Raw genomic sequence first — 112,556 nt, forward strand, 5'->3', positions numbered from 1 at the left:
GATGTGGTCAGCATGATGCGACAGTACGATGATTGGGCGTAGGACTATGCGAATACGGGTGGTGGTTGAGCAGATGTGGCATAGCAAGTGGGTCATCGCGTGATTGTGTGGTCCTTTTTTTTTTTTTTTTAATGATACGTCGACCCACGAGATCTACACTGACTACATATCGGCGGCAGCGTCAGATGTGTATAAGAGACAGGCCTTGGGTACTGCAGCCGCCGGCGCTGTGGGCGCAGCGGGGCCAGGCGCAGGCGCCGGACGGGTCGCTGCCGGGCTGGCAGATGCCTGGGGGGCGGACGCCGGAGCTTCTGACTTCGAAGCTGCGGGGGCGTCGGGGTAAGCGTTGCGCAGTTTCCGCACAACGGGAGCCTCGATTGTTGACGAGGCGGAGCGAACGAATTCGCCCAGTTCCTGCAGTTTGGTTACTGCATCTTTGGAAGTAATACCGAGCTCTTTAGCAAGCTCATGTACGCGGACCTTGGCCACATTTCTCCTGTCTCGGTCCGCACCGAGCCAGGCACGAACCGTCTACTTCTTACTGCGGGCCTCCGCCGCGAATGCAGCTGAAAGGCCCATTGCAGAGCGCAACAAAGTTGTCATCGTTGCGCACTCATCGCTGGGAACTCATCGGGTTTCCATCAGTTTTCTGACCCGCTTTCAGGTTGGACGGTTGTTGCTGCGGCCACCGGGGTGCCCACGGCTTCCGTGCCGGCAGTGATCCGGCGTTCAACATCGGCTGTTCCGGCTGCGCCGTTGAGGGCGCGGCCGAACGCTCGACGTTTGACCGCCAGTGCCAGGCACTTTTCGCTGGGGTGCAGCCATGCTCCCCGGCCAGCCATCCGGCGTCGTTCATCCACCACGACGGCGGACGAACCACCGGCGCCGGCGACGAGCCGGAGTAACTCCGACCGCGATCCTTTTTGTCGGCATCCGATACAGGTGCGCTGCGGCTGATTCCCGAGGTGTTGCACATGTGCCACGTTCGAGTATCTTCCTGCCAGTACAACTGCTTGGTGAATCACCGCGTCCCGGGAATCCGGGAAAAACCCAGACGCGCCAAAGACACACGGATACCGGCCGTGAGGCGCGGTCATGTCTATTCTAGCCCCTCCGGCGCCCGGGTCCCGAACCCAGGCATGCCGGTCAGCTTGGAAATCACGGCTAACCAGTGAGAGCGCACACAGGCTGTGGGCCGCGATGGCGGCCCGCAGCGCCTGTTGGTGCCCGTGTTCGTGCGCTTGCGTGCCCGCGCTATTTGCCGGTGTTGACGGCGGCGTCGGAGACGATGTCGATTCGCCATCCCGTGAGCTTGGCGGCGAGACGGGCGTTCTGCCCCTCTTTGCCGATGGCGAGGGAGAGCTGGTAGTCGGGAACGACCACCCGGGCCGAACGCGTGGCTTCGTCGGTGATTGTGACCGAATTCACGCGCGACGGCGAGAGGGCGCTGGCGATGAAGGTCGCCGGATCGTCGTTGTAGTCAACGATGTCGATCTTCTCGTCGTTCAGTTCAGTCATGACCGCCCGGACACGCGACCCCATTTCACCGATGCAGGCACCCTTGGCGTTCACGCCGGGCGTGTTTGCCTTGACGGCGATCTTGGTGCGGTGGCCGGCTTCGCGGGCAAGCGCCACGATTTCGACCGAACGGTCCGCGATCTCGGGAACTTCGAGTTCGAAGAGCTTCCGGACGAGCCCGGGGTGGGAGCGGGACAGCGTGATGGACGGGCCCTTGGTGCCGCGGTGGACGTCGATCACGAAAGCGCGCAGCCGGTTGCCGTGGATGTACTTCTCGCCGGGAACCTGCTCGGGCGGCGGCAGCAGTGCCTCCACCGTGCCCAGGTTCACCTGGATCATGTGCGGGTTGTTGCCCTGCTGGATGGTGCCGGCGACAAGCTCACCTTCACGGCCCTTGAACTGGCCCAGCACGTTGTCGTCCTCAGCGTCCCGGAGGCGCTGCAGGATGATCTGCCGTGCGGTGCTCGCCGCGATGCGTCCGAAGCCCGCGGGGGTGTCCTCGAACTCGCCGATCGGGGCGCCGTCGTCGTCGATCTCGGTGGCCCAGATGGTCACGTGGCCGCTCTTGCGGTCGAGCTCGGCCCGGGCCTTTTCGAAGGCGCCGGGGGTCTTGTGATAGGCCACGAGCAGTGCCTGCTCGATTGTTGGAATCAGGAGATCCAGCGGGATTTCACGCTCACGCTCCAGGAGTCTCAGTGCGCTCATGTCAATATCCATCAGGCCTCCTCAGAAGGTCCATTGTTTGCTTTTTCCAAGCCGGCCTCTTCGAGGTGGCTGAACTCTATCTCGACTTTTCCGCTGCGGATCCTGTCGAAAGGAAGCTTGACGGGTTCACCTTGTTTGGGCTTCATGCCCTTCTTGACGGCGATTTCCGGAACGAGGGTGACTCCCCCATCGTCTACGGACTGGACCCTGCCGGTGACGTTGTCGCCTTGGATCACGTTCACGTTGACCATCCGCCCGCGGGCACGGTGCCAGTGCCGCTCCTCTGTCAGTGGACGGCCGACGCCGGGTGAAGAGACTTCGAGCTCATAGGGGCGCGCGTCCATGCTGGGGTCGTTGTCCAGGGTGTCCGAAAGGGTCTTGGAGATCTCGGCGATGACGTCGAGCCCGACGCCCCCGGTCTCCTCCTGCGGCAGGTCCACCACTACGTGGACCACCCGGTTGGCGCCGGCGACATGGATGGATACGTCCTCCAGGTACAGCCGGTTCGCCAGTACTGCGGGTTCCAGGAGTGCGTGAAGGCGCTCGGCCTCGACATTTTGAACGGTTGCGGCTTCAGCCTTTCCCGTCCCGGTCCGGTCTGTTGAAGTCGTGGCTTCTGCGTTGGTCATGATGCCGGCCGCCTCCCGCTAGATGATGTTGTGTGTACTAGCCTAGCGATTTTCCGGGCGGCGTGGTGCACGCAGTTCCGGGCCGGCATGACAACATGGTCTGTTGTGAAAGACGACACCAGGGAAAAGCGATGGCAGGATCACTTTCCCCGGTCGCTCCCCCGCTATGTGCTTTTGGTGTGCCTCGCCCTGGTGGTGGTGAGCCTGGGCGTGGTCCTGACGCCGGCCAGTCCGCCGGAGCCTGCGATCCCACCCTTTTCTGAGCAGGCGCGCGCCGCCGCACTGGCCGAAACCCGGCAACTGCTGGACGCCGGCAGCCAGCTTGGCACCGCGGCCCGGGCCGACTCAAAAGACGGCCCGGCCGAGGGCGCTGATGGCCGTCCGGCCGATGCCGGGAATCCCGCCATCGACCGGACTGTGACCTTGCTGACACTCCAGGCGCAAGCTCTGCTGGCACCGGGAGAAAGTCCTGCGGACCCGGCCGGCGCGGCTTCCGCCTCCGGCCGGGCAACGCCCCCGGCAGCGTCCGCCGCACCTCTTCCGGCGACCGCCGCCGGGCTGGTGGCGGCCTTGGCAGGCAGCGGCCGCCAGCGCCTCGCGGACGCGGCCAAGGCCGACGGCGGCATGGCACGGCTCTTGGCCGCCGTCGGCACCGCTCAGCTGCTGCAGGCGTCCGCCCTCGCCGCCGGCACCGGAACGGCGGCGCCGGCAGCCGACGTAACCCCGCCGCAGGTGTCCGGCACCTGCCCGTCGCAGTCAGCAACGGCCCCAACCACAGAGCGTCAGGCCGCAACAGAACCGTCCACAGCAGCGCAGCCCGAAGGAGAGCCAACCGCGGCCGCGTCCAGCCTCGGCGGCGCCCTGGCGTCGGCTGCGCGGACCGAGGCGCAGACCATCTACGGTTACCAGGTGGCGCTGACCCGGCTCGGCGGCGACGCGGCGAAATCCGCGGCCGAGGAATTGGCCCATCATGACGCGCTCCTTGGCGCCGTGGAATCCCTGAGCCGGCTGCACTGTTCCGCGGTGCCAGCACGCGAGGCGGGCTACGCGCTGGCGCCGTCCTTCCTGGCCTCCCCCGCCGCCGGCCTCGGCGACCTGGAAGCCGCCGCCCTGCCGGTCTATGGCGACCTCGTGGCGCTGAGTGAGGGCGCGACCCGGCAGTGGGCCATCGCTGCACTGTTCGGGTCTGCGAAGCGGGCGGTGCAGTGGGGTGCGGATTCCGGCGCCCTGCCGGGCCTGGACAGGGCGTCGATGCCGACGCGGCCGGCGGGCGAAACGCCGTCGCAGCCCGCGGGCTGAACGCCGGAGCAAGCCTCGGCTTATTTTGGTAAGCCTTGGAATACTGGCATGCCCCGGCCCCGGGTGATTTGCTGTAGGCATGGAAACGACCGGCGCCGCAACCCAGCACGAGAACGAGCCGCACCACAATGACATCGCACACCGCCTCAATTGGCTCCGCGCGGGCGTCCTGGGGGCCAATGACGGCATCGTCTCCGTCGCAGCGATCGTCGTCGGCGTCGCCGGCGCGACCACCGATACCGGAGCAATCCTGCTCGCGGGCGCCGCGGGCGTGGTGGGCGGCGCTATCTCGATGGCGCTCGGGGAATATGTCTCCGTCAGCAGCCAGAAGGACAGCCAGCACGCCTTGATCGAAAAGGAGCGCCGGGAGCTGGAGGAACAGCCGGAGGAAGAGCTCGAGGAGCTCGCGGCGATCTACCAGGGCAAGGGCCTCAGCCCCGCGACCGCACGGACGGTGGCCAAGGAACTGACGGCGCACGATGCGCTCGGCGCGCACCTCTCAGCCGAACTCCATATTGACGAAACCGACATCGTGAGCCCGTGGCACGCGGCGTTCGCTTCTGCCATCGCGTTCCTCGCCGGTGCAATCCTGCCCATGATGGCCATCCTGCTGCCGCCGGAAAGCATCAGGATTCCGCTGACCTTCGTGGCCGTGCTCGTGGCGTTGGCCGCCACCGGCGCCGTGGGCGCGTGGATTGGCGGTGGCTCAAAGCTCAAAGCAGCGATCCGCGTGGTGATTGGCGGCGCCGTTGCCCTGGTGGCAACGTTCGCGATCGGCAACGCGCTCGGCGCGAGCGGCATCGTCTAAAGGCCCCCGGTCCCAGAGGAACCATCCGAGGTCCGCCTGGGGCAGGCCAACGCGGCGGCGACCCCTCCGGCCCTACGATAGGTCCCGTGAACGCGATCCCAGATGTCCCCATCCCGCCTGATCTTTCCCGCCGGTACGCCCGTACCCCTGCGGGACGCACCTGGCTGGCGACACTTCCTGACCTGATCGGGCGATTCCTCGACCAGTGGGACCTGGAGCCGGATCTGGAACCGGGGGCCCTTCCCTGGAACGGGCACGGCGGCGTCGTCATTCCTGTGCGGCGCCGGGACAGGCAGGGGTCCCAAGGCAAGGGCGAGGCAGCCGTGCTGAAGCTGGCTTTTCCGCACGAGGAGGCCACTCGCGAACACCACGCCCTCGCCCTGTGGGGAGGCCACGGCGCCGTCAGGCTGCTGGCCGCCGACGCCGGTTCCTGCGCCCTGCTCCTGGAGCGCCTGGACGCCTGCCGCTCCCTCCTGGATGTCCCGTTGGACACAGCGGTGACGGTGTGGGGCGGCGTGGTCCGCCAGCTCAGCGTGGTCCCGGACAGCCGGCCGGAGTGGCGGGAAATCGACCACGTGGCGGCACGGGCCGAGCAGTGGAGCGATGAATTCCCGGAGGCGTGGGAACACCTCGGGCGGCCGTTCCCACGCTGGCTGCTCGAGGCGGCGCTGGAGGTCTGCCAGACCCGTGGCGCCGTCGGCCGGCGGTCCGGCAAGGACGTCCTGGTCCATGCGGACCTGCACTATTTGAACGTCCTGGCCCGGCCCGGCGTCCCGGAGCCGGCAACCCGGAACCCACCGGCGGGGCCGGAACAGTACGCTGCGATCGATCCCCAGCCAATGGTCGGCGAGGCGGAGTTCGCCGTGGCCCCGGTGCTGTGGAACAGGATCCGGGAGTTGCCCCAGCAGGATCCCGGGCGGGCGCTGCTCGCGCGGTGCGCGGATTTCAGTGCGGCCGCCGGTCTGGACGCCGAGGCCGCCCGGCAGTGGAGTCTGGCGCGCGAAGTGGAGAACGCCCTCTGGTATGCCTCGCAGCGCCATCACGAAGGCGATCTGGCCCGATCGCTGTGGGTGGCGAGCACGCTGGCCGGCCGGACGCTTCCCGGCCTGCCCGCCCCGCAGTCACTCCCGACGCCCGGGGAAGCTGGCGGGATAGCTGGCGGCTAGCCCCGCACGGCCGCCAGCGCGTCGCGGACGGCGTCGACGGCGACTCTGACATCGGCGTCGTCCGTGCTCCAGTTGCTCACCGAAATCCGCAGGATATCGCGGTCCTGCCAGCGTGACCCGGACATCCAGACCCGGCCATCAGCCATGACCCTCTCCGCCACGGACCGGGTCACGGCGTCGTCGCCAAACGCCAGGGACACCTGGGTGTAGTCGACGTCGTTGAGCACCTCCACGCCGTCCAACGCCCCGAGCTGTTCGGCCAGCTGCGCGGCCCGGTGCACGAGCGTGCGGACCTGGCTGGCGACACCGTCACGGCCCAGGGATTTGAGCGCTGCCCACACCGGCACGCCGCGGGCCCGGCGGGAGAGCTCGGGCACTCTTTGGGACGGGTCTCCGGCCCCGTCGGCGGCCTGGATCAGGTAGCTGGCGTGCAGCCCCATCGCCGACCGCAGCGCCTGGGCGTCGCGCACGATCACGATCCCGCAGTCGTAGGGGACATTGAGGGTCTTGTGCGCATCTGTGCCCCACGAATCGGCCAGGCCGAGTCCCGCGGTCAGGGCGGACAGTTCGGGCACGGCGGCCGCCCAGAGCCCGAACGCCCCGTCCACGTGGACCCAGGCGCCGTGCGCCTTCGCGACGGCGATGGCCTCGGCGAAGGGGTCGAAGGCACCCGAATGCAGGTTGCCGGCCTGCAGGCACACGAGGGCCGGGCCGGGGCGGCCGCCCTCCCCGGTGCTGAGCGCAAGGTCCAGGGCGCAGTCCAGCTCGGCCGGGATGATGCGCCCCTGATGGTCGGAGGGCACCACGGTGGGGTGCCCGAGGCCCAGATAGCGCAGGCCGAGGTCGATCGTTTCGTGGCGCTCCTGGCCCGCGAAGCAGCGGATCCGGGGCGCACCGGCGAGGCCGTCGCCGTCAAGGTCCCAGCCGGCATCGGCCATGAGCCGCCAGCGGGCGGCGGCGAGCCCGGTGAAGTTGGCCATGGTGGCACCGGTGGCAAAGCCGACGTCGGACTCCTCGGGAAGACCCAGCAGCTCGAGGATCCATTTGCCGGCGGCTTCCTCGATGGCGGCGGTGGCGGGCGTGGCGAAACGCAGCCCCGTATTTTGGTCCCAGGCGCTGAGCAGCCAGTCCGCGGCCAGGGCGGCCGGCAGTGTGCCGCCGATGACCCAACCGAAGAACCGCCCGGACGGCATGGCCATCAGCCCGGGTTCGGCCTTGGCCGCGAGATAGTCCACCACATCCGCGGCCGGCATCCCGTGTGGGGGCAACGGGCCGCCGAAGTCGGCCGCGAGCTCGGCCGCCGTCGCCTTCGGTCCGATCCGGCGTGTCTCCTGGCTCTCAAGCCACCGGCGTGCGTGCCCGGCCGCGGCGTCGAGGGCATCCCGGTAGCGTTCCTCACTTGCCGACATAGCTGCATGCTACGCCCGGCGCCAACGGACCGGGAGTCCCATGCGGGTGCCGCGGACCTAGTTGGCGCGTGCACCAGTGCGGCCCTGGGCTTTTTAAGGGGATGGTGGAACGAGTGATGAAAGAGAATGCAGCTCGGGGGCCACCCGCGATGGAGGCCGCAATTTCCTCAATGTACCTTGACGGGTACGTAACCGGACGGGTACCTTCAAGGCGTGGAAGCCGTTATGCACGCCTTGTCAGACGAGAATCGCCGCAAAATTCTCGAGCACCTGCGCCGACAGCCGGCGTCGGTCTCCGAACTCGCGGCCGCACTGCCGATCGCTCGCCCGGGGGTCTCACGCCACCTCCGCGTGTTGCGTGAGGCCGGGCTCGTTGAAGTGCACTCACAGGCACAGCTGCGCATCTACAGCCTTCGGCCGGAGCCACTCGCAGAGTTGGATACTTGGCTCGGCCCGTACCGCACATTGTGGGAACGCCGCTTAAACGCTTTGCATACCGAGATCTCGCGGGGTCACCGCGAGGAGAGGAGCACGACACAATGGCACAGCCAAACAGCGTGATAGGAAGCATTCGCTCGCTCGGTGACGGGAAGGGCGCTGTACGGATGGACTCGCTTTTCGGGACGCCGGCCACAGATCTGTGGACGGCGCTGACCGACCCGACGCGCCTCGCCCGGTGGGTCGCCCGGGTCGATGGCGACCTACATCCCGGTGGGGCGTTCACGGCAGTCTTTACGAGCGGATGGGAAGGCGCCGGACGGGTCGAGTTGTGCGAGGCACCGCGCCGGCTGACCGTGACGATGTCGCCCGGCAGCGAGGAGGAAACGGTCATTGAGGCGGTACTGACTCCCGAGGGACCTGGCACGCGGCTGATTGTTGAGGAACGCGGTCTCCCGCTCGGCGAAATCGCGGCCTATGGAGCGGGCTGGCAGGTGCACATCGAGGATCTGATCAGCTACGAGGCGGGCCTGGAATCCAGCGAGTGGCGCAGCCGATGGATCGAGCTGAACCCGGTGTACGAAGCGCGCTACCGCCTCGATGCCTAATAGGGTCGCGGTTTACCAGAGGCCGCTTCGGTTGTCCGTGAAGGGCCATGTTTGGGCCGCGCCATTCTAGGACAGGTTGTCCTGCCAGACGTCGGAACCGAGCTTGATGATCAGCGCGCCCACCACCACCAGGAACACGATCCGGATGAACTTGCTCCCCTGCCGGACCGCAGTCCGGGCACCGAGGTAGCCGCCGGCCATGTTCGCCATGCCCAGCAGCAGCCCGAGCCCCCACAGCACGGCGCCGTGCGGAACAAAGAACAGCAGGGCGCCGGCGTTAGTGGCCACGTTCACGATCTTGGCCTTGGCGCTGGCCTCCAGGAAGGCGTAGCCCATGGCCGAGACGAGGGCGATGATCAGGAACGATCCGGTGCCGGGACCGATCAGGCCGTCGTAGAAGCCGATCACGCCGCCGATCAGGCAGGCCACCACGTAGTGCCGGTGCCCCTCGTGGCGCAGCTTGGTCAGCTCACCGATGCCGGGCTGGAAGGCGGTGAAGAGCGCGACGGCGATCAGCGCCAGCACGATGATCGGCTTGAACACGCTGGCCGGCAGGTTGGCAGCAAGCGCCGCCCCGCCGTAGCTGCCTGCCAGCGCGATCGCTGCCATGGGCAGGGCGGTGCGCAGGTCGGGCCGGACGCGGCGGTAGTACGTGGCCGCGCTGGTGCTGGTGCCGAAGATGGAGCCCATCTTGTTGGTCGCCAGCGCCTGGACCGGGCTGATGCCCGGCACCAGGAGCATCGCCGGGAGCTGGATGAGCCCGCCGCCACCGACGACGGCGTCGACCCATCCGGCCGCCAGGCCGGCCACGACGATCAGGATGACAGTTCCGAGCTGGATCGATTCGAGTCCGGAGACCATTGCCTAGTGCGGCCCGGGACGGCGCGGCATCAGCTGTTGCGCACGGCGTTGACCACGTAGTCAACAGCCTTGTCAACGGCTACATTCTCGGCATTGCCGCTGCGGCGGTCCTTGATCTCCACGACGCCGTCCACGAGTCCGCGCCCGACGGCGAGGATGGTGGGGACGCCGACGAGTTCGGCATCGCCGAACTTCACGCCGGGGGAAACTTTGGGGCGGTCGTCATAGATGACGTCCAGGCCGGCAGCCTCGAGCTCCAGGGACAGTTTTTCGGCGGCGGCGAAGATTTCCTCACCGCGGCCCACGGCCACAACGTGGACGTCGGCGGGGGCGACGGCGCGCGGCCAGACCAGGCCCCGGTCATCGTGGTTGGACTCTGCCAGGGCCGCCACGGCGCGGGTGACGCCGACGCCGTAGGAGCCCATGGTCACCACCACCTGCTTGCCGTTCTGGTCCAGGACTTTCAGGTCCAGGGCGGCGGCGTACTTCCGGCCGAGTTGGAAGATGTGGCCCATTTCGATGCCGCGGGCGGTTTCGAGGGGACCGGAACCGTCGGGCGCCTCGTCGCCGGCGCGCACCTCGGTGCACTCGATGACTCCGTCCCAGCCGAAGTCGCGTCCGGCGACGAGGCCAAAGACGTGCTTGCCGGCCTCGTTGGCGCCGGTGACCCAGGCAGAGCCGCTGACGACGCGGGGATCCACAAGGTAGAGCAGCTTTGCGGCGCCCTCGCTGCCCAGCAGCGGCGCATCCAGGGACATGCCGGGGCCGAGGTAGCCCTTGACGATCAGGGGCTGCTTCTTGAGATCGTCTTCGTTGGCGGCCTCGAGCGTGATCTCGCCGGCAATCGGCAGGAAGGACCCGATGTTCGCCTCGACGCGCTTGAGGTCAACGCCGCGGTCTCCGGGGAGGCCGATGACGACGATCTGGCGTTCGCCGGTGGGCAGCGTCACGGCGAGGACGACGTTCTTGAGCGTGTCGGCGGCGGTCCAGGGACTGCCGTCGGCCTCTGTGCGCGGAACCAGGACGTTGGCGGCGTCGACGAGGGTTTCGATGGTGGGGGTGTCCGGGGTGTCGCGGACTTCGGCGGCCGGGGCGTTGCTGAAGTCGATGTCCGCGGGGACCACGGTGGTGACGGCCTCGACGTTGGCCGCGTAGCCGCCGGCCGAGCGCACGAAGGTGTCCTCACCGATCTCGGTGGGGTGCAGGAATTCCTCGCTCTTGGACCCGCCCATGGCACCGGCAGTGGCAGCAACCGGAATCACTTCGAGGCCGAGGCGCTCGAAGATCTTCAGGTACGCGCCGCGGTGGGCGGCGTAGCTGTCGTCCAGGCCGGCGTCGTCGACGTCGAAGGAGTAGGAGTCCTTCATGATGAATTCGCGGCCGCGCAGCAGGCCTGCGCGGGGACGCGCCTCATCGCGGTACTTGTTCTGGATCTGGTAGATGCTCAGCGGCAGGTCCTTGTACGAGGAGTACAGGTCCTTGACCAGCAGGGTGAACATCTCCTCGTGCGTGGGGGCCAGAAGGTAGTCGTTACCCTTGCGGTCCTTGAGCCGGAAGATGCCCTCGCCGTATTCGGTCCAGCGGTTCGTGGCCTCGTAGGGTTCCTTGGGCAGCAGCGCCGGGAAGTGGACTTCCTGGGCTCCGATGGCGGTCATTTCCTCGCGGATGACCTGCTCCACCTTGCGCAGCACACTCAGCCCCAGCGGGAGCCAGGTGTAAATGCCGGGCGCGGCCCGCCGGATGTAGCCGGCGCGGACCAGGAGCCGGTGGCTGGCCACCTCGGCGTCGGCGGGATCTTCGCGCAGGGTGCGCAGGAACAGCTTGGAGAGTCGAAGGACCACAGGTGGGGTATCCGTTTCTGGGGAAGTGCGGGCAAAGCCTAAGAAAAGCATCTAGGTACTAATCTACCGTCCAGAGCGCACCGCTTTGCCGCGCCGGCCCCGCTGCGCCCCCGCTACTGCCCCGCTTCTCGCCCGCTTCTGCGGGGCCGGGCGCATGGAAGAGCCACGCCATAACTGGTGGAAGCCCCTGGCCGTTTCCGGCTGGTCATCCCGTCATGGCGTGGCTCCGTGGCCCCAGCACCCCCCAGATCTCAGGCTGCGAGCTACTTGGTGTCGTCTCCAGGCGTTGTCTTCCCCGGAAAATGCGTTGGGGAGTGTGTGCGCCTATGCGACACGGCTAGGTAGAACCTATGTGACATGCGGCCGGGAAGCAATAGTCTGCAACCGGATATTTTCGGCATGTCGTTGCGGGTCCATGCGGGGCGGTAATCGGGCTACTTCCCGACGAGCACGGCGGCCTGATCCAGTAATTTTCCGGCCCGGAAGATGGCGTCGGCCTCGCTGCCGCCACCTGCCGCGCTGACGGTGATGAGAACGCCGTCCTGGATCACCTGTCCGGTAATCGCCGATTGCTTCCGGCCGCCCGGCAGTGTGCTGTCTGTCCGGTACGCGACGGTGCCCGCGGTTGAGCCGAATCCGGCCAGCTTGGTCAGTTTGAGGTCCACTTTGGTGCCATTGGTCGTGAATGAAAGGGCTGAGCACTTATTGAAGTCCTCGCCCTGGGCGAGTCCCTTCTCGAGCAGCTTGGCGTCAGCCCGGAACGCCAGGGAGACACCCGTGGAAGCGCCCGTCCCGGCATCTTGGGCCACCCCCGCCGCGACCGCCGTGCCCTCGGTCGAGGCTGCCTGGCCGCCAAGGGCCAGAGCCGCGCACTCCGCGGGTTCTACCGAGATCGACGCCAGCAAGGACTTTGCCTGTTCGACCGACTTCTTGAGATCGGCAAGCGGCATCACGGTGAGCGGCTTGCCGTGCGCATCCTTCAACTGTGCCACGAGGGCCGTCAGTTCATCGCTCGTGTAAGCCTTGACTTGCGTCTGGGTGGGAGTAGGCGTCGCGGCCGCGCTGGGAACCGTCGTTGCGGCCTGGGCTTGCGCACTCTGGGCTGTATCCGGCGAGCCAGTGGGGGTGCCACATGCGGCCAATCCCACGGCGCCCCAGGCGAGGAGCGCCGAGGCCCCGAAAATGCGCAGCACTGATGTCTTCATGTTTCCCCCAAAAAACTAGACCGGCCAGCCGGCATTTGCCCGCTAGAAGAGCACTGTAGCGAACGTGCCCACCTGGCGAAAGCCCACCCGATCGTAGGTGGCGCGCGCCTTGGCGTTGAACCCGTTGACGTACAGGCTGGTCACCGGCGCGAGGGTCTGGGCGAGGACGACGACGGCGGCCATGTAGCCCGCGCTCAGTCCCAGTCCGCGGAAGTCGGGATTCATCCAGACACCCTGGACCTGGGTCACTTCCGGCGTGACGGCGCCGAGTTCGGCCTTGAAGACCACATCGCCGGCGGCGTTCACGTGCACGAGGGAATGCCCCTGGCGGATGAGGCTCTTGACGCGCCGGCTGTAATACTCCCTGCCGCCGAGGTAGGGCGAATAGCCCACTTCTTCCTCAAACATTGCGGCGCATGCGGGCAGGATCTTGTCGAAGTCAGCCAGCTGGCCAAAGCCGAGTGCGGGCTCGGGCCGGACGGCGGGCGGCCCCGCGATCGTCAGCAGGGGCTGGTGGTCCCGGACTTCGTGGGCGGTCTGGCCGAGCTGCTCCAGCGCCGCGTAGAGAGCCAGCACAGTTTCGGCGGGGCCAAAGATCGAGGCGTAGCGGCGCCCGGAGCGGTGCGCGGCCATCGCAATGAGGCCGGCGAGCTCGGGCGCCAGTTCGATCGGCACCAGGTTGGCGCCGGCCCAGCAGGCACCGAGGAGGGTGTCGCCGTCGAACACGCCAAGAATGCTGGCGCCCCCTGCCGTGGGAGACGCCGTACCGGCGGTCTCCAGGTGCGAGAGGATGAAGACATTGGCGACGGCGTCCCGGTGCGCCAGCGCCAGCAGTTGTCCGGTGTCCGCGCCGCCAAGGACCCGGACGACGACGCCGGGAGCGGCGTCGTCCTTACGAGACGCTAACCACGGGGCTACCCTTGACAGCATCTTCGCCATCGGCGTCCCCCATCTCTTCTGCGATACGCATGGCTTCTTCGATCAGTGTCTCAACAATCTGATCCTCCGGGACAGTCTTGATGACCTCGCCCCTGACAAAGATCTGGCCCTTGCCGTTGCCGGAGGCAACGCCGAGATCGGCCTCGCGGGCTTCGCCGGGACCATTGACCACGCAGCCCATGACTGCCACGCGCAGCGGGACTTCCATGCCTTCCAGGCCAGCGGTGACCTGCTCGGCGAGCGTGTAGACGTCCACCTGGGCGCGGCCGCAGGACGGGCAGGAGACGATTTCCAGCTTGCGGGGGCGCAGGTTGAGCGACTGCAGGATCTGGTTGCCCACCTTGATTTCCTCGACCGGCGGGGCAGAGAGGGAGACGCGGATGGTGTCGCCGATCCCGCGGGAGAGCAGGGCGCCAAACGCCGTGGCGGACTTGATGGTGCCCTGGAAGGCCGGTCCGGCCTCGGTGACGCCGAGGTGCAGGGGCCAGTCGCCCTTTTCGGCCAGCATCTCGTAGGCGGCAACCATGATGACCGGGTCGTTGTGCTTGACGGAGATCTTGAAGTCGTGGAAACCGTGCTCCTCGAAGAGCGAGGCCTCCCAGACGGCGGATTCCACGAGGGCTTCCGGGGTGGCCTTGCCGTATTTCTTCATGATGCCCGGTTCCAGGGATCCGGCGTTGACGCCGATCCGGATGGAGGTGCCGTGGTCCTTGGCGGCGCGGGCGATCTCCTTGACCTGGTCATCGAACTTGCGGATATTGCCCGGGTTCACGCGCACGGCGGCACAGCCGGCCTCGATCGCGGCGAAGACGTACTTCGGCTGGAAGTGGATGTCCGCGATCACCGGGATCTGGGACTTCTTGGCGATGATCGGCAGCGCCTCGGCGTCATCGGCGGACGGGCAGGCGACGCGCACGATGTCGCAGCCGGAGGCCGTGAGTTCCGCGATCTGCTGCAGGGTGGCGTTGATGTCGGTCGTCGGCGTCGTGGTCATGGACTGGACGCTGATGGGCGAATCGGAGCCGACGCCGACTGATCCCACCTTGATCTGGCGCGTCTTGCGGCGGGGGGCAAGAACGGGGGGCGGTGCTGACGGCATTCCCAGGCTGACCGAGGTCACATGGACTCCCTTTTAGAATTCGAAGTTGCGAAGGTGCGGGCGGGACGGGCTAGGCGTGCTCGGCCAGAAGACCGGTCAGCGGCGCCCACACGGTTGTGCGGGTGCCCGAGATGGCACCGGCGGCTGCGAAGGGGTCCTGCCGCAGAAGGTCATTCAAGGCCGCCTCATCGGCGGCCTTGAAGATGAGCAGCGCGCCTGCGCCGTCGCCGTAGGGGCCGCTGGCCAGCAGGGCGCCTTCACGGGCAAGATCCGCGGTCCATTCGCGGTGCGCCGGGCGGCTGGCATCGCGGACCTCGGATGATTCGGCGTCGTACACGTACTCCACAGCAAAAACAGTCATATGGATACACTATCGCCCTGTTTGCCCGGTTCCCATCCGCAGGCTCCGGGGCACGCGGTCAGCCGAGGAAGAGGACCTTGGCCAGGGCGGCGACACCGGCTGCCCAGAGCATGGAGGTGAGGGTTCCGATGATGAACCGCTCGGCGGCCACCGGGGTGGCTTTCAACTCGGCAAACCGGCCGAGGCCCTTGATGGCCACGACGTAGGCGATGGCGACGGGCTGGCCGGCCAGGATCGCCAGGCACACGGCGAACCGTTCCAGGATGCCGATAATGGCACCGCCGCGCAGGATGCGCACGCTGCTGACGGTCTCGGCGGGCGGCGCGGCGGACGCCGCTGCCGGGGTAGGCGCTGCTGCGTCCGGCCCGGCCGGCTCCGGGGCCGCCTGGAGGTCGGGGTCCGTGGTGGAGTCGGCGGCGGGGTCCTCGGCTGCGTCCCCGCCGGCGCCGGCGCCGCTTCCGGCGTCGGCCCGGTCATCAATGGTGCGGGCGAGGCGGAACACCCAGGCAGTGACCGGCCAGCCGACGAATCCTGCGGTGAGCAGGGCCAGCGTGATCCACAGGGCGTTCACTTCTCTCCTTCGGTGCTGTCGTGGGCGAGGGTCAGCAGCAGTTCTGCGGCCGGCCTCGCGGCCCATTCTTCCTGCCAGCCCGAGCGGAGGACTGCGCGGCTCACCGACTGCTCCGTGATTCCGAGTTTCTGTGCCGCTATTTTTTGGCTGCCGTGGGTTCCGTGGGTGTCGTTCCGCACCGAGCGCAGCACGTCCACCACCTTCCATTGCGCCGCGGTCCGGTCCTGGACCAGGCGGCCAATCAGCCGGAGCACCGCCTCCGCATTGGCGCAGGCCTTGGCCCCCTGGGACCCGCTGGCGCCGTCCGCGGCCGTGGTTGCTGCATTTGCCCGACGGCGGTCGCGGCCGGCAACCACGGCGAGGGGAACATGGGCGGCCGCCCCCTTGGCCCGGTCGACGGCGGACCGGGCCGCCACGAAGGCGGGACCGGAGCCTTCGCGCGGGCTGGCGGGCAGCGGCAGGTCCACCTCCCCCACCCCGATCCCGACATACCAGCGGCCGCTGCGCAGGGCGTGCAAGGCGATCTCCACCACCTCGTCGGCCCGTTCTACGACGCCCTGGACCTCGTCGCCCACCGAACGCTCAAAGCGCCCGGCGGTGGAGAGCGCACTGAGCCCTTTCAGGAGGCCGGGAACCCGGTCGATGTCGCCCGTGCTGCCGCGCTGGTCGATTGTCATGACGTACATGACCCCAGCCTAGGGGAGGTGATCGGGAATAATCAACCATTTTCAACTGATTACTTAATATCAGCCTAAATAGGCTTATGAATGATAGTCAGCGGAATTTGGCTGAAATGCCAGCCGGACCTACCCGAAGAGGTTGACCGGCTTGACGATGTCGGCGTAGATCAGCAGCGCGCCCATGCCCATCAGCAGCACCGCCACCACATACGTCACCGGGAGCAGCTTGGCGATATCGAAGGCGCCGGGATCCGGGCGGCCGAACAGCTTGGCGATCTGGCGCCGGGCCCCCTCGTACAGCGCGCCCGCAATGTGGCCGCCGTCGAGCGGCAGCAGCGGAATGAGGTTGAAGACGGCCAACGCGAAGTTGAGCCCGGCCAGCAAACCCACCAGGGCGGCGAAGCGGGACTGCAGCGGGACCTCCTCCATCGCGGCGACCTCGCCGGCCACGCGGCCCACGCCCACCACGCTGATGGGGCCGTTGGGGTCCCGGGGTTCCTCGCTGAAGGCTGCCTTGGCCACGCCGGCCACGCGCTCCGGCAGGTTCACCACCACACCGGCGACCTGCTTGATGTTCTCCCCCGCCATGGGCAGCACGGCCGACGCCGGCTGCTGCACGAGTGCCGTCTGGGCGCCGATGCCCAGGAAGCCGACGTCCTGGTACTGCAGGCTTCCGTCAGCGGCCTTGGCCTGGCGGCCGTCGGGACCGAGAACCGGGCGGGCGGAGAGCACGGGCGTGACGGTCGTCGAGACGGTGGCGCCGCCGCGCTCCACGGTGATGCTCACCTGCCGGCCCGCCGAGGCGCGGATCCAGCCGGTGAGTTCGTCCCACTTGGTAACGGCCTTGCCGTCGAAGGAGGTGATGGTGTCGTTCGGCAACAGGCCCGCGGCCGCGGCCGGGGTGGGCTTGCAGTCGGCGGAGTCCGGGTCCACGGTCTCGCCGGCCTTGACCTGGCATTTGGAGACGTCCGCGATCGTGGTGGTCTGGCTGGCGGTGCCGAAGCCCATCAGCAGCACCGCGGTCAGCACGACGCCGATCAGCAGGTTCATCGCGGGCCCGCCGAGCATGATGATGATCTTTTTCCAGACCGGCAGCCGGTAGAAGACCCGGGTTTCGTCGCCGGGGCCGATTTCCTCGTGGGCCAGGGAACGGGCATCGGATGCCAGTGACTGGAACATTCCGGTGCTGGAAGTGCGGACGGTTCCGTCTTCCTTGTTCGGCGGGTACATCCCGATCATGGACACGTAGCCGCCCAGCGGGATGGCTTTGAGGCCGTACTCGGTTTCGCCCTTTCTCTTCGACCAGACGGTGGGTCCGAAACCGATCATGTATTTGGTCACGCGGACCTTGAAGAGCTTGGCTGGGAGCAGGTGCCCGACTTCATGCAGGGCAATGGACACGGCGATGCCGATCGCCACGAAGACGACACCGAGGACAAAGAGGAGGACGGGGCTCATGCTGTGATCTGCTGCTTCCTGAAAACTGGCAATCTAGACGCTTCTTACGGCTAAACGTTCGTGGGTGCGGGCGCGTGCCCATCTTTCAGCATCCAGTACGGACTCCACCGTCAGCCCGGAGGAGCCTGAGTGTTCGCTGAGGACGGCATCGATGGTGTCCACAATGTCGGTGAACCGGATCTGCCCGGCGTGGAAGGCCATCACCGCTTCCTCGTTCGCGGCATTGAACACGGCCGGGAAGGTGCTGCCCTGTGTGGCGGCCGCCTTGGCGAGGTCGACGGCGGGGAACGCCACGGTGTCCAGCGGCTCGAACGTCCAGCTGGTGGCCTTGCTCCAGTCGCAGGCCCTGGCGGATCCGGGGACGCGGTCCGGCCAGCCGAGGCCGAGGGCAATGGGCAGGCGCATGTCCGGCGGCGAGGCCTGGGCGATCGTGGAGCCGTCGACGAACTGGACCATGGAATGCACCACGGACTGCGGATGGACCACGACGTCGATCTTCTCCAAGGGGATGTCAAAGAGCAGGTGCGCCTCGATCACCTCCAGGCCCTTGTTGACCAGGCTGGCGGAGTTGGTGGTGACCATCAGGCCCATGTCCCACGTGGGGTGGGCGAGGGCGTCCTGCGGTGAGACGTCGTGCAGCTCGTCCCGGGTCTTGCCGCGGAACGGCCCGCCCGATGCCGTCAGGATCAGCCGGTCCACTTCCGCCGCGGAGCCGGAGCGCAGGCACTGGGCAATGGCCGAGTGCTCCGAATCCACAGGCACGATCTGCCCTTCGCGGGCCGCGGCCTTGACCAGGGCGCCGCCGACGATCAGGGACTCCTTGTTGGCCAGTGCCAGCGTGGCCCCGGAGGCGAGGGCGGCCAGGGTGGGGGCAAGTCCGATGGAGCCGGTGATGCCGTTGAGGACGACGTCGGCGGTGATTTCCGCGACCCGGGTGGAGGCGTCGGGGCCGGTGATGAGTTCGGGGCTGTACCCGATGAGTCCTGCCGCGCGGGCGGCGTCGTCGATCAGCCCCCGGAGGGCGGAGGCATCCCCGGAGGCGACACCGACAGCCTGGGCGCGGGTGTGGACGGCCTGCCGGGCCAGGAGTTCGAGGTTGCCGCCGCCGGCGCTGAGCGCGACGACCTCAAAAAGGTGCGGGGCGCCGTCGACGACGTCAATCGCCTGTGTGCCGATGGAACCGGTGGACCCGAGGAGGACGATTTTGCGCGGCTGCATGATTCAAGTATCCCGCACCGCGCCGGTGCGCCGCGTTCGCCTCGGGGTGGCACTTCACGGCAGTCGCGGCGGGCAACGCTGCCGTGAAGTGCCACCTCGACGCCGTCGGGTTGAGTCTTCCGCCGCTCGTTGACGCAGCAGGGCGGAGGCGTAACGTGGAAAACGTGGAGTGGACCGCGTGGTTCGACGCGCCGGAGTACGAGTTCGCCCGGCAGGTGCTGCAGCGCAGCACCGCCACCCTGTATTTCGTGGCCTTCCTCTCCTCGCTGAACCAGTTCCCGGCCCTCCTCGGCGAGCGCGGCCTGTTGCCGGTGCCGGCGTATCTCGAGGGCTTCAACCGTCTGGGCCGGCCCAGCCTGTTCCGCTGGCGCTACTCGGACCGGCTGCTGCGGACGGTGTGCTGGAGCGGCATGGCCATTGCCGCCACGCTTATCGCCGGGCTGCCGCAGCTCGGGCCGCCGTGGGTTCCGCTCATCGCGTTCCTGGCCCTGTGGCTGTTGTACATGTCGATCGTGAACGTGGGGCAGACGTTCTACGGCTTCGGCTGGGAGATGCTGCTGCTGGAGGCCGGGTTCACGGTGGCCTTCCTTGGCTCCGACCAGACTCCCCCGCCCCGGACCATCCTGATCCTGCTGGTCTGGCTGGTGTTCCGGTTGGAGTTCGGCGCCGGCCTGATCAAGATCCGGGGCGGCCAGGAATGGCGGGACCTGACTGCCCTGTACTACCACCACGAGACCCAGCCGATGCCGGGGCCGCTGAGCCGGCAGGCCCACCTGCTCCCCAAGGCCTGGCACCGGGTGGAGGTCCTGGGCAACCACTTCGCCCAACTGGTGGTGCCCTTCTTCCTCTTTGCCCCGCAGCCCCTGGCCAGCGCCGCCGCCGGAATCATCGTCTTCACCCAGCTGTGGCTGGTGGCGAGTGGAAATTTCGCCTGGCTGAACTGGATGGCGATCATCCTGGCCTTCGCGGCGGTCAGCGATCCCGTGGCGCACGCCGTGATTCCGGCGATCCCGCTGGACTGGCATGCCGCGTCCGCGCCCGCAGGCGCCGGAGCAGTGGCCGGCAGCCAGGCGCCGGTTCCGTGGCTCGTGGTGGTCCTGTTCGCCACTGTGCTGCTGGTGGTGCTCAGCTACCGGCCCATCGAGAACCTCTTGTCCCACCACCAGCTGATGAACGCATCCTTCAACCGCTGGCAGCTGGTCAACACCTACGGCGCGTTCGGCACCGTCACGAAGCGGCGGATCGAGATCGTGGTGGAGGGGACCCTCGACGAGGACCCCGGGGACGACGCGGACTGGCGGGAGTATGGGTTCAAGGGCAAGCCCGGCGACGTCCGGCGCATCCCGCGCCAGTACGCCCCGTACCACCTGCGCCTGGACTGGCTGATGTGGTTCCTGCCGCTGCGTACCGTGCACGAGGAGTGGTTCTACGCGTTCCTGGCCAAACTGCTGGCGGCGGACCGGCCCACGCTGCGGCTGCTGCGCCACGACCCGTTCGACGGCGGACGTCCGCACTGGATACGTGCCACCAGCTACCTCTACCATTTCTCCACCCGGGCCGAGTTCCGCGCGACAGGCCAGCGCTGGATCCGGACCCCGCTGTATGTCGTCATCCCGCCGTCGCGGCTCCCCGCGCCGCGCCCGACGTCGGAGGCGTGAGGCCCGGCGTGAGGCCCGGGGCGGTGCGTCCCGGGGCGGTGCGTTCCCGTGGGCCCTTTACCGCAAATGGCCGGAATGAGTGTCGTCATTCCGGCCATTTGCGGCAAATTCAGTTCAACGCCCGCGCTTAGACGGAGACCTCTTCCTTCGCCGGCGCAGCCTCCAACGTTGTCTGGCGGCGGCGCAGCCACCACGAGGCGGCGAAGATCAGTGCCATGGAGACGTACACCACCAGGGCGAATGGCGAGGAGAACAAGGCCGTGGGGTCGTTTTGCGAGAGCTGCAGCGAACGCCGCAATTGCACCTCGAACATCGGCCCCAGGATCATCGCCACCACCATGGGCGCCACGGGATAGCCGTAGCGGCGCATGAAGTAGCCCAGGATGCCCACCACCAGCAGGATGCCGACGTCGCTCGGGGAGAAGTTCACCGAGAAGGCGCCGAGCGCGGCGAAGACCAGGATGCCGGCGTAGAGGTAGGGCCGCGGGATCTGCAGGATCTTCACCCACAGGCCCACCAGGGGCAGGTTCAGCACCAGCAGCATGAGGTTGCCGACGTACAGCGACGCGATCAGGGTCCAGACAAGCGCGCCCTGGTTTTCGAACAGGAGCGGACCGGGCTGGATCTGGTAGCGCTGGAACGCCGTGAGCATCATGGCCGCCGTCGCCGTCGTCGGGATTCCGAGGGTCAGCAACGGCACCAGGACACCGGCGGCCGCCGCGTTGTTGGCCGCTTCCGGTCCGGCGACGCCTTCGATCGCGCCCTTGCCGAACTGGGCCTTGTTGGCGCCCTTGGCCAGCTTCCGCTCGGCGGCGTAGGACAGGAACGTGGAGACGTCCGCGCCGCCGGCCGGGACGGTGCCGATCGGGAACCCGATGAAGGTTCCGCGCAGCCACGGCTTCCAGGACCGCTTCCAGTCCTCCTTGGACAGCCAGGCGTTCTTGCCCTTGCTGACCGGGATCAGCTCCACCGGGCCGTGCCGCAGCTTCGATGCGACATATAGCGCCTCGCCGAGGGCAAAGAGGCCCACGGCCACGAGGACCATGTCGACGCCGTCCACCAGGGTGGGGTTGTCGAACGTGAAGCGCTGCTGGGCCGTGCTGTCATCGATGCCGATCAGGCCGATGAACAGCCCGAGCGCCAGGGATGCCAGGCCGCGCAGGACGGAGGCGCCCAGCAGCGCGCCGACGGTCAGGAAGGCCACCACCATGAGGGCCACGTAATCCACGGGGCCGAGGCCGACGGCGAAGTCGGCCACGACGGGTGCCAGGAAGGTCAGCAGGACCGTGGCGATGGTGCCCGCGATGAAGGATCCGATCGCCGCCGTCGCCAGGGCTGCCGCTCCCCTGCCGGCTTTGGCCATCTTGTTCCCTTCAAGCGCCGTGACGATCGAGGAGGACTCGCCCGGCGTGTTCAGCAGGATGGAAGTGGTGGAACCGCCGTACATGCCGCCGTAGTAGATCCCGGCGAACACGATCAACGCGGCCGCGGGGTCCAGGGCATACGTGATGGGCATGAGCAGGGCCACGGTCATGGCGGGGCCAATGCCGGGCAGCACCCCGACGGCGGTGCCGACGAAGACCCCGCCCAGCGCGTAGAGCAGGTAGACGGGCTGCAGCGCGGTGCTGAATCCCTCGAGCAGGAGCATGAAGCTATCCATGGAAGAACGGCACCCCCTCGAGCAGCGGCCCCGGCGGCAGGGACACGCCGAGCAGGCCGCCGAAGACGTACTGCAGCACCAGCGCCAGGATCACGGACACGCCGATCGCCTTCCAGAGGGGTTTGGCGTCCAGGGACCAGGCGGCACCGCTGAAGAGCACGGCGGCGGCCACCGGCCAGCCGGCCGGCTCGATCAGGAAGATGTGCAGCACCACGAAACCCACGAGTTTGGCCAGGGCCACCCAGTCGGTCTTGGCGGTCACGTCCAGGTCTTCGCTGTCCTCGGCCTGCCCGACTTTGCCGCGGAGGACCTGCAGGACCACCCCGGCGCCGCACAGCACCAGCAAGCCACACACGATGTAGGGGAAGGCCCGCGGGCCGATGCCGGTCTCCGACGGCGGGATCGGAATGGATCCCGCCGTCGCCAGGCCCGCGACGCCCACGCTGACGAACACGAGGGCGAACAGGATCTCCCCTGTCGGCCGTTTGGCGGGCGCCGCGGCGGGTGCCGACGTTGATGCGAGGTCAGACACTGTTACTTGACCAGGCCGATCTGGGTCAGGGTGGTCTTGACCTTGGCGATGTCCTCGGTCAGGAAGGTCTTGAAGCCGTCACCGGCCAGGAACGCGTCGTCCCAGTTGTTCTTGGTCAGGGTGGACTTCCAGGCCTCGGACGCGTGCAGCTTGGTGACGACGTCGGTCAGCTTCGCTCGCTGGGCGTCGTCGATGGACCCGGGGGCCACCACGCCGCGCCAGTTGGTCAGCACGACGTCGATCCCCTGGTCCTTGAGCGGCTTGATCCCGGGAAGCGCCGGGGCCTCGGCCTTTCCGGAGACGGCGAGCGCCCGGACCTTGCCGGCCTTGACCTGTTCGGCATACTCGCCCACGCCGGAGATGCCGGCCTGGACCTTGTTGCCGAGCAGCGCCGCGATGGACTCGCCGCCACCGGAGTAGCCGATGTAGTTCAGCTTGTCCGCTTCCACGCCCTGGGATTTCAGGATCTGCCCGGCCAGGATGTGGTCCGCGCCCCCGGCCGAGCCACCCGTGATGGCCACGCCCTTGCCGTTGGCCTTGATGTCCGCGACGAGGTCGGCGACCGACTGGTATTTCGACGACGACGGCACGACGAGAACCAGCGGCTCTTCGGTGAGCCGCGCGATCGGGGTGGTGTCTTCGAGCCGGGTCTTGGCGCCATTGGTCTCGACCGCACCCACCATGACGTAGCCCATCACCATGAGGGTGTTGACGTCCTTCTCGGTGGCGAGCTTGGCGAGGCCGTTGGTCCCGCCGCCGCCGCCAATGTTAGTGACCTGGGCGGAGGAGACGAGTTTGTTGGTCTGCAGGTCCTGCTGCATGGCGCGTCCGGTCTGGTCCCAGCCGCCGCCGGGGTTGGCCGGGACGATGATGCTTAGCTTCTTGATCGGATCGGCACCCGCGGACCCGCCGGCAGCCGTGCCGGTTCCGCTTCCCGCGCAGGCGGACATGGCCAGGACGACTCCGGCGGCGCCGGCAATGAGGGCGGCGCGACGTGTGTGGGTGGGACGCGTGAAAGCGGGCCGCGTGAAAAAGTTCTGGGCAGTCATGGTTTCTCCTTGAGCGAATGTGATGCACATCATTGGAATCACGTCACTGACCCTAGGAGCGCCCGCCGAACGGCAACAGCATTTGGCCGTATAGGTAGTAGTGGTCATATTGGTCACGGCCCTGGCCGTCTTTTTGGCGGCCGGGCTGCGCCCGCAATGGGAAACTTGTGACATGTTTCACAGGATTCCCCTTCGGTTCCAGCTGGTCGCATTGCAGCTGGGCATCGTGCTGGCTGTCCTCACGGTGGTGGGGGCCGTGACCATCCGGATGCAGGAACAACAGCTCCGTGACGCCTACAAGGGCAGGCTGATCGGCGTCGCCGAAAGTGTTGCCCAGCTGCCCTCGGTCATCAACGCGTTCGGCACATCGTCGCCGGCGCAGACCATCCAGCCGATCGCGGAAGTCATCCGGCAGGCATCCAACGTCACCTATGTGGTGGTGACGGACCGGCACGGGGTCCGGCAGTCGCACCCCAATCCGGCGGAAATCGGCCGGCCGGTCTCCACCGATCCGTCCGTGCCGCTGTCCGGGGAGATCTATGTGGGTACCCAGACGGGCACACTCGGTGAGTCCTGGCGGGTGAAGGTTCCTATCTTCGATGCGGCCGGCGCCGTGATCGGCTCCGCATCCGTGGGAGTGCTGGAGAGCACCCTGGCCGCTGACCTCCATGAGGACATGCCGCAGCTGTTCGGCTGGCTGCTCGGGGCGGCGCTGCTGAGTTCGATGGGCGCGATGTATGTCTCGAAACTGGTGTGGCGGCGGATCTACAAACTCGAGCCCGAGGACATCGCTGCCCTGCTGGAAACGCGCGACGCCATGCTCCACGGCCTGGGTGAAGGACTGGTGGCGGTGGACGCCGACGGCAGGGTCGCGCTGGTCAACGATGAGGCACGCCGCCTGCTCGCCCTGGCCGGGGACATCACCGGGACCCCTGCAGAGGCAAGCCTGGAACCGGCGGTCCTCCGCTTGCTCTCGGCCGGATCCGCCACGGAGGAACTGGTGCTCTCGGGTGAACGGATACTGCTGGGCAAGGTCAATGCGGCCACCGTCGACGGCCGCGAAGTCGGCAAGGTGCTGATCCTGCGCGACCGCACGGAGCTCCACACCGTCCTGCGTGACCGCGACGGCGCCGTGGACGTGACGCAGGCACTCCGCGCCCAGGCGCACGAATTTGCCAACAAACTGCACGTCATCTCCGGGCTGCTGGAGCTCGGAAAGCAGGACAAAGCCATCGAATACCTGGGCCGCAGCCACAACGACGCCGTCTTCGCGAACCGGCCGCTGGCGGCCGGAATCACCGACCACGGGGTCCAGGCGCTGCTGATCGCCAAGTCCACGGTCTGCGCCGAGCGCGGCATCGAGATCATCGTCAGCCCGGATTCGCTGTGCTCGGTTGATGACTCAGGCGACGTCATCACGGTGCTGGGCAACCTGATCGACAACGCTGTGGACGCTGCGGGTTACGACAGCACTGTTGCCATCCGGCTGGGCGAGAGTGCCGACGGCGGGCGGACCATCGTGGTGGAGGACGACGGACCCGGCGTCCCGGTTCCTGAACGCGCTAAAGTGTTCGAGCCCGGCGTGACCAGCAAGGAGTCCGAGGGAATCAACAGCCGCGGGTTTGGGCTGGCCCTGGTCCAGCGGGTTGCCCTCCGGCGCGGAGGCCGGGCGGCAGTATCCTCATCGGTGTTGGGCGGAGCCTGCTTCTCGGTAGTGCTCAGGACAAAAGAGGCGGAACTACAAAACCAATGAGCGCCATACGCACCCTCATCATTGACGATGACGTAGCAGTGGCCGGGATCCATCACGGGTTCCTGCTCGCACGCGGCGGATTCGACGTCGTGGCCATGGCCCACACCGGGCAGCAGGGCATCGATCTGGCCGCGGAGCTGGGCCCGGAGCTGGTGTTGCTGGACATCCATCTGCCGGACATGTCCGGCCTGGACGTCCTGCAGCGGCTGCGCGCGCGCCGGCGGCCCGTGGATGTCCTCGTGATCACCGCGTCCAGGGAGCTTGACACGGTCCGCGGCGCGATGGCCGGCGGTGTGCTGCACTACCTGGTCAAGCCCTTTTCCTCGCAGGCATTGAACGAACGGCTCGACGAGTACGTCATGCTGCGGGACCATCTGGCCTCCGGCGCTTCCGGGCCGCTTGACCAGGCGAGCATCGACCGCCTGGTGGCGCCCTCCCGCCGGTCCGGGGCGGCGGAAACCCCGGCGGGTCAGGCCGCCCAGCCAGACCAGGCCGCCGTACGGCTGCCCAAGGGACTGTCGCGCCCCACCCTGGACGCGGTCATCGAGGCACTGAAGGCCAGTCCGGAGGACGTCTCGGCGGCCGGCCTGGCGCTGCAACTGGGCCTGTCCCGGGTCAGCGCCCGCCGCTACCTCGAGTACCTCGTAGTTCACGGCCATGCCCGGCTGACGCCCCGCTACGGAGCCGCGGGCCGACCGGAGAACCGCTACCTCTGGCGCCGCTGACATGTCCGGTTCTTGGAGGCAGCATTGAGCATGTCCAGTTCATGACGGCCACACTGAGCATGCCCAGTTCATGACGGCCACACTGAGCATGCCCAGTTCTTGGGGCAGCCCGGGACACGTGGCACAAATGCGGGGCACGGGCCGCGGAGACTGGCCGAGGTTCAGAGCCACAAGCCACCCATTCGACGCAGATGGCCGCAATAGGACCAGCCAATCCGGCCATCTGAGGCGAATCGACGAAGTCAACCCCGGCCGGATCCCACCTCTGCACCCACGACGATGCCCGGCCATCCTCCGGGACGCCGGCAGCCACTCAGGACCCATTGGCAGTGGCCGCGGAGACTGGTCGAGATGCATCCACGACGATGCCCGGCGCCAGCCCCGGGACGCCGGCCAGCCCACTAACCCAGAGCACGTGTCGGTGGGTAGCCGTCCCGCGGTCAGGACCCGACGCGGCCCGCGCGGCGCAGTGTGGACGCGGCGTGCTTGAGGATGGGCCCGTCGACCATCTTGCCCTTGAACTGGAAGACGCCCGAGCCGGCTGCGGAGGCGGCATCGAGCAGCTCCGCGGCTGCCGAGACGTCGGCCTCGGAGGGTGCGTAGGCTTCGCGGACGACGGCCACCTGGTCCGGATGGATGCAGGCCTTGGACGAGAATCCGGATGCCACCGCGTCACGGGATTCGAGGGCCAGACCGGCCAGATCCGGGATGTTGACGTAAACGGCGTCGATCGCGTCCTTGCCGAAGGCGCCGGCGGCCAGCAGCACGCTGGAACGGGCGTGCAGCGCGACGGCCCGGTAGCTGCCGTCCTCCGCCCGGCTCGAGGTTCCGCCGAGCGATGCCAGCAGGTCCTCCGCACCCCACATCAGGGCCACCACATTGGGCTCGGCGGCGATGGCGGCGGCGTTGAGGACGCCGGCGGCCGTCTCGCAGAGGGCAATTACGCTGTAGCCCTCGAGTTCCCTCAGCTGGGCAGCGCTCTCCGCCTTGGCCAGCATGATGTGCCGGTAGGGCGTGTGCTTGAGGCAGTGCAGGTCCTTCTCGAACTCGTCCGTGCCGGCCGGGTTGACCCGTACGATCGTGCGGGACGGATCCAGTTCCGGGACGTCGCCGGTGGCGCCAAGCTGGGCAAGGATGGCGCCGCGGGCCCGCTGCTTGTCGGCAGGGGCAACGGCGTCCTCAAGGTCTACGATCACGGTATCGGCGCGTTCCGCGGCTTTCTGGTACCGCTCGGGGCGGTCGGCGGGGCAGAACAGCAGGGCAGGGCCCATCAGGAAACTCATGTCTCTATTCTCCCCTTTTGCGCCGCTTCCAGCTCGGCAGCGGCGTGGGCCTCGCGTGTCCACATCAGGCAACTGCGGGCGGCGAGCGCCACCACGTCCCCGTGCTGGTTCCGTCCGGTGTGCTGCATGGTCACGATGCCCTGCCCCGGGCGGGACGCGGACAGCCTCTTCCCGGTCACCACCGTCTCCGTGTAGAGGGTGTCCCCGTGGTACAGCGGGTGCGGAAAAGACACATCCGTCAGGCCGAGCTGGGCGATGATGGTGCCCTGGGTCAGCTGCGGCACGGACTGGCCCACCACGGTGGCCAGGGTGAACATCGAATTCATCAGCCGCTGGCCGAAGGGCTGCCCGGCGCTCCAGGCCGCGTCGAGGTGCAGGGCCTGGGTGTTCATGGTCATGGTGGTGAACAGGACGTTATCCGTCTCCGTAACCGTCCGGCCCGGCCGGTGGGCGTAGACCACGCCCTCCTCCAGCTCATCGAAATAGAGGCCGCGCTGCTCAATCACCCGGGGGGTGCCGGTACCCGGGTGCGCGCCTGTGCCCGGTGAAGTCGTGCCTGCATCACTCATACGGTCAGTTCCTGGTCTTCCTCAAAGAGTTCGGCTCCGGTGGCCGCCACGACGTCCTCCACGGACACGTTCGGCGCCAGTTCCCGCAGCACCAGCCGGGACTTCCCGCCCTCGGTCACGACGTCGATCACGGCGAGGTCGGTGATGATCCGGTCCACGCAGCCTTTGCCGGTCAACGGCAGCGTGCAGGTTTCCACGATTTTCGGCTTGCCGTTGCGGTCCACGTGATCCATCATCACGATCACCTTCTTGGCCCCGAACACCAGGTCCATCGCGCCTCCCATGCCCTTGACCATCTTGCCCGGGATCATCCAGTTGGCGAGGTCGCCGTTGACGGCGACCTCCATGGCGCCGAGCACGGCCACGTCGACGTGGCCGCCCCGGATCATGCCGAAGGAGGCTGCGGAATCGAAGAACGCCGCGCCCTTGTTGACCGTGACGGTTTCCTTGCCGGCATTGATCAGGTCGGGGTCGACTTCATCCTCGGCCGGGTACGGCCCGACGCCCAGGATGCCGTTCTCCGAATGCAGCACCACCTCGACGCCGGCCGGAATGTAGTTGGGTATCAGCGTCGGCATGCCGATGCCGAGGTTGACGTACTGGCCGTTGTGCAGTTCCTGCGCGACGCGGGCCGCGAGTTCATTGCGGGTCCAGCCCTTGCCCTCAGCACCGGCGGCGTGTTCGACGGCGGAGCGCCGGTATTCGTGGCGCACGGCCTCGGGACGGGGCGGGGCCTCTGCGGCTTTGTTCGTTTCCACGGCTAGGCTCCTGCCTGCTCCGGCGACAGTTTTGGTGTGCCGGAGGCGCTGGTGGCCACCGCAACCGTCCGCTTTTCAATGCGTTTCTCGCCCTGCGGGGCCAGAACCACGCGCTGGACGAAGATCCCCGGGACGTGGACGTGCTCCGGGTCCAGCTCCCCCGGCTGCACGAGCTCCTCGACCTCGGCGATGGTGATCTTCCCTGCCATGGCGCACAGCGGGTTGAAGTTCATGGCCGTGGCGTGGAAGACGAGGTTGCCGTGGCGGTCACCCTTCCAGGCGTGCACGAGGCCGAAGTCGGGCGTCAGCGATTCCTCCAGCACGTACTCGGCGCCGTGGAAGCTGCGGACTTCCTTCGGGGCGGAGGCAATCGCGACGTTGCCCTCGGCGTCGTACTTCTGCGGCAGGCCGCCTTCGGACACCTGGGTGCCGACGCCGGCCGGGGTGTAGAACGCGGGGATACCCGCGCCGCCGGCGCGCAGCTTTTCGGCCAGCGTGCCCTGCGGGGTGAGGACCACCTCCAGCTCGCCGGAAAGGTATTGCCGGGCGAACTCCTTGTTCTCCCCCACGTAGGAGCTGATGGTGCGCCGGATCCGGCCGTCCTTGAGCAGGATCCCGAGGCCCCAGTCGTCGACGCCGCAGTTGTTGCTGACGGTTTCCAGGTCCGTGGCACCGCGCTCATGCAGGGCCTCGATCAGCGTCACGGGAATGCCGCACAGCCCGAACCCGCCGACGGCGAGCGAGGCGCCGTCGTGGATGTCCGCGACAGCCTCGGCGGCGCTGGCAACAACTTTGTTGATCATCGGTGATCCTTCCGGCCGGCTACAGTCCCAGTTCGCGGGCGATCAGCATCAGCTGGACCTCCGTGGTGCCCTCGCCGACTTCAAGGATCTTGGAGTCGCGGTAGTGGCGCGCCACGGTGAATTCGTTGATGAAGCCATAGCCGCCGAACACCTGGGTGGCGTCCCGCGCGTTGTCCATGGCTGCCTCGCCTGCGACCATCTTAGCGATGGCCGCCTGCGTCTTGAACGGCTTGCCGGCAAGCATCCGGGCGGCCGCGTCGTAGTAGGCCAGGCGGGCCGTGTGGGCGCGGGCTTCCATCCGGGCGATCTTGAATGCGATGGCCTGGTATTTGCCGATGTTCTGCCCAAACGCGCTGCGTTCCTTGGCGTATTTCACCGACTGGTCCACGCATCCCTGGGCGGCGCCGACGGCCAGGGCCGCGATCGCGATCCGGCCTTCGTCCAGGATGGAGAGGAAGTTGGCGTAGCCGCGGCCCTGGGTACCGAGCAGGTTCTCCTCGGGGACGTGGACGTTGTTGAACGTCAGCGGGTGGGTGTCCGAGGCGTTCCAGCCGACCTTGTTGTAGGCCTTTTCCGCGGTGAAGCCCGGAGTGTTGGTGGGCACCAGGATGGTGGAGATTTCCTTCTTGATGCTGCCGTCCGCGCGTTCCTCCTGGCCGGTGACCGCGGTGACGGTGACGAGCCTGGTGATGTCGGTGCCGGAGTTGGTGATGAACTCCTTGTTGCCGTTGATGACCCACTCTCCGCCGCCCAGCTTGGCGGTGGTCTTCGTCCCGCCGGCGTCCGAGCCGGCTTCCGGCTCGGTCAGGCCGAAGCCGGCGAGCGCCTTGCCGGAGGCCAGCAGCGGCAGCCATTCCTGCTTCTGCGCCTCGTTGCCGAAGCGGTGGATCGGCATCGCACCGAGCGAGACGCCGGCCTCGAGGGTGATCGCGACAGACTGGTCCACCCGGCCGAGCTGTTCCAGGGCCAGGGCCAGAGCGAAGTAGTCCCCGCCCATGCCGCCGAACTCTTCCGGGAACGGCAGGCCGAACAGGCCCATGTCCGCCATCTGGGAGACGACCTCGTAGGGGAAGCTGTGCTCTTCGTCGTGCTTGGCGGAGACAGGGGCCACCACCTCGTCGGCGAATTCGCGGACGGTGTCGCTAAGGATCTGGTAGTCCTCGCTGAGTTCAAAATCTGCCATGGGGTGTCTCCTGTGTCTGAGGTACATCTGTGGTCTGGTGAAAAGGGGTGTTGGCTGCGCTGTGGCTGGTCAGCCGGGGTGAGGGCGGTGGTGTCAGTAGGGTGCGGTCATTCGGCCGCGCCCATGGCGATGACCGCTTCCTCGATCGTGTCCTCGGCTTTCGAGGGCTCCGTCGGGACGGCGGGGTGGATCGTCGCCAGCACCTGGTCTGCCTTGACGAGGTCGCCGGAGCCGACGCTGATGTGGACGGTTCCGTCCAAGGGCGCCACGAGCTGGTGCTCCATCTTCATGGCTTCGACCGAGAGCAGGACCTGGCCGGCCTCCACGGTGTCGCCGTTGCTGACGGACACGGACACCACGGTGCCGGGCATCGGCGAGCGCACCGCCGGGTCGGCGGCGCCTTCCTCGCGTTCGATCGCCGCCAACACCCGGGCAAGCCGGGTCTCCCGGGTGAGCACCTCAAGGCGGCAGGACCAGCCCTCGCTGCCGAGGAAGATTTCCGACAGGACGCGGGGATCGGGAGCCATCCAGCTCTGGGCGGGAGGACCGGTGCGAACGGGTGCAAGTGCATAACTGCTGGTCTCGCCCTCGAGGGTGAGCACCGGACGATCCCGCGCGGTGAACTCCATGAAGGCTGTGAGCTGCGGACCTCCGTTAACCCTTACAGTGACTTGCTCCCCCGCGACCGGGCCCCTCACCTCCACTGTGGCGACGCCCCCGTCGGGGGTTCCCAGGCTGATCCGGCGCGGCGCCGGCGCACCGATCCGCCAGCCGTCGCGGCGCTGCCACGGGCTGCCTTCACGCTCCTCCTGCTTGGCTTCCTCCGCCATGGCCAAGGCGTACAGTGCGGCGACCACAAGTTCGCTGTCGCCCACCCGCCGGAAGCTGAATTCCGGCATCTTGCGTTCGATCAGGCCGGTGTCGAGCCGGCCGGCGCGGACGTCGGCGTCGTTGGCCAGCAGCCGGAGATATTCAACATTGGTATCGATGCCCAGCACTGTGTACCCGGCGAGCGCCTCGTCCAAGGTATCGAGGGCAGTCGTTCGGTCTTGGCCCCAGGCAATGACCTTGGAAATCATCGGATCGTAGCTGGAGGAGATCTCGAGTCCGTGGACGAGGGCGGAGTCCACCCGGACGCGGCCGTGGGCCGTTTCGACTTCGTTGCGGGCCGGAGCACTCGGGCGCTGGGCCGGGCCGGGCAATTCGTCCAGCAGCAGCACTTCACCGCCGGAGGGCAGGAAGTTCTTCTCCGGCACCTCAGCGTAGACGCGTGCCTCCACGGAGTGGCCGGTCAGGACGACGTCGGCCTGGGTCAACGTAAGTTCCTCGCCGGCGGCGATGCGCACCTGCCATTCGACGAGGTCAATGCCGGTGACCATCTCGGTGACCGGGTGTTCGACCTGCAGGCGGGTGTTCATCTCCATGAAGAAGAACTCGTCCGGGGCGGCGTCCGAGACCAGGAATTCCACGGTCCCGGCGCCGGAGTAGTGGACGCTGCGCGCGGCCTGGCAGGCGGCCTCGCCGATCCGGGCGCGGATCTCCGCTCCGTCGGGCAGGGATTCCAGCAGCGGGGACGGTGCTTCCTCGATGACCTTCTGGTGGCGGCGCTGCAGCGAGCACTCGCGCTCCCCCAGGTGGATGACGTTGCCGTGGTTGTCCGCCAGGATCTGGACCTCGATGTGCCGCGGCGTGAGCACGAGCCGTTCCAGGAACAAGGTGTCGTCGCCGAACGCACTCGCGGCGACCCGGCGTGCGGTGGCCAGGGTGGCTTCCAGGTCCTCGGCGCGTTCGACGATGTGCATGCCCTTCCCGCCGCCGCCGGCGGAGGGCTTGATCAGCAGCGGGAACCCGACGCCGGCCGCGGCCTCGATCAGCTGCGCGTCACTCATGCCGGGTTCAGCGATGCCCGGGACCACGGGGACGCCGTAGCCGGTGACGTGGTTCTTGGAGCGGATCTTGTCGCCCATGACGTTGAGGGATTCGACGCCGGGGCCGATGAACGTGATCCCGGCGGCTTCGAGGGCACGGGCGAAGTCGACGTTCTCGCTCAGGAAGCCGTAGCCGGGGTGCACGGCCTCGGCGCCGGTGTCGCGGCAGGCCTGGATGATGGCCTCGATCTTGAGGTAGCTCTCGGTGGCCGCGGCGGGGCCGATCCGGACCGCCACGTCGGCTTCCCGCACGTGCCGCGCGTCGGCGTCGGCGTCGGAATAGACGGCGACCGAACGGATGCCGAGGGCGCGCAGGGTCCGGATGACGCGGCAGGCGATTTCGCCGCGGTTGGCGACGAGCACGGTGCCGAACAACGGGGTGCCGGTTGTGGGGGTGGCTGGAGGGGTGGCCACGGAAGGCGTGGTGGGCGAAGAGATGGTCGGCGAAGAAAGGTTCATGGCTGGCTCACATCCGGAAGAGGCCGAAGGAGGTCTCCGGCAGCGGGGCGCGGGAGACGACGTCGAGCGCCAGTCCCAGGACGGTGCGGGTGTCCGCGGGGTCGATCACGCCGTCGTCCCAGAGGCGGGCGGTGGAGTAGTAGGGGCTGCCCTGGTCCTCGTACTGGGCCTTGATGGGGGCCTTGAAGGCTTCCTCGTCCGCGGCGGACCATTCCTCGCCGCGGGCCTCGTACTGGTCCCGCTTCACGGTCGCGAGCACGCTGGAAGCCTGGTTGCCGCCCATCACGGAGATCCGCGACGCCGGCCACATCCACAGGAAGCGCGGGGAGTAGGCGCGTCCGCACATCGAGTAGTTCCCGGCGCCAAAGGACCCGCCGATCACGACGGTCAGCTTGGGCACGCGGGCGGTGGCGACGGCGGTGACCATCTTGGCGCCGTTCTTGGCGATGCCGCCCTGTTCGTAGTCCTTGCCGACCATGAAGCCGGAGAGGTTCTGCAGGAAGATCAGCGGGATCCCGCGCTGGTCGCACAGTTCGATGAAGTGCGCTCCCTTGAGGGAGGACTCGCTGAACAGCACGCCGTTGTTCGCCACGATGCCCACGGGGTGGCCGTGCAGCTTGGCGAAGCCCGTGACCAGGGTGGTGCCGTAGTTTTTCTTGAACTCGTGGAACCGGCTGCCGTCGACCAGCCGGGCGATGACCTCACGCACGTCGTACTGGGCGTTGACGTCCGTGGGCACGGCACCGTAGAGCTCATCCGGGTCGGCAACGGGCTCGACGGCGGTGTCCACGTCCCAGACGGGTGCGGCAGGCTTCGGCAGGGTGGAGACGATGTCGCGGACGATCTGGAGGGCATGCTCATCGTTCTCGGCCAGGTGGTCCGTGACCCCGGAAATCTTCGAGTGCACGTCGCCGCCGCCAAGTTCCTCCGCGGTCACGATTTCGCCGATCGCGGCCTTCACCAGCGGCGGGCCGCCCAGGAAGATGGTGCCCTGGTTGCGGACAATCACGGTCTCGTCGCTCATCGCCGGAACGTACGCGCCGCCGGCGGTGCAGGAGCCCATCACGGACGCGATCTGCGGGATCTTCGCCGCGGACATCCTCGCCTGGTTGAAGAAGATCCGGCCGAAGTGTTCCTTGTCCGGGAAGACCTCGTCCTGCTTGGGCAGGAACGCCCCGCCGGAGTCCACGAGGTAGATGCAGGGCAGCCGGTTCTCCAGCGCGATTTCCTGCGCGCGGAGGTGCTTCTTCACTGTCATCGGATAGTAGGTGCCGCCCTTGACTGTGGCGTCGTTGGAAATGACCAGCACCTGGCGGCCGTGCACCAGCCCGATGCCGGCAATGACGCCTGCACCGGGCGAGTCGCCGTCGTACATGCCGTCCGCGGCCAGCGGGGCGATCTCCAGGAAGGGGCTGCCGTCGTCGAGCAGCTGGTCAATGCGCTCGCGCGGCAGGAGCTTGCCGCGCGCCACGTGGCGTTCCCGGGACTTCGCGGGCCCGCCCAGCGCGGCGGTGGCGAGCCGTTCCCTCAGCTCGCCGGCCAGCCCCAGTTGGGCCTCCCGGTTCGCGGCGTAGGCGGTGCTCGTCGCATCCACCCGGCTGGCGATTGTCTCCATTGACTGCTTCCGTTCCCTGACCTGCGCGGACTTGCGCGCCGGAGCGGCAACTCAGGCCGCCCGACTATTTCGGTTAGTACCGCATAACTGAGATTTAGGTTAGTCTCTATTAACTGTGATGTCCAACACAGGGATCATTTTGCAACGAGGGGATGCGCCGGTGACCGAGCCCAGCCAGACTGCCCAGCTTCCGTCAACCCAGGCAGCCTCAACGCAGCGCAGCCAGGCGAAGGCGAACAGGCGGCAGGCCCTCCTGTCCGCCGCCGCTGCGCTCTTTGCCCTGGAGGGCTTCAACCGCGTTTCCCTGGAGGATCTCGGGGCCGCGGCCGGCGTCAGCGGACCGGCGGTCTACCGTCACTTCGCCGGCAAGCAGGCCGTCCTCGGCGCCCTGCTGCTCAGTGTCAGCCAGGACCTGCTCGACGGCGGCCGCAAGGTAGTGGCCGATTCCGACGGCGATCTGGCGGCGTTGGGCGGGCTGGTGGCCTTCCACGTCGACTTTGCCCTGAGCAACCCGGACGTCATCCGGGTCCAGGACCAGGACTTCAGCAACCTGGCCGGCGAGGACCAGGCCGAGGTCCGCACGCTTCAGCGCAACTACGTTGAACTCTGGGTGGACGTGCTGGCCGGACTGCACGAGGGTACGGAGGCCGCCGAACTGCGGATGCGCGCGCACGCCACGTTCGGGCTGATCAATTCGACCCCGCACTCGGTGCGCAGCCACGGACGCCGGATCGGCGTCCGCCGCGCCAGGCCGCTGCTGGAAAGCATGGCGCTGGCCGCGCTCCTGGCACCGGCCCCCACCGAGCCGCTCGGCTAAGCAACTCCCCGGTCCCGGGCGCCCTCCCGGGTCCGCGGGTCGGCCCCGCACACCACGAAGCTGCCGGCCGCCCCTTCCTTTCGGACGGGGCAGCCGGCAGCTGTGTAGAGGGACCTAGACCATCGCGAGGACCATGCCCGGATCGGCCAGCATGGCCCCGAGGTCCTGGAGGAACCGCGAGCCCTGCTCGCCGTCGACCAGCCGGTGGTCGAAGGACAGGCTGAGCGTCATGACCTGGCGCAGCGCGACCTCGTCCTTGTACTCCCACGGCATCTTCCGGACCGCGCCGAGGGCCAGGATGGCTGCCTCGCCCGGATTCAGGATGGGCGTGCCGGCGTCAATGCCGAAGACGCCGATGTTCGTGATGGAGATCGTGCCGCCGGAGAGCGCCTCAGGGCTTGTCTTCCCGGCCCGGGCCGTGTCCGTCAGTTCCGTCAGGGCCGAGGAGAGATCCATGAGGGACATCCGGTCCGCGTCCTTGATGTTCGGAACGGTCAGCCCCCGCGGGGTCGCAGCCGCGATGCCCAGGTTCACGTAGTTGAACTGGACGATCTCCTGGTTGGCCTCGTCCCACCGGGCGTTGAGGGTCGGGTGGTTGCGCAACGCAATCAGCACGGCCTTGGACACGAGTGTCAGCGGGGTGAGCTTGTACCCGGCGAACGCGCGGCTGGCCTTGAGCCGTGCCAGCAGCTCCATCGTGGGCGTAACGTCGACGGTCAGGAACTCGGTGACGTGCGGCGCAGTGAAGGCACTGGCCACCATGGCAGCCGCGGTGAACTTCCGTACGCCCTTGATCGGCGTGCGGGTCTCGCGCTCGCCCGGGGCCTGGACAAGCCATGCGGCCTGCGCCGTCGCACCGGCGGGTTCCTGGGCGGCCGCGGGCAGCTCCCCGCCGCCGACGAAGTTCAGCACATCGTCGCGGGTGATGAGCCCGCGCTCCCCGGTACCGGTCACGGCCTCGAGGTCGACGCCGAGATCCTTGGCCAGCTTGCGCACCGGAGGCGTGGACCGCGGGCGCTCCCCCGGCGACATGTCGCCAGCTGTGGTTGCGGGCGTCGTTTCGACCGGCTGGGTTTCGGCCGGCCCAGCAGCGCGGACCGGCGCGGCCGGCTCGGCTGCACGGACTGATGCCACCGGTTCGGCCGCGACGGCCGGAGGGGCCGCCGGGGCCGCGAAGGTGCGGGCGCGGCGGGCCGGCCGGCCGGAGGCTTCCAGGACGGCGCCATAGCCCACGAGGTTCGGCTCACGCTTGCCTGCCGCGGCCCCGTCCGCACCGGCGGAACCGGCGGCGCCGTCGTCGCCCTCGATCTCGAAGGAGACGATCGGCTTCCCGACCTCAACAACGGTGCCGGGCTGTTCGTGCAGGGCCGCGACAACGCCGGCAAACGGCGAGGGCAGCTCGACGACGGCCTTGGCCGTCTCTACCTCGGCGATGATCTGGTTGAGGGTGACGGTATCCCCTACCGCGACCTTCCAGGCGACGATTTCCGATTCCGTCAGTCCCTCGCCGAGGTCCGGGAGCCTGAATTCCTTGATCATGGTGGCGCTCATCCTTCCAGCCCGCTAAGGGAGTTGGGGCGGCCGAGGGCACGGTCGACGCCGTCGAGAATCCTGTCAAGGCCCGGCAGGTGGTGCATTTCCAGCTTGGAGTAAGGGTAGGGAACATCGAAGCCGGTCACGCGGACGGGAGCGGCCTCGAGGTGGTAGAAGCAGCGCTCGGTGATGCTCGCGGCGACTTCGGCGCCGAGGCCGCCGGACTGGCTGGCCTCGTGCGTGATGACCAGACGGCCGGTTTTGCGGACCGAGGCCTCAAGGGTGGCGAAGTCCAGTGGTGCCAGCGAGCGCAGGTCGATGACCTCAACCGAGATGCCTTCGTCGGCGGCCGCCAGGGCGGCGTCGCGGGCGGTCTTGACGAGCGGGCCGTAGGCCACGAGGGTGACGTCCGTGCCCTCGGTGACAACGCGGGCCTTTTCCATGGACAAGGCAGAACTCAGGTCGACGCTCTCGTCCACCTCGCCCTTGTCGTGGTAGCGCCGCTTGGGCTCGAAGTACAGGACGGGATCGTCGGAGGCGATGGCCTGCTGGATCATTGTGTAGGCGTCCTGGGGGTTGGACACGCTGATCACGCGCAACCCCGAGGTGTGGGTGAAGTAGGCCTCGGGCGATTCCGAGTGGTGCTCCGGCGAGCCGATGCCGCCGCCGAAGGGCACGCGGATGGTGATGGGCATCTTGACGGCGCCCTGGGTGCGGTAGTGCATCTTGGCGACCTGGCTGACGATCTGGTCGAACGCCGGGTAGATGAAACCGTCGAACTGGATCTCCACCACCGGACGGTAGCCGCGGTATGCCAGGCCGACGGCGGTGCCCATGATGCCGGACTCGGCGAGCGGGGTGTCCACGACGCGGTGCTTCCCAAAGTCTTTCTGCAGCCCGTCCGTGACACGGAAGACGCCGCCAAGGGCGCCGATGTCCTCGCCCATCAGGACCACCTTGGGATCGTTTTCGAGGGACTTGCGCAGGCCCGAATTGATGGCTCGGGCAAAGGTCATCTGCGTCATCAGCGTGCACCTTCTTCAGAAGCGGCTTCTGCGGGATCGCCGAAGGAAGCCAGGTAACGGGAGTAGTGCTCCTGCTGGCGGTCCAGCCAGGAGTTGGGCGTGCTGTACACGTGCTTGAAGATATCCAGCGGCTGCGGCTCGGGCATGTTGATGGTCCCGGCCCGGAGTTCCTTGGCCACTGCGTCAGCTTGCGCGGCGACGGCGGCCTCAAGGTCCGCGGTCAGCAGTCCCTTGCGCTCGAGCAGCGACTTCATCCGGCTGATCGGGTCCTTGGCGGCCCAGTCCTCGAGTTCGTTGGCATCCCGGTAGCGGGTGGGGTCGTCCGCCGTCGTGTGCGGGCCCATCCGGTAGGTCACGGCCTCGATGAAGGTGGGGCCGCCGCCGCGCCGGGCACGGTCCAGGGCAATGCGGGTGGCTGCCATGACGGCGAGGACATCGTTGCCGTCTACCCGCATGCTGGGGATGCCGAAGCCTGAGGCGCGGTCCGCGAGCTGGATGTGGGACTGCAGCCGGACGGGTTCGGAAATGGCCCAGTGGTTGTTCTGGCAGATGAAGACGACAGGCGCCTGGAAGCTCGCGGCGAAGACCATGGCTTCGTTGACGTCGCCTTCGCTCGTGGCTCCGTCGCCGAAGTAGGCCACGGCGACGCAGTCGGCGCCGTCGTTCTGGATGCCCATGGCGTAGCCCGTGGCGTGCAGGCTCTGCGCACCGATGATGATCTGCTGGGTGGCAACGTTGACGGTGAACGGGTCCCAGCCGGCGGAGGCATTGCCCCGCCAGGCACGGACGAGGTCCTCCGGCTTCACTCCCCGGCAGTAGGCGACGCCGTTGTCGCGGTAGCTCGGGAAGACAAAATCGTCCTCGCGGAGGGCGCGGGCCGAGCCGATCTGGGATGCTTCCTGGCCGAGCAGTGGCGGCCACAGTGCCAGTTCGCCCTGCCGCTGGAGGGCCGTGGCTTCGGCATCGATCCGGCGGATGACCACCATGTCCTCATAGAGCGCGCAGAGCTGCTCATCGCTGACGTCCTGGAGCCAGGGATCGAACTCGGGATGGCTGATGCGCTCGCCCGCCGGGGTGATGAGCTGGACGAGGTCGCCGCCCGTCCGCCTCATAGAATTTTCACTGTTTCCGGGGCCCCCGGCGGCAATGCCGCCCTTGCCCGCGTCGTCGGTAAACACTGTTGTCCGCACCTTCTGACGTCGTCTGACCGGAACTCGCAGGACTCGTGATCCCGCGGCGCGCCAGCCGCCCGGGCGCCGTTGCCCCGGATAATTGTGACCCTACTCACAATGCTCATCGGGTACAACCACCCGCAAAAATGTTGAGCATTATGCCCTGTTTGGCATCCGTCAACCGTGCTAATCTTGCGCATTATGCAAACCTTGGATGGCACTGACACCCGCCTGCTTTCGGCCATGGCGCGGGACCCCCGGCGGACCGTGGTTGCCCTCGCCCAGAAGCTCGGACTCTCGCGCAATACGGTGCAGGCCAGGATGGCCCAGCTGGAGAAGAAGCACGTGTTCCTCTCCTTCGAGCGGCGGATCAACCCGGTGTCCCTGGGATACCCGCTGATGGCTTTCATCTCCGTCCACGTCCAGCAGCAGAAGCTCGGACCCCTCGCCGTCGAGCTCGCCGGGATTCCGGAAATCCTGGAGGGCTACGGCCTGACGGGCTCGGCCGATCTGCTCCTGCGGGTGGTGGCGCTCGACGCCGAGGACCTGTTCCGGATCAACGGCAAGATACTGGCGTGCGACGGCGTGGACCGGACCGATACCGCACTGGCGATGGGCGAGCTGATCCCGTTCCGGATCCAGCCCCTGCTGGAGCGCGGATCCGCCGATAACTGATCCGCTTTTCATCTGTGCCGTGGGCGGCCGCGGCGCTAGGCTGTGTCCGTTGGGTCCCCCTGAGTCCTTGGGTCTGCGCACGCGGCCCAGTGCAACAGGCAGTGGCTTGTCTGGACTGCCGGAAAGGCTTGAACCGTGAGCAGTCCCGAGGAACCACACCGCCCGGTACCGCCGCAGCCCGGGCATGAGCCTGCAGCCGGCCACCCGGCGCCCGGCCAGCCGCCCGTTCCGTACTACGCCCCGCCGCCCGGGCCCCCCGCCGACGCCGCGGTGCCCAACTACGCGGCACCCAGCTACCCGCCACCCGCGACCGGCGCGGCTCCCAGCTACCCGCCACCCGGCGGCGGCGCACCTCCGTACTACGGCGGGCCGGGGCAGCCGCCGCCCTACTACGGCGGCGCCGCCCAGCCGCCCCCGAAAAAGAGCCGCAAGGCCCTGTGGATTGTCCTCGGGATCGTCGGCGGTGTGCTCCTGCTGGTGAGTGCCGGCGTCGTCGTCCTGCTCAACGTGGTGGGCGGAGCCACCAACCAGGCACGGGGCATCGCGGACGATTTCACGAAGCTGATCATCGCCGGCGAGGTCAGCACCGCCTACGAGAAGTACCTGGATCCGGCCCTCATGCGTAAGATTTCCCCGGAAGAGTTCGCCGCGGGCGTGCAGAGCCTGGAGCTTGACGGCAGCTGCAAACCGAACTTTTCAACCCTCAACGTCAGCTCCAACAACGGCTCCAACGCCGCCGACGTCGCCGGAACGATCGACTGCGACACGAAAAGCGTGGAACTGGCCTACCGCTTCGAGGGCCACGATGAACTGAAGATGGTGAACATTCGGCTGAGGCCCCAGCGCTGACCTCGGAAAACCCAGTCCAAGCTGGCGCCCATCCATGGGAGAAGCTCCCGTGCTGCTGCACGGGAGCTTCTCTGTTGGTGCGGCCTTTCTAGTGGTTGGTAGCCTTCTCGGCGCCCACCCCGGTCAGGGAACGGACCTCCATTTCGGCCTGCTTTGTGGCGTCTTCCTTCCGCTTGTCCAGGACGGTGCCCAGCCAGCCCAGGAAGAACGCGAGCGGGATGGAGACGATGCCCGGGTTGCTCAGCGGGAAGATGGCGAAGTTGGCGCCGGGGATCATCGACGTCTTGGCCCCGGAAACCACCGGGGAGAGCGCAATCAGGATGATGGCCGCGGACAATCCGCCGTACATGCTCCACAGGGCTCCCTGGGTGGTGAACCGGCGCCAGAACAGCGAGTAGAGGATGGTCGGAAGGTTGGCGGAGGCAGCCACGGCGAAGGCGAGCGCCACGAGGAACGCGACATTTTGTCCGTTGGCGAAGATGCCGCCGGCGATGGCCAGCAGCCCGATCACCACCACGGTGCGGCGGGCAACCTTGACCTCGGTGGCGGCGTCGGCTTTCCCCTTGGCGATGACGCTGGCGTAGATGTCGTGTGCGAAGGATGCCGCCGCGGTGATCGTCAGGCCGGCGACGACGGCCAGGATGGTCGCGAAGGCCACCGCCGAGATGAAGCCCAGGAGCAGCGGACCGCCGAGGTGGAAGGCGAGCAGCGGCGCGGCCGAGTTGACGCCGCCCGGGGCGGCCTTGATGGTGTCGGCACCCACCAGCGCAGCTGCGCCGTAGCCCAGGACCAGGGTGAACAGGTAGAAGATGCCGATGAGCCAGATGGACCACACCACGGACTTTCGGGCTTCCTTTGCGGTCGGAACCGTGTAGAAGCGCATCAGCACGTGCGGCAGGGCTGCGGTGCCGAGTACCAGGGCCAGGCCGAGGGACAGGAAGTCGACCTTGGAGGTCTCGGTCTTGCCGTACTGCAGTCCCGGGTTGAGCAGGTTCGGGTTGCCCGAGGTTTCCACCGCGCCGCCCAGCAGGTCCGAGAGGTTGAAGCCGTAGATCGCGAGGACCCAGAAGGTCATGACAGCGGCTCCGGCGATCAGGAGCATGGCCTTGATGATCTGCACCCAGGTGGTGCCCTTCATGCCGCCGATCAGGACGTACATGATCATCAGGGCGCCGACGACGATGATCACCAGGGCTTGTCCGCCCCAGTCGCTGATGCCCAGGAGCAGCGAGATGAGGCTGCCGGCACCGGCCATCTGGGCCAGCAGGTAGAAGAAGCAGACGGCCAGCGTGGAGATGGCCGCCGCGATGCGCACGGGGCGCTGCTTGAGCCGGAAGGAGAGGACATCGGCCATGGTGAACTTGCCGGTGTTGCGGAGCAGTTCGGCGACAAGCAGCAAGGCGACGAGCCAGGCGACGAGGAAGCCGATGGAGTACATGAAGCCGTCGTAGCCGTTGATGGCGATGGCTCCGGTGATGCCGAGGAAGGACGCTGCGGAGAGGTAGTCGCCGGCGATGGCGGTGCCGTTCTGCGGGCCTGTGAAGGAACGTCCGGCGGCGTAGTAGTCGGCTGCCGTCTTGTTGTTGCGGCTGGCCCTGATCACGATGACCATGGTGATCGCGACGAAGAGGGCGAAGATGCCCATGTTCAGCAGGGTGGTGTCCTTGAGATCCGCAACGTTTACTGCGGGAACCATGAGTGTCATTTTGCTGTCCCCCCAACCGGGTTGCCGTGCTTGTCGAATTCGTGCCCCTCGATTTCCTGGCGGATCTCGGAGGCAATGGGGTCCAGCTTGCGGTTCGAATAGCTGACGTACCAGCCGGTGATCGCGAACGTGGAGACGAACTGCAGCAGGCCAAGGATCAGGCCGACGTTGATGTTGCCCCAAACCTTGATCGACATGAATCCCACCGCGTAGTCGGCCAGCAGGACATAGGCGAAGTACCAGAGCAGAAAGGCAATGGACAGCGGGAAGACAAAGCTGCGGTGACGTGTGCGCAGTTCCTGGAACTGCTCCGTCGACTGGACTTCCTTGAAGTCCACGGCCGCCGCAGCGTCCGTTTCTTGGGCGTCGTGACCCATCGGTTCCTCCTCATTGAGACTGGTGAGTCCACACCGGCTGCCGTGGTCTGCGCGGGACGCGCCCTGCAACCCATCCTGCTGATGTGACTGCAATCACTGTGCACTGTGGCGCGGGTTACCTGCCACAGCCGGGGCGGCCTGCGTCGCTCAGCGGTCCCGACGCTGCGCCAAACGGCGCCCCCGGCCGCCGAAAGGAACCCCGGCGGTAGGCTGGCACCATGCCGGATTCTCCCCTGCTCACCGCCGCCGCCGTCGCGGTGATTGCCCTGGCGATCGCTGCCGTCGTCGCCGTGGGACTCAAGGTCCTCCGGTCCTTCCGCGATCTCGGCACCGATGCGGAGCGGGCCACCTACCAGACGCTGCATGCCGCATCCCGTGCCGGCCAGCACCTGAGGACCGGCCTAAACCCGGCCGGCGCGGCCAAGGCCAGCAAACAGCTGCGCAGCCTCCTGGGCTGTGACGCCCTGGCCATCACGGATACAACCGGCGTGCTCGCGTGGGACGGCGCCGGCGAGGAACTCAAACCTGCCCTGATGGGGCTCGCGTCTAAAGTGTTCGAAGGCGGCCACCTCGCCGTCATTCCGGCGGGCGAACTCCAGCTCCTGGCCGCCGGCGACGGCGGCGTGACGCTGGCGCCGGAGGTGGAGCGCGCCGTCGTGATCGCCCCGATCAAAACCGGCGCGCGTGTGGTGGGTGTGGTGGCCGCCTTCGCGCCGGCCGCCGGCGCCGGACTGGTCCGCGCCACCGGCGAGGTGGCTGACTGGGTGGCCACCCAGGTGGAACTCGCCGAGCTCGACGCCTCCCGCACCCTCCTGATGGAGGCGGAAGTCCGGGCCCTCCGCGCCCAGATCAGCCCGCACTTCATTTACAACTCGCTGAACGCGATCGCCTCCTTCATCAACACGGATCCGGTCCGGGCGCGCGAGCTCGTGGTGGAGTTCGCCGATTTCACCCGCTACTCCTTCCGCCGCCACGGCGACTTCACCACCCTGGCCGAGGAACTGCGCTGCATCGACCGCTACCTGCTCCTGGAACGGGCCCGCTTTGGCGACCGCGTGCAGGTCAGCCTGCGGATCGCTCCGGAGGTCCTGAGCACGGTGATTCCCTTCCTGAGCCTGCAGCCGCTGGTGGAAAACGCGGTCCGGCACGGCCTTGAGGCCAAGGAGGGCCCGGGGCACATCTCCATCACGGCGAACGACTCGGGGGCGTTCGCGGAGGTGACGATCGAGGACGACGGCGTGGGCATGGACCCGGACCAGCTCCGCTCCGTCCTTGCCGGGCACAGCGACGGCGACCACGTCGGATTGCGCAACGTCGACGCCCGCCTGCGGCAGGTCTACGGGGACGAGAACGGCCTCGTGATCGAGACGGCACCGGGCGAGGGCACCCTGATCACGATGCGCGTCCCCAAGTCCCAGCCCCGGCACGACGCCTGATTTCCGGTCGGTTCCCGGCGGTGTCGTGCCCGGCGGCAGTTGGCTGACGGGCTGAGCCGGCCACAATGGCCGCGGCAGTAGGCTAGTGGCATGATTAACGTCCTCGTCGCCGACGACGAGCTCCCCGCCGTTGAGGAACTGGCTTTCCTGCTCGGCAGGGATGACCGGATCGGCACCATCCACCGCGCTTCCTCGGGCGCCGAGGCCCTGCGGGCACTGGAGGCCGAAGAAGTCGATGTCATCTTCCTCGACATCCACATGCCGGCGCTGTCCGGGCTGGACATTGCCCGGGTCATCTCCCGCAGCGCCCACCCGCCCGCCGTGGTCTTCGTCACCGCGGACGAGGACTGCGCGCTGGAGGCCTTCGAGCTCGCGGCTGTGGACTACCTCCTCAAGCCCGTGCGCGCCGATCGGCTGGCGAAGTCGATCGGCCGGATCAGCGAGCTGCTCAAGGACGGCGCGCCGGCCCCGGAAATGATCACCGTGGACCTCGGCGGGACCACCAAGATGATCCGGCGCGAGGACGTGACGTACGTCCAGGCGCAGGGCGATTATGCACGGCTGCACACGGCGGAGGCCAGCTACCTCATCAGGGTTCCGCTGGCCGACCTAGAGCAGCAGTGGGCCGACGCCGGGTTCCTGCGCATCCACCGCTCGTACCTGACCGCCTTGGGCCACATCAGCCACATGAAGCTCGCCGCGGCGAGGCCCAGTGTCACCGTGGCCGGGGCCGAACTGCCCATCAGCCGCAGGCACCTCCCGGCGGTCCGGGAAAAGCTCGAAGCAAGCCGTATCCGGCCGCAGGCATGACGCGGGTCCGGGTCACGGCGCCGCGCAGCGTCACTTCGGGAAGTGTCACACCGGGAAGTGCCGCATCGGGCAGCGCCGCCCTGACCGGCGGGCGCTCTGCGGCGGCCTCACAGGAGGCGGCAGAGGAATCCGACGCCGGGCAGCTGTTCGTCCGCTCCCTCATCCGGTCCCAGCTCCGGCTGGGCCTCGTGGTGGCCCTGGGATTCCTGCTGATCATGCTCGCCTTCCCGCTTGTGCTGGGGCTGGTCCCGGGCCTTGCGCACTCCACCATTGCAGGCCTGCCATTCGACTGGGTCCTGCTGGGTGCCGGCATCTATCCGGTGATCGGTCTCAGTGCCTGGCTGTATGTGCGGACCGCGGCAAGGAACGAGGCCCGCTACCGGGACCTCGCTGGCGACAAGTGAGGGACTGGTGAGGGCCCAGGTGAACGGCCCGGCGGGCGGCCACGCACGGGGCCGGGTGAGCGGAACGTGAACCCCGTCGTCGGGGTGGCGGCGTTCGCCGCCGTCTCGCTTGCCACGGCAGTCATCGGTTTCTACGGGCTGCGGATCTCGCGCACCACGGGAGACTTCTACGTGGCGTCCCGGACGGTCAAGCCGTGGTGGAACGCCTCGGCGATCGGCGGGGAGTACCTCTCGGCCGCCAGCTTCCTGGGGGTCGCAGGGCTGATCCTACTCTCCGGCACCGACGCCCTGTGGTATCCGGTGGGGTACACGGCCGGCTACCTGATGCTGCTCCTGTTCGTCGCCGCTCCCCTGCGCCGGTCCGGGGCCTACACGATTCCGGACTTCACCGAGGCGCGCCTCGATTCGCGTGCCGTCCGCCGCGTCACAAGCCTGGTGGTGGTCCTGGTCGGCTGGCTCTACATCGTCCCGCAGCTGCACGGCGCTGCCCTGGCCATCCGGATCACCACCGGGCTGCCGGCGTGGGTGGGCCCGGTGGCGGTGGTCGGCGTCGTCTGCTTCACCGTGGTGGCGGGCGGAATGCGCTCCATCACGTTTGTCCAGGCGTTCCAGTACTGGCTCAAGCTCACCGCGCTGGCGGTGCCCATCGTGTTCATGCTGCTGGCGCTGGGCGGCGGGGACTCCGCCGCGGCGGAGTTGCCGCCGCCCAGTACGGCCAACCCCACGGCGCTGGCGCCCGCGGGCCCCTACCAGATCATTTCGCTGCTGGTGGCCCTGCTCTTTGGCACGCTCGGGCTGCCGCACGTGCTGGTCCGTTTCTACACCAACCCGGACGGGCAGTCCGCCCGCCGGACCACCCTGATTGTCCTGGGCCTGCTGTCCGTCTTCTACTTGTTTCCGACGGCGTACGGCATGCTCGGCCGAGCGTTCGCCCCCGACCTTGCCCGGAGCGGCCAGGCTGATGCCCTGGTTCTGCTGCTGCCCGGCCGGATGATTGGCGGGGTGGCCGGCGACTTGCTGACGGCGCTTGTGGTGGCCGGAGCGTTCGGGGCGTTCCTGTCGACGACGTCCGGCCTGGTGGTCTCGCTGGCCGGCGTGATCAGCCAGGACGTGTTCGGCGGCAGTGTCCGGGGCTTCCGGCTGGCAGCAGTGGTCTCGGCCATGGTCCCGCTGGGGATCGCCTCGATGACCGAATCGCAGGCACTGGCCGGCAGCGTGGGGCTTGTGTTTGCCTTTACCGCGTCCACGATCTGCCCGGTCCTGCTGCTGGGCATCTGGTGGCGGGGGCTGACGGACGCCGGGGCTATCGCGGGCATGGTGACCGGCGGCGTGCTCTGCGGCAGTGCGATGGTGGCCGGCTCGGTGCTGGGTGCTGCGCAGACGCCGTCGTGGCTGGCACAGCCCGCCGCCTGGACGGTGCCGGCCGCGTTCGCCGTCACGATCCTGGTGTCCCGGGCCACGCGGGGCCGGGTGCCGCGGACAATGACACGGCTGATGACCCGGCTGCACACCCCGGAACGGCCGCTCGCGACGGAACGGTGACCCTGCCGTGCTGACCCGGGCGGGGCTCCGGCAACGCTGACCCTGCGGTCGCGATCCGGGCGGGGCTCCGGCAACGCTGACCCTGCGGTCGCGATCCGGCGTCGGTGACCCGGCCGGGTGGTTGGCCGGTGGGGCTCCAGGCGTGGGTCCGCGCGGGGCGTGACTAGTCGATGGCCGCCATGAGCTCGACGGCGCGCTCCAGGAATGCGTCGACCTGGCTTTCCTCGTAACCCTCCCGGCCCACGGCGGGACGGAACACGGCGCGCCGGACGTTGTCCACGCTCAGCGGCTGGTCCTCCTCGAGGTAGCCGATCAGCTCGTGGCAGAGGTCGTCGACGTCGGTGGTGTTGTAGCTGCGGGCCTTTGGCTTGGACGGGCGCCGGAAGCGCTGGCCGTCCGGGCGGTGCAGGCGCCCGCGCAGGACGCCCGCGAGCCGGCCGATTTCGCGCAGCCAGGCATCCTCGCCGCGTTCGGCAACGAGCTCATCGCGCTCGCGCCGGGCGAGGGCGTCTTCGAGCCGGTCCAGCGCGGCGTCCACGCCGGCGGCGGCGTAGCCGCCCTTCACGGGATCGAAGGACACGGCGCGGACGTCCGAGCTCTTGATGGCGCGGGAGGCCGCGGACGGAGCTTCGAATGACACCCGTGCGCGCTGCAGGAAATCGTCGACCTGCCTGGCGTTGTAGCCATACTGGTTCCGCTGCACGCGGTCAAAAGACGCAGGAATCTGCCGTTGAATGTCCACTGTTACTTTGTTCCTTTGATGCCGTTCGGCTGGTTTGCTCGGCACCATTCTAGGCGCCGGAAGTGCTGGTCCGGTGCTTCTAGGCGGCTGTGAGGGCCGAGAACAGGATGAACGCCACCGGCGAGGCGAAGACAATCGAGTCCAACCGGTCCATGACGCCTCCGTGTCCGGGGAGGATGCTGCTCATGTCCTTGATGCCAAGCTCGCGCTTGACCATGGATTCGGCGAGGTCGCCGGCAGTGGCGGCCGCCACCATGCCCACGGCGAGCACGACGCCGAACCACCACGGTTCGCCCAGCACGAAGATCATGGCGAGCACGCCCACGACGACGGCCCCGGCGATCGAGCCGGCGAAGCCTTCCCAGGTCTTCTTGGGGCTGATCTTGGGGGCCATCGGATGCTTGCCCAGGGAGGCGCCCACGAGGTAGCCGAAGGTGTCGTTGGCTACCACCAGGAGCAGCAGGGTCGCGATTTCCCACGCACCCGCCGGAATCACCCCGTCAGGCCACAGGCCTACCGGCGTCTCGCCGTCGGCGGTGTGCAGCAGCAGCGCCGCAAAGCTGATCAGGAACGGCACCCAGGACAGGGTGAAGACCCCTGCGAAAATGCTCCGCGCCGAACCGGCGGCGCCCTCCAGGGTCCGCCACAACAGCACCGCCACGCTGCTGACAAGCATGGCGAAGAGCAGGCTTTCGAGGCCGCCGAAGTAGGCGGCGATTGGCATGGCGACCGTGCCGACCATCACCGGCACGATCGGCAGGCGGGTGCCTGCGGCCTCCAGCGCACGGAAGATCTCCCAGACGCCGAAGATCGCAAAGGTGGCGGTCACCAGGACGAAGCCCAGCGGGAGGAACAGCAGGCCGCCCAGGACGCATACCAGCATGCCAACGCCCACCACGGTGGCGGCGGGCAGGTTCCGGCCCGCTTTGGGCGTTGGGTTCTCGCGCTGCTTCCCCCGCCTCCGGGCGCGCGGCCCGGAGGCCTCCTGTGCCTGATTCATCAGACCTCGAGCAGCTCAGCTTCCTTGCGCTTGAGCAGCTCGTCGATCCCGTCCACGTGTGCCTTGGTCATGGCGTCGAGTTCCTTCTCACCGCGCGCGCCTTCGTCTTCGCCGGCGTCGCCGTCCTTGACGAGCTTGTCCAGCGTTTCCTTGGCTTTGCGGCGGATGTTGCGGATGGACACCTTCGCGTCCTCACCCTTGGACTTGACGATCTTGACGTATTCCTTGCGCCGTTCGGACGTCAGCTCGGGAATGGTGATCCGGATGACGTTGCCGTCGTTGGACGGGTTGGCGCCGACCTCCGAGTCGCTGAGGGCACGTTCGATGTCGCGCAGGGCCGTCTTGTCGTACGGGGTGACGAGGATGGTGCGGGCATCCGGGACCGCGAAGGAGGCCAGCTGCTGCAGCGGCGTCGGCGTGCCGTAGTACTCGACGATGACCTTGTTGTACAGGCCAGGAGTCGCGCGGCCGGTCCGGATCGAGGCGAAGTCTTCCTTGGCTACCTCAACTGCCTTGTCCATCTTGTCCCCGGCTTCGAGCAAGGTTTCTTCGATCACGGTCTCTCCTCAGAAATTGGTGCGTCCCGGGGGCCGGGGCGCGGCACGTCTTCTTTGTGCGCCTGCCGTATTCCGCCGGCGCTTTTGTCTTCCGCCTGGCGGCGGAAAGGTCCTGAAAACATCCTAGCCGTTGCTAGGGGGTGACGACGGTGCCCAGGTCTTCGCCCCGGATGGCGCGGGTGACGTTACCCTCGCCTTCCATGCCGAAGACCACCATTGTGAGGTTGTTGTCCTTGCACATGGTCATCGCGGTCTGGTCCATCACGCGGATGTCGCGGCGGAGGGCGTCGTCGTAGCTGAGGCGGTGCAGTTTCTCCGCCGTCGGGTCCTTCTTCGGGTCGGCGGTGTAGACGCCGTCGACGCCGCTCTTGGCCATCAGGACGACGTCGGCGTGGACCTCCATGGCACGCTGGGCGGCCACGGTGTCAGTGGAGAAGTACGGCAGGCCGGCGCCGGCGCCGAAGATGACAACCCGGCCCTTTTCCATGTGGCGGATGGCGCGGCGGGGGATGTAGGCCTCGGCAACCTGGCCCATGGTGATGGCGCTCTGCACGCGCGTTTCCACCCCGGCTTGCTCAAGGAAGTCCTGGAGCGCGAGGCAGTTCATGACGGTTCCGAGCATGCCCATATAGTCGGCGCGGGAGCGGTCCATGCCGCTCTGGGACAGTTCGGCGCCGCGGAAGAAGTTGCCTCCGCCGACGACGATTGCCACCTCCACATCGGGAACTGCGGCGGCGATCTGCTTGGCCACGCCGCGGACGGTATCCGGGTCGACGCCCAGTTTCCCACCGCCGAAGACCTCGCCGGAGAGCTTCAAGAGGACGCGGCGCCTGTTCTTCTTTGGCTGGGCTGAAGTGGTGACGGTTTCCATGGTGCCTTCCCGTTGGTGAACTCTGAGTTAGGTTATCGTGCTGGGCGCCCAAGGAGGCATTCCGGCCGTGACCGGAAACGGTGCCTCACGGGTGCATGCAAAAGGGGTGGCCACCGTGGTGACCACCCCCTTAGCGTGTCTGGCTAGTGCCTGACTGGTGTCTGGCCAGTCTGACTAGGAACCGACGCGGAAGCGCGTGAAGGCAGTTGCCTTGACGCCGGCTTCTTCGAGGACCTGTGCGACAGACTTCTTGGCATCCTTGGCGAATGCCTGGTCAACGAGGACCTCGCCCTTGTAGAAGCCGGTAACGCGGCCTTCGACAATCTTGGTCATCGCAGCTTCGGGCTTGCCCTCGGCCTTGGCCGTTTCCTCGGCGATGCGGCGCTCGGACTCGACGAGATCGGCCGGAACGTCCTCACGGGTGAGGTAGTTCGGAGCCATGGCGGCGACGTGAACGGCGACGTCGTGGGCTGCGGTGGCAGCCGCTTCGCCTTCGCCGTCAACAGCGAACAGCACGCCGACCTGGGCCGGGAGGTCCTTGGAGGTCTTGTGCAGGTAAGCGTCGACCGTGGCGCCCTCGATGCGGGAGATGCGGCGGACAACAACCTTCTCGCCCAGAACGGCGCCCTCTTCGATGACGACCTCGGACAGCGGCTTGCCGTCGACCTCGGTGGCGAGCAGGGTCTCAAGGTCGGCAGCGCCGGACTCAACGGCCACAGCCAGGACCTTGTCGGCCAGCTGGATGAACTTGTCAGCCTTCGCGACGAAGTCGGTCTCGCAGTTGACTTCGATCATCACGCCGACGCCGTTGGCGACCTTGGCGGCAACCAGGCCTTCGGCGGTGGAGCGGCCTTCGCGCTTGGTAGCGCCTTTCAGGCCCTTGATGCGGATGATTTCGATGGCCTTCTCGGCGTCACCGTTGGCTTCGTCAAGAGCCTTCTTGACATCCATCATGCCGGCGCCAGTGCGCTCGCGCAGAGCCTTGATATCAGCGGCAGTGTAGTTCGCCATGTGAACCCCTCTGTCTAGAAATTTATGTGGTGTACGGACCGACAGGACGGCTGCTCACCGAGTGAGCGGCCATCCTGTCGGTACCCCCTATGCAGCTGAGCGCATGTGGGGAGATCCAGATTTACTTGTCTGACTACTTGGCTTCGTCGGCGGCCGGTGCTTCTTCAGCAGCCGGTGCTTCTTCAGCAGCTTCGGCGGCCGGAGCAGCTTCGGCGGCCGGTGCTTCTTCAGCAGCCGGTGCAGCCTCAGCGGCCGGCGCTGCAGCAGCTTCAGCCTTGTTGCCTTCGAGGAGCTCGCGCTCCCACTCGGCCAGCGGCTCTTCCGGAGCTTCCGTGGTGCCGGTGGCGCGCTGGTTACGGGCGATGAGGCCCTCAGCAACGGCGTCGGCGACAACGCGGGTCAGCAGGTTGACGGAGCGGATGGCGTCGTCGTTACCCGGGATCGGGAAGTCGACTTCGTCGGGATCGCAGTTGGTGTCCAGGATGGCCACAACCGGGATGTTCAGCTTCTTGGCCTCGTCGACAGCAAGGTGTTCCTTCTTGGTGTCAACGATCCACAGCGCGGACGGCGCCTTGGTCAGGTTGCGGATACCACCGAGGTTGGTTTCCAGCTTGGTGAGTTCGCGGCGAAGGAGCAGCAGTTCCTTCTTGGTGTAAGCCGAACCGGCGACGTCGTCGAAGTCGATCTCTTCGAGTTCCTTCATGCGCTGGATGCGCTTGGAGACCGTCTGGAAGTTGGTCAGCATACCGCCGAGCCAACGCTGGTTGACGTACGGCTGGCCAACGCGGGTGGCCTGCTCGGCGATGGATTCCTGCGCCTGCTTCTTGGTGCCGACGAAGAGAACGGTGCCGCCGTGTGCAACGGTGGCCTTCACGAACTCGTAGGCACGGTCGATGTAGGACAGCGACTGCTGCAGGTCAATGATGTAGATACCGTTGCGCTCCGTGAAGATGAAGCGCTTCATCTTCGGGTTCCAACGGCGGGTCTGGTGTCCAAAGTGGACGCCGCTGTCAAGCAGCTGGCGCATAGTTACGACGGGCATGCCGACGCTCCTTCCGGCAGGTCATTCATGAGAGAGCCCATGGCCCTCTTACCCTGCCAATAGTTGACGGTTGTTTAGCATTCGCCCGGGGCGGGCGTTGCTCCTGGCATCCACCGCGCTTCCCATCCGCGCCATATGGACATGCCATGTGGAACGGACCGCAGGAGGCGCAGTCCTCCGCATCGGAAGTTTCAGGCTTCTTTTGAGGAGGGCTGGATACGCGTAGTCAGCTGCTGCTCCCCCGCACCCCTGAATGAGGCGTGCCGGCTTCGGCAATCACGAAGTATCGCGACTTACAAGCGTGAGGGCACAGCAAACTGCTCCACCAAGTGTACTACAGCGGCCCCGCCCAGACGGACGGTTTTGCCGCGGCAACGGCACGGGGTTCCGGGGCTTTGGCGGGGGCCGGCGGGCACCTTATCCACATAGCCATGGCGGGAGATTCCGCCCGGGGTGCCGCCTTGGCAGGCTAGGGCCATGAAGCTCCCACTTGGCCTGCGGGCATTGCTCTTGGCAGCACAGCTCCTGGCGGCATTGTTCCTGGCGGCATTGTTCCTGGCAACGTTCCTGGCGCCGCCCCCCATCACCGCCGACGCCGATATCGCTGCCGCTGCCCATGCCTCCACCTCCGACGCCACAGACGCCGTCCGCTCCGGCCCCACAGACGACGCCGCCGCCCGCTCCGGCCCCACAGACGCCGGCTACTCCGCCATTGCCGCCCGGGCTGCGAATTCCTCCGGTCGGGCCTCCCCGAGGGCGGGGCCGGTCCCTCCGTCTGCCTGGAGCTGGCCGCTGAGCCCGCGGCCGGCGGTGCTCCGCGCCTTCGATCCCCCGGCCAAGCCGTGGCTCAGCGGTCACCGCGGCGTCGACCTTGAGGCGCCCTTCGATGGCGTCCCGCTCAAGTCGCCCGCCGCCGGGACGGTGAGCTTTGTCGGGACGGTGGTGGACCGGCCGGTCATCACGATCGATCACGGCAACGGGCTGCGCAGCAGTTTCGAGCCGGTGGCGAGTTCACTGAGGGCGGGGTCCGCCGTGGCGGAGGGCGATGTCCTGGGGCAGGTACAGACCGGCCACTGCGGCCCGGCCCCGCCCTGCCTCCACTGGGGCGTCCGCCGCGGCGAAGACTACGTCAATCCGCTGGCATTCGTGATGGACCTTCGGCCTTCCGTTCTGCTCCCGCCCCTGAATCCGGGTCCGTGATGCAGCATTTGGCGCCGTCTTTGATGCGCTGCTCGTCCGTTGACGCCCGCGGGCAGCCGCGGCGGGCGTTTGGCTTTGAAGCGCGGATCGTCCGTTGACGCCCGCGGGCAGCCGCGGCGGGCGTTTGGCGCCCGTCAGACGATCGCTGATATGCCCGTGATCGCCCGGCCGGTGACGAGGGTGTTGATTTCGTGCGTGCCCTCGTAGGAGTAGATGGCTTCGGCGTCCGCAAAGACTTTGGCCATCTCGAAGTCCGTCACGATCCCGTTCCCGCCGAGGATGCTCCGGCCCAGGGCCACGCTTTCGCGCATCCGCGCGGTGGTGAACGCCTTGGCCAGGGCGGACTGCTCGTCCTTCGCCTCCCCCGCGTCCTCCAGCTGGGAAAGCCTCACCATCATGCCCATGGAGCTCACCGCATTGCCGAGGATCTGTACGAGCTGGTGCTGGATCAGCTGGAAAGAGGCAATCGGACGGCCGAACTGGCTGCGTTCCACGGCGTAGCGCCGGGCTACGTCGAAGGCCGCGAGCTGCTGGCCCACCGCTTGCCAGGCCACGGCCAGGCGGGTGACTTTCAGGACCTTGTTCGTGTCGCGGAAGCTGTTGGCGTTGGCGAGCTTGAAGAACTCCGGCACCACAACGTTGTCGAGCGTGATGTCAGCGTTCTGGACCGTGCGCAGCGAGATCTTGTTCTCAATTTTCACGGCACTGTATCCCTCGGCCTTGGTGTCCACGAGGAACCCTTTGACCTGGTTGTCGTCAACATCGCGGGCGTAGATGACCACCCAGTCGGAGAAAGTCGCGTTGCCGATCCAGCGCTTGGCTCCATTGAGGATCCAGTTATCGCCGTCGCGCCGTGCCGTGGTGCGCGTACCGCCGGCGACGTCGGAGCCGCCCAGGGGCTCGGTGAGGCCGAACGCGCCGATCTTCTTGAGCGAGTAGATCTCGGGAAGCCACGCATCCTGCTGCTCCTGGGAGGCAAGGGCTTCGATGGAGCCGGTGAAGAGCCCGTCGTGGACGCCCATGAACGTCGCGATTGACGTGTCGGCGCGGGTGGCTTCCGCGTGCAGGATGCCTGCGAAGAGATTCGAGTAGCCCTGCCTCCGGACGGGGCTGACCAGGTCGATTTCGGCGAGCTTCGGGATCAAGTCCATGGGGAACTCCCCGCGATTCCAGAAATCGACGGCGATCGGCCGGACTTCGCGGGTAAGGAATTCACGGACTTCGGCCAGCCTGTCCTGCTCCTTGGCGCTGAGCAACTGCTCGAACGCAAAGAAATCGCCATCGGCGTAGGGCAGGTTGTGGATGTCGATGGCAGCTTTGGACATGATGTTCCTTCACTCGATCAGCGGGGACCAAAGGGCGCGGGCTTCGCGCCGGCGATATGTTACTCATCAGTAACTTATCGCAGTGTCGGGACGCCTGCAAGTGCCGGCCCAATGAAAACCCGACAAACCCGACAAACCCGACAAAAAGGGAGCCGCGGCCGACGTCGGACGTCAGCCACGGCTCCCGTGGTTGCGGACCCCGGATGAGGAGGCTGCCGCAGAAATGAATGTAGGGCTACTCGGACTTGAACCGAGGACCTTAGGATTATGAGTCCCGCGCTCTAACCAGCTGAGCTATAGCCCCCTGCGCCCGGAGCCAGACCTGGCCCACGCGGGCCGGATTGGTTCCGGGCAAAAATACTCTAGCAATAGTAGACGCATCACACGTGCATGCCGTCACCGGCAGGCGGCCTGCTGCAACTGACTTGGATGCTGTTGGACTGGGCGCCCTGGAGCTTGAAGCGTTCGGAGTGGACGCCGTTCTGCCAGACGGCGCCCCTAGAGGACCAGGTCGTCGTAGCTCGCGCCCCGGTAGATGTCCTCAAACGTCTGCAGCGTGCGCGCGATACCGTGGCTTTCCACCATTTCGCGGCTGGTCTTGCCCATCGCATCAAGCTCGTGGTCGGGCAGCGAGAACACGCGCGTCAGCTTGGCGGCGAGGTCGTCGCTGTCGTTGGGGATAAAGAGATAGCCATTTTCCCCGTCCCGGACCAGGTGCGGCAGCGCCATGGCGTTGGCCAGCAGGACTGGCGTGGACGCCGACATCGCCTCCAGGGTCACGAGGGACTGAAGTTCTGCGGTGCCGGGCATGCAGAACACATCGGCCGTGATGTAGGCCTTGCGAAGCTCGGCGTCACTGGCCAGGCCGAGGAACCTGACCCTGTCCTTCAGTCCGAGCCGGGCGACCTGCGCCTCCAGGGCAGGGCGGACTTCTCCGCCGCCGACGATTTCGAGGTGGATGTCCAGTTCCTTAGGCGTCTTGGCGACGGCATCGATCAGGACGTCCACGTGCTTCTCCTCCGCCAGCCGGCCGGCGAAGAGGACTGTGGGGCTGGCGTGGCGTTCCGCCGTTTCGTCGGGATGCAGCTCGTAGGCTGCGGCGTCGATGCCGTTGGAAAGGGGCAGGACCTGGCGGAGGAAGGCGTGCTGGTGCATGGCTTTGGCGGCAAGCGGCGTGGGTGTGGTCACGACGTCGGCCTGGCCCATGACCTTGCCCATGTCCCGCCAGGAGATCCGGCCCACAATGTCTTTGAACCACTGCGGGAACGGCAGGAAAGGGTTCAGGTTTTCGGGCATGAAGTGGTTCGTCGCCACCACCCGGATGCCGCGCTTCACGGCCTCGTACAGGACGTGCTCGCCGATCATGTAGTGGCTCTGGATGTGCACCACGTCCGGCTGGATGCGGTCGAACAACAGCCCGATTTCCTTCTTGATCTCCCAGGGGAAGGTGACCCGGAAGTACTCGTGCGTGGGCACCGAGTGGGAGCGCAGGCGGTGGACGGTGGCCTCGTCGCTGAACTCGCTGTAGCTCGGGCCCTTGCCCGGGCGGCACGCCAGGACGTGGACATCGTGACCCCGGGCTGTCATCCCCTTGGCCAGGCGGTAACCGAACTGGGCGGCGCCGTTGACGTGGGGCGGGTACGTGTCAGCGGCAATCAGGATGGTCAGCGGGGGCTGGTTGTCGGACGTGGTCACGTGAAGAGCTCCTGGTGGTCGCTGTGCGGACAGCTGGATCAATGGCGGCCGGCTGGCAGTCGGCACAGGCGCGCCGGGCCTGCAGCCGAAGTCTGGACTGACGCCCTAGGACCTGCCCGCTGCCTTCCGCGCGTCCTTCTTGCGCTTGGTGACTTCCGGGTGGTGCCTGGAGAGGGCTATGACTCCCACGATAGCAAGCAATGCGGCCGTCCCCATGGCAATAGCCGTCACGGCTTGGACATCCGGACGCAGTTCTCCCAGAATCACGATGCCAATCGCGATGCCCACAATGGGGTCGATCACCGTCAATCCGGCGATCACGAGGTCCGGCGGTCCGCTGGAGTAGGCGTTTTGGACAAACCACGATCCCAGAACGCCTGCAGCAATGATTGCAACGACGCTGTACCACGGCACATTCAGCAGGAACTGTCCATTTGGATCGAGCAGATGCCTGCCGATGATGCGGGTCAGCACAGCCACGAAGCCGAACAGGACGCCGGCGCCGAGGATGTATACGAAGGCGCTCATGCGGTGCCTGAACAGGACCGCGAGCGTGCCAAAGGCCGCGACCGCAATGGCCAGGAGCAGCACGATTGTCAGCTCGTCCTCGCTGCTGACGTTGTGATTCTCCTGCGTGGCGGTGACGGCCAGCAGCACGAACAGCGCTGAGCCGGTCACGCAGAGCGAGATGGCCACGACAGTTGCACGGTTCATGCTCAGGCCCTGGTCCTTGGTGTTGACCACGGTGGTGATGACCAGTGCGATCGCGCCGATCGGCTGCACCACCGTCAAGGGCGCCATGACGAGGGCGATCGCGTTCATTCCCATCCCGGCGCACAGCAGAAGAAACCCGAATACCCAGCGCGGGTTACGCACGAGCCGCAGCAGGCCGTGGGTGCTCAGCGCCAGGCCGCCGGTATCGGCCTTGACCGCACTGCCCTGGCGCTGTGCCCCAAACGCCAGGCAGAAGGCGCCGAGGACCGCAAGCAAAACCGCAACCCAGACCATCAGCGGGAGCCGCCGTCGTGCGCCCGAAGCTGCCTGCCCTTGCCGATGATCGCCCAGACGTAGTTGTAGGCCGCGATCCAGTGCCCCACGAGCCCCAATCCCAGGAAGATCCACGCGACCGTGGCATAGACGTCCGCGGCGGGCACCGGAAGCTTGGAGAGCACCAGCAGCGGCGTGCCCACCAGCAGCAGGCCCGTCCGGATCTTTCCGATGCGGCTCACCGGCAGATCCGGGTGGCCGTGGAAATAGAACACTGACAGAGCCAGCAGGACCGCGTCCGGGACCAGCAGCGCGGCGAGATACCACCACTCGACGACGCCTGCGATCACGAGGGTCACGGCGACGGCGATCAGGGAAAGCCTGTCCGCAATCGGGTCCATGACCCGTCCGAGGTTGGACATCTGATTGAAGCGGCGGGCAATGTAGCCGTCCACCCAGTCGGTACTGGCCATGACCGCGAGCACGAGGGCACCGTAGCCGTACTTGTGCTCCGAGAGGACAAGCCAGATGAATAACGGAACGCCAAGGAAGCGCACCACGGTCAGGACATTGGGAACCGTGAAGACCGAGTCGCGGTGGACGAGGGGCTGCCCGGGGCGGGCGCCGGCGCCGATGAACTTCATCGATTCCCCCTTTCCGTGGACGGCAACGGTTTGGCGTTTAGGTTCAGGGATCTGTCTAGCCCTTTATCAGCCTGCGCACCAGGACCGCGAGAGCGGCTCCAGAGGCGGCGAGCACAGCCAGGGGCTTCCAGCGCCGCTTGATCGTGTCGGCCAGGCCCTGCCCGTCAGCGGATGTGGCCGAGCGCGCCGAGGACCGGGCTGAGGCGCGGAAGCCTGCGATCTTGTCGCTGAGCTGCTCCTTGCCGTCCTGGAGCCGGACCTGGGCGGCCGCCAGCAGGATTTGGGTCTGGGTCTTGACATCGAGTTCACGGCCGAGGTCGTCGCGGACGCCGGTAAGGTGCGTGCGCCGCAGGTCCAGCCGGCGTCGGAGTTCAGCCTCTGTGGGCGGCGGTCCGAAGTCGGGCTTGGCGGCAGCCTTTGCTTCCTTTTCCGCCGTCGCTTTGGCTGCGGCGGCTTCCTTGGCGGCCTTCGCTGCTTTGTACTGCTCGGTGCTCGGATCCAGGATCCTGGCGTCGAAGGCGGAGCCTTCCCTGGCGATGCCGAGATCGTATTTAAGCCCCCGGATCGTATCCTCGGGGACCAGCGGCATGAGCTTCTTGAACTTGTTCTGCCCGATGAGCGCCCCGATCGCGGCGATAATCAGGCAGACGGCAGAGACCAACAAGGCGGCGAGCCACGCGGGCATGATGGTGGCCAGTCCCATGATCGCTGCAATGAAGAGTCCGATCACCAGGAGTCCAACAAAGACAAGGGCGACGGCGAAGAAGGCACCGGCGACGCCGAGCTGGGTCCCCTTGCGTTTGATTTCGGCCTTGGCCAGGGCAATCTCGTCACTGAGTTGCCGGGGCGCCAGCTTGAAGATCATCTTCAGGGTTTGCGGCAGCGCGGAAATCCGCAACCCGCTGCCTGTGCCGCCGCTGTGACGTCCGCTCATCGGTCCCGCCTAACTGGTGCCATCCGTCGATCCGCTCGCGCGGGCTTGCCGGGTCTGGACAGCTTCGCACAGACCCCGGTGTCAAAACTATCATTTAGGCTCTTGGGAGGCCTTTTCGGGCAAGGTGTGGCGCGCCCGCCCAGCCACCGGCCGGCCACCCCGGCGGGCCCTAGGATGGACCTCTGTGAGCACACCCCACAATCCCGGTGATTCCCTGAGCCGCCGTCGTAAATTCCTCTACATCCTGACGCTCGGCGCTTTGACCGCCCTAGGGCCGTTCACGGTCGACCTCTACTTGCCCGCATTCCCGGCCCTGGAAGACAGCCTTGGCGTCTCCGCGGCCGCGGTGCAGCTGACGCTCACGGGGACGACCATAGGTTTCGCGCTGGGACAGCTGGTGGTGGGCCCGCTGAGCGACAAGTTCGGCCGGCGCCTGCCCCTGATCGTGGCGACGGCGGTCCACATCGCGGCATCCCTGGGCGCCGCGCAGTCCACGGACATCGCCACGCTGGGTTTCTTCCGTGTCCTCATGGGTGTCGGGGCTGCCGGAGGCGGTGTAGTGGCCATGGCCATGGTCCGTGACTTGTTCAGCGGCTACGCGATGGTGCGGATGTTCGCAAGGATGGCCCTGGTCAATGGGCTGGCCCCGATCCTCGCCCCGGTCATCGGCTCCCAGTTGCTGTTGCTGATGCCCTGGCCCGGCATCTTCTTGTTCCTGGCCGCCTACGGGACCTGCGTCATCATCGCGGCCCTCTTCGTGATCCGGGAGACCCTGCCGCCGGAACTGCGCGGCAAAACCGGGATGACCATGGGCCAGCGTTATAAGGTGCTGTTCTCCGACCGGATCTTCGTAGGCCTTCTGCTCGTGGGCGGGATGAACTTCGCGGGCCTCTTCACCTACCTCTCCGCCTCGCCGTTCCTGTTCCAGAACGTCTACGGGTTCACGCCCCAGCAGTACGGCCTGCTCTTTGGCATCAACTCGCTGGGCATCGTGGCAGGCGTGCAGACCAGCGCGCGGCTCATCAAGCGCGTCCCGCCGCAGTGGATCCTGGCTTGTTCCACGGCCTGGATGTTCGTCATGGCCGTCCTGATTGTCGTCTTCGACCAGCTGGGGTTCGGTCTGTGGGGCGTCCTGGTGCCGCTGTGGTTCTACATCCTGGGCGCCGGTTTCACCTTCCCCACCGTGCAGGTCCTGGCCCTGGCCAAACACGGGGCCCAGGCCGGAACCGCGGCTTCACTGCTCGGCGCGGCGACCTTCTTGATGGCTGGCCTGGTCTCGCCGGTGGTCGGCTGGCTCGGCGTCAGCTCCGCAACCCCGATGGGCGCCGTCCAGGCCGTCTGCATCCTTCTGGCGGCCGCTGCACTGTGGCTGGTTGTTCGGCCCAGCACGGTGCCACCGATTCAGTAGCCGGGCCCTCCCCCGGGGACATACCCATTTATCGCGTCCTCCCCGCGGGACATGCCCATTCTTCACGGCCTCCCCACGGGACATGCCCATTCTTCACAGCCTCCCCGCGGGACATGCCCATTCTTGGCTCCCGGGGCTGGACATATTGCCACTATGTCCATCCGCCAGGACCACCACTGGACATGTCCCCAGGGGCATCCCGCCAGCACTGAGCATGTCCCCCGGGCAGCCCCAGTACAGCGAACACCGTGGCCGCGCCCTGTGCCCATGGCCCCGCCCGTCCGCCCACGCAGCCCTGTCCGTTGCCTGCAGCCCCGCGCCCCCGTTGTGCCCTGTTCGACATCCGCGGCGGGCGATAAAGTTATTTCATGCCCGACAGGCAGGATCACCAGCCCCTTCCGGCCACTTGGCAGCGGTCCGACGCCGGAATCCTGCCCCTGTGGTGGGATCGCTTGTGCGCTCAGACTAGTCCTCAGTCGGCGGCCCTGTTCGCCGCCGGCCTGTTCACCGAAGACCGCCGCCGTCCGATTGCCCAGTGGTACAACCCCGCATATGACTCCGCCCTTCTCGTGGCACCGGAATCTTCCCCGGAGTGGCCGGTGCAACGGTTCGGCATCTTCTATGCGCCCCCGGGCGGCGGTTTCACCCAGGTGCACTCGGCGCCGCATGAATGGCACCCGCGGGAGCCTCGGAAGTCCCCCACGGAGCTGGAGGCCTTCCAGGCAGCGGTCGCCGAGGCCCAGCGCTTCCTCCAGGTGGAAATGTACTTCGTCTGAACCTCCACCTGAACCGCCCGCCACTGCGTTGCCCGGCAGAAAGCCCTGGCCATAGACGGAGCAACAAAGACGAAGAAATAAAAGAGGAAACAAAAAAGGTCCCGCAGCTGGTTTTCACCGGCCGCGGGACCTGTCCGCTCCTCCTGCTGGACTTGAACCAGCAACCCTTCGATTAACAGTCGAATGCTCTGCCAATTGAGCTAAGGAGGAATGAAGCAGGTACGACATTAGCAAAGGTTTTGCCGGTAGGGAAATCGGCCACGGGGCCAGCGCCTGCCAGTCGCGAGATACCCCCTCCGGGTATAAAAAAGTCCCCGTTCCGGAACCCGGAACGGGGACTGCGCGCTCCTCCTGCTGGACTTGAACCAGCAACCCTTCGATTAACAGTCGAATGCTCTGCCAATTGAGCTAAGGAGGAATGAAGCGGGTATAAGCCTAGCAAACACCAGCCCGGGAAACGAAATCGGCGGCTCAGGCGTCCGAGCGCAGGGACCGCCGCTGCATCTCAAGTTGCATGAGTTCGCGATTCAGCCGCTGGAATTCTTCCGGGTCGGCCGAGGCGTCCAGACGCTGCAGCTGGCCCATCTTCTCGGCCTTGATCCGGGTGATCTGGAGCTCGAACAAGCGGGCGAGGATGTCCTTGCAGTAGCGCAGGACGCCTTCGGGGGTGTTGGCCGGCAGGGGCACCACGGAGAGCTCGGACACGAGCGGGCGCAGGGGCTCGGGGACCTCCTGCAGCAACTGCTCGACCCAGCGCACCGGATCCCCCGAAAACTCGAGTCCGGTGGCCCGGATGGCCTCGTGGATGGCGAGGTAGGCGGGTGTGGAGAACCGCGCCTCCGAGAAGCGCTGCCACGTCTCGCCCTCGAGCATGCCGGGTTCCTGCAGCGCGACCTCGAGCGCCTGGCGCTCCATCGCGGCCACGGGGTCCCGGGGATCAGGGCGGTTGAAGGACGGGAGTACGGCCGACGGCGGCAAGGGGGCAACGCCGGGCGCGGTCCCGGCAAAGCCGCGGCCGGACCCCGCATAGCCCTGCCCGCCGCCCTGCCCGTGGCTCTGGGCCTGGCCGCCGCCCGGCGGAGCCGATGCAGCCTGTGCGGCGCGCTTGGTCGCCGCGCCGACGGCCCTGCTGACCTCCTCGACCGGCATCCCCAGCCAGCCGGCGAGCTCCCGGGCATAGGCCGGCCGGATTCCGGCGTCGCGGATCTGCGCCACCACGGGCGCGGATTCACGCAGGGCCGCGATCCGGCCCTCGACCGTGTCCAGATTGTGCCGCTTCAGGGTGGCCCGGATGGCGAACTCAAACAGCGGGCGCCGGCTACCGATCAGATCCCGGACGGCGGAGTCGCCCTTGGACTGGCGCAGTTCGCAGGGGTCCGCGCCGTTGGGTTCGACCGCCACGAAGGTTTGTGCGACAAACCGCTGGTCCTCTTCGAAGGCGCGCAGGGCGGCCTTCTGCCCGGCGGCGTCGCCGTCGAATGTAAAGATGACCTCTCCACCGCTGCCGTCGTCGGAGAGCAGCCGGCGGGCGATCTTGATGTGCTCGGTGCCGAAGGCGGTCCCGCACGTGGCTACCGCCGTCGGAATGCCGGCCAGGTGGCAGGCCATGACGTCGGTGTAGCCTTCCACCACCACGAGCTGGCGGTCTTTGGCGATGTTGCGCTTGGCGAGGTCGATTCCGTAGAGGACTTGGGACTTCTTGTAAAGCGCGGTTTCGGGGGTGTTCAGGTACTTTGGTCCCTGATCGTCCTCGTAGAGCTTGCGGGCACCGAAGCCGATGGTGTCGCCGGCGATGTCCCGGATGGGCCAGATCAGCCGGCCGCGGAAACGGTCATAGATCCCCCGGCCGCCTTCAGAGAACATGCCGGTCAGCTTGAGTTCCGGGTCCGTGTAGCCGCGGCCGCGGAGGTGTTTGAGGAGCGAGTCCCAGCCCTGCGGCGCGTAGCCCACACCGAACTGTTCGGCCGCCGCGCGGTCGAAGCCGCGCCCGTAGAGGAAGTTGCGGCCCTCTGCGGCGCCGGGGGTGAGCAGCTGGGCGCGGAAGAACTCGTCGGCCACCTTGTGCGCGTCCAGCAGCCGCTGGCGCCGGCCGATGTCCTCCCGGTTGGGCCCGGAGCCGCCGTCCTCGTAGTGGAGCTCGAAGCCGATCCGGTGGGCCAGCTTCTCGACGGCCTCGTGGAAGGAGATGTGGTCCAGCTTTTGGACGAAGGAGATGACGTCGCCGTCCTCGCCGCAGCCAAAGCAGTGGTATCGGCCAACCTGGGGCCGAACGGTGAAGGAGGGTGAACGCTCGTCGTGGAAGGGGCACAGACCCTTGTAGGACCCGAGCCCGGCTCCCTTGAGCGTCACGTAGCCATCGATGACTTCCTTGATGTCGGTGCGTTGGCGTACTTCATCGATGTCTTCGCGTTTGATCAGGCCGGCCACATTGCCATCCTAGTCCCCGGGTATGACGCCGACGGGCCGGCCATGGTGGCCCTCACCACAGCGACGGCAGGCTGCCCACGAGACGCTCGTACATGGCCAGCGCCGAGCCGTCCGTCAGCGACGCGACCTGGTCGATGACGACACGCAGCCGCGCGGCGTCGTCGCCCGCGTCGAGCCAGTCGGCGGCGAACATCGGTTCCAGGTGGCGGGCCCCCGTGGCGCTGAGTGCGGTGACGAGGGCGTGCAGGACCTCACGCTGGCGCTCGTAGATGGGCTGCCTGTGTTCGGTGGTCATCACGAAGGTGGTGGCCAGGCCCTTCATGACCGCGATTTCCATCACGGTCTCATCCGGGACGATCAGCTCCGCGTTGTAGCGGGTCAGGTTTTCCGGGCCGTAGACCGTGCGGGTGGCCTCCAGTGCGCTCTGGCAGAAGCGGCCGATGAGCTGGCTGGTCATGTCCTTGAGCGCCGCCATGGCCTTGCGGCTGCCGTCGGCCTCGCGCACCCAGACGTCCGTGGCCTCCAGCCGGGCCAGGGCGGCGTCGATCGCGGCGGGATCGTTGTGCGGCAGGTACCACTGCTTGGCGTAGCCGACGACGCGGGCGCGGTGGTCCGGGTTGTCCATCCAGCGCAGCTGGAAATGCCCCGCGACGATCGCGTCCTCGACGTCGTGCACCGAGTAGGAGATATCGTCCGCCAGGTCCATGACCTGCGCTTCGAGGCAGGACCGGCGTTCCGGGGCGCCGTCGCGGATCCAGTCGAAGATGGGGAGGTCGTCCTCGTAGGCACCGAACTTGCTGGTCCGCTCCCCGTGGATGACCGGGGCGTTTACCGCGGACCACGGGTATTTGGCGGCGGCATCGAGACTGGCCCGGGTCAGGTTCAGGCCGGCCGGCCGGCCGTCGGCGGCGAGGACCTTTGGCTCCAGCCGCGTCAGCAGCCGCAGCGTCTGGGCGTTGCCCTCGAAGCCGCCGATCCCGTGCGCCACTTCGTTGAGGGCCGCTTCGCCATTGTGGCCGAAAGGCGGGTGGCCGAGGTCGTGGCTGAGGCATGCGGTGTCCACGACGTCGGGGTCACAGCCCAGCGCACGGCCCAATTCGCGGCCCACCTGGGCAACTTCGAGGCTGTGCGTGAGCCGGGTCCGGACGAAGTCGTCGGTATCCGGGGCCACCACCTGGGTCTTCGCGCCGAGCCGGCGCAGCGCCGAGGAGTGCAGGACCCTTGCACGGTCCCGCTCGAAGTCCGAGCGGTAGGTGCTCTTGGGCGGCTCCTCGACCCAGCGGGCCCAGTCGCGGGAGGTATACCCGTCGAGGACGGGCGCGGTGGTCCGGGTCTCAGCCACCGGAGACATCCAGTTCGGCGAAGGAAATATCGCGGGTCTGGGCATCATCCAGCGTCCGGTTCAGCAGCCAGTCCTTGGGCAGTGCCGGTTTTTTGGGCGAACCGGCGCGGCCGCGCGGACCCTCGGCGTCGCCTCCGGGATACGGCGAGTCGAGGTCCAGCTGGTCCAGGGTGCCGCGCAGCACCTCCAGGCTGGTGACGAGCGCCAGCTTGGTCCGCAGTTCGCTGCCGACCACGTAGCCCTTGAAGTACCAGGCAATGTGCTTGCGGATTTCGCGCAGGGCTTTGCCCTCGTCCCCGAACGTCTCGACCATGAGCTCAGCGTGCCGGTACACGCTCTCGGCAACCTGGCGCAGGTCCGGCCGGTGCCGCTGGTCGCTGCCTTCGAACGCGGCCATGAGGTCGCCGAACAACCAGGGCCTGCCCTGGCAGCCACGGCCGACGACGACGCCGTCCACACCCGTTTCGCGGACCATCCGGACTGCGTCCTCCGCGGACCAGATATCTCCGTTGCCGAGAACGGGAATGTCCGGCAGGGCCTCGCGCAGCCGGGCGATGGCGGACCAGTCGGCCTGGCCGGAATAGAACTGTGCTGCCGTTCGGCCATGAAGGGCGACGGCTGCGACGCCGGAATCGCGGGCAATCCGGCCGGCGTCGAGGTAGGTCAGGTGGTCCTCGTCGATGCCCTTGCGCATCTTGATGGTCAACGGGACATTGCCCTTGGAGGCTTCCTTCACCGCGGTCTGGACGATGGAGGTGAAGAGGTCGATCTTCCATGGCAAGGCCGATCCGCCGCCGCGCCGGGTGACCTTGGGCACGGGGCAGCCGAAGTTGAGGTCGATGTGGTCCGCCCGGTCCTCCTCCACCAGCATCCGGACGGCCTGGCCGACGGTGACGGGGTCCACGCCGTACAGCTGGACGGAGCGGACTTTTTCGTCGTCGTCGTGCGAAATGATGCGCAGCGACTCCGGCGTGCGCTCGACGAGGGCACGCGAGGTGACCATCTCCGCCACGTACAGGCCGCCGCCGTATTCACGGCACAGTCTGCGGAAGGCGGAGTTGGTGATGCCCGCCATGGGAGCCAGGATCACGGGGGTGTCCACCGTGATCGGGCCCAGCTTCAGGGGCGGGAGTTCCAGCTTGGGGGCGGGAGGGGTTGCTACAACAGTCACCCGACCATTGTCTCAAAGACGGGCAAATCGGCCCGGTCCCGCTCCGGCTATGTGGAAATCTCCCCGATCTGGCGGCGTTCGGTGCGGGCAGATTCGTAGTCAGCCCCGCAGTGCGGCCCGCCGCCCGCGGCGGGTGGCGCCACCGGCACCGGCACCGCCGGACCCGACTAGGTCTGGCTCGGTCTCATCCGGCCCAGTCCCAGCCGGCCCGATGCCATCCGGCTCGGTCTCCGCAGACCCGCCGCCGTCGGACCCGCCCCAGTCGGACGCACCGGCGGCGGGCGCGCGGCCGCCGGCCAGCACGCGGGCGGAAGCGGCACCGGGCGTCTCCGCGCCGCCCCTGACCGCACCGCCCCTGGCCGCACCGCCCCTGATGCCGGTGGCCTTGACCACCAGCACGGCGATGAGGGTGGTGACCGGCACGGCCAGGACGAGTCCCACGGAGCCGACGAGGGTGCGGATGACTTCCTCGGAAAGTTCGGCACTGGTCAGGGCGTCCCCGAGCGGCCGCTCGTAGAGCATGACCAGGATCAGCACCGGCAGGGCCGCGCCGGCATAGGCAAACGCGATGGTGTAGACGGTGGAGGCGATATGGTCCCGGCCGATCCGCATGGCGGACGTGAAGAGCTGCCGGGCGCTGGTTTCGGGGGCCAGTTCCCACAGTTCCCAGACGGCCGAGGACTGTGTGATGGTGACGTCGTTGAGCACGCCCAGCCCGGAAATGATCAGTCCGCACAGGATGATGCCGGAGATTGAGATGTTGTCTGAGATGTTGGTCAGGGTGGCAGCGTCGTGGCTGCCCACACCGGCGAGGTTGGCGGCGTCGGTGGCCCAGGCCGCCAGCAGCGCCGTAATGGCGAGGCCGAACATCGTCCCGAGCAGCGCCGTCGACGTGCGGGCGGAGAAGCCGTGGGCGAAGTAGAGCACCCCGATCATGATCACCGTGGATCCCACGAGAGCCAGGAGCAGCGGCGGCTTGCCCTCGACCAGCCCGGGCAGCATAAACGAGACAAGCACCACGTATGCGCCGACAAGCCCGATCAGGGCCCGCAGTCCGCGCCAGCGCGCCACGGCGATCACCACGACGGCGTAGAGCACGGCCAGGAAGACGATGGGCAGGGTCCGGACAAAGTCGACGAAGACATAGGCCGGCGCGCCCTGGCCCGCGGCGCCCTGCACCTTGGAGAGGTTCAGGTAGCGGATGCCGTCCCCGGGCTTCACGCCGTGGGACTTCGCGACGTCAGGGTTGATGACCACTTTCACCGGGTTGCCGCCCTTGTCCGGCTCGGTGTAGGCGAACGTGCATTGAGAGCCCTCGTTCGGCGGCTGCGGCGCGGCCCCGGAACCGGAGGTGCCCTGCTGGGCGGCGTCACCGCCGGCCTGGACATCCGAACAGCTGCCGACGACGACCCGCTGGATCTTGCCGGTGTCAAACGTCACCCCCGGGGCCGCCGCGTACGGGCTGGCCAGCGTGATGCCTTCCTTGCTTCCCGACGGCCACATGAAAGCCATGGCCGCCAGGGTCAGCAGGGTCAGCGGGATCAGGATGGCAGCCAGGATCCAGTTGGCCTTCTTCCGCGCAGCCAGCATTTGAGGCGTCGGCTCCGGATGTTCGTTGTGGGAGTGCGAGTGTCCGGCGCCCATCAGCAGTTCAACCTCATGCCGAAAACTTTACGGCGTGGGCGGTTCCGCTCAGGACCGATGACGCCGCGCTTACGCCGGCGCGATGTTCTGGTTGACGTGGAAGAGGTTCTGCGGATCGTATTTGGCTTTGACCTCCCTCAGCCGCTTGTAGTTCTCCCCGTAGTTCTCCGCAACCCTGGGTAGATCATCGCCGTCCATGAAGTTGATGTAGCCGCCGGGGGCCGAATAGGGCCGCAGGGCGGCCGCGTAGTCCCGCACCCACGCGATGTTTGCCTCGTTTTCCGCGGGGTCCATCCACTGCGCCGCGATCACGGGCGAAAACTTCACGTTCCTGTTGGCGAACGCCGTGTCCGTCACGCCCACCCGCTGGACCGCACCATCGATGGGGTAGAGGTGTACCGCGGTCTGCACGCTGGGGACCTTGCTGCCGTGTTCGATGTGCGCCGCGATGGCACCGTCGTTCAGTTCTGCCAGAAAATCCGCTTTCCAGTAGGCCTGCATGCCAGGGGGCTGCAGCGGGTCGAATGCCGAGTTCAAGGCGGGGTACGGCATTGGTCCCACCATGGATCCCGCAGCCGGCGCGGCGTCCAGGAACGGCTGCCAGCGTGCCGGACCTTCCGCCGGATCACCGGTCCACATGCCGACGATGACGCACACCGGTTTGCCATGCCATTCCTCGGGCAGGAACGGAACAGGAGGACCCTGGTGGAAGCCCAGGAACGCGCCAAACTCTTCAGGGGCGGTGGCCATGTAGTCCCGGTAAAACCGCGCCACCGTCTCGGCATGCTCGATGGGGTAAATGATGATGCCGGCGTGGACCATGTCCACGGGGTGCATCCGGTACTCGAACGACGTCACGACGCCGAAGTTCCCGCCGCCGCCGCGCAACGCCCAGAACAGGTCCTCGTTCTCGCTTTCGCTGGCGGTAAGGAATTTTCCCTCGGCCGTGACGACGTCGGCAGAGAGCAGGTTGTCGCAGCTGAGTCCATACTTGCGGCTCAGGTATCCAATGCCGCCGCCGAGGGTCAGCCCGGCGATGCCGGTCGAGCCGACAATGCCGCCGGGAGTTGCCAGCCCGAAGGCATGGGTCGCGTGGTTGAAGTCAGCCCACGTCGCACCCGGCTCCGCGCGCGCCGTCGCGGCTGCCGGATTAACCCGGACGCCGGTCATGTTGGAGAAATCGATGACCAGGGCGTCATCCCACGTGCCAAAGCCCGGGGCACTGTGTCCTCCACCGCGGACCGCCAGGTCCAGGGAGTTGTCCCGGGCGAAGTTGACGCAGGAGATGACATCGGCCACCTGGGATACCTGGGCCACCGCTGCCGGCCTCTTATCGATCATGCCGTTGAAGACTGCCCGTGCCGCATCGTAGCCGGCGTCGCCGGGCGTGATGATCTGCCCGCGGACTTGCCCGCGCAGGCTATCGAACTGTGTTCCGTTCATTATGTATACCGTCGATTTCGTCGTGAGATTCGACCGGACGGTTCTCTGCGCTCCCAGCCGGCGTGGCGCCCGGAGGTTTACCTGCTCATGCCTACTCTTCCCGCATTTCCCCGTCAAGGGCGCCAGCAAATGCACGCGTGCCGGCCGCACCCATCACCGGGGGCGCCGGCTCCGAATCCACACTAGGGACCACCGGCCTTGACGGGAGGGGGCCGCAACCTATGGTTGGTAATTGACGGACGAAGGACCGGAAGGAGACATACGTGGCAATGCGCAAACTCGACGACCGCGAGCCGGAGGCGGGCCGTTCCGGGCCCGTCGCCAAAGCCGTGCTGACCATCGCCGAAGCCGCCGGGGAGGCCCGCGGAGTCGTGTTGATCCTGCACGGCGGGCGGGCCGACAGTTTTGACGCAGTCCGCGGCCGGCACCTGAGTCCGGCCCGGATGGTGCCCTTCGCCCGGGCGCTGCACAGGCAGGGCGGCCCCCACGGGCTGGCCGTGTGGACCCTGCGCAACCGCTACCGCGGCTGGAACGGGGAGGACATGTCCCCCGTTCACGATGCCCGTTGGGCGCTCGCCCGGATCAGCCAGGAACATCCCGGCGTGCCGGTGTACCTGCTGGGCCACTCCATGGGGGGTCTCACGGCGCTGTGCGTGGCCGACGACGCGCAGGTCGAGGCCGTCGTCGCGCTCGCCCCGTGGCTGAACCACAAGACCTCGGTCCAGCCTGTCGCGGGCCGCCGCGTCCTGATCGTCCACGGGACCGACGACCGCTGGACCAGCCCGGCGAACTCACTGGACTATGCCCGGCGCGCCGAGGGCGTCGCCGCGTCCGTTGACTACGTCTCGCTCAAGGAGGCCGGCCATTTCATGATCCGCCGGCTGCCACTGTGGAACGTGCTGGCGAACGGCTTCGTCCTGGACGCCTTCAGCGAGGCAACGGGGGCCGATGTTTCCGGCGCCAGGGACGCATTGCGCAGCGCCCTCGGCGGCGCCCCGCCGGCGGCCGGAACGCGTATGCCGGTGGTGTTGTGATGCCGCCGTTCCCGCTCGATGCCTTCCTTGCCAGCCTGCCCTGGGTCATCGCGGGACTCGTGGTGCTGCTCGCAGTGACTTTCGCGGTTGCCGTGCGGCAGAACCGGCACTCCGTCATCGACACCGTCTGGGGTCTGGGCTTCGTGGTGGTGGCCGGCATCTCGTGGGTGCTTTCCGCCGGATACGGCGACGCCGGCAGGCGGCTGCTCCTGCTTGCCCTGGTCGCGGTGTGGGGCATCCGCCTCGCCGTCCACATCGGGGCACGCGCACGCGGCGGCCACGAGGACCCGCGCTACGTGGACATGCTCGCCGGAGCGCCCGGATCACGCAATGTCTATGCCCTGCGGCGGGTCTACCTGCCCCAGGGGCTGGTGATGTTCTTCGTCTCGCTCACCATCCAGGTCGGCATGTTCGCCACGGGAAGCCTGGGCTGGCTGGCGTTCGCCGGCGTCCTGCTCTGGATCCTTGGCTTCGTGTTCGAGACGGTCGGCGACTGGCAGCTGACGCAGTTCAAGGCCGATCCCGCCAGGCGCGGCACCGTCCTCAACACCGGCCTGTGGCGCTACACCCGCCACCCCAACTATTTCGGCGACGCCGCCGTCTGGGCAGGGCTGTTCCTGGTGGCGGCCGATTCCTGGCCGGGTGTCCTGACCGTGCTCTCCCCCGCCCTGATGATCTGGACGCTCGCCGGCAAGACCGGGAAGCCGCTGACGGAAAAGGCAATGTCCGCGCGTCCCGGGTACAAGGAATACATCGACTCCACCTCCGGCTTCCTGCCCTGGCCGCCCCGGCGGCGGGTGGGCGGACACTGACGTGCGCGGCCCGGCAGGTGCCCGGCACGGGCTGGGCTGGCGGCCCGTGAAGTGGCGGCCGGAGCCCAGCGACCGGTTCTACCGTTTCATTGTCCGCACCGGGCTGGCGCTGCGCTGGCTGTTCCGGATCCGCGTCCTCGTCACGGGGCGGGAGCACCTGCCCCAGCCCGGGCCTCCCAATGCCTCAACCCGCGGCGCATCAACCCGCCTCCCGTCCCGCCCGGTGGTGCCCGGCCAGGGCGCCGTGATCGCGATCACGCACTTCGGCTACCTCGACTTTGCCTTTGCCGAGATGCTGCTGTGGTGGCACAACCGGGCCCAGCTGCGTTTCCTCATCACGCAGGGCGCCGCCGACCACTGGTTTGCTGGCCCCGCGGTCAGCGCCGCCGGGCATGTGGTGGTCGGGTACGGATCGGGAGCACACGCCTACGACGCCGCCGTCGCCCGCCTGAGGGAGGGCGAATACGTCGCCGTCCTGCCAGAGGCCGGCGTGAGCCGCAGCTTCACGGTGCGCGAATGCAAGACCGGTGCGGTGCGGATGGCCGCCGAGGCCGGCGTGCCGATCATCCCGGTCTCCATCTGGGGCGCCCACCGGCTGATGACCCGCCACCATGCCTTCTCGCCGCGGCACGCCTGGCGCGCCCCGGTCCGCATCCACGTCGGCGAGCCGATCCTTCCGGGCTCGCTCCCGGACCCGGCCGACGACGCCCGGGCCGCGACGGCGCGCCTGGCCAAGACCCTGCAGGACGGGATCGACGCCGGCATTGCCGATTTCCCCCTGCGACCGGCCCCCGGGGCCTGGTGGATGCCGGCCGGTCTTGGCGGCGGCGCCCCGACCGAGGAGGAAAGACGCCGGCTCGACGAGGCCGACGGCCCCCGGCGCGCAGGTGCCAAGCGCCGATAAGCCCTACTTCCGCCATCGTCTTGACTAAACTCCGTGGGGTACAAAAAGCACTCAATGGAGAGGGACACCTGTGGCAAGCACAGTCGTGACCAAGAGCGGAACCGAAGAACGCGGTCTCGCACGGATAGCCCAACGAATGGCGGCGTGGACGGAGCGGTGGTTCCCGGACGCCTACATCTTCGCCCTCGCCGGCGTCGTCATCATCGCGGTGGCCGCACTCGCCATCGGCGCCACGCCCCAGGCAATCGCCGACTCGTTCGGCAACGGCTTCTGGGACCTGACGGCCTTTACCCTGCAGATGGCCATGGTGGTCCTCACCGGCTACGTCGTGGCCACCTCCCCGCCCGTGGCGAGACTGATCAACAGGCTGGCGCTCGTGCCGTCAACGGCGCGGACCGCGGTGAGCTTCGTGGCCGTGCTCGCCATGTCCGTGTCCTTCCTCAACTGGGGGCTCAGCCTGATCTTCGGCGGGCTGCTGGCCCGCGCGATTGCCCGCCGCAAGGACCTGACGGTGGATTACCGTGCCCTGGGTGCGGCGGCGTTCATGGGCCTCGGCGCCGTCTGGGCTCTGGGGCTGTCCTCCTCTGCCGCGCAGCTGCAGGCCACGGCCGCGTCGCTGCCGCCGGCGCTGCTGAAGATCACGGGCATCCTGGACTTCGGCACCACGATCTTTACCTGGCAGTCACTGCTGACGCTGGCCATCCTGATGGCCCTGACCACCGTGATTGCTCACTTCTCCGCGCCCCAGGGCGGCTCGATCCGCACCGCAGAGGACCTGGGCGTGGACCTGGACGACGAGCCGGCCGAGTCCGCGCCGCGTTCCCGGCCGGGCGAATGGCTCGAATACAGCCGGGTCCTGCCGATCCTGGCGGGCGTCCTCACGCTCGGCTGGCTCGTCTCGCAGTTCCTCACCAAGTCCTTCCTCAGCGTGGTCAGCAGCCTCAACGGCTACCTGCTCGTGTTCCTCATCCTGGGCCTGGTCCTGCACGGGACGCCGCGGAACTTCCTGCAGGCCGTGACGAAGGCCGTCCCGGCCACCGCGGGCATCCTCGTGCAGTTCCCGCTGTACGCGGCGATGGCGGCCATCCTGACCAAGGCCACGGGAACCGGCGGCATGAGCCTCTCCACCCACCTCGCGGCGTTCTTCTCGGACATCGGCAGCGGCGGCGGCTTCGCCGTCGTCATTGCCCTCTACACGGCTGTACTGGGCATCTTGGTCCCCTCCGGGGGCGGAAAATGGCTGGTAGAGGCGCCCTACGTGATGCAGTCGGCCACCGACGTGCAGATGAACCTCGGCTGGACCGTGCAGATCTACAACATCGCCGAGGCGCTGCCGAACCTGGTCAACCCGTTCTTCATGCTGCCGCTGCTCGCGGTGCTGCGGCTGCGCGCCCGGGACCTGGTGGGCTTCACCTTCCTGCAGTTCGTCTTCCACCTGCCGGTGGTCCTGCTGCTCGTCTGGCTGCTGGGCATGACCTTCGACTTCGTGCCGCCGGTGATGCCCAAATAACGGCGCCCCCCATAAGTGGGTCTTAACGCAGACTGACCCGCAGCTGCGGCCGTCATAGAGCTTTCTACGGCTACAGCTGCGGGTCAGTCGGGTTAAGGCCTAGGCCGGGTCGGAGACGACGAGCGTTTCCGAGCCCTGGACATGGGCCTTGCCGCTCTCGAGCAGCGGTTCGACGACGGTGCGCAGGGCGGTCATGGCGTCGTCCAGTTCGAGCATCACCGGGTGCTGGTAAGCGATCAGGGCCAAAAGGTCCCGGACGGCGGCCTTGGCCTCGTCCGCGCCAAGTTTGGGCTCGTGCCCGAGGAACACCTCAGTAGGCTCAGTGGTCGAGGCCGCGCCGCCGGCACCGGCATCGGCGCCGCCGTCGGCCCCCGGAATTCCCTGGGCGTAGCTGATGGCGAACCCCTCCAGCCGGCCCTTGCGGCTGGCCGCGATGCCGTGCCCGAAGGCGCTGGCCTTGGGCGCCCGCAGCACGATCGCTCCGTGGGCGCCGCTGAGGTCATCGAGGAACAGGCGCTGCACCGCGGCGACGCTCAGCTCCCCCGGGCTGTCCCAGCCGTGCACGGCCGTGTAGTAGCGTCCCACGACGTCGCTGAGCTCCACCGAACCCGTGGCCAGGTCCTCGACCTGGTCGGTGGCCGCGGACTCCGAACCGTCGCCGAACACCGGCAGCTTGAGCGGAGCCGGGTCAACGACGACGAGGCGGGAACGCTGGATCGGGGCCAGGCCCGCGGCCTCGGCAAACGCCGCACCGGGTGTGCCCGGCTCCACTTTGCAGCGCAGTCTGGACACGCCCGACGGCGCCTGGGCGGCCTCGTGCCGCAGCATGGTCAGCAGCGTGGACCCCAGGCCGGCGCGGCGGTGGTCCCGGGCGACCTCGACATACGCCCAGAGCCGGTCCGGGTGCAGCGAGGCCTCGTGGACCACGGCGGCCGCCACCGGAATGGCGACACCGTCCACGACGTCCTCGGCCACGATGCAGCGGCGCCACGGGGAATTGCCCGAGGGCGACAGCGTCCCGCGGAACTGTCCGGCCTGGACGGTCTCAGGGCCGCCCCAGATTTCCAGCAGCGCGAGGTCGTCGCCTTCCCGCCATTCCCGGTATGCGATCGCCATGATCAGGCGCCGATCAGCCGTGCGGCCAGGTAACCCTCCACCTTGTCCAGGGAGACGCGTTCCTGGCTCATGGTGTCGCGTTCGCGGATGGTGACGGCCTGGTCCTCGAGCGTGTCGAAGTCCACGGTGATGCAGAACGGGGTGCCGATCTCATCCTGGCGGCGGTAGCGGCGGCCGATGGCGCCGGCGTCGTCGAACTCGATGTTCCAGCTCTTGCGCAGCTGCGCTGCGAGGTCCTTGGCCTTCGGGGACAGGTCCTCGTTGCGGCTCAGCGGCAGCACGGCCGCCTTCACCGGCGCCAGGCGCGGATCGAGCTTGAGCACGGTGCGGATGTCCACCCCGCCCTTGGCGTTGGGGGCCTCGTCCTCGGTGTAGGCATCGATCATGAAGGCCATGAACGAACGGGTCAGGCCGGCCGCGGGCTCGATCACATACGGGGTGTAGCGTTCGTTGGTGGCCTGGTTGAAGTAGCTCAGGTCCGCGCCGGAGGCCTTGGCGTGGGTGGAGAGGTCAAAGTCGGTGCGGTTGGCGATGCCCTCGAGCTCGCCCCACTCCGAGCCCTGGAATCCGAAACGGTATTCGATGTCCGTGGTGCCCTTGGAGTAGTGGCTGAGCTTGTCCAGCGGGTGCTCGAAGAAGCGCAGGTTCTCTTCGCGGATGCCCAGGCCCGTGTACCAGGACATGCGTTCCTTCATCCAGTACTCGTGCCACTGTTCGTCGGTGCCGGGCTCGACGAAGAATTCCATCTCCATCTGCTCGAACTCGCGGGTGCGGAAGATGAAGTTGCCGGGCGTGATCTCGTTGCGGAAGGACTTGCCGATCTGGCCGATGCCGAAGGGCGGTTTCTTCCGCGAGGTGGTCAGGACGTTGGAAAAGTTCACGAAGATGCCCTGGGCCGTTTCGGGCCGCAGGTAGTGCAGGCCTTCTTCGCTGGCGACGGGGCCAAGGTAGGTCTTGAGCAGCCCGGAGAATTCATGGGGCTCGGTCCACTGGCCGCGGGTGCCGCAGTTGGCGCAGGCGATGTCCTTGAGGCCGTTCTCGGCGGGACGGCCCTTCTTCTCCTCGTACTCTTCCTCGAGGTGGTCCGCGCGGTAGCGCTTGTGGCAGGACAGGCATTCCACCAGCGGGTCGGAGAACACATCGACGTGGCCGGAGGCCTCCCACACCTGACGGGGCAGGATAACGGAGGAATCCAGGCCCACGACGTCGTCGCGGCCGCGGACCACGGACTGCCACCACTGGCGCTTGATGTTTTCCTTGAGCTCGGCGCCGAGCGGGCCGTAGTCCCAGGCAGAACGGGAGCCACCATAGATTTCACCGGCCTGGAAAACGAATCCCCGGCGCTTGGCGAGGGAAATGATCTGGTCGAGGACGGATTTTGCTGCCATGGGAACTCCAATTTTCTACAGGGCCGCTGGGTGCGGTCCGTGGTGTTGGCCCCGGGACGCCGGCTGGTTGCCGGCCGGGACGATACGAACAAAGCGATACGAACAATGCAATGCGAACAGTGCGATGCAAACTCCAAGCCTACCGGCCCGCTACCGCTTCAGCGCGCCCTTGGGCCAGGGCAGGGTGGCCAGGACGATGGCGCCGAGCGTCAGGATGGTGCCGAGGACCGTGGGGAGGGCGATCACCGTTCCGGGCACCGGCAATATAAGGTCCAGTCCGAGGGACCCCAGCAGCTGGCCGGCAATCATCCCGAGGCCGGTGACCAGCACGCCCAGGCTGCGGACCAGGAGGGCGCCGATGCCGATGAAGATGCAGCCGAGCGGGCCGCCAAGGTAGTACCACCACTGCGCCGGGAGGGGGTTGCCGGCCCCGGCCACGGCGAGTTTGATCAGCCAGGCCACCCACAGCAGGGCCGCTCCGGCGATGAAGTTCACGAGTGTCGCGGCGATGGGGGTGCCGTAGTGCACGGTGGCTGTGCCGTTCATGGCCTGCTGGAAACTCATCAGGAACCCGGCCAGGAGCGGAAGCATCACGGGAACCAGCAACTGCAGCCCGGATTCCCCGGCGCTGAATCTGGGCGACACCGCCCAGGCGACGGCGGCAACGGTGAGCACACTGCCGAGCACCCGGATGCCGGTAATGGGCCTCTTCCCCGCCGGTCCGATCCCCATCCGGTCCACCAGCAGGCCGCTGAGGGTCTGTCCCGTCACGGCGGCCACCGTGAAGAGGGCGACGCCGAGCAGTCCCACGGTGAAGGACTGGGCGAAGACGAAGAGGGCGCCGATGCAGCCGGCCAGGACGTAGTACGGCGGAAACTGCCGTTCGCGCACGGCGGGCAGGATCCGCGCCAGCCCTGCGCGGCCCCGGGGCAAGGCCAGGGAAATGACCGTCATGACCAGCAGTCCGGTGCTGAAGCTGACGACGGCGGCACCGATTCCGTCCTCCAGCGCCACCCCGAGGGCGCCGTTAATCCGGCCCTGGATCGGGATGAACAGTCCCGTTGCGACGGCCATGGGCAGGCCGACGATCAGCGGAAGACGGCGGTGATGGGTCATAGGTGCCACCTTAGGTCAGGCATTATTGCTTGTATGAGCAATCCGGAATTCGAAGACATCACTATCCGCGACAGCATGATCCGGCTGGGCCAGCTGCTGAAGCTTGCGAATCTGGTCGAGGACGGCGTGGAGGCCGCCGAACTGATCAAGAACGGGCTGGTGAAGGTCAACGGCGAAATCGACGAGCGCCGCGGCCGCCAGCTGCACGACGGCGACACCGTCACCGTGAACGGCCGGACCGTGCGGATCAGCGCGCCCCCGGCCGCCTAGCCGCCCGCCCGGCGCCGCTTCCCGGCGCACACTTCCCCGGCGCGCCTACTTCTTGGCGTTGAGCACCACGTGCGTGAGGAACTCCGAGACGTGGCCGATCTCCTGCTGGTTGATGCCGTGCCACATGCCCGTGTAGAGGACCTTGGTGAGCTTCACGTGCTTGCGCACCCAGCCGACGGTGTAGTCGATCTTGTCCTCGGTGATCACGGGGTCCTGCTGGTCCCGCCCCCAGAACAGCGGCACAGTGCCGTCCAGTTCGCCGTCGCGGAAGCTGGGGTCATCGCCGGCGTCGACGACAAAACCTGACAGCCCGACGACGGCGGCAAAGTCCGCCGGCCGCTGCCGCAGCAACGTGGTGGCCATCGCCATGCCCATCGAGAACCCCAACAGCGTCACCGACGGGTGGTTGGCTTTGACGCCGTCGAGCCAGTCCTGAACGTAGCCTGCCGCGACCTTGACGGCGTCGAGCGAGTAGTCAATGGACCCTGTCAGCGGGAACCAGGTGAAGCCCGGTCCCATGGCGATCGGGGCGCGCAACGAGGCCACCGCAAATTCCTGCGGCAGCATCCCGGCCAGGCTGAGCAGATCCTGTTCGTTGGCGCCGTAGCCGTGCAACAGGACAAGAAGCGGCTTGCCGGCCCGTTCCTGCTCCGGCTGGGACCATTGGACGACAGGGGCGGGGAAGGCGTCAGCGTGAGTCATGGAACTATTCTTACAGTTACCCGACGGTAACAAATTACGGGGCGCAGCTAATACGGTGGCGCAGCTAAACGGGAACAGTGCAGGATAAGGGGGTGAGCAATACCTATCCCATGGAAAATTCACCGGACACCCCAGCCGAGACCACCGTTGACACCGTCACCCACCCGTGGACCCGGTATGTGGCGATGGGCGACTCATTCACGGAGGGCATCGGCGATCCGGAACCGGCCAGTCCGGGCGGCCATCGGGGCTGGGCGGACCGCGTGGCCGAGGAACTCAGCCGTGGGCACAACGACTTCGCCTACGCGAACCTGGCCGTCCGTGGCCGGCTCCTGCAGCAGATCGTGGACCAGCAAATGGCTCACTGCCTGTCCCTCAAACCGGACCTCATCACGCTCTCCGCAGGCGGCAACGACCTCATCCGCCCGGGCGGCGATCCGGACGTGCTGGCCGAAAAGCTGGATTCGGTGGTGCAGATCCTGAGCCTGGGCGGCGCCACCGTTGTCCTGTTCAACGGCCCGGATACCGGCTCCACGGTGCTGGGCCGGATCCGCAGCAAGGTGGCCATTTACAACGAGAACCTGCGCACGATCGCCGCGCGCCACGACGCCGTGATCGCGGACATGTGGTCGCTGCGCCAGCTCAATGACCCGCAGATGTGGAATGTCGACCGGCTGCATTTCTCACCGCTGGGCCACCACACGATCGCGGCCATGGTGCTGGACTCGCTGAACGTCGAGCACACGCTCCAGCCCCTCTCCCCCAAACCGCTGCCACAGCGCAGTTGGCGCGAGGCGCGCAGCGGGGACCTGGTGTGGGCCAGGGAGTATTTCGTCCCCTGGGTGGTCCGCCGGCTGCGGCACCGCTCCTCCGGCGACGGCATGACGGCCAAGCGGCCGCTGGCCGGACCGGTGTTCGGTCCCGGCGTTCCGCTTGGTTCCGGCGAAGGCCCGCCCGGAGCCGAGGACGCGGTCCGGTCCTGAGGCTTCGGGCCTGAGCCTGCGGGGCATAAGCTGGAGGAACACTTCTCCGGCCCTACAGATGAGCCCGCAGATGAGAAGGCCCAGCAGCTGAAAGGCCCAGTACCGTGAGCAGTATGTTCTTCTGGATCATCGTGTTGTCCTTCCTGGTTCCCGTGGCGATGCGCCTCTACCGCAGGTCTGCCCGCGGCCGGAACCAGGGCACGCCGGGACAGTTCGGCCGGTTCCCGGGCAGCCAGAACAACCCCGGCCAGGGTAACCAGCCGCGTGATGGCTACACCCAGCAGGACTACTTCGGCGGCTTTGGCCAGCTGGGCGCCCCGAAGCAGTCGGGTCCTGCCAACGAGCCGTATCCCAACCCGCCGTACCCCAGCGCGGAGTACCCGAGCGCGCAGAACCCCCGTCCCCGGTTTCCGGACCAGCCGTTCCCGAACCAGCCGTACCCCGGCCAGCAGTACCCAAACCCGGTCGGCTACCAGTCCCCCGTCCCGTACGAGGACAGCCCGGAGTACCTGAACAACCCGCCGCAACCGCAACGGCCGCAGGCATCGCAAACTCCCCCGGCGCCGGGCGCGGGACAGGCGCAGGCGCCGCAGTCTCCGCCGCCGTCGGCCGGGCAGGGCTACCGGGCCCGCAAGCTGGCCGAGCTCGACCAGCAGTACACCGACGGCAAGCTGTCCATGGAGGACTACATGGCCCAGCGCGCGGAAATCATGAAGGGCTAAGACCCTGCCGGGCCGGCGAACTCGACGTCGGCCGCTTTGACCGTTCCCGCCGTCCGCCCCGGCGCCTTGTGGTACTGCCAGTACAGATTGGTGTGCGCGACCACCAGAGCCGGCGGCGGGGCGCCGTACTCGGTCAGGTCCTCGGTGGTGTGGGCGTCGGCGACCAGCGTGACGTCGTAGCCGCGGGTGATCGCGCCGTGCAGGGTCGAGCGGATGCACTCGTCGGTCTGCGCACCGGCCAGGAAGAAGCGCCCGATGCCGCGCCCGGCCAGCACGGATTCCAGGTCGGTGGCCTCGAAGGCGTCGCTGTACTCCTTGGCCACGAGCGGCTCCGAACTGCGGCGCGCGAGCTCCGGCACGTACTGCCAGCCGTCGCTGCCGCGCGGGAGTTCCTCACCGCTGTGCTGCACCCAGACGACGTCCGCCCCGGCGTCGCGGGCCTTGTCCACGAGCGCGGCGATGGTTGCGACGACGTCGTCGCGGCGGTAGGCCTCCGCGACGACGCCGATCTGCATATCGACGACGAGCAATGCCGTGTTGGGACGGTTGACGAGCGTGGTCATGGTGCCTCCCGGATCCTGGCTGTCCCTGCGTGCCTACTCTAATCCCGGCCCCCGAAAGCAACGAGGGGTCACTTGCGGCCCCTGATCCGGTGCCGGATGGGCGCTGAGTGACCCCGCGTTGCCTTCACGGGCAGAAGCGTCAGTCGACCTGGGGGAAGCCGAGGTCGATCACCGAGGTGGACGGGTCCGGCCAGCGGGTGGTGACCACCTTGCCGCGGGTGTAGAAACGGATGCTTTCAGGGCCGTACATGTGGGTGTCGCCGAACAGCGAATTCTTCCAGCCGCCGAAGGAGAAGGTGCCCACCGGCACCGGGATGGGCACGTTGACGCCCACCATGCCGGCCTCGACGTCGAACTCGAACTGGCGGGCGGCGCCGCCGTCGCGGGTAAAGATGGCCACGCCGTTGCCGAACTCGTTGTCGTTGACCAGCTTCACGGCGTCGGCATAGGTCTCGACGCGGACCACGGAGAGGACGGGCCCGAAGATCTCGTCGTCGTAGACCTTCATTCCGGGCTTGACGTGGTCGATCAGGCTGACGCCGATGAAGAAGCCGTTGGAGTCGAAATCGTGTTCGCGGCCGTCCACCACCACGGTGGCGCCCTCGTCGGCCGCTCCGGCAACGTAGGAGGCCACTTTGTCGCGGTGCTCGGCCGTGATGAGCGGACCCATCTGGGAGGCCGGGTCCGTGCCCGGGCCGATCGTGAGGGCTGCCATGCGGGTGGTGATCGCCTCCACGAGGTCGTCGGCGATGCTGCCGACCGCGACGAGGACGCTGACTGCCATGCAGCGCTCCCCGGCGGAGCCGTAGGCGGCCGAGACGGCGGCGTCCGCGGCCATGTTGAGGTCCGCGTCCGGCAGGACCACCATGTGGTTCTTCGCGCCGCCCAGGGCCTGGACGCGCTTGCCGTGATCAGCGGCGCGCTTGTAGATGGACTGCGCGATCGGCGTCGAGCCGACGAAGCTGATGGCCTTGACCGTCGGGTGTTCCAGCAGGACGTCCACGGCTTCCTTGTCCCCGTGGACGACGTTGAGCACCCCTGCCGGCAGCCCGGCCTCGGCGAAGACCTGGGCGATGAAGATGGCGGAGGACGGGTCCTTTTCACTCGGCTTGAGCAGCACCGTGTTTCCGCAGGCCAGGGCGCTGCCGATCATCCACAGCGGCACCATGGCGGGGAAGTTGAACGGCGTGATGCAGGCGACGACGCCGACCGGCTGGCGGACCGAGTGGACATCGACGCCGCCGGAGACCTGCTCCGAGCGTTCGCCTTTGAGCATGTGGGAGAGCCCGGTGGCGAATTCGATGTTCTCCAGGCCGCGGGTGATTTCACCTTCCGCGTCAGAGAGGACCTTGCCGTGCTCGCTGGTGAGCAGGGCCGCGAGTTCGGGCCGGCGCTGCATGAGCAGTTCACGGACCTTGAAGAAGATGGCTGTGCGCCTGGCCAGGCTCGTGGCGCGCCAGCCGGGCAGGGCGGCGCGGGCGGCCTCGATGGCCTCCTCGACGCGGGCGGCGGAGGCCAGGGCGACCTCTTTCTCCTGCTCGCCGGTGGCCGGGTTGAACACGGGGCCGAAGCGCTCGGCGTCGGCAATCAGGGCGCCGTTGATGAAGTGCGGGATGCGTTCCATGGGTGGGTCTCTTTCGTGAGGGGCAGGGCCGTTAAGGGCAGGGCCGTGAAGGGCAGGGCCGTTAAGGGCTAGTTGGCGGACTCGAGGGTGCCGTCGACGAGCTTGACGATCATCGAGCAGTCCTGGCCGGACTGGCCGGAGTCGATGAGCCGCTGGAAGAGCTGCTGGACGTGCTCGCCGAGTTCCAGCGGGGTGCCGGTGTCCCGCGCGGCGCTGATGGCCAGGCCGATGTCCTTGTTGGCCAGTTCGGTGGTGAATGTCGGAGCGAAGTCGTTGTTGGACGCGGCGGTCGGCACGACGCCGGCCACGGGGTACCAGGTGCGCAGCGCCCAGCTGTCGCCGGAGGAGACCGACGCGATGTCCCAGAAGACCTGCTTGTCCAGGCCGAGCCGCTCGGCCAGGACCGCGCCCTCGGCGGTGGAGGCGAGGTTGATGAAGAGCATGAGGTTGTTGCAGATCTTCGCGGCCTGGCCGGTGGTGGCGCCGCCGGTGGGGATGATGTTCGCGGCCATGGGGCGGATGTATTCGGTGGCGTCGGCGACGGCGCCGGCCTCGCCGCCGATCATGAACGTCAGTGTGGCGGCCTTCGCGCCGCTCATGCCGCCGGAGACGGGTGCGTCGACGAAGCGGAAGCCGGCGGCAGCGGCGGCGTCGTGCAGGGCCTGCGCGGAGGCGATGTCTATGGTGGAGGAATCCACCAGGAGGGTCCGGGTGTCCGCGTGGGCAAGGACGCCGTCCTGGCCGAGGTACACGGCGCGGGCGTGCTCACCTTTGGGGAGCATGGTGAAGACGACGTCGGCGCCGGCGACGGCCTCGGCGATGCTGCCGGCGGCCTTGACTCCCCCGGCTTCGGCGGCGGCAACGGCTGCGCTGTTGAGGTCGAAGCCACGGACTTCGTGTCCGGCGTTTGAGAGGTTGACGGACATGGATCCGCCCATGTTTCCGAGTCCGATCCAGGCGATGACTGCCATGGCTTAAGCTCCTTTGCTTGATGTGCTGCCGGGCGCCTCGACGCGCTCCGGCCTGAAAACCGAAACTCCGGCGCCCCGTGTCCACCATCACACCCTGCTAGAGTGCAATCAAGGTAAAAAATCACAGATGCCATGTGCACAGATGCACAATGACGGGCTCTGGCTCCGCCACGCTCGCTGCAGAGGGGGACAATAGTGGACTTGCGCCGGCTTCCGAGCCCCGACGACCTGCTGATCCTGCTGACCGTGGCACGGCTGGGCCGGTTCAACGCCGTGGCCGAGACGCTCGGCACCACCCACACCACCATTTCCCGCCGCGTCCTGGCCCTCGACAAACAGCTCGGCGGCCGGACGCTCGAACGCAGCCCGCACGGCTGGGAGCTGACCGAACTCGGCAGCCAGGCGGTCGCGGCGGCGGAAGCCATCGAGGGCACTCTCGGTGCCCTCTCCAGCAGCATTGCCCGCTCCGGCGACGTGGTCTCCGGCTTGGTCCGGATCAGCACCCCGGACGGCTTCTGCGCCGAATTCCTGGCCCCGGCCCTCGTCCGGCTGCAGCGGGCGAATCCGTTGCTCAACGTCGAACTGCTCAGCGCCACCCGCAAGGTGAGCCAAAACCGCTCCGGCGTGGACCTGGAAGTGGTGGTGGGCAACATGGACACCACCACCGCCCGCGCGATCTTCCTGAGCAACTATTTCCTCAGGCTGTACGCCAGTCCCGGCTATGCGCAGGAGCACGGGCTTCCGGCAACGCTCGACGACGTCCGGCAGCACGGCTTTGTCTCCTACGTGGAATCGGCGCTCCAGGTCGCGGAGCTGGGCCACCGTTCAACGCAGCTGCCGGTGCCGCGGTCCAGCTTCCAGGCCACAAGCGTCTTCGCCCAGCTGGAGGCCGTCCGGCGGGGCGCCGGGATAGGCCTGCTCCCCAATTTCCTCGTGGCGGGCCGGCCGGAATTTCTGCCCGTCCTGCCGGACGACTTCCAGCGCCAGCTGCCCATCTGGGCTGTGGCCCGGCCCGAGGCGCTGCGTTCGGCCCCGGTCCGTGCCGTGCTGGAGGCGATCCGGACCGAGATTGCCGACCGCCAAGCGGTCCTGGCAGGCTGAGCGGTCCTGGCGGCTGAGCCAGCTTGTCGGGCCGATCCTGCTTCCAAACGCCAACAGCCCGAGCCCCGCAGTGCGGGACCCGGGCTGTTGCCGTGCTAATTCGTTGTTACTTCTTGCTGGCGGCGAGGAGGTCAGCGGTGCCCTGGGCGTCGGCGGCGTCGACGTCGCGGAGCGAGATGCCGCGGGTTTCCTTAAGGAAGAACACCGCAACCAAGGTGACTACACAGGCGCCGAGGAGGTAGATGGCGACCGGGACCGAGGACTTGTACTGGCCCAGGAGCGCGACGGCGATGATCGGAGCCAGCGAACCGGCCACAATCGAGGTGACCTGGTAGCCCAGCGAGACGCCGGAGTAGCGCATCCGGGTCGGGAACATTTCGGCCATGAGCGCCGGCTGGCCGGCGTACATCAGGGAGTGGAACAGCAGGCCGATGGTGATCGCAGCGAGGATGACGAGGTCGTTCTTGGTGTCCATCATCGGGAACGCGAAGAATCCCCACGTTCCGCCGAGGATGGCGCCGGCCATGTAGACCGGCTTGCGGCCGACGTTGTCCGAGAGCCTGCCGACCATCGGGATCACGGCGAAGTGGACGATGTGCGCCACAAGCAGCAGCAGCAGGATCCGCGAGGTGTCCGTCTGGACGATGACCTTCAGGTAAGTGATCGAGAAGGTGACCACAAGGTAGTAGAGGATGTTCTCGGCGAAGCGCAGACCCATGGCGGTGAAGACGCCGCGCGGGTAGCGGCGGAAGACCTCGGCCACGCCGTAGCCCTTGTGGCCGGCCTCGACCTCCTTGCGGGCCTCCAGGAAGATGGGGGCGTCCTGGACCTTGGTGCGGATGTAGTAGCCGACCAGCACGATCACGGCGGAGAGCCAGAAGGCTACGCGCCAGCCCCAGCTGAGGAAGTCGGCGGAGGACAACGTGGCGGAAAGGGTGAACAGGACAGCTGTGGCCAGGAGGTTGCCCATCGGAACCGCCGACTGCGGCCAGCTTGCCCAGAATCCGCGGGACTTGCTCGGGCTGTGTTCGGCGACGAGAAGGACTGCGCCGCCCCATTCACCGCCAACGGCGAAGCCCTGGGCGAAGCGCAGGAAGACCAGCAGGGCCGGGGCCCAGTAGCCGATCTGCGCGAAGGTGGGCAGGCAGCCCATGGCGAAGGTGGCAACGCCGACAAGGATGATGCTCAGCTGGAGCAACTGCTTGCGGCCGAACTTGTCGCCGAAGTGGCCGAAGACGATGCCGCCGATCGGGCGGGCAATGAAGCCGACCGCGTAGGTGAGGAAAGCGGCGAGGATGCCATCCAGTTCCGAACCGGTGTTCGGGAAGAACAGCTTGCCGAACACAAGGGTGGCGGCGGAGGCGTAGAGGAAAAACTCGTACCACTCAACCACGGTGCCGGCCATGGAGGCCGCCACCACCTTCTTCAGGCCGGACGTTTTGACGTCGGTTTCTTCAGCGCGCCTTGCGGCGTTTTCCGTACTCATCGTGACTCCTTCGGCGTCTCCATCGACACCCTGTGGACCATTGGACTGAGGACGCTTGTGATTTAGGGCACAGGGCGTCATTCCCCATGAGTATGGACGCTCCGGCCCTCAGCCTCAACGGCCATTAGTGCAGAGCGCATCTGCAAAAATGCACAAGCGGGCCGGCCTAGTGGCTGAAGAAGGTCTCCCGGAGCTGCCCGCTGAGCTGGCCGATTTCGGTCAGGAAGCCGTCGTGGCCGATTGGCGCTTGAATGATATGCAGTTCCGGGCCGCCCGGCAGGGCCTCTGCCAGTTGACGGGACTGGGCCGGGAAATACAGGCGGTCCGAGTCCACGGCCGCCACCAGGAATTCTGCGGTGGCCGGGGCCAGTGCCTCCCCGAGACCTCCGCGCCCCCGGCAGACATCGTGGCTCATGAGGGCTTCGGTGATCGCGATGTAGCTGTTCGCGTCGAAACGCCGGGCCAGTTTGCTGCCCTGGTGGTCCAGGTAGCTTTCCACCTGATAGCGCCCGCGTCCGGCCAGCGATCCGGCTTCCAGGGGCGTCTCGGACTCTTGGGCGTTGCGGCCAAACCGGCCGTCCAGTTCGGCCGCTGAGCGGTAGGTGATGTGCGCGATGCGGCGGGCGAGGGCGAGCCCCGACTCGGGTTCCGGGCCGCCGTAGTAGTCCCCGCCCCTGAAGTGGGGGTCCTGGCGGATGGCCAGCGTCTGTGCCTGCGCGAAGGCAATCTGTTCGGCAGTGCTGCTGGCGCCGACGGAAATCACGGCGCAGCGCCGGACCCGGCCGGGAAACGTGACGGCCCATTCAAGGGCCCGCGCGCCGCCGAGCGAGCCGCCCAGCACCGCGTACCAGCTGCCGATGCCCAGGGCATCGGCCAGCCGCGCCTCGGCGGCGGCGGTGTCCCGCAGGGTGACCAGCGGGAACCGCGATCCCCAGGGGCGCCCGTCGGGGGCCGGGGTGGAAGGTCCGGTGGATCCGTAGCAGCCGCCCAGGATGTTGATCGAAACGACGAAGTACTTGTCCGTGTCCACGGGAGCCCCGGGTCCGGCGAGCTGTTCCCACCAGCCGGGCTCCCCGCTCTCGCCGCGGGTCACGTGTGTGTCGCCGGTCAGGGCGTGTTCAATGAGCACTGCGTTGGAGGCGTCCGCGTTCAGGGTCCCCCACGTCTCGTAGGCGAGCACCACATCCGGCAACGGAGTCCCGGATTCGAGCTGCAGATCACCGATCCTGACGAACTGGACGGTCCCGTCAGGGGTCCGGGATGGTTTGGTTTCGGGAACACCCGTGCGGGTGACGGCAATCGTCATGTGAGGACCTATCTTCGCGCTTGCCCGCCGTCAGCTGACCGGCAGGCCAGGTCTTCACCCGGGGCACCCCGCCGCAAAAGGAGGGTTGCCGGCCAGCAAGCCGGGGCTGTCGCTGGCACTCATGACCTGGTACGAGTCTACGAAACAGGGTGCGGAAATCACGAAGATTATGACTTCCATGTGACAGCCGGACCCGTCAGCACCGCAGTTTCCCCACCTTTGACAGCCGTGACCGGCGGGTCGCGCCGAAGTGCCGGCGATTCCCGGCGTCATGCCAGCAAGGTGGGGAAATTCCGCGTGGGCTTCCGTCTAGGCGGTCTTGGCCGCGCGGAATCCGGCGTCGAGGTCCGCCAGGATGTCGTCAATATGCTCCAGTCCCACCGAAAGCCGCACCAGCCCGGGATTCACCCCGGCGATCACCTGCTGTTCGGGCGAGAGCTGGCTGTGGGTGGTCGACGCCGGATGGATCACCAGCGACCGGACATCGCCGATGTTCGCGACGTGCGAGTGCAGTTCGAGGGCATCGACGAACCGCTTGCCGGCCTCCGCTCCCCCGGCGATGTTGAACGCCACGACGGCGCCTGTCCCCTTGGGCCCGTACTTGCGGCCGCGCTCGTACCAGGGGCTGGACGGCAGCCCGGCGTAGGCGACCGATTCGACGTCGTCCCGCCCCTCCAGCCATTGCGCCACCTTCGTGGCGTTGGCCACGTGGCGCTCGACGCGCAGGCTCAGCGTTTCGATGCCCTGGGCGATGAGGAAGGCGTTGAACGGGGACACCGCGGAGCCGAGGTCGCGCAGGAGCTGGACCCGGGCCTTGAGGATGTAGGAGAGGTTCGCGCCCAGCGCGCCGTCGGCTCCGAGGTCGCGGGCGTAAACCAGGCCGTTGTAGGTGGGGTCCGGGGTGTTGAAGCCGGGGAACCGCTCCGGGTCTTTCCCGAAGTCGAAGTTGCCGGAGTCCACGATCACGCCGGCGATTGCGGCGCCGTGCCCGCCGAGGTACTTGGTGGCCGAATGGACCACGATGTCCGCGCCCCACTCGATCGGCCGGATCAGGTAGGGGGTGGAGAGCGTGTTGTCGACCACCAGCGGCACGCCGGCCTCGTGCGCCACGCGGGAGACGCCCTCGATGTCCAGGACGTCCTGGCGGGGGTTGGAGACCACTTCGCCGAAAAACAGCTTGGTGTTGGGCTGGACGGCGTCCCGCCACTGGTCCAGGTTGTCCGGGTCCGCCACGAAGGTCACGGAGATGCCGAACTTCTTCAGCGTGTGCGCGAGCAGGTTGTAGGTTCCGCCGTAGAGGCTGGGGCTGGCCACCACATGGTCCCCGGTCTCGGCGATGTTGAGGATCGCGAACGTCTCGGCGGCCTGGCCGGAGCTGAGCAGCAGCGCCGCGAGGCCTCCTTCCAGGCTGGCGACGCGCTGTTCGACAGCGTCCTGGGTCGGGTTGCCGATCCGGGTGTAGATGGGCGCGAGCTCGGCGAGCGCGAAGCGGTTCGCGGCGCTTTCGGCGCTGGGGAACACGAACGACGTCGTCTGGTAGATGGGCAGGGAACGCGCGCCGGTGGCGCTGTCCGGCTCCTGGCCGGCGTGGATCTGGCGGGTTTCAAAGGACCAGGCATTGGACATTGGTGCTCCTCGAGTCACTGGGCACAGCACCGGCCGGGGCTTTCGGCCCGAACCGGAACAGGCGCCGCGCTTGCCCTCCGGCGGGCGCCGGACGGCCAGGTCTTCACCCGGGGCACCCCACCGCGATACGAGGGTTGCCGGCCAGCAAGCCGGGGCTGTGCGCTGGCACTCATGACCTGGCTTCAGTGTAGGAATGGCGGCGGAGCCCTGGATAGCTTTGTGACGAAGATGAAGAGGGCTGCCGTCACGGAGCATCCGGGGCGCCGCGTTCGGCGCCCCGGGACGTCCCATGACGGTTAGGGGAGCCTAAGCTGAGAGGTCCATCACAAAGTGCCAAGATGATGGCATGCGCATGGATCACGTTTCTTACGCCTGTGAACACGATGGCTTGGCAGCCACCACTGAACGTATTGCGTCTGCCCTCGGCGTTGAAGCCGTGAAGGGTGGAGTGCACCCCCGTTTCGGGACACGCAACATGATTATCCCGCTCGCGGGACACAAGTACCTGGAAGTCGTGGAGGTCCTGAACCACCCGGCCTCCGACAAGGCCCCGTTCGGCCAGGCCGTCCGGGCACGCTCCGAGGCCGGCGGCGGCTGGATGGGCTGGTGCGTCGAGGTTGACGACCTGGCCCCGTTCGAGGAGCGGCTCGGCCGCGCCGCCGTCAACGGCAACCGGAAGTTTCCCGACGGCCGCGAACTGATCTGGAAGCAGATCGGCATCCTGGGGCTCATCGCCGACCCCCAGGTGCCGTACATGCTCAAGTGGGAGGGCGACCCGGAGTTGCACCCGTCCAACGCCTACGCGAGCGATGTCAAGATGTCCGCACTGACCATTGCCGGTTCGGCCGCGCGCGTCACGGAGTGGCTGGGCGAACCGGTTGAAAAGCCGCTGGAAGACGTCGCCGTGAACTGGATCGCGCCGCACGGGACTCCCGGCATCCTCTCTGTCACCTTCGAGACCGCCTCCGGAGCGGTCACGATCTAACGCTCCACCTGCCCCACGCTTCGGCCGCCATCTCTTAGGTGCCAACGTTGTCACCTAGGAGACGGCGGCCGAGATCATTTAAGGCCTGCCGATGGCGCCGGCTGTACGGGCAACGCCATCAGCCCAGGCCCACGGCCCTGCCGAACAGGCTGAACCCCACGAACGCCACAGTGTCCAGGATGGCGTGGGCGATCACCAGCGGCATCACCCGTTTGGTCCGCGTGTAGACCAGCGCGAAGACCACGCCCATCACCGCGTTGCCGATGAACGGCCCGAACCCCTGGTACAAGTGATAACTGCCGCGGAGCAGGGCGCTTGCGGCGATGGCCGCCGGCACGCTCCAGCCCAGTTTCCCGAGCCGGTCCAGCAGATACGCCACCACAATCACTTCCTCGACCACCGCGTGCCGGATCGCGGACAGGACCAGCACCGGCACGGTCCACCAGTACGCGTCCAGGGCGCTGGGGATGATCGCCGTCGTGATCCCCAGCGCCCGGCCGGCGGCGTAGAGCCCCAGGGACGGAATGCCGATGAGCGCAGCTAGTCCGAGCCCCTGCAGGAGGTCTTTGCCGGGCCGGGCGAAGTCGAAGCCGATCCTTCGGAACGCCGAGGTTCCGCGCTCACCGGCCGGCCAGTGCTCGGTGAGGAAATAGATCACAAGGGCCACCGGGACCAGGGCGAAGATGATGTCCAGCAACTGGTAGGTGAGGTCGAAGTATTCGCGTGCGCTCTGTGAGCGGTTCAGGGTGGATGTCCCCTGGGCCAGCGGCGCCGTGGTCATCTTGTCCAGCAACTGCACCAGGGAGTAGATCGCGGACTGCCCGAGCGACAACCCCAGGACAATCAACACTTCGAACCGCAGCCGACGGCGGGAGGGAACCAACATGGTTCTATCTTGCCTGCACTTGCCGATAGTTTGCTGGTGCCCGCGTGGTACCGGCCGAACGGGGTTTTGCCTGCGGCACCTGCTTTTAGGAGCCCTATGCTTGGGGATTATGAGTGCGCCCCGGAAAATCATCATGATCCGGCACGGCCAGTCTGCCGCCAATGCCGACACCTCGATCTACAACCGTGTTCCGGACTACCGGATCCCGTTGACCGCGCTGGGCCTGGAGCAGGCCACCGCGGCCGGGGAGGAGGTCCGGCGCCAGCTGGACGGCCGCCCGGTGTGCGTCTACGTCTCCCCCTACCTGCGCGCCTACCAGACCCTCGAGGCGCTGAATCTCGGCCCGCTCGTGGAGCGGGTGATCGAGGAACCGCGGCTGCGCGAACAGGACTGGGCCAACTTTCAGATCGCCGGCGACATCGAGGACCAGAAGGAGCTCCGCAACGCCTACGGGCACTTCTTCTACCGCTTCCGCGAGGGCGAGTCCGGTTCCGATGTGTATGACAGGATCTCTTCCTTTATGGAAACCCTGCACCGGCACTGGTCCCGGCCCGGCTATGCCCCGAACGCGCTGTTCGTGACGCACGGATTGACCATGCGGCTGTTTTGCATGCGCTGGTTCCACTGGTCGGTGGAATACTTCGAGTCCCTGAACAACCCCGAAAATGCCGAGGTCCGCACCCTGCTGCGCACCTCGCACGGCAAGTACGAGCTCGACAAGCCCTTCACGCAGTGGGAGAAGAGGCGCGTGGACGAGACCGTCCTCGACGCACCGCCCATGATGTTCTAGGGCTAACGGACCGGCTGCGCTACACCGGCGCGCCACACCGCGTGCGTCAGGGGGATGCCGGGCCGGTAGGCCAGGTGCGTGGCGGAAGGGGCGTTGAGCAGGTGCAGGTCCGCGCGGTGCCCGACGGCGATCGAGCCCACCGCGCGTGCGCCGTCGGCGTCGTTCCCGGACTCCCGGCCCAGGGCCAGCGCGCCGCCGTAGGTCGCGGCGCGCACCGCCTCGTGGACGCTGAGCCGCATCTGCAGCACGGCGGTGGTGACGCAGAACGCCATGGAGCTGGTGTAGGACGTGCCGGGGTTGCAGTTGGAGGCCAGCGCCAGCTGCACACCGGCGTCGAGCAGCTCCCGGCCGGGGGCCAGCGGCTGCCGGGTGGAAAGATCGCAGGCCGGCAGGCAGGTGGCAACCGTGCCGCGCTGCCCGGATCCAGGGGTGCCGCTGCCGCCGGCGGCGTCCCAGCCGGACCAGCTCGCGGCGAGGGCGTCGACGTCCGCGGCCGACAGGTAGTTCACGTGGTCCACGCTGGCGGCGCCGACTTCCACCGCCAGCCGGACTCCGGGGCCCTCGCCGAGCTGGTTGCCGTGGACGCGCAGTCCCAGCCCGGCGGCCTTGCAGGCCAGGAGCACCCGGCGGGACTGGTCCTCGTTGAACGCGCCCTGCTCGCAAAAGACGTCGGCCCAGCGGACGTAGGGCCGGACTGCGGTGAGCATCGGCCCGCAGACCAGCTCCGTGTATTCCTCCGCGTCCATCCCGGCGGGCACAAGGTGCGCCCCCAGGTAGGTCACCTCGTCCGCCACGGTCGAGGCGATGCGGGCGCTGCGGGCCTCGTTCTCGAGGTCCAGGCCGTAGCCGGTTTTGGTCTCCAGGTAGGTGGTGCCCTGCGACACGGCCTCCGCGACGCGGCCCATCGCGAGCCGGGTCAGGTCGAAGTCGCTCGCGCTCCGGGTGGCGCCAGTGGTGACGGCGATCCCGCCGGCGCTGTAGCTCTCTCCCGCCATCCGGGCCTCGAACTCGGCAGTGCGGTCCCCCGCGAAGATCAGGTGCGTGTGGGAGTCGACCCAGCCCGGCAGGAGCGCCCGGCCACCGGCATCCACCCGTTCGTCCGCGGCCGGGGCGCCGGCCGCGGGCCCGAGCCAGGAAATCCGCTCCCCCTCGATCACCACCGCCGCGTCACGGAGGACGCGGTGTTCCGCGTCCTGGGTCATCAGTTCGGCGATATTGGTGATGAGGGTGCTCATGGATCCATTCTTCAGCGCCGGATGGACCAGCGGGTCGCGGCCAGCGCCTCCGCTGTCCGGGATGCCGGACTGGCCTCGGTGGACGGAGACATAGCCGGGGAGACACCCGGGGTCAGGGCCGGGGCGGAGCCCTGGCCGGCGAGGATCAGTCCGGCGGCCAGTTCCGCGACGCCGGATGATGTCTGGAATCCGTACCCGCCCTGACCGGCGAGCCAGAAGAATCCGGTGGCCTCGGCGTCGAACCCCACCACCGGGACGCCGTCGGCCGCCTCCGTCCGCAGCCCCGTCCAGGCGGTGCGGACGTTCCGGATCCCGAGCGTCGTGATCTCGTTGAGCCGGGCGATGACCCGTTCGACGTCACCGGGATAGGGCCGGGCGTCCTCGGGTCCGCTCGGCACGTGCTCCGCGGGTGAGATCAGGACCTGGCCGTTATCGGGCCGGAAGTAGAAGCTGTCATCGGCCGCCGCCACCATCGGGCAGGCTTCCGGGAGCGGATTATCGACGTCGACGATCGCCGCGGTGCGCCGGTACGGCTGCAGGCCCAGCTTCTCGACGCCGCTGAGGACGGCGAGCTCGTCGGCCCAGGCACCGGCGGCGTTAACCACGACGGCGGACTGGAAGCCTTCCTGCCCGGCGCCCAGTTCCCAGCCGGTGCCCAGGCGCTGGGCCGAATGGACCCTGGCGCCGGTAATGATGTCCACGCCGCCGGCCACGGCGAGCCGCCGGTGGTCCTCGAGCAGCACGGGGGCGTTGCAGGCGAAGGATCCGGTGTCCAGCCCGGCGGCGCTGAACGAATCCGGGACCAGGGCCGGGCACAGGTCCAGTGCCTCGGCGTGGGTGATCCGCTGCATGTGTCCGCTTGCCTCCGCCCGGACGGTGGCGTCGTCCCCGATCAGCATGAAGCTGCGCGGGGTGAGCACCGGTTCCGGACGTTCGGCGTCCTGGGCCGCGATGAGGTCGAGCGTCCGGACGGTGAGCTCCTGAACCACAGGCGGGCCGTAGCTGGGAATCAGTTGCCGGGCCGAGCGGGCCGAGGTGTGGTACGCCAGGGTCTGCTCGGCTTCGATCAGGGCCACGCTGCAGTGCCCGGCCACGGCGGAGGCAAGGGACAGGCCGGCGATCCCGCCGCCGACAATTACGACATCGTAATGAGCTGACATGATCCCATCCTTGCAGATTGTCGGGTCAGGTGATCACGTCCGGCTATACGGCGTTTGCCGCAACCTGCGCCCGGGCGAGCGGCGTGAATCGGGTCCCACAGTCATCACCAGCGGCGTTGTTGGGTGCCAGGGCGTTGAAATGTCCAGTGACTCACGGTGTTCTCGGCACATGCCGTCTCCACGATTCCGAGTTTGGCGGCGACCTTCTTGGAATTCTGGTTGCTTGGATAAATTGTGCACGCCGCCCCGGGACATGCTCTTCCGTGGTCCGCACGGCTGGACATGTCCCTCGTTGCGGCGGGCAGACCCGGGACATGCCCCTCCTTGGTCGTGGCCATTGGACATAGTGGCATTATGTCCAGTCCTCGCTGCCGAAGCTGGACATGTCCCTCGTTGCGGCGGGCAGGCCCGGGACATGCTCTTCCGTGGTCCGCACGGCTGGACATGTCCCTCGTTGCGGCGGGCAGGCCCGGGACATGCCCGCCCGTGGTCCGCACGACTGGACATGTCCCTCGTTGCTGCGGGCCGGCCCGGGACATGCTCTTCCGTGGTCCGCACGGCTGGACATGTCCCTCGTTGCTGCGGGCCGGCCCGGGACATGCCCTTCGTTGGTCGCGGCCATTGGACATAGTGGCATTATGTCCAGTCCTCGCTGCCGAAGCTGTACATGTCACGCGGACCAGCACGTGGAGGAAGCCTGGATGAACGTGCAAGGCCGGGCAGGGCCTGGCTCCTGGGGCCGGGCCGGACCCGTGCTGAATGCGGGGGCCCGGCCTCGGCGATCAGGCGCTCTAGGCTGCTGCCACTGCTGCGCGGCTGCGCACGAACGCCTGGACGCAGGCTTCGACGTCGTCGGCGCTGTGCGCGGCGGAGAGCTGGACGCGGATCCGGGCGGCGCCCTTGGGCACCACCGGGTAGCTGAACGCCGTGACGAAGACGCCGTTGTGGAGCATGGCGTCGGCCACCTTGGCCGCCATCACGGCGTCGCCGAACATTACCGGGACAATGGCGTGCTCGCCGGGGAGCAGGTCGAAGCCTTCCTCGCTCATGCGGTTCCGGAAGAGTTCAGCGTTGGCGAAGAGCTTGCCGCGCAGTTCGCCGGAGTTTTCCACGAGGTCCAGGGCCTTGAGCGTGGCCGCGACGATCGCCGGGGCCAGCGAGTTGGAGAACAGGTAGGGGCGGGCCTTCTGGCGGAGCATCGCCACGACCTCGCCGCGGCCCGAGACGTAGCCGCCGGAGGCGCCGCCGAGGGCCTTGCCGAAGGTGCCGGTGTAGATGTCCACGCGGTCCGAGACGCCGGCGTGTTCCGGCGTGCCGGCACCGGTGGCGCCCATGAAGCCCACTGCGTGGGAATCGTCCACCATGACCAGGGCGTCGTACTTATCGGCGAGGTCGCAGATCGCTTCGAGCGGGGCCAGGAAGCCGTCCATCGAGAAGACGCCGTCCGTGACGATGATCTTGCGGCGGGCCGGGTTCTCCTGCGTGGTGGCCTCGATCAGCTTCGATTCGAGGTCCGCCATGTCCTGGTTGGCGTAGCGGAAGCGCTGGGCCTTGCAGAGCCGGATGCCGTCAATGATGGACGCGTGGTTCAGGGCGTCCGAGATGACTGCGTCTTCCGGGCCGAAGAGGGACTCGAATACGCCGCCGTTGGCGTCGAAGCAGCTGGAGAACAGGATGGTGTCCTCGGTGCCGAGGAACGCCGAGACGCGCTTTTCCAGTGCCAGGTGCAGGTCCTGGGTGCCGCAGATGAAGCGGACGCTGGCCATGCCGAAGCCGCGCTCGTCCATGGCGGTCTTCGCCGCGGCGATGATGTCCGGGTGGTCGGCGAGGCCCAGGTAGTTGTTGGCGCAGAAGTTCAGCACGTCGGCGCCGGACTCGCCGATCTGCCCGGCCTTGATGCGGTTGGCCTGCGGCGAGTCGATATGCCGCTCGGTCTTGAACAGACCGGCGCTGCGGATCTCATCGAGTTCGTGCTGCAGCTGGTCCTTGATGGCTGAATACATGGGTTGGCTCCTCGGCTGGTTGGATGCGGGGGCGGAATGCTGTGCGTGGAAGGCGGCGTCTGGCAGGGGCCCGGAAGCGCGCGATCGGGGAAAGGGGCCTAGAAAACGGTCCAGTCGAGGACCACCTTGCCGCCGACGCCGGCGCGGGCCACCTCGAAACCCTTTTCCCAGTCGGTGGCCGGCAGCGTGTCCGTGACCACGGCCGAGATGTTTGCGTGCAGGGCCGGGTTGGATGAGAGCATGGCGCTCATCGCGTACCAGGTCTCGAACATTTCGCGACCGTAGATGCCCTTCATGGTCAGCATGTGCGTGACCACCTTGCCCCAGTTGATGTCGATGGACTGGCTGGGAAGTCCCAGCATCGCGATCCGGCCGCCGTGGTTCATGTTGTCGATCATCTCAGGCAGCGCGGTGGGGTGTCCCGACATTTCCATGCCGATGTCGAAGCCTTCGCGCATGCCGAGTTCGCGCTGGGCGTCCTTGACCCGCATCTTCGAGACATCGATCGCGAGGTCGACGCCGAGCCTGCGGGCCAGTTCCAGCCGGGGCGCGGAGACGTCGGTGATCGCGATCTTGCGGGCGCCCGCGTGCCGGGCGACGGCGATCGCCATCAGGCCGATAGGTCCGGCGCCGGTGATCAACACGTCCTCGCCGACCAGCGGGAAGCTCAGGGCGGTGTGGACGGCGTTGCCGAAGGGGTCGAAGATGGCGCCGAGTTCCGGGGTGACGGAGGGGTCCTGGTGGACCCAGACGTTGGTCTCGGGGATCACCACGTACTCGGCAAAGGCGCCGTCGCGCTGGACGCCGACGCTGACGGTGTTGATGCACATCTGGCGGCGGCCGGCGCGGCAGTTGCGGCAGATTCCGCAGACGATGTGGCCCTCGCCGGAGACCCTGTCCCCGACCTTGACGTCCAGGACGTCCTCGCCGGTCTCCACGACCTCGCCGTAGAACTCGTGGCCGGCGATCAGGGGGGCGTTGATGATGCCCTGCGCCCAGGCGTCCCAGGCCTGGATGTGCAGGTCCGTACCGCAGATGCCGGTGGTCATGACGCGGATCTTGACGTCCCCGGGGCCGCTCTTCGGCTCGGGACGGTCGACGAGCTCGAATCCTGCGTGGGCGCCGGCTTTGTAGAGAGCCTTCATGGGCCTTCCTAACTGTGCTTTTGGGGTCCTGCTCCGCGCGTTCTGTTCCGCGTGTTCTGTTCCGCATGCGGGGCGGGCGTGTGGGTCAACTCACCCCATTAGACCCACCAGAAAGCATTAGCACAACCGAATTTTTCTCAATCGACGAATTAGCAATCACTGTTGCATAGAATGGCTGGCATGGAAATCCACCAGCTGGAGATGTTGCGCGAACTCGGAGCTCTGGGCAGCGTCAAGGCCGTCGCCGAAACCCTTCTGGTGACGCCGTCGGCGGTGTCCCAGCAACTGGCCGCGCTGCAGAAGACTGTGGAGGTGCCGTTGACCCGCAAGGAGGGCCGGAACCTGGTGCTCACGGAGGCCGGCCAGGTGCTGGCGGACGCCGGGGCCGCGGTGGTCAGCGCGATGGCGGATGCGAAGATGGCGATCGGCGCCTACCACGGCTCACCGGTGGCGCCGGTGACGCTCAGCGGTTTCCACAGCGCCGGGCAGGCATTGTTCGCGCCGCTGGCCCGGCTGCTGGACGGCCCGGGCCAGCCGCGGATCCTGCTCTCCGACGAGGACGTCGCCCAGCAGGATTTTCCCGCCCTGACGGCGCGGTACGACCTGGTCCTGGCGCACCGGATGGACCACAGCCCGCGCTGGCCCGAGGAACGCGTCGCGGTGATCCCGCTCGCGCACGAGCCGCTGGACGTGGCACTGCCGGCCGGGCACCGGCTGGCCGGCCAGCGCGCGGTGACGGCGGACGACGTCGTGGGCGAACCGTGGGTGACGAGCCGCGCCGGCTACTCCCCCGCCGACGTGCTCTCCGCCCTCGCGGCGGTCTCCAGCCGTGAGCTGAACATCGTGCACCGCATCAACGACTACTCAACTGTGGCGGCGCTCGTGGCGGCCGGCGGCGTGATCGGCCTGCTGCCGCGGCACACCGCGCGGCCTGTGCTGAACCCGGACATTGTGCTGCGGCCGCTGGAGGGCATCAGCACCCGGCGCCGGATCGACGTCCTGGCCCGGCCGGAGAACCTTAAACGCACATCGGTCATGATGGTCTGCGAAGCATTGCAGACCATCATGACCGATTTAGTGGGCGGCTAGGGGCTAGCCCTCGACGCCGAGGCGCTCGAGGATCAGCTCCTTGACGCGGCCGGCGTCGGCCTGCCCGCGGGTGGCCTTCATGACAGCGCCGACGATCGCGCCGATCGCCTGGATCTTGCCGCCGCGGATCTTGTCCGCGACGCCGGGCTGCGCGGCGAGGGCCGCGTCGATCGCTTCCAGGAGCGGGCCGTCGTCGGAGACCACGGCGAGGCCGCGCTTCCCGACGATTTCCGCCGGAGTGCCTTCGCCGGCGAGCACGCCGTCCAGGACCTCGGAGGCCATCTTGTTGTTGATCTTGCCGTCCTCCACCATCTTGTTCAGTTCCACGATGGTGGCCGGGTTGACGCCGAGCTGGCCGGGATCGACGTCGGCGTTCTTGGCGCGGCCGACGATCTCGCCCATCCACCATTTGCGGGCCACGGTGGCGGTGGCGCCGGCGGCGATGGTTTCCTCGATCTCGTCCATGACGCCGGCGTTGACGACGTCGCGGAACTCCAGGTCCGAGTAGCCCCAGTCCGCCTGCAGGCGCTTGCGGCGCGCGGCCGGCGGCTCGGGCAGGGTGGCCCGGAGCTCCTCGACCCATTCGCGGGACGCGGTGATCGGGACCAGGTCAGGTTCCGGGAAGTAGCGGTAGTCGTCGGCGTCGGACTTGGCCCGGCCCGACGTCGTGGTCCGGGTGTCCTCGTGCCAGTGGCGGGTTTCCTGGATGACCGGCTCGCCGGAGTCCAGCACGGCGGCGTGCCGCTGGATCTCGTAGCGGACGGCGTGTTCGACGGCGCGCAGCGAGTTGACGTTCTTGGTCTCCGAGCGGATGCCGAAACGTTCGCGGCCGTGCGGGCGCAGCGAGACGTTGGCGTCGCAGCGGACGTTGCCGCGCTCCATCTTCGCGTCCGAGACCCCGAGGTTCTTGACGATCTCGCGGACGGCGGCCACGTAGGCCTTGGCGAGTTCGGGGGCGCGGCTGCCGGCGCCCTCGATCGGCTTGGTGACGATCTCGACCAGCGGCACGCCGGAACGGTTGTAGTCCACCAGGGAGTAGTCCGCGCCCTGGATGCGTCCGGTGGCGCCGCCCATATGGGTCAGCTTGCCGGCGTCCTCCTCCATGTGCGCGCGTTCAATCTCAACCCGGAACACGGTGCCGTCGGAGAGCTCGATGTCCAGGTAGCCGTCGTACGCGATGGGCTCGTCGTACTGGGAGGTCTGGAAGTTCTTCGGGGTGTCCGGGTAGAAGTAGTTCTTCCGGGCGAAGCGGCACTTCTCGGCGATCTTGCAGTTCAGCGCCAGGCCGATCTTGATCGAGGACTCGATCGCGGTCTTGTTCACCACCGGCAGCACGCCGGGCATGCCGAGGTCCACCTCGTTGACGTTGGTGTTCGGCTCGTCGCCGAAGACGTTCGGCGCGGAGGAGAACATCTTGGTCTTGGTGTTGAGCTCCACGTGGACCTCGAACCCCAGGACGGGATCGTACTTGTCCATCGCCTCTTCAAAGCTGAGGGTTGCGTCAGTCATTAGTGTGAGCCTCCGTGGCTTGAGGCGGCGGCAGCCGCAGAAGTAGCAGTGAGCGAGGGGGCCTTGTCCAGCAGCGGGCCGCCCCACTGCGCCTCGAGCAGGGATTCCAGGACCGCGCCGACGCGGTACAGGCGGGCGTCCTGGCGGGCCGGGGCCAGGAGCTGGATGCCCACGGGCAGCCCGTCCTCGTCGGCCAGGCCGCCGGGCAGGGAGAGGCCGGGGACGCCGGCCATGTTCGCCGGGATGGTGGCGACGTCGTTGAGGTACATCGCCAGCGGGTCGTTGAGCTTCTCGCCGAGCTTGAACGCCGTGGTCGGCGCCGTCGGGGAAATCAGCACGTCGGCCTTTTCGAAGGCGGCGTCGAAGTCGCGCTGGATCAGGGTGCGCACCTTCTGGGCCGAGCCGTAGTAGGCGTCGTAGTAGCCGGCGCTCAGGGCGTAGGTGCCCAGGATGATGCGGCGCTTGACCTCGTCGCCGAAGCCGGCGGCGCGGGTGGCCCCCATGACCCGCTCGATGGTCAGCGGTCCCTGTTCGGGCAGGACCCGCAGGCCGTAGCGGACGCCGTCGAACTTGGCCAGGTTGGAGGAAGCCTCGGACGGCATGATCAGGTAGTAGGCGCCCAGGGCGTACTTGAAGTTGGGGCAGGAGACCTCGACGATCTCGGCGCCCGCGCCTTTGAGCAGTTCGAGGGATTCGTTGAAGCGGTTCTCGACGCCGGCCTGGTAGCCCTCGCCGTGCAGCTCCTTGATGATGCCGATCTTCATGCCCTCGACGTTGCCGGTCCGGGCCGCGGCCACGAGGTCCTCGAGCGGGTCCGGCAGCGAGGTGGAGTCGCGCGGATCATGCCCGCCGATCACCTGGTGCAGCAGGGCCGAGTCGAGCACGGTGCGGGACACCGGCCCGATCTGGTCCAGCGAGGAGGCCATGGCGATGGCACCGTAGCGGGAAACGCCGCCGTAGGTGGGCTTGACGCCGACCGTGCCGGTGACGGCGCCGGGCTGGCGGATGGATCCGCCGGTGTCCGTGCCGAGGGCCAGCGGGGCTTCGAAGGCCGCGACGGCGGCAGCGGAGCCGCCGCCGGAACCGCCCGGGATGCGGTCCAGGTCCCATGGGTTGTGCGTGGGCCCGTAGGCCGAGTGCTCGGTGGAGGAGCCCATCGCGAATTCGTCGAGGTTCGTCTTGCCCAGGATCGGCATCTTGGCGGCGCGCAGGCGCTCGACGACGGTGGCGTCGTAGGGGCTGTGCCAGCCTTCGAGGATCTTCGAGCCGGCCGTGGTGGGCTGGCCGATCGTGACGATGAGGTCCTTGACGGCGATCGGGACGCCCGCGAGGACGTGGAGCTCTTCGGCGGCGGCACCGCCGGCGGCGCGGATCGCATCCACTTCGGCGGCGACGGCGAGCGCCTCGTCGGCGTTGACGTGGAGGAAGGCGTGGACCTTGCCGTCGACGGCGGCGATGCGGTCCAGGTAGGCCTGGGTGACCTCGACGGCGGTGATCTCGCGGGCGGCCAGCTTCTCGGCGAGCGCGGCGGCGGAGAGGCGGATCAGTTCGTTGTTCTCAGTCATGGTCTTAGTCCTCATCCAGGATTGCCGGGACCTTGAAACGGCCTTCGTACGCGTCGGGGGCACCGGAGAGGGACTGCTCGGCCGTAAACGTGTGGCCCACGACGTCCTCGCGGAACACATTGGTCAGCGGAATCGGGTGGGACGTGGCCGGGACGTCATCACCGGCGGCTTCACTGACGGACTTCACTGAATCCACGATGACGGCGAGTTCGCCGGCCATCCTGTCCAGCTCTTCAGCACTCATCTCGATGTGCGCGAGTTGCGCGAGATGCGCGACGTCGTCGCGGTTGATCGCAGCCATGGATCTCCCCTGCAAGGTATGGATAATTTTCCGTCCCAGTCTACGTGTCTGAACTCCCTGCCGCCGTCCGGCGCCAGGCCGGACGAGCCTCCCTCACCAAACGGGACTGTCGGGTCCGGAAAATCTCCGAACCCGACAGCCTCGCTATCAATATTTGTGGTGCTCCTTGGTTTGTTAGCCGATGCCGATGGCTCCGGTGAGCACTCCTACTCCGAGCATCACCAGGGAGATCACGGCCGTGCGCCACAGGACCTTCTTGTGGTGGTCGCCCAGGTCCACCTTCGCGAGGGAGACCAGGAGCAGGATGGCGGGGACCAGGGGGCTCTGCAGGTGGAAGGGCTGGCCGGTGATGGAAGCGCGGGCCATGTCGGCGGCGCTGACGCCGTAGTGGGCCGCCGTTTCGCTCAGGACCGGCAGGACGCCGAAGTAGAAGGCGTCGTTGCTCATGAAGAACGTCATCGGGATGCTCAGGACACCGGTGATCACGGCCATCAGCGGACCCATGTCCGACGGGATGATCTGGACCAGCCATTCCGACATGGCCTTGACCATGCCCGTGCCGTTGAGGACGCCGGTCAGGACCGAGGCGGCCATGACCATGCTGACGACCGCGACAATCGAGGGAGCGTGCGCGATCAGCTGGGCGCTCTGGTCCTTGACCTTGGGGAAGTTGACCAGCAGGGCGATGGCGGCGCCGACCATGAAGACGAACGGGAGCGGAATGACGTTGGCGACGAGCGTCGCCATGACCGCGACCGTGAGGCCGAGGTTGAACCAGAACAGCTTGGGACGGAGGGTCTTGCGGTTGGGGTCCAGGGCGGTGTCGGCCATGGCGGAGTCGCGGTCGTCAACGAAGGAATCGGCGCGCTCCAGCACTGCAACGGACGATCCTTCCGGGGAGAGCCCGGCGGGCGAGGCTCCGGGGCCCTTGCGGCCGCGGCGGATTCCGGTACCGCCGGCCGCGGTGCCGCCGGCTGCGCCGTCTGCATCGCCGTCGAAGGCTGCAGCTGTGTCCGGGACGCCCCAGATCTCGGGGGCGACGGCGCGGAGACGGTTGCGTTCCTGCAGGCCGAGCAGCCAGGAGAAGACCAGCACGACGATGAGCCCTGCGATGAGGGACGGGACCATGGGCACGAAGACATCGTTGACGTCGAGCTTCAGCGCGGAGGCGGCGCGGGCGGTGGGGCCGCCCCAGGGCAGGATGTTCATGGTGCCGTTGGCCAGGCCGGCCACGCAGGTCAGGACCACGGGGCTCATCTTCAGCCGCAGGTAGACCGGCAGCATCGCCGCTGTGGTGAGGATGAAGGTGGTGGAGCCGTCGCCGTCGAGGGAGACCGCTGCCGCGAGGATGGCCGTGCCCAGGACCACCTTGGCGGGGTCGTTGCCGAGCTTTCGCAGGATGAACCGGACCAGGGGGTCAAAGAGCCCGACGTCGATCATCAGCCCGAAGTAGATGATCGCGAACATCAGCAGCGCGGCGGTGGAGGTCATGGATTTCATGGAGTCCATGACCATCGGGCCGATGCCGAGGCCCGCGCCGGCGAAAAGCCCGAAGACTGTGGGAACAATGATGAGCGCCAGCACCGGCGTCAACTTCTTCGTCATGATCAGCACCATGAATACCGCGATCATGGCGAATCCTAGTAATACCAGCACGGCCGGCTCCTTCTTCGTTGAATGACACCACTCCGGTGTGATGCGCACTACAGACGTTAGAGTGGCGCCCGTCACGACTGGGCCTTTGGCTCAATTGATTGGCATACTGCTTATTGGATGCATTTTGCGCATTTTGCTCACGTCCGTACCAACCCCAGGCAGGAGCCCGATGAAGCGCCGCACAGCACTGCCGGCCCTGCGCTTTTCGACCCAGACACTGCTGCTGCAGCTCGGCGTCGTGGCGCTGGTGGTGCTGCTGAGCAGCGCCGTCCACGCCTGGCTGAGCTATGACCGGCTGGGCCGCGAGGCGGAGAACCAGGCGCTGACCCTGGCCCGGACGGTGGCCTCGGACCCCTCCGTGCGGGCTCAGGTCCAGTCCATCAGCGCCCTTCCCGCCGCTCCCCCGGCCGCCGAGCTGCTGGCCGGTCCGTTGATGGCTGCCGCGGAGGGTGCCCGCACCCGCACCGGCGCCCTGTTCGTGGTCATTACGGACGAGACCGGCATCCGGCTGGCGCACCCCGACGCGGAGCGGCTGGGCGAAAAGGTCAGTACCGACCCCTCGGACGCCCTCGCGGGCCGGGAGGTCACCACGCGGAACACGGGCACGCTGGGCCCGTCCGCCGGCGCCAAGGTCCCGGTGTACGCCCCGGACTCGACGGCGGTGGTGGGCGAGGTGAGCGTGGGCTACTCCACCGAGACGATCAGCCAAAGCCTGGCCCGGGACATCATCCCCATCGCCGTCACGGCCGCCGGCGCGCTGCTGGCCGGCGTGCTCGCCTCCTTCCTGCTGCGGCGGCGGCTGCAGCGGCTGACCCTCGGGCTCGAACCCGAGGAGATCAGCACCCTGGTGCACGACCAGGTGGCCGTGTTACAGGGGGTCGACGACGGCGTGATCGGCGTTTCGGCCGACGGCAGGGTCAGCGTTTTCAACGCCGCCGCCCAGCGGCTGCTCGGTGTCCCGGACCTCGCGGGCACGGCCTGGGCCGCCGCGCCGGTCCCGGAGCAACTCAAGGCCCTGACCCGGGCCGATGCGGCCGAGGGCGAGGCGGTGGAACTCGTGGCCGGCGGCCGGGTGCTGGTGGTGAGCGCCCGCAAGGCCCTGCACGGCCGCGAGGACCTGGGCTGGGTGGTGATGCTGCGGGACCGGACCGAGCTGCAGCAGCTGACCCGCCAGCTCGACGCCGTCGGCACCATGTCCGCGGCTTTGCGGGCACAGCGCCACGAGTTTGCCAACCAGCTGCACACGATCGCCGGGTTCATGAGCATCGGGGAGCCCCAGCAGGCCCAGGACTATCTCGCCAAACTGGCCGGCACCGGGCCGCTGGCATTCCCGGTGGACCAGGCCGAGCTGCTCCAGGACCCCTACCTGCAGGCCTTCCTCGGTGCCAAGGGCGTCGAGGCGGACGAGCGCGGCGTGAGTCTCCGCCTCGGCCCGGAATCCGTGGTCCGCGGCCACGTCACCGAACCCCAGGACGTCACCACCGTCCTGGGGAACCTGATCGACAACGCCGTGAACGCCGCCGTCGCCGGATCCGCGGCCGAGCGCTGGGTGGAAGTCGAAGTGCTGGACGAACCGGGCATCAACGGAGGCGCCGGCACACTCCACATTGTGGTGGCCGATTCCGGCGACGGCCTGGGCGTTGGAATGACAGCCGCCGAGGCCGAGGGGGTCTTCGCGGAAGGCTACACGACCTCGGTCCGGCCCGCGCGCCCTGGCGGAGGGCAGGGCCTGGGGCTGGCGTTGTCCCGACAGCTCGCGCGCCGCCGCGGCGGAGACGTGCGGGTGCTCGAAGCCGGCTCCCCCGGCGGCCCGGGCGCCGTTTTCGTCGCCACGCTGCCGGGAACCACCGAACCGGGGCCAACGCTGCCGGGAAAGACCGAACCTGCAATCACTGAAGCAAACCGGGAGGACAACGATGTCTGAGGATTTCAGGGTGCTGATTGTCGACGATGATTTCCACGTCGCCAAGCTGCATGCCGCCTATGTGGATTCGGTGGCCGGCTTCCTGGCGCTGCCGCCGGCCGGCTCGGCGTCCCAGGCACTGCAGGCCATCCACAGCCTCCGCCCGGACCTGGTGCTGCTGGACGTCTACCTGCCGGACGCTTCGGGCCTGGACCTGCTGCACCAGCTGGACGTCGATACCGTGATCCTCAGCGCGGCCTCGGACACGGCCTCGCTGCGGCTCGCGTTCCGCCGCGGGGCACTGGGCTACCTGCTCAAGCCCTTCACGGCCGAATCCCTTTCGCAGCAGCTGCGCTCCTATGCACGCTACCGCCGGATCCTGGCCCAGCCGGGCTCCGTCAGCCAGGAGACGGTGGAGCGCGCCAAGCGCGCCCTGATCCCGGGCGACGTCGTCGCCTCGGCACGTCCCCGCTCCGCCACCGAGGCCGCGGTGCTGGAATCCCTGGTGCCCGGCGAGCAGTATTCAGCCGCCGACGTCGCCGCCCGGGTCGGTGTGTCCCGGGCCACCGCCCAGCGGTATCTGTCCGCGCTGGCGGACGACGGCGCCGTCGACATCCAGCTGCGCTACGGCACCACCGGGCGCCCCGAGCACCGCTACGGAATCCCCGCCCCGGCCGGCCACTAGGCGCCGTCGGGCTCCCTCTGTGCCGCCGCCTGCTCCGCCTGCACGGCCCTGTGGATGTTGCCGTGGATCATGTCCGCCCCGACGCGCTCGATCACGCCGTCCCGCTCCAGGACCGACCGGACCGCGGGCTTCAGCCGGGTCAGGCGCAGGTTGACCCCGGCCTCCCGGGCGAGGATGACGATGTCCGCCACCTTTGCCGCCCCCTGCGAGTCGACGAAGTTGATCCCGCCGCAGTCGAGCACGATCCCGGTGAGCCCCGGCGTCGACTGGATGACGTCGCGCAGGCGGTCCTCCAGTGCATCGGCCGTGGCGAAGAACAGGCCGCCGTCGAACCGGATCACGGCAATGCCGGGAACGGTCTCGTCGCCGGGGTGCTCACCGGCGTCGCGGAAGACCTGGGTCCCGGGCTCGCGGCCCAGGTCGGGCATCTCCGGATGGGTCGCCACCCGGACGAGCCAGATGAGCGAGAGCCCGATTCCAATGACGACGCCCGCCAGCACGCCGAAGATGAGGGTCCCGATGATGGCCGCGACCGCAATCCAGAAGTCGAACTTCTGCACGCGGGCCAGCCGCCGCAGCTCGGGCACGTTCATCATGCCCATGACGACGGCCTCGATGATCAGCGCCGCCAGCACGGGCTTGGGCAGGATCGAGAACAGCGGCGCCAGGAACAGCAGCGTGAGCAGGACGGTGATCCCCGAGGTGAGGGAGGCCAGTCCGGTCTTCGCCCCCGAGTGGTCGTTCAGCGAGCTCGCGGACAGGCTCGTCGAGACGGGCATCCCCTTGAACAGACCCGAGGCGATGTTGGCCATTGACTGGGCAATGGATTCCTGGTTGATGTCGATCTGGTAGCGGTGTTTGGCAGCGAACGCCCTGGCATCCCCTGCGGTCTGGGAGAAGCCGATCAGGACCAGTGCCACCGCCGCGAGCGCCACGGTGCCGACGTGGTCCCACATGAGTTGGCCGTCCGGGACCTGCAGCGAGGGCAGCCCGCTGGGTACGTCGCCCACCAGGGCCACGCCTTTGGCCCCGAGACCGAAGAGCGCCTCCGCCGCCAGTCCGCCCACCACCAGGACCAGGGCGCCGGGGACTTGGGGAGCGATGGCTTTCAGCCCGAAGACCACAGCCAGCGCGATGACCCCCACCACCACGGTGGTCGGCTGTGCCTCGCCCAGGGTGCCCAGCCACGACCACAGCTCCTGGAGCGGATTCGAGCCGGTGACCTCGGTCCCCGTGAGTTTGGGGAGCTCGCCGATCACGACGTCGATCGCCGCGCCGAAAAGGAAGCCGGTGACCACGGCCTTCGAGAGGAACTGCGCAATCCAGCCCATCTTGAAGACGGCAAGAATCAGGAACAGGATGCCGGAGGCAAGGGTAATTCCGGCAACGAACGAGGCGACATCCTGCTCGCCGGTGATGCCCCCCGCGAGCACGGCACTCGCGGCCACCGCCGCCAGGCCCGAACTCGGGCCCATCGAGATCTGCCGGCACGTGCCGAAGATCGCGTAGACGATGGCGCCGGCGGCCGCGGCATACAGGCCGTTCTGCAGCGGGATCCCGGCGATGCCTGCGTACCCGAGGTTCTTCGGAACGATCAGGGCCGCGACGGTGACCCCGGCAATCAGATCGCCGCGCAGCCACGAGCGGTCATAGGAGCGGAACTGGCCGATGAGGGGGATCCTGGTGGGCCCCTGCCCGTGCGCCTTGGTCATGCGCCCTTCATACTCCAAGTCCCGACGTTCCGCCAGAGCCCGGCCGGCCCCCGCAACGCCCCGGGCAACCGTCGCTTTGGCCCTAGGTGGCGCTCTTCTGGGCGACGAGTTCGATCTCGACGAGCATCTTGGGATCCAGGAACGGCAGCACGTGAACGAGGGAGAGCGTGGGGCGGATGTCGCCGAAGACCTCGCCGTGGGCCCGGCCGGCCTCTTCCCACTGGCTGATGTCCGTCAGGTACAGCTTGGACTGCACCACGTCCTCGAAGCCGAAGCCGGCCTCGGCCAGCACGGCGCCGAGCTTCTGCAGGATGTAGCTGGTCTGGGTATAGAAGTCCTCGCCCATGATTCCGTCCTCACCGCTGGCGGCGGTCGCGGAGATGTAGAGGGTGTTGTCCACCTGGACAGCCCGGGAATAGCCGAGGGTCTGTTCCCAGGTGGAGCCGGTACCGAAGGTCTTGCGCATGGTGGGCCTTTCGCAGTTGCCGCAGGGATCGGCACAACTGTAGGGCGCCGGACGGCCGGGCCGCCAAACCGGGTTGCTTTGTGTCGGCGGACCTGCGCGGGGCCACCGCCCCGGCTAGAGTTCCTGGCGGTAAACGAGCAGTTTGATGTCCGTGCCCGGCACGAGCCAGTCGCGCTCCGGCGCCCGGACGAAGCCGGTCTTCAGGTAGAGGCCGTGGGCGCTTTCCCAGCTCTCGCCCGTGGTGAGGGCCACGGCGTGGATGCCGGGCAGGGCCCTGGCGTGCTCGATGATGGCCTGGACCATGGCCTTGCCGGCACCGCTGCGCTGCACGGAGGGGTCCACCACGAGCATCCTGAACTCGAGCTCGTCGCTGAAGGCGATGTCCGCGTAGGGCTCGCCGGCGACCGCCAGCGTCACGGAGCCGAGGATCCGGCCCCCACGCTCGGCGACCCAAACCGTCGCGGCCGCCGCGCGCTGCCCGACGTTCTGGATCTGCTGCATGTAGGGGTGGTCGGCGCTCTCAAAGTAGCCCGCCGCCAGGTAGGCGTCCCGGGTGATGCGCGCTATGGCGTCGAAGTCGGCCGGAACGGCGGGGCGAATAAGGATCTGCGAAGGCACCTGTCAATGGTACGGGCGCCCGGCCCGGGCCGTGCCCGGAAAGGCCGTTTCCGTGACTGAACTATCACTCAGGCGCATCTGACAGGCGTAGAGCCTGCCCGGCGAGACGACGTTAGAGCGGGAACTTGCCGGAGAGTTCCAGCGGCCCGGCGCACGTCCATGCTGTGAGGCGCTCGTCGTCGGAGGGGCCGCCGGCCAGGGGGCTGGTGAGCCGCGGCCGGCGCACCCAGCAGCCTGCCTCCTCGGCGATCAGGGCCCCGGCGGCGAAGTCGTGTTCGTTGAGCCCGCGCTCACCGTAGGCGTCGTGCGTGCCGTCCGCCACGAGGCACAGGTCCAGTGCCGCGGACCCGAGCCGGCGCATGTCGGCGAAGCCGTCCATCAGGGTGCCGAGGCCTGCGGCCTGTTCCGCCCGCACGCCGGGATCGTAGCTGAAGCCCGTGGCCAGGATCTGGCCGGTCCGTCCGGGGACCGGGCCGAACAGGGCGGTCACCTGGCCCTGCTCCTGGAGCCAGGCGCCCTCGCCGCGGGACGCGTAGTAGGTGCGTCCCAGCGCCGGTGCGCTGACGACGCCGGCCAGCCAGACGCCGTCGGCGTCGGCCACCGCCACGGAGGTGGCGTAGTAGACGATGTTGCGGATGAAATTGGTGGTGCCATCGAGCGGGTCGATGGACCAGCGGTAGCCGCTGGGCTCCGCCGGCAGGACGGTGCCGCCCTCCTCCCCCGTGATGATGTCCCACGGCCGGGCGGCGGTGATGACGTCCCGGACGGCGGCTTCGGCGGCGAGGTCGAAGGCGGTCACCCAGTCTCCTGAGTCGCCCTTGTTGCTGACGTCCAGGGCCGCGGTCTTCCGGGTGGCCAGGACGGCGGCGCCCGCCGCCGCGGCCGACTTGGCCAGTTCGAGCAGCTCCGGAATGCCAGGTGCGGGAGGACCCGCGGAGTGGGAACTCATTCGGCCGCAGCAACCTCGACGCCGGGGGCCCCGCCGCCGTCGGCCGGGTCCGGGAGGCCGTCCGCGCCGCTGCCCGGCACCCTCTCCGCGCTGCCGTCCGCGCCGGTGCCGGCCGGCCCGTTCGCCAGCAGGGCACGGAAACCGTCCTCATCCAGGACCGGGACGCCGAGCTGTTCGGCCTTGTCCAGCTTCGTGCCGGCGTTCTCGCCCGCCACCACGTAGCTGGTGTTCTTCGACACCGATCCGGCCGCCTTGCCGCCGCGGATCAGGATGGCTTCCTTGGCCTCATCGCGGCTGAAGCCCTCGAGGCTCCCGGTCACCACCACGGTCAGCCCCTCCAGCGTCCTGGGCGTCGACTCGTCGCGTTCGTCCGCCATCCGGACGCCGGCGTCCGCCCAGCGGTCCACGATGTCGCGGTGCCAGTCCTCGGCGAACCATTCAGTCAGCGCCTGGGCGATGACCGGGCCCACGCCGTCCACGTGGGCGAGCTCCTCCTCGGAGGCCTGCCGGATGGCGTCCATGCTGCCGAACGCGGTGGCGAGGGCGCGCGAGGCCCGCGGGCCGACGTGCCGGATGGACAAGGCCACCAGGATCCGCCACAGCGGCTGGGATTTCGCTTTTTCCAGCTCCCGGAAGAGCTTGTCCGTCGTGGCCGTGGGCTTGGACGGGGTCTTGGTGGTGGCCTTGGTGAAGAAGTAGGGCACCAGCTCGAATTCCCCGGTGCCGACACCCTTGGAGCGCTTCTCCCGGCGGACACGGACGTCCGCGAGCTGCTCCGGAGTGAGGTCGAACAGTGTCGCCTCGGTGGTCAGCGGCGGCTCCGCGGGCTCGGCCGGCTGGGTCAGTGCGATGGCGGCTTCCCAACCGAGGGCCTCGATGTCGAAGGCGCCGCGGCCGGCAAGGTGGAAGACGCGTTCACGCAGCTGCGCCGGGCAGGACCGGGAGTTGGGGCAGCGGATGTCCACGTCCCCTTCCTTCCCGGGGGCCAACGGCGTGCCGCACGCGGGGCATTCGGTGGGCATGATGAAGTCGCGAACGGGAGGGTCCTGCTGGTCCCGCAGCGCCAGCACCGGGCCCACAATTTCCGGAATCACGTCTCCGGCCTTGCGCAGCACCACAATGTCGCCGATCTTCACGCCCTTGGCCTTGACCACTTCCTGGTTGTGCAGGGTGGCCATTTCCACGGTGGAGCCGGCGACTTTGACCGGTTCCATCACGCCGTACGGGGTGACCCGGCCGGTGCGGCCGACGTTGACGGCGATGTCGAGCAGCTTGGTGTGGACCTCTTCGGGCGGGTACTTGTAGGCCACGGCCCAGCGCGGCACCCGGGTGGTGTAGCCCAGGGCCCGCTGGGTGGCGAAGTCGTCCACCTTGATCACAATGCCGTCGATCTCGTGGGTGAGGCTGTGCCGCTTGTCGCCGTAGCGCTTGATGAATTCGAGCACGTCGGAAAGCCCGGCCAGAACCTCGAAATACGGGCTCGTCGGCAGTCCCCACTCGGCCAGCTTGCGGTAGGTCTCGGACTGGCTGGCGGTGTCGAGACCCTCGCGGGCGCCGATGCCGTGGACGTACATCCGCAGCGGCCGCTTGGCGGTTTCCGCGGGGTCCTTCTGCCGCAGCGAACCTGCGGCGGCGTTGCGGGGGTTGGCCAGCGGCGCCTTGCCGGCCTCGATCAGGGCTTCGTTGAATTCCGCGAAGGCCTGCGACGGGATGAAGACTTCGCCGCGGACCTCCACCTCCGCCGGGAAGCCGGTGCCGCTGAGCTGCTTCGGGATTTCCTTGATCGTCAGGACGTTATGCGTGATGTCCTCGCCGGTGGTGCCGTCCCCGCGGGTTGCGGCCCGGACCAGGGCGCCGTCGCGGTAGAGCAGGTTGACGGCCAGGCCGTCGATCTTCAGTTCGGTGAGCCACGACGGCGGGTTCCCGCCGTTGCCGAGCTTGGCGACGCCCGCCTCGGCCTTGACCATCCAGGCCTCCAGCTCCTCGAGCGAGAAGACATCCTCCAGGCTGTACATGCGCTGCAAATGCTGCACGGCGGCAAACGCCGCTGACACCTCGCCGCCGACTTCCTGCGTGGGCGAATCGTTGGCCACCAGTTCCGGATGCATGGCTTCGAGCGTTTCCAGCCGCCGGTAGAGCTCGTCGAACTCGGCGTCGGAGATGATCGGCGCGTCCTGCTGGTAGTAGGCAAAGCGGTGCTTGCGGACCTGCTCAACAAGGTCTTCATACTCCGCGCGGATGTCCCCGGAGGGGACCTGCTCCCCCGCGGGGCCTTGAGGGTCCGTGACGTGCCCGGGGGCTGCTTCGGCTGCTTCTTCAGTCCCTGCTGCGGTCTCTGCTGCGGTCTTCCCTGTGCTCACAGACCTATCCTGCCCTAGATCCCCGACATTGTCCGGTCCAGGGTCCGGTCTGGGGTCCGCTTCCGAATTTGGACTGACGCTGACCAGGAGGTCAGGCGGGCTCGTCCACGTTTGCAGTCCGGGCGTCGACCACGATCGCCGTGATGTTGTCCCGGCCGCCGCTGCGCAAGGCCGCCTGGATCAGTTCGTCCACGGCCGCCTGGGGGTCGGCCTCGGCCGCGAGGATGCCGGCGATCTTCTCATCGCTGAGTTCGCCGTTGAGGCCGTCGGAGCAGACCAGCATCCGGTCGCCGTCTTCAAGGGGAACCAGCCAGAAGTCGGCCTCGGAGTCATCCCCGGTTCCCAGCGCCCGGGTCACCACGTGCCTGCGGGGGTACACGGCGGCCTCGGCCTCGGTGATCTGGCCGGTGTCAAGGAGTTCCTGGACTTCGGAATGGTCCACGCTGATCTGTGCGAGCTGGCCGTGGCTGTACCGGTAGGTGCGGGAGTCTCCGATGTTGAGGACAAGCCAGTACGGAACGTCCTGTTGTTCCACCACCACGACGCCGGACAGGGTGGTTCCGGCTCGCGATCCGGTGGCGTGACGGATGCCCGCATCTGCCATGAGCAGGTACTCCTGCAGGATGTCCGCTGTCGCATCCCGGCTGCCGGTCTTGGACTGTGGCAGCTCGGCCAGGGTGCGCACGCAGATGCTGCTGGCAACTTCGCCGGCCTCGTGCCCGCCCATGCCATCCGCTACGGCGAAGACGGGGTCCGCGGCAAGGAAGGCGTCCTCGTTCGCCTCGCGGCGCAGTCCCCGGTCCGTGCCGTACCCGCAGCGCAGTAGCGGTCCCCGTTTTCCGTCCGACGGCGGGATGGGGGCGTCTGGTGATGGGTTCATGGCGGTCCTCAATACAGTGGTGCGCGGCTTCACTGGTGCGCGGGGTTGACGGCGTTCGCAACCCGGCCGGATA

General features: G+C 67.7%; 101 protein-coding genes, 3 tRNA genes, 1 pseudogene and 2 riboswitches. Of the genes and pseudogenes, 31 read left to right on the forward strand and 74 right to left on the reverse strand.

The features are described from left to right. Positions 1-213: 213 nt before the first annotated feature. The 4 genes and pseudogenes from ARTB_RS09745 to rimP all read right to left on the reverse strand — a co-directional run. A pseudogene (locus tag ARTB_RS09745) lies at positions 214-489 on the reverse strand (translation initiation factor IF-2 N-terminal domain-containing protein); the annotation flags it as partial. A gap of 152 nt (positions 490-641) precedes the next feature. After that, complete coding sequence (locus ARTB_RS09750) at positions 642-1,097, reverse strand: YlxR family protein (RefSeq protein WP_308197235.1); 456 nt, start codon at positions 1,095-1,097, stop codon at positions 642-644. Positions 1,098-1,254: 157 nt separating this feature from the next. Beyond that, the gene (gene nusA, locus ARTB_RS09755) at positions 1,255-2,235 is read right to left on the reverse strand and encodes a transcription termination factor NusA (RefSeq protein WP_018774503.1); all 981 of its coding nucleotides are present in this window, start codon (positions 2,233-2,235) and stop codon (positions 1,255-1,257) included. Beyond that, the gene (gene rimP, locus ARTB_RS09760; RefSeq protein ID WP_028277119.1) at positions 2,235-2,852 is read right to left on the reverse strand and encodes a ribosome maturation factor RimP; all 618 of its coding nucleotides are present in this window, start codon (positions 2,850-2,852) and stop codon (positions 2,235-2,237) included. Before rimP ends, nusA begins: the two co-directional genes overlap by 1 nt. 105 nt (positions 2,853-2,957) lie before the next feature. Here rimP and ARTB_RS21765 point away from each other — a divergent pair, with 105 nt between their 5' ends. The 3 genes from ARTB_RS21765 to ARTB_RS09775 all read left to right on the forward strand — a co-directional run bounded on the left by ARTB_RS21765 (position 2,958) and on the right by ARTB_RS09775 (position 6,125). Further along, positions 2,958-4,151, forward strand: coding sequence for a ferritin-like domain-containing protein (locus ARTB_RS21765; protein ID WP_243179600.1), 1,194 nt, complete (start codon positions 2,958-2,960; stop codon positions 4,149-4,151). A gap of 79 nt (positions 4,152-4,230) precedes the next feature. Beyond that, positions 4,231-4,959 carry a VIT1/CCC1 transporter family protein gene (locus ARTB_RS09770; protein ID WP_028277118.1) on the forward strand — a complete coding sequence of 243 codons (729 nt, stop codon included), beginning with the start codon at positions 4,231-4,233 and terminating at the stop codon, positions 4,957-4,959. 86 nt (positions 4,960-5,045) lie between these two features. Further along, positions 5,046-6,125: an aminoglycoside phosphotransferase family protein gene (locus tag ARTB_RS09775; RefSeq protein WP_243179601.1), complete on the forward strand. Its 1,080-nt coding sequence runs from the start codon at positions 5,046-5,048 to the stop codon at positions 6,123-6,125. Here ARTB_RS09775 and ARTB_RS09780 read toward each other — a convergent pair. Continuing rightward, entirely contained in the window at positions 6,122-7,534 is a 1,413-nt protein-coding gene (locus ARTB_RS09780; protein WP_243179602.1) for a pyridoxal phosphate-dependent decarboxylase family protein, read from the reverse strand. The genes ARTB_RS09775 and ARTB_RS09780 overlap by 4 nt on opposite strands. A gap of 225 nt (positions 7,535-7,759) precedes the next feature. On the opposite strand from ARTB_RS09780, the gene ARTB_RS09785 reads away from it, so the two are divergent. Next, on the forward strand, positions 7,760-8,095 hold the full coding sequence (locus tag ARTB_RS09785) for an ArsR/SmtB family transcription factor (protein WP_279294155.1): 336 nt from the start codon (positions 7,760-7,762) through the stop codon (positions 8,093-8,095). Then, positions 8,092-8,580, forward strand: a complete 489-nt coding sequence (locus ARTB_RS09790; RefSeq protein ID WP_028277114.1) for an SRPBCC domain-containing protein — start codon at positions 8,092-8,094, stop codon at positions 8,578-8,580. The genes ARTB_RS09785 and ARTB_RS09790 overlap by 4 nt, the downstream gene beginning before the upstream one ends. 66 nt (positions 8,581-8,646) lie before the next feature. Here ARTB_RS09790 and ARTB_RS09795 read toward each other — a convergent pair whose 3' ends face one another. The 10 genes from ARTB_RS09795 to dxr form a co-directional block, all read right to left on the reverse strand. Beyond that, positions 8,647-9,441 (reverse strand): sulfite exporter TauE/SafE family protein, encoded by a 795-nt coding sequence (locus tag ARTB_RS09795; RefSeq protein ID WP_028277113.1) that lies wholly within the window; start codon positions 9,439-9,441, stop codon positions 8,647-8,649. Between the two features lie 29 nt (positions 9,442-9,470). Beyond that, entirely contained in the window at positions 9,471-11,282 is a 1,812-nt protein-coding gene (locus tag ARTB_RS09800) for a proline--tRNA ligase (RefSeq protein WP_243179604.1), read from the reverse strand. Between the two features lie 434 nt (positions 11,283-11,716). Continuing rightward, complete coding sequence (locus ARTB_RS09805; protein ID WP_243179605.1) at positions 11,717-12,487, reverse strand: hypothetical protein; 771 nt, start codon at positions 12,485-12,487, stop codon at positions 11,717-11,719. 42 nt (positions 12,488-12,529) lie between these two features. Then, positions 12,530-13,417: a GNAT family N-acetyltransferase gene (locus ARTB_RS09810; RefSeq protein ID WP_243180335.1), complete on the reverse strand. Its 888-nt coding sequence runs from the start codon at positions 13,415-13,417 to the stop codon at positions 12,530-12,532. Further along, positions 13,380-14,546, reverse strand: coding sequence for a flavodoxin-dependent (E)-4-hydroxy-3-methylbut-2-enyl-diphosphate synthase (gene ispG / locus ARTB_RS09815; RefSeq protein WP_028277109.1), 1,167 nt, complete (start codon positions 14,544-14,546; stop codon positions 13,380-13,382). The genes ARTB_RS09810 and ispG overlap by 38 nt, the downstream gene beginning before the upstream one ends. A 49-nt stretch (positions 14,547-14,595) precedes the next feature. Continuing rightward, complete coding sequence (locus ARTB_RS09820) at positions 14,596-14,886, reverse strand: YciI family protein (protein WP_079551403.1); 291 nt, start codon at positions 14,884-14,886, stop codon at positions 14,596-14,598. A 58-nt stretch (positions 14,887-14,944) separates the two neighbouring features. Beyond that, the gene (locus tag ARTB_RS09825) at positions 14,945-15,457 is read right to left on the reverse strand and encodes a hypothetical protein (protein WP_243179606.1); all 513 of its coding nucleotides are present in this window, start codon (positions 15,455-15,457) and stop codon (positions 14,945-14,947) included. Then, positions 15,454-16,143, reverse strand: a complete 690-nt coding sequence (locus ARTB_RS09830) for a MarR family transcriptional regulator (RefSeq protein WP_243179607.1) — start codon at positions 16,141-16,143, stop codon at positions 15,454-15,456. The genes ARTB_RS09825 and ARTB_RS09830 overlap by 4 nt, the downstream gene beginning before the upstream one ends. Before the next feature lie 120 nt (positions 16,144-16,263). Then, positions 16,264-17,595 carry a M50 family metallopeptidase gene (locus ARTB_RS09835; RefSeq protein WP_243179608.1) on the reverse strand — a complete coding sequence of 444 codons (1,332 nt, stop codon included), beginning with the start codon at positions 17,593-17,595 and terminating at the stop codon, positions 16,264-16,266. A 33-nt stretch (positions 17,596-17,628) separates the two neighbouring features. Further along, complete coding sequence (dxr, locus tag ARTB_RS09840) at positions 17,629-18,813, reverse strand: 1-deoxy-D-xylulose-5-phosphate reductoisomerase (RefSeq protein ID WP_243179609.1); 1,185 nt, start codon at positions 18,811-18,813, stop codon at positions 17,629-17,631. Between the two features lie 164 nt (positions 18,814-18,977). Between dxr and ARTB_RS09845 the strand changes: the two genes are divergently transcribed. Next, positions 18,978-20,471: a lipase maturation factor family protein gene (locus ARTB_RS09845; RefSeq protein ID WP_243179610.1), complete on the forward strand. Its 1,494-nt coding sequence runs from the start codon at positions 18,978-18,980 to the stop codon at positions 20,469-20,471. A gap of 127 nt (positions 20,472-20,598) precedes the next feature. Here the strand turns inward: ARTB_RS09845 and ARTB_RS09850 are convergent, their stop codons facing one another. Genes ARTB_RS09850 through ARTB_RS09860 form a run of 3 tightly spaced genes read right to left on the reverse strand, consistent with a single transcriptional unit; the run spans position 20,599 to position 23,712 of the window. Continuing rightward, the gene (locus ARTB_RS09850) at positions 20,599-22,131 is read right to left on the reverse strand and encodes a tripartite tricarboxylate transporter permease (protein WP_243179611.1); all 1,533 of its coding nucleotides are present in this window, start codon (positions 22,129-22,131) and stop codon (positions 20,599-20,601) included. Further along, positions 22,124-22,663 carry a tripartite tricarboxylate transporter TctB family protein gene (locus ARTB_RS09855; protein ID WP_243179612.1) on the reverse strand — a complete coding sequence of 180 codons (540 nt, stop codon included), beginning with the start codon at positions 22,661-22,663 and terminating at the stop codon, positions 22,124-22,126. The genes ARTB_RS09850 and ARTB_RS09855 overlap by 8 nt, the downstream gene beginning before the upstream one ends. Positions 22,664-22,665: 2 nt before the next feature. After that, the gene (locus ARTB_RS09860) at positions 22,666-23,712 is read right to left on the reverse strand and encodes a Bug family tripartite tricarboxylate transporter substrate binding protein (protein WP_243179613.1); all 1,047 of its coding nucleotides are present in this window, start codon (positions 23,710-23,712) and stop codon (positions 22,666-22,668) included. A gap of 172 nt (positions 23,713-23,884) precedes the next feature. Here ARTB_RS09860 and ARTB_RS09865 point away from each other — a divergent pair, with 172 nt between their 5' ends. Together ARTB_RS09865 and ARTB_RS09870 are read left to right on the forward strand one after the other, a co-directional pair. Continuing rightward, positions 23,885-25,465 carry an ATP-binding protein gene (locus ARTB_RS09865; RefSeq protein ID WP_243179614.1) on the forward strand — a complete coding sequence of 527 codons (1,581 nt, stop codon included), beginning with the start codon at positions 23,885-23,887 and terminating at the stop codon, positions 25,463-25,465. Then, positions 25,462-26,190, forward strand: coding sequence for a response regulator (locus ARTB_RS09870; RefSeq protein WP_243179615.1), 729 nt, complete (start codon positions 25,462-25,464; stop codon positions 26,188-26,190). The genes ARTB_RS09865 and ARTB_RS09870 overlap by 4 nt, the downstream gene beginning before the upstream one ends. A 440-nt stretch (positions 26,191-26,630) precedes the next feature. Here the strand turns inward: ARTB_RS09870 and ARTB_RS09875 are convergent, their stop codons facing one another. The 7 genes from ARTB_RS09875 to ARTB_RS09905 form a co-directional block, all read right to left on the reverse strand. Then, the gene (locus tag ARTB_RS09875; RefSeq protein WP_079551424.1) at positions 26,631-27,473 is read right to left on the reverse strand and encodes an HpcH/HpaI aldolase/citrate lyase family protein; all 843 of its coding nucleotides are present in this window, start codon (positions 27,471-27,473) and stop codon (positions 26,631-26,633) included. After that, positions 27,470-28,042, reverse strand: a complete 573-nt coding sequence (locus ARTB_RS09880) for a MaoC family dehydratase (protein ID WP_243179616.1) — start codon at positions 28,040-28,042, stop codon at positions 27,470-27,472. The genes ARTB_RS09875 and ARTB_RS09880 overlap by 4 nt, the downstream gene beginning before the upstream one ends. Beyond that, positions 28,039-28,800 (reverse strand): CoA transferase subunit B, encoded by a 762-nt coding sequence (locus ARTB_RS09885; RefSeq protein ID WP_028277096.1) that lies wholly within the window; start codon positions 28,798-28,800, stop codon positions 28,039-28,041. The genes ARTB_RS09880 and ARTB_RS09885 overlap by 4 nt, the downstream gene beginning before the upstream one ends. 2 nt (positions 28,801-28,802) lie before the next feature. Continuing rightward, positions 28,803-29,603, reverse strand: coding sequence for a CoA transferase subunit A (locus ARTB_RS09890; protein WP_243179617.1), 801 nt, complete (start codon positions 29,601-29,603; stop codon positions 28,803-28,805). A gap of 19 nt (positions 29,604-29,622) precedes the next feature. Next, complete coding sequence (locus ARTB_RS09895; protein WP_223914042.1) at positions 29,623-30,786, reverse strand: acyl-CoA dehydrogenase family protein; 1,164 nt, start codon at positions 30,784-30,786, stop codon at positions 29,623-29,625. Between the two features lie 107 nt (positions 30,787-30,893). Next, a complete protein-coding gene (locus ARTB_RS09900; protein ID WP_243179618.1) occupies positions 30,894-33,173 on the reverse strand; it encodes an ATP-binding protein in 2,280 nt (759 codons plus the stop codon). Between the two features lie 7 nt (positions 33,174-33,180). Then, entirely contained in the window at positions 33,181-34,788 is a 1,608-nt protein-coding gene (locus ARTB_RS09905; RefSeq protein ID WP_243179619.1) for a carboxyl transferase domain-containing protein, read from the reverse strand. Between the two features lie 118 nt (positions 34,789-34,906). Between ARTB_RS09905 and ARTB_RS09910 the strand changes: the two genes are divergently transcribed. Continuing rightward, positions 34,907-35,605, forward strand: a complete 699-nt coding sequence (locus tag ARTB_RS09910) for an SACE_7040 family transcriptional regulator (protein ID WP_279294146.1) — start codon at positions 34,907-34,909, stop codon at positions 35,603-35,605. A gap of 114 nt (positions 35,606-35,719) precedes the next feature. Here ARTB_RS09910 and ARTB_RS09915 read toward each other — a convergent pair whose 3' ends face one another. Genes ARTB_RS09915 through pdhA form a run of 3 tightly spaced genes read right to left on the reverse strand, consistent with a single transcriptional unit; the run spans position 35,720 to position 39,341 of the window. Further along, positions 35,720-37,156, reverse strand: coding sequence for a dihydrolipoamide acetyltransferase family protein (locus ARTB_RS09915; protein WP_243179621.1), 1,437 nt, complete (start codon positions 37,154-37,156; stop codon positions 35,720-35,722). Continuing rightward, the gene (locus tag ARTB_RS09920; RefSeq protein WP_243179622.1) at positions 37,153-38,163 is read right to left on the reverse strand and encodes an alpha-ketoacid dehydrogenase subunit beta; all 1,011 of its coding nucleotides are present in this window, start codon (positions 38,161-38,163) and stop codon (positions 37,153-37,155) included. Before ARTB_RS09920 ends, ARTB_RS09915 begins: the two co-directional genes overlap by 4 nt. Further along, the gene (gene pdhA, locus ARTB_RS09925; protein ID WP_374706662.1) at positions 38,163-39,341 is read right to left on the reverse strand and encodes a pyruvate dehydrogenase (acetyl-transferring) E1 component subunit alpha; all 1,179 of its coding nucleotides are present in this window, start codon (positions 39,339-39,341) and stop codon (positions 38,163-38,165) included. Before pdhA ends, ARTB_RS09920 begins: the two co-directional genes overlap by 1 nt. 195 nt (positions 39,342-39,536) lie before the next feature. Here pdhA and ARTB_RS09930 point away from each other — a divergent pair, with 195 nt between their 5' ends. Both ARTB_RS09930 and ARTB_RS09935 read left to right on the forward strand, forming a co-directional pair. Further along, on the forward strand, positions 39,537-40,010 hold the full coding sequence (locus ARTB_RS09930; protein WP_026266622.1) for an Lrp/AsnC family transcriptional regulator: 474 nt from the start codon (positions 39,537-39,539) through the stop codon (positions 40,008-40,010). 135 nt (positions 40,011-40,145) lie between these two features. Next, entirely contained in the window at positions 40,146-40,859 is a 714-nt protein-coding gene (locus tag ARTB_RS09935; RefSeq protein WP_243179623.1) for a hypothetical protein, read from the forward strand. A gap of 88 nt (positions 40,860-40,947) precedes the next feature. On the opposite strand, the gene ARTB_RS09940 is transcribed toward ARTB_RS09935, so the two are convergent. Both ARTB_RS09940 and ARTB_RS09945 read right to left on the reverse strand, forming a co-directional pair. Further along, entirely contained in the window at positions 40,948-42,564 is a 1,617-nt protein-coding gene (locus ARTB_RS09940; protein ID WP_026266623.1) for a solute symporter family protein, read from the reverse strand. Continuing rightward, complete coding sequence (locus ARTB_RS09945) at positions 42,561-42,941, reverse strand: DUF485 domain-containing protein (protein ID WP_026538258.1); 381 nt, start codon at positions 42,939-42,941, stop codon at positions 42,561-42,563. Before ARTB_RS09945 ends, ARTB_RS09940 begins: the two co-directional genes overlap by 4 nt. 218 nt (positions 42,942-43,159) lie before the next feature. Between ARTB_RS09945 and ARTB_RS09950 the strand changes: the two genes are divergently transcribed. From ARTB_RS09950 to ARTB_RS09965, 4 genes are all read left to right on the forward strand, one after another. Next, positions 43,160-44,377 (forward strand): sensor histidine kinase, encoded by a 1,218-nt coding sequence (locus ARTB_RS09950; protein WP_243179624.1) that lies wholly within the window; start codon positions 43,160-43,162, stop codon positions 44,375-44,377. A gap of 90 nt (positions 44,378-44,467) precedes the next feature. Then, positions 44,468-45,187 (forward strand): LytR/AlgR family response regulator transcription factor, encoded by a 720-nt coding sequence (locus ARTB_RS09955; protein WP_243179625.1) that lies wholly within the window; start codon positions 44,468-44,470, stop codon positions 45,185-45,187. Beyond that, positions 45,184-45,591 carry a hypothetical protein gene (locus ARTB_RS09960; protein WP_243179626.1) on the forward strand — a complete coding sequence of 136 codons (408 nt, stop codon included), beginning with the start codon at positions 45,184-45,186 and terminating at the stop codon, positions 45,589-45,591. The genes ARTB_RS09955 and ARTB_RS09960 overlap by 4 nt, the downstream gene beginning before the upstream one ends. 66 nt (positions 45,592-45,657) lie before the next feature. Beyond that, positions 45,658-47,133: a sodium/solute symporter gene (locus tag ARTB_RS09965; protein WP_243179627.1), complete on the forward strand. Its 1,476-nt coding sequence runs from the start codon at positions 45,658-45,660 to the stop codon at positions 47,131-47,133. A 163-nt stretch (positions 47,134-47,296) separates the two neighbouring features. On the opposite strand, the gene ARTB_RS09970 is transcribed toward ARTB_RS09965, so the two are convergent. From ARTB_RS09970 to rpsB, 6 genes are all read right to left on the reverse strand, one after another. Further along, complete coding sequence (locus ARTB_RS09970; protein ID WP_243179628.1) at positions 47,297-47,923, reverse strand: DivIVA domain-containing protein; 627 nt, start codon at positions 47,921-47,923, stop codon at positions 47,297-47,299. A gap of 31 nt (positions 47,924-47,954) precedes the next feature. Then, complete coding sequence (locus ARTB_RS09975) at positions 47,955-48,875, reverse strand: phosphatidate cytidylyltransferase (protein WP_079551459.1); 921 nt, start codon at positions 48,873-48,875, stop codon at positions 47,955-47,957. Then, complete coding sequence (gene frr / locus ARTB_RS09980) at positions 48,875-49,432, reverse strand: ribosome recycling factor (RefSeq protein ID WP_018774548.1); 558 nt, start codon at positions 49,430-49,432, stop codon at positions 48,875-48,877. The genes ARTB_RS09975 and frr overlap by 1 nt, the downstream gene beginning before the upstream one ends. 133 nt (positions 49,433-49,565) lie before the next feature. Continuing rightward, positions 49,566-50,303, reverse strand: coding sequence for a UMP kinase (gene pyrH, locus ARTB_RS09985; RefSeq protein WP_018774549.1), 738 nt, complete (start codon positions 50,301-50,303; stop codon positions 49,566-49,568). Between the two features lie 174 nt (positions 50,304-50,477). Then, entirely contained in the window at positions 50,478-51,314 is an 837-nt protein-coding gene (gene tsf / locus ARTB_RS09990; RefSeq protein WP_028275233.1) for a translation elongation factor Ts, read from the reverse strand. A 133-nt stretch (positions 51,315-51,447) separates the two neighbouring features. Beyond that, the gene (gene rpsB, locus ARTB_RS09995) at positions 51,448-52,356 is read right to left on the reverse strand and encodes a 30S ribosomal protein S2 (RefSeq protein ID WP_243179629.1); all 909 of its coding nucleotides are present in this window, start codon (positions 52,354-52,356) and stop codon (positions 51,448-51,450) included. A 477-nt stretch (positions 52,357-52,833) separates the two neighbouring features. Between rpsB and ARTB_RS10000 the strand changes: the two genes are divergently transcribed. Then, positions 52,834-53,556 (forward strand): M23 family metallopeptidase, encoded by a 723-nt coding sequence (locus ARTB_RS10000; RefSeq protein WP_243179630.1) that lies wholly within the window; start codon positions 52,834-52,836, stop codon positions 53,554-53,556. A 134-nt stretch (positions 53,557-53,690) separates the two neighbouring features. Here the strand turns inward: ARTB_RS10000 and ARTB_RS10005 are convergent, their stop codons facing one another. From ARTB_RS10005 to ARTB_RS10030, 6 genes are all read right to left on the reverse strand, one after another. Continuing rightward, positions 53,691-54,881, reverse strand: a complete 1,191-nt coding sequence (locus ARTB_RS10005; protein WP_243179631.1) for an acyl-CoA dehydrogenase family protein — start codon at positions 54,879-54,881, stop codon at positions 53,691-53,693. A gap of 230 nt (positions 54,882-55,111) precedes the next feature. Further along, positions 55,112-55,185: transfer RNA gene (locus ARTB_RS10010), tRNA-Ile, on the reverse strand. Positions 55,186-55,379: 194 nt separating this feature from the next. Further along, positions 55,380-56,576, reverse strand: a complete 1,197-nt coding sequence (locus tag ARTB_RS10015; protein ID WP_028278277.1) for a glycosyltransferase — start codon at positions 56,574-56,576, stop codon at positions 55,380-55,382. A 105-nt stretch (positions 56,577-56,681) separates the two neighbouring features. Next, positions 56,682-57,584: a DMT family transporter gene (locus ARTB_RS10020; RefSeq protein WP_028278278.1), complete on the reverse strand. Its 903-nt coding sequence runs from the start codon at positions 57,582-57,584 to the stop codon at positions 56,682-56,684. Continuing rightward, positions 57,584-58,207, reverse strand: a complete 624-nt coding sequence (locus tag ARTB_RS10025; protein ID WP_243179632.1) for a CDP-alcohol phosphatidyltransferase family protein — start codon at positions 58,205-58,207, stop codon at positions 57,584-57,586. Before ARTB_RS10025 ends, ARTB_RS10020 begins: the two co-directional genes overlap by 1 nt. A gap of 55 nt (positions 58,208-58,262) precedes the next feature. Then, complete coding sequence (locus ARTB_RS10030) at positions 58,263-59,141, reverse strand: phage holin family protein (RefSeq protein WP_243179633.1); 879 nt, start codon at positions 59,139-59,141, stop codon at positions 58,263-58,265. Positions 59,142-59,325: 184 nt separating this feature from the next. Here ARTB_RS10030 and ARTB_RS10035 point away from each other — a divergent pair, with 184 nt between their 5' ends. After that, positions 59,326-60,549, forward strand: a complete 1,224-nt coding sequence (locus tag ARTB_RS10035) for a multidrug effflux MFS transporter (RefSeq protein WP_243179634.1) — start codon at positions 59,326-59,328, stop codon at positions 60,547-60,549. Between the two features lie 368 nt (positions 60,550-60,917). Next, entirely contained in the window at positions 60,918-61,325 is a 408-nt protein-coding gene (locus ARTB_RS10040) for a hypothetical protein (protein ID WP_028278282.1), read from the forward strand. Between the two features lie 137 nt (positions 61,326-61,462). Here the strand turns inward: ARTB_RS10040 and ARTB_RS10045 are convergent. From ARTB_RS10045 to ARTB_RS10075, 7 genes are all read right to left on the reverse strand, one after another. Next, positions 61,463-61,535: transfer RNA gene (locus ARTB_RS10045), tRNA-Asn, on the reverse strand. 135 nt (positions 61,536-61,670) lie between these two features. Continuing rightward, positions 61,671-61,743: transfer RNA gene (locus ARTB_RS10050), tRNA-Asn, on the reverse strand. 53 nt (positions 61,744-61,796) lie between these two features. Beyond that, positions 61,797-63,752 carry a DNA primase gene (dnaG, locus tag ARTB_RS10055; RefSeq protein WP_243179635.1) on the reverse strand — a complete coding sequence of 652 codons (1,956 nt, stop codon included), beginning with the start codon at positions 63,750-63,752 and terminating at the stop codon, positions 61,797-61,799. Between the two features lie 52 nt (positions 63,753-63,804). Continuing rightward, positions 63,805-65,103, reverse strand: a complete 1,299-nt coding sequence (locus ARTB_RS10060) for a deoxyguanosinetriphosphate triphosphohydrolase (protein ID WP_243179636.1) — start codon at positions 65,101-65,103, stop codon at positions 63,805-63,807. Continuing rightward, on the reverse strand, positions 65,087-66,265 hold the full coding sequence (dusB, locus tag ARTB_RS10065) for a tRNA dihydrouridine synthase DusB (protein ID WP_018774562.1): 1,179 nt from the start codon (positions 66,263-66,265) through the stop codon (positions 65,087-65,089). The genes ARTB_RS10060 and dusB overlap by 17 nt, the downstream gene beginning before the upstream one ends. 99 nt (positions 66,266-66,364) lie before the next feature. After that, complete coding sequence (locus ARTB_RS10070; protein ID WP_243179637.1) at positions 66,365-67,909, reverse strand: YibE/F family protein; 1,545 nt, start codon at positions 67,907-67,909, stop codon at positions 66,365-66,367. A gap of 69 nt (positions 67,910-67,978) precedes the next feature. Further along, positions 67,979-69,352 carry an FAD-binding oxidoreductase gene (locus ARTB_RS10075; protein ID WP_243179638.1) on the reverse strand — a complete coding sequence of 458 codons (1,374 nt, stop codon included), beginning with the start codon at positions 69,350-69,352 and terminating at the stop codon, positions 67,979-67,981. 269 nt (positions 69,353-69,621) lie between these two features. Here ARTB_RS10075 and ARTB_RS10080 point away from each other — a divergent pair, with 269 nt between their 5' ends. From ARTB_RS10080 to ARTB_RS10095, 4 genes are all read left to right on the forward strand, one after another. Continuing rightward, entirely contained in the window at positions 69,622-70,386 is a 765-nt protein-coding gene (locus tag ARTB_RS10080) for an alpha/beta hydrolase (RefSeq protein WP_043437079.1), read from the forward strand. Beyond that, positions 70,386-71,198 (forward strand): DUF1295 domain-containing protein, encoded by an 813-nt coding sequence (locus ARTB_RS10085; RefSeq protein WP_243179639.1) that lies wholly within the window; start codon positions 70,386-70,388, stop codon positions 71,196-71,198. Before ARTB_RS10080 ends, ARTB_RS10085 begins: the two co-directional genes overlap by 1 nt. A 46-nt stretch (positions 71,199-71,244) precedes the next feature. Continuing rightward, positions 71,245-72,102, forward strand: a complete 858-nt coding sequence (locus ARTB_RS10090; protein WP_243180348.1) for a lysophospholipid acyltransferase family protein — start codon at positions 71,245-71,247, stop codon at positions 72,100-72,102. Positions 72,103-72,172: 70 nt separating this feature from the next. After that, a complete protein-coding gene (locus ARTB_RS10095; RefSeq protein ID WP_243179640.1) occupies positions 72,173-73,612 on the forward strand; it encodes a short-chain fatty acid transporter in 1,440 nt (479 codons plus the stop codon). A gap of 99 nt (positions 73,613-73,711) precedes the next feature. Here ARTB_RS10095 and ARTB_RS10100 read toward each other — a convergent pair whose 3' ends face one another. The 3 genes from ARTB_RS10100 to ARTB_RS10110 all read right to left on the reverse strand — a co-directional run bounded on the left by ARTB_RS10100 (position 73,712) and on the right by ARTB_RS10110 (position 77,232). Further along, positions 73,712-74,728, reverse strand: a complete 1,017-nt coding sequence (locus ARTB_RS10100) for a GNAT family N-acetyltransferase (protein ID WP_243179641.1) — start codon at positions 74,726-74,728, stop codon at positions 73,712-73,714. A 2-nt stretch (positions 74,729-74,730) separates the two neighbouring features. Continuing rightward, a complete protein-coding gene (locus ARTB_RS10105; RefSeq protein ID WP_028278290.1) occupies positions 74,731-76,116 on the reverse strand; it encodes a glycine--tRNA ligase in 1,386 nt (461 codons plus the stop codon). 150 nt (positions 76,117-76,266) lie between these two features. Then, positions 76,267-77,232 (reverse strand): DMT family transporter, encoded by a 966-nt coding sequence (locus tag ARTB_RS10110; RefSeq protein ID WP_028278291.1) that lies wholly within the window; start codon positions 77,230-77,232, stop codon positions 76,267-76,269. A gap of 33 nt (positions 77,233-77,265) precedes the next feature. Between ARTB_RS10110 and ARTB_RS10115 the strand changes: the two genes are divergently transcribed. Next, positions 77,266-77,502 (forward strand): RNA-binding S4 domain-containing protein, encoded by a 237-nt coding sequence (locus ARTB_RS10115; RefSeq protein ID WP_018774572.1) that lies wholly within the window; start codon positions 77,266-77,268, stop codon positions 77,500-77,502. A 45-nt stretch (positions 77,503-77,547) separates the two neighbouring features. Here ARTB_RS10115 and ARTB_RS10120 read toward each other — a convergent pair whose 3' ends face one another. After that, positions 77,548-78,204, reverse strand: coding sequence for an alpha/beta hydrolase (locus ARTB_RS10120; RefSeq protein WP_028278292.1), 657 nt, complete (start codon positions 78,202-78,204; stop codon positions 77,548-77,550). 110 nt (positions 78,205-78,314) lie between these two features. Here ARTB_RS10120 and ARTB_RS10125 point away from each other — a divergent pair, with 110 nt between their 5' ends. Continuing rightward, positions 78,315-79,187, forward strand: a complete 873-nt coding sequence (locus ARTB_RS10125) for an SGNH/GDSL hydrolase family protein (RefSeq protein WP_043437127.1) — start codon at positions 78,315-78,317, stop codon at positions 79,185-79,187. Positions 79,188-79,300: 113 nt separating this feature from the next. Then, on the forward strand, positions 79,301-79,909 hold the full coding sequence (locus ARTB_RS10130) for a hypothetical protein (protein ID WP_243180357.1): 609 nt from the start codon (positions 79,301-79,303) through the stop codon (positions 79,907-79,909). On the opposite strand, the gene ARTB_RS10135 is transcribed toward ARTB_RS10130, so the two are convergent. From ARTB_RS10135 to mmsB, 3 genes are all read right to left on the reverse strand, one after another. After that, the gene (locus ARTB_RS10135; RefSeq protein ID WP_243179642.1) at positions 79,906-80,472 is read right to left on the reverse strand and encodes an isochorismatase family protein; all 567 of its coding nucleotides are present in this window, start codon (positions 80,470-80,472) and stop codon (positions 79,906-79,908) included. The two genes, ARTB_RS10130 and ARTB_RS10135, sit on opposite strands and share 4 nt — an antisense overlap. 139 nt (positions 80,473-80,611) lie before the next feature. Next, positions 80,612-82,096, reverse strand: coding sequence for a CoA-acylating methylmalonate-semialdehyde dehydrogenase (locus tag ARTB_RS10140; RefSeq protein WP_243179643.1), 1,485 nt, complete (start codon positions 82,094-82,096; stop codon positions 80,612-80,614). A gap of 68 nt (positions 82,097-82,164) precedes the next feature. Beyond that, entirely contained in the window at positions 82,165-83,067 is a 903-nt protein-coding gene (gene mmsB, locus ARTB_RS10145; protein WP_243179644.1) for a 3-hydroxyisobutyrate dehydrogenase, read from the reverse strand. A gap of 201 nt (positions 83,068-83,268) precedes the next feature. Between mmsB and ARTB_RS10150 the strand changes: the two genes are divergently transcribed. Beyond that, positions 83,269-84,168 carry a LysR family transcriptional regulator gene (locus tag ARTB_RS10150; RefSeq protein ID WP_243179645.1) on the forward strand — a complete coding sequence of 300 codons (900 nt, stop codon included), beginning with the start codon at positions 83,269-83,271 and terminating at the stop codon, positions 84,166-84,168. A gap of 106 nt (positions 84,169-84,274) precedes the next feature. Here ARTB_RS10150 and ARTB_RS10155 read toward each other — a convergent pair whose 3' ends face one another. From ARTB_RS10155 to ARTB_RS10165, 3 genes are all read right to left on the reverse strand, one after another. Continuing rightward, complete coding sequence (locus tag ARTB_RS10155; RefSeq protein WP_028278299.1) at positions 84,275-85,654, reverse strand: MFS transporter; 1,380 nt, start codon at positions 85,652-85,654, stop codon at positions 84,275-84,277. A gap of 166 nt (positions 85,655-85,820) precedes the next feature. After that, positions 85,821-86,960, reverse strand: a complete 1,140-nt coding sequence (gene metX, locus ARTB_RS10160) for a homoserine O-acetyltransferase MetX (protein ID WP_243179646.1) — start codon at positions 86,958-86,960, stop codon at positions 85,821-85,823. Between the two features lie 11 nt (positions 86,961-86,971). Continuing rightward, positions 86,972-87,087, reverse strand: a riboswitch (SAM riboswitch). 182 nt (positions 87,088-87,269) lie between these two features. Further along, positions 87,270-88,586: a bifunctional o-acetylhomoserine/o-acetylserine sulfhydrylase gene (locus ARTB_RS10165; protein WP_243179647.1), complete on the reverse strand. Its 1,317-nt coding sequence runs from the start codon at positions 88,584-88,586 to the stop codon at positions 87,270-87,272. A gap of 61 nt (positions 88,587-88,647) precedes the next feature. Beyond that, positions 88,648-88,763, reverse strand: a riboswitch (SAM riboswitch). A 169-nt stretch (positions 88,764-88,932) separates the two neighbouring features. On the opposite strand from ARTB_RS10165, the gene ARTB_RS10170 reads away from it, so the two are divergent. Next, positions 88,933-89,571, forward strand: a complete 639-nt coding sequence (locus ARTB_RS10170; RefSeq protein WP_243179648.1) for a VOC family protein — start codon at positions 88,933-88,935, stop codon at positions 89,569-89,571. A 118-nt stretch (positions 89,572-89,689) separates the two neighbouring features. Here the strand turns inward: ARTB_RS10170 and ARTB_RS10175 are convergent, their stop codons facing one another. Next, positions 89,690-90,457, reverse strand: coding sequence for a CPBP family intramembrane glutamic endopeptidase (locus tag ARTB_RS10175; RefSeq protein ID WP_243179649.1), 768 nt, complete (start codon positions 90,455-90,457; stop codon positions 89,690-89,692). A gap of 109 nt (positions 90,458-90,566) precedes the next feature. Between ARTB_RS10175 and ARTB_RS10180 the strand changes: the two genes are divergently transcribed. Then, positions 90,567-91,247 carry a histidine phosphatase family protein gene (locus ARTB_RS10180; RefSeq protein ID WP_028278302.1) on the forward strand — a complete coding sequence of 227 codons (681 nt, stop codon included), beginning with the start codon at positions 90,567-90,569 and terminating at the stop codon, positions 91,245-91,247. 2 nt (positions 91,248-91,249) lie between these two features. Here the strand turns inward: ARTB_RS10180 and ARTB_RS10185 are convergent, their stop codons facing one another. The 4 genes from ARTB_RS10185 to tdh all read right to left on the reverse strand — a co-directional run bounded on the left by ARTB_RS10185 (position 91,250) and on the right by tdh (position 96,790). Then, on the reverse strand, positions 91,250-92,482 hold the full coding sequence (locus tag ARTB_RS10185) for an amidohydrolase family protein (RefSeq protein ID WP_243179650.1): 1,233 nt from the start codon (positions 92,480-92,482) through the stop codon (positions 91,250-91,252). A gap of 11 nt (positions 92,483-92,493) precedes the next feature. Beyond that, positions 92,494-93,642 carry an NAD(P)/FAD-dependent oxidoreductase gene (locus ARTB_RS10190; protein ID WP_243179651.1) on the reverse strand — a complete coding sequence of 383 codons (1,149 nt, stop codon included), beginning with the start codon at positions 93,640-93,642 and terminating at the stop codon, positions 92,494-92,496. A gap of 791 nt (positions 93,643-94,433) precedes the next feature. Beyond that, positions 94,434-95,645, reverse strand: a complete 1,212-nt coding sequence (locus ARTB_RS10195; RefSeq protein ID WP_243179652.1) for a glycine C-acetyltransferase — start codon at positions 95,643-95,645, stop codon at positions 94,434-94,436. Between the two features lie 98 nt (positions 95,646-95,743). Further along, a complete protein-coding gene (gene tdh / locus ARTB_RS10200; RefSeq protein WP_028278306.1) occupies positions 95,744-96,790 on the reverse strand; it encodes an L-threonine 3-dehydrogenase in 1,047 nt (348 codons plus the stop codon). 180 nt (positions 96,791-96,970) lie between these two features. Here tdh and ARTB_RS10205 point away from each other — a divergent pair, with 180 nt between their 5' ends. Further along, entirely contained in the window at positions 96,971-97,879 is a 909-nt protein-coding gene (locus ARTB_RS10205; protein ID WP_028278307.1) for a LysR family transcriptional regulator, read from the forward strand. A gap of 3 nt (positions 97,880-97,882) precedes the next feature. Here the strand turns inward: ARTB_RS10205 and gatB are convergent, their stop codons facing one another. The 4 genes from gatB to ARTB_RS10225 all read right to left on the reverse strand — a co-directional run bounded on the left by gatB (position 97,883) and on the right by ARTB_RS10225 (position 102,910). Continuing rightward, complete coding sequence (gene gatB / locus ARTB_RS10210) at positions 97,883-99,388, reverse strand: Asp-tRNA(Asn)/Glu-tRNA(Gln) amidotransferase subunit GatB (protein ID WP_243179653.1); 1,506 nt, start codon at positions 99,386-99,388, stop codon at positions 97,883-97,885. Then, a complete protein-coding gene (gatA, locus tag ARTB_RS10215; protein ID WP_243179654.1) occupies positions 99,388-100,953 on the reverse strand; it encodes an Asp-tRNA(Asn)/Glu-tRNA(Gln) amidotransferase subunit GatA in 1,566 nt (521 codons plus the stop codon). The genes gatB and gatA overlap by 1 nt, the downstream gene beginning before the upstream one ends. A gap of 4 nt (positions 100,954-100,957) precedes the next feature. Next, entirely contained in the window at positions 100,958-101,254 is a 297-nt protein-coding gene (gene gatC, locus ARTB_RS10220; RefSeq protein ID WP_026537696.1) for an Asp-tRNA(Asn)/Glu-tRNA(Gln) amidotransferase subunit GatC, read from the reverse strand. Between the two features lie 174 nt (positions 101,255-101,428). Next, entirely contained in the window at positions 101,429-102,910 is a 1,482-nt protein-coding gene (locus ARTB_RS10225) for a CitMHS family transporter (RefSeq protein WP_243179655.1), read from the reverse strand. Between the two features lie 169 nt (positions 102,911-103,079). On the opposite strand from ARTB_RS10225, the gene ARTB_RS10230 reads away from it, so the two are divergent. Further along, a complete protein-coding gene (locus tag ARTB_RS10230; RefSeq protein ID WP_243179656.1) occupies positions 103,080-104,834 on the forward strand; it encodes a sensor histidine kinase in 1,755 nt (584 codons plus the stop codon). Next, a complete protein-coding gene (locus tag ARTB_RS10235) occupies positions 104,827-105,498 on the forward strand; it encodes a response regulator (RefSeq protein WP_223914086.1) in 672 nt (223 codons plus the stop codon). The genes ARTB_RS10230 and ARTB_RS10235 overlap by 8 nt, the downstream gene beginning before the upstream one ends. Here the strand turns inward: ARTB_RS10235 and ARTB_RS10240 are convergent. The 6 genes from ARTB_RS10240 to ARTB_RS10265 all read right to left on the reverse strand — a co-directional run bounded on the left by ARTB_RS10240 (position 105,495) and on the right by ARTB_RS10265 (position 112,483). Continuing rightward, positions 105,495-107,210, reverse strand: coding sequence for a SulP family inorganic anion transporter (locus ARTB_RS10240; RefSeq protein ID WP_243179657.1), 1,716 nt, complete (start codon positions 107,208-107,210; stop codon positions 105,495-105,497). The two genes, ARTB_RS10235 and ARTB_RS10240, sit on opposite strands and share 4 nt — an antisense overlap. Before the next feature lie 82 nt (positions 107,211-107,292). Then, on the reverse strand, positions 107,293-107,676 hold the full coding sequence (locus tag ARTB_RS10245) for a RidA family protein (RefSeq protein WP_243179658.1): 384 nt from the start codon (positions 107,674-107,676) through the stop codon (positions 107,293-107,295). Between the two features lie 114 nt (positions 107,677-107,790). Then, positions 107,791-108,294, reverse strand: coding sequence for a GNAT family N-acetyltransferase (locus ARTB_RS10250; RefSeq protein ID WP_243179659.1), 504 nt, complete (start codon positions 108,292-108,294; stop codon positions 107,791-107,793). Between the two features lie 112 nt (positions 108,295-108,406). Beyond that, positions 108,407-109,243 carry an inositol monophosphatase family protein gene (locus tag ARTB_RS10255; RefSeq protein WP_243179660.1) on the reverse strand — a complete coding sequence of 279 codons (837 nt, stop codon included), beginning with the start codon at positions 109,241-109,243 and terminating at the stop codon, positions 108,407-108,409. After that, positions 109,240-111,603, reverse strand: a complete 2,364-nt coding sequence (gene ligA, locus ARTB_RS10260) for an NAD-dependent DNA ligase LigA (protein WP_308197236.1) — start codon at positions 111,601-111,603, stop codon at positions 109,240-109,242. The genes ARTB_RS10255 and ligA overlap by 4 nt, the downstream gene beginning before the upstream one ends. Before the next feature lie 91 nt (positions 111,604-111,694). Beyond that, positions 111,695-112,483: a PP2C family protein-serine/threonine phosphatase gene (locus ARTB_RS10265; RefSeq protein WP_243179661.1), complete on the reverse strand. Its 789-nt coding sequence runs from the start codon at positions 112,481-112,483 to the stop codon at positions 111,695-111,697. Positions 112,484-112,556 lie beyond the last annotated feature (73 nt).

Source organism: Arthrobacter humicola (assembly GCF_022803015.1).
GTDB classification, from domain to species: domain Bacteria; phylum Actinomycetota; class Actinomycetes; order Actinomycetales; family Micrococcaceae; genus Arthrobacter; species Arthrobacter humicola_A.

What these genes read in the sequence shown, in the direction of transcription:
- ARTB_RS09750 (WP_308197235.1), bottom strand. Translation starts at nt 1,097, where the DNA reads ATGACCGCGCCTCACGGCCGGTATCCGTGTGTCTTTGGCGCGTCTGGG.
- nusA (WP_018774503.1), bottom strand. Translation starts at nt 2,235, where the DNA reads ATGGATATTGACATGAGCGCACTGAGACTCCTGGAGCGTGAGCGTGAA.
- rimP (WP_028277119.1), bottom strand. Translation starts at nt 2,852, where the DNA reads ATGACCAACGCAGAAGCCACGACTTCAACAGACCGGACCGGGACGGGA.
- ARTB_RS09770 (WP_028277118.1), top strand. Translation starts at nt 4,231, where the DNA reads ATGGAAACGACCGGCGCCGCAACCCAGCACGAGAACGAGCCGCACCAC.
- ARTB_RS09780 (WP_243179602.1), bottom strand. Translation starts at nt 7,534, where the DNA reads ATGTCGGCAAGTGAGGAACGCTACCGGGATGCCCTCGACGCCGCGGCC.
- ARTB_RS09785 (WP_279294155.1), top strand. Translation starts at nt 7,760, where the DNA reads ATGCACGCCTTGTCAGACGAGAATCGCCGCAAAATTCTCGAGCACCTG.
- ARTB_RS09795 (WP_028277113.1), bottom strand. Translation starts at nt 9,441, where the DNA reads ATGGTCTCCGGACTCGAATCGATCCAGCTCGGAACTGTCATCCTGATC.
- ARTB_RS09805 (WP_243179605.1), bottom strand. Translation starts at nt 12,487, where the DNA reads ATGAAGACATCAGTGCTGCGCATTTTCGGGGCCTCGGCGCTCCTCGCC.
- ARTB_RS09810 (WP_243180335.1), bottom strand. Translation starts at nt 13,417, where the DNA reads ATGCTGTCAAGGGTAGCCCCGTGGTTAGCGTCTCGTAAGGACGACGCC.
- ARTB_RS09820 (WP_079551403.1), bottom strand. Translation starts at nt 14,886, where the DNA reads ATGACTGTTTTTGCTGTGGAGTACGTGTACGACGCCGAATCATCCGAG.
- ARTB_RS09830 (WP_243179607.1), bottom strand. Translation starts at nt 16,143, where the DNA reads ATGTACGTCATGACAATCGACCAGCGCGGCAGCACGGGCGACATCGAC.
- ARTB_RS09835 (WP_243179608.1), bottom strand. Translation starts at nt 17,595, where the DNA reads ATGAGCCCCGTCCTCCTCTTTGTCCTCGGTGTCGTCTTCGTGGCGATC.
- dxr (WP_243179609.1), bottom strand. Translation starts at nt 18,813, where the DNA reads ATGCAGCCGCGCAAAATCGTCCTCCTCGGGTCCACCGGTTCCATCGGC.
- ARTB_RS09850 (WP_243179611.1), bottom strand. Translation starts at nt 22,131, where the DNA reads ATGGATAGCTTCATGCTCCTGCTCGAGGGATTCAGCACCGCGCTGCAG.
- ARTB_RS09860 (WP_243179613.1), bottom strand. Translation starts at nt 23,712, where the DNA reads ATGACTGCCCAGAACTTTTTCACGCGGCCCGCTTTCACGCGTCCCACC.
- ARTB_RS09865 (WP_243179614.1), top strand. Translation starts at nt 23,885, where the DNA reads ATGTTTCACAGGATTCCCCTTCGGTTCCAGCTGGTCGCATTGCAGCTG.
- ARTB_RS09870 (WP_243179615.1), top strand. Translation starts at nt 25,462, where the DNA reads ATGAGCGCCATACGCACCCTCATCATTGACGATGACGTAGCAGTGGCC.
- ARTB_RS09875 (WP_079551424.1), bottom strand. Translation starts at nt 27,473, where the DNA reads ATGAGTTTCCTGATGGGCCCTGCCCTGCTGTTCTGCCCCGCCGACCGC.
- ARTB_RS09880 (WP_243179616.1), bottom strand. Translation starts at nt 28,042, where the DNA reads ATGAGTGATGCAGGCACGACTTCACCGGGCACAGGCGCGCACCCGGGT.
- ARTB_RS09890 (WP_243179617.1), bottom strand. Translation starts at nt 29,603, where the DNA reads ATGATCAACAAAGTTGTTGCCAGCGCCGCCGAGGCTGTCGCGGACATC.
- ARTB_RS09895 (WP_223914042.1), bottom strand. Translation starts at nt 30,786, where the DNA reads ATGGCAGATTTTGAACTCAGCGAGGACTACCAGATCCTTAGCGACACC.
- ARTB_RS09900 (WP_243179618.1), bottom strand. Translation starts at nt 33,173, where the DNA reads ATGAACCTTTCTTCGCCGACCATCTCTTCGCCCACCACGCCTTCCGTG.
- ARTB_RS09905 (WP_243179619.1), bottom strand. Translation starts at nt 34,788, where the DNA reads ATGGAGACAATCGCCAGCCGGGTGGATGCGACGAGCACCGCCTACGCC.
- ARTB_RS09910 (WP_279294146.1), top strand. Translation starts at nt 34,907, where the DNA reads ATGTCCAACACAGGGATCATTTTGCAACGAGGGGATGCGCCGGTGACC.
- ARTB_RS09915 (WP_243179621.1), bottom strand. Translation starts at nt 37,156, where the DNA reads ATGAGCGCCACCATGATCAAGGAATTCAGGCTCCCGGACCTCGGCGAG.
- ARTB_RS09920 (WP_243179622.1), bottom strand. Translation starts at nt 38,163, where the DNA reads ATGACGCAGATGACCTTTGCCCGAGCCATCAATTCGGGCCTGCGCAAG.
- ARTB_RS09930 (WP_026266622.1), top strand. Translation starts at nt 39,537, where the DNA reads ATGCAAACCTTGGATGGCACTGACACCCGCCTGCTTTCGGCCATGGCG.
- ARTB_RS09940 (WP_026266623.1), bottom strand. Translation starts at nt 42,564, where the DNA reads ATGACACTCATGGTTCCCGCAGTAAACGTTGCGGATCTCAAGGACACC.
- ARTB_RS09945 (WP_026538258.1), bottom strand. Translation starts at nt 42,941, where the DNA reads ATGGGTCACGACGCCCAAGAAACGGACGCTGCGGCGGCCGTGGACTTC.
- ARTB_RS09950 (WP_243179624.1), top strand. Translation starts at nt 43,160, where the DNA reads ATGCCGGATTCTCCCCTGCTCACCGCCGCCGCCGTCGCGGTGATTGCC.
- ARTB_RS09955 (WP_243179625.1), top strand. Translation starts at nt 44,468, where the DNA reads ATGATTAACGTCCTCGTCGCCGACGACGAGCTCCCCGCCGTTGAGGAA.
- ARTB_RS09960 (WP_243179626.1), top strand. Translation starts at nt 45,184, where the DNA reads ATGACGCGGGTCCGGGTCACGGCGCCGCGCAGCGTCACTTCGGGAAGT.
- ARTB_RS09970 (WP_243179628.1), bottom strand. Translation starts at nt 47,923, where the DNA reads ATGGTGCCGAGCAAACCAGCCGAACGGCATCAAAGGAACAAAGTAACA.
- ARTB_RS09975 (WP_079551459.1), bottom strand. Translation starts at nt 48,875, where the DNA reads ATGAATCAGGCACAGGAGGCCTCCGGGCCGCGCGCCCGGAGGCGGGGG.
- pyrH (WP_018774549.1), bottom strand. Translation starts at nt 50,303, where the DNA reads ATGGAAACCGTCACCACTTCAGCCCAGCCAAAGAAGAACAGGCGCCGC.
- tsf (WP_028275233.1), bottom strand. Translation starts at nt 51,314, where the DNA reads ATGGCGAACTACACTGCCGCTGATATCAAGGCTCTGCGCGAGCGCACT.
- rpsB (WP_243179629.1), bottom strand. Translation starts at nt 52,356, where the DNA reads ATGCCCGTCGTAACTATGCGCCAGCTGCTTGACAGCGGCGTCCACTTT.
- ARTB_RS10000 (WP_243179630.1), top strand. Translation starts at nt 52,834, where the DNA reads ATGAAGCTCCCACTTGGCCTGCGGGCATTGCTCTTGGCAGCACAGCTC.
- ARTB_RS10005 (WP_243179631.1), bottom strand. Translation starts at nt 54,881, where the DNA reads ATGTCCAAAGCTGCCATCGACATCCACAACCTGCCCTACGCCGATGGC.
- ARTB_RS10020 (WP_028278278.1), bottom strand. Translation starts at nt 57,584, where the DNA reads ATGGTCTGGGTTGCGGTTTTGCTTGCGGTCCTCGGCGCCTTCTGCCTG.
- ARTB_RS10025 (WP_243179632.1), bottom strand. Translation starts at nt 58,207, where the DNA reads ATGAAGTTCATCGGCGCCGGCGCCCGCCCCGGGCAGCCCCTCGTCCAC.
- ARTB_RS10030 (WP_243179633.1), bottom strand. Translation starts at nt 59,141, where the DNA reads ATGAGCGGACGTCACAGCGGCGGCACAGGCAGCGGGTTGCGGATTTCC.
- ARTB_RS10040 (WP_028278282.1), top strand. Translation starts at nt 60,918, where the DNA reads ATGCCCGACAGGCAGGATCACCAGCCCCTTCCGGCCACTTGGCAGCGG.
- ARTB_RS10060 (WP_243179636.1), bottom strand. Translation starts at nt 65,103, where the DNA reads ATGTCTCCGGTGGCTGAGACCCGGACCACCGCGCCCGTCCTCGACGGG.
- ARTB_RS10070 (WP_243179637.1), bottom strand. Translation starts at nt 67,909, where the DNA reads ATGGGCGCCGGACACTCGCACTCCCACAACGAACATCCGGAGCCGACG.
- ARTB_RS10075 (WP_243179638.1), bottom strand. Translation starts at nt 69,352, where the DNA reads ATGAACGGAACACAGTTCGATAGCCTGCGCGGGCAAGTCCGCGGGCAG.
- ARTB_RS10080 (WP_043437079.1), top strand. Translation starts at nt 69,622, where the DNA reads ATGCGCAAACTCGACGACCGCGAGCCGGAGGCGGGCCGTTCCGGGCCC.
- ARTB_RS10085 (WP_243179639.1), top strand. Translation starts at nt 70,386, where the DNA reads ATGCCGCCGTTCCCGCTCGATGCCTTCCTTGCCAGCCTGCCCTGGGTC.
- ARTB_RS10100 (WP_243179641.1), bottom strand. Translation starts at nt 74,728, where the DNA reads ATGGCGATCGCATACCGGGAATGGCGGGAAGGCGACGACCTCGCGCTG.
- ARTB_RS10105 (WP_028278290.1), bottom strand. Translation starts at nt 76,116, where the DNA reads ATGGCAGCAAAATCCGTCCTCGACCAGATCATTTCCCTCGCCAAGCGC.
- ARTB_RS10110 (WP_028278291.1), bottom strand. Translation starts at nt 77,232, where the DNA reads ATGACCCATCACCGCCGTCTTCCGCTGATCGTCGGCCTGCCCATGGCC.
- ARTB_RS10115 (WP_018774572.1), top strand. Translation starts at nt 77,266, where the DNA reads ATGAGCAATCCGGAATTCGAAGACATCACTATCCGCGACAGCATGATC.
- ARTB_RS10120 (WP_028278292.1), bottom strand. Translation starts at nt 78,204, where the DNA reads ATGACTCACGCTGACGCCTTCCCCGCCCCTGTCGTCCAATGGTCCCAG.
- ARTB_RS10125 (WP_043437127.1), top strand. Translation starts at nt 78,315, where the DNA reads ATGGAAAATTCACCGGACACCCCAGCCGAGACCACCGTTGACACCGTC.
- ARTB_RS10130 (WP_243180357.1), top strand. Translation starts at nt 79,301, where the DNA reads ATGTTCTTCTGGATCATCGTGTTGTCCTTCCTGGTTCCCGTGGCGATG.
- ARTB_RS10135 (WP_243179642.1), bottom strand. Translation starts at nt 80,472, where the DNA reads ATGACCACGCTCGTCAACCGTCCCAACACGGCATTGCTCGTCGTCGAT.
- ARTB_RS10140 (WP_243179643.1), bottom strand. Translation starts at nt 82,096, where the DNA reads ATGGAACGCATCCCGCACTTCATCAACGGCGCCCTGATTGCCGACGCC.
- mmsB (WP_243179644.1), bottom strand. Translation starts at nt 83,067, where the DNA reads ATGGCAGTCATCGCCTGGATCGGACTCGGAAACATGGGCGGATCCATG.
- ARTB_RS10155 (WP_028278299.1), bottom strand. Translation starts at nt 85,654, where the DNA reads ATGAGTACGGAAAACGCCGCAAGGCGCGCTGAAGAAACCGACGTCAAA.
- metX (WP_243179646.1), bottom strand. Translation starts at nt 86,960, where the DNA reads ATGACGATTGCCGTCACCCGCACGGGTGTTCCCGAAACCAAACCATCC.
- ARTB_RS10165 (WP_243179647.1), bottom strand. Translation starts at nt 88,586, where the DNA reads ATGTCCAATGCCTGGTCCTTTGAAACCCGCCAGATCCACGCCGGCCAG.
- ARTB_RS10170 (WP_243179648.1), top strand. Translation starts at nt 88,933, where the DNA reads ATGCGCATGGATCACGTTTCTTACGCCTGTGAACACGATGGCTTGGCA.
- ARTB_RS10175 (WP_243179649.1), bottom strand. Translation starts at nt 90,457, where the DNA reads ATGTTGGTTCCCTCCCGCCGTCGGCTGCGGTTCGAAGTGTTGATTGTC.
- ARTB_RS10180 (WP_028278302.1), top strand. Translation starts at nt 90,567, where the DNA reads ATGAGTGCGCCCCGGAAAATCATCATGATCCGGCACGGCCAGTCTGCC.
- ARTB_RS10185 (WP_243179650.1), bottom strand. Translation starts at nt 92,482, where the DNA reads ATGAGCACCCTCATCACCAATATCGCCGAACTGATGACCCAGGACGCG.
- ARTB_RS10190 (WP_243179651.1), bottom strand. Translation starts at nt 93,642, where the DNA reads ATGTCAGCTCATTACGATGTCGTAATTGTCGGCGGCGGGATCGCCGGC.
- ARTB_RS10195 (WP_243179652.1), bottom strand. Translation starts at nt 95,645, where the DNA reads ATGTATTCAGCCATCAAGGACCAGCTGCAGCACGAACTCGATGAGATC.
- tdh (WP_028278306.1), bottom strand. Translation starts at nt 96,790, where the DNA reads ATGAAGGCTCTCTACAAAGCCGGCGCCCACGCAGGATTCGAGCTCGTC.
- ARTB_RS10205 (WP_028278307.1), top strand. Translation starts at nt 96,971, where the DNA reads ATGGAAATCCACCAGCTGGAGATGTTGCGCGAACTCGGAGCTCTGGGC.
- gatB (WP_243179653.1), bottom strand. Translation starts at nt 99,388, where the DNA reads ATGACTGACGCAACCCTCAGCTTTGAAGAGGCGATGGACAAGTACGAT.
- gatA (WP_243179654.1), bottom strand. Translation starts at nt 100,953, where the DNA reads ATGACTGAGAACAACGAACTGATCCGCCTCTCCGCCGCCGCGCTCGCC.
- gatC (WP_026537696.1), bottom strand. Translation starts at nt 101,254, where the DNA reads ATGGCTGCGATCAACCGCGACGACGTCGCGCATCTCGCGCAACTCGCG.
- ARTB_RS10230 (WP_243179656.1), top strand. Translation starts at nt 103,080, where the DNA reads ATGAAGCGCCGCACAGCACTGCCGGCCCTGCGCTTTTCGACCCAGACA.
- ARTB_RS10235 (WP_223914086.1), top strand. Translation starts at nt 104,827, where the DNA reads ATGTCTGAGGATTTCAGGGTGCTGATTGTCGACGATGATTTCCACGTC.
- ARTB_RS10240 (WP_243179657.1), bottom strand. Translation starts at nt 107,210, where the DNA reads ATGACCAAGGCGCACGGGCAGGGGCCCACCAGGATCCCCCTCATCGGC.
- ARTB_RS10245 (WP_243179658.1), bottom strand. Translation starts at nt 107,676, where the DNA reads ATGCGCAAGACCTTCGGTACCGGCTCCACCTGGGAACAGACCCTCGGC.
- ARTB_RS10255 (WP_243179660.1), bottom strand. Translation starts at nt 109,243, where the DNA reads ATGAGTTCCCACTCCGCGGGTCCTCCCGCACCTGGCATTCCGGAGCTG.
- ARTB_RS10265 (WP_243179661.1), bottom strand. Translation starts at nt 112,483, where the DNA reads ATGAACCCATCACCAGACGCCCCCATCCCGCCGTCGGACGGAAAACGG.